This is a genomic window from Blastococcus sp. SYSU DS0616, from assembly GCF_054051015.1.
In genome coordinates, this window is record NZ_JBJHAJ010000008.1 from 57070 (window position 1) to 157941 (window position 100872).

Here is a 100872-nt window from a genome sequence, read left to right on the forward strand (position 1 = left end):
CTCGGGACGCGATGGAGGCGATGTTCGCCCTCCGCGCCTTCTCCCGGCAGTTCCTGCGCGCGACCGCCGGCTACGACGTGCTGCTCGCCCCGGTGCTCACGATGACCCCCCGACCCATCGGCTGGTTCGGCGAGGACGGCGAGGGCGGGCCGGACTTCGAGCGGCAGAAGCGCTACGCCGCGTTCACCGCGCTGTTCAACGTCACCGGGCAGCCCGCGGTCAGCGTCCCGCTGCACTGGACGGCCGACGACCTGCCGATCGGCACCATGCTCGTCGGCCGCCCCGCTGACGAGGCCACCCTCGTCGCGCTCTCCGCCCAGCTGGAGGCAGCCCGCCCGTGGCACCACCGGCGCCCCGCCGTCTGGGCCGACAGCCGATGAGGACGACCCCCTCCCGGTAAGTTGTCGGGTGTGACCGTCGCCGAGACCCTCCTCGTCTACGCCGCCATCCCGCTCGCCGTCGTGCTGGTGCTGGCGTTGCTGACCCTGAAGCCCGGCAGCGGCCGGCGTACCCGGTACAAGCCGGGCCAGCCCTGGAACCACGCGCCCGTCTGGTACGAGCCGCACCCCGCGCACGTCGGTGGCCACGGCCCCGCGCCGGCGCACGGCCCGGCCGCCGTCCCGGGCGGCGGCACCGCCGCCCTGGGCTCGTCGATGTACCCGGAGCAGCCGGGCGAGCGCGCCCTCGACGCGAAGGCCGGGGCGGGCCCCGAGGTGGGCGTCGGCACCGGTGGCGCGCACGCCGCCGGCACGAACCCCGCCCACAGCCCGAAGCCGGCCGGCCCGCTGGGCGGCGCCCGCGGGACCTGGTGACGGACCCCCGGTGACTGTTCCCGACGTTCCGACGACCTGCCCCGGAGGCCGGCCATGACCAGCGTGTTCGAAGTCGATTCCCACGACACCGCCACCGAGGCGACCCTCCCGGCGCGCACCGACGAAGGCCGGCTCGACGAGGTGTTCAGCTTCCGGGAGCTGGCCCGCCTCGACGAGGCGCTCACCATGTCCTCCCGCGAGACCGGGCTGCGCTTCACCCTCTACGTGGGTGAGCTGCGCACGCCGACCCGCGCGCACGCCGAGGAGCTACACGCCCGCTCGGGCGAGAACCCCTCCGACGCGGTGCTGATCGCCGTCTCGCCGGGGCAGCGCGTGGTGGAGGTGGTCACCGGTGCCGGGGCCGCGCGCCGGCTGCCCGACCGCGCCTGTGCCCTGGCGGTGCTCTCCATGACCAGCGCCTTCGCCAACGGCGACCTGGTCGGCGGCATCGTCAACGGGCTGCGCCAGCTCTCCGACCAGGCCGGGCACCCCTCGGGGCTCCGCCCCCGCTGAACGACGACGAAGGCGCCGCACCCCCTCGGGAGTGCGGCGCCTTCGTCATGTCCACGGCTCCCTGTTGATCAGGTGACCTGATCACTAGGGGTCCTGGCTCACGACCGATGCTGAGCCAGGACCCCTAACGATCAGGTGACCTGATCATCAAGCGGCGGCGGGGCAGCAACGACGAGGCCGGCGGCCACCACTGGTGACCGCTGGCCTCGTCGTCCGCGGGTCAGTGCCCGGCGTCGGCGTCCCGCTCGCGGGCACGCAGTGCCCGGGCGATGCCGTCGCGGCCCTCGAACACCAGCCGGCGCAGCGCCGGCGGCTGCTCGGCGTCGGCGAGCCAGGCATCGGCCGCCGCGATGGTGCGCGGCTCCACCACCGGCGGGAACAGGTACTGCACGGCGTTCTTGGCGATCTCGCCGGGCCGGCGGTCCCACAGCGGCCGGATGTCGGCGAAGTAGCGGCCGACGTAGCCGGCGGTCAGCTCCCGCTGGGCCGGGTGCCAGAAGCCCTGCAGCATCGCCTCGTGGACGGCGTTGGGCACCGACTCGTCGGTGAACGCCTGCTGCCAGGTCTGCTCCTTCGACACCGCCGTCGGGCGCAGCGCCCGCGCCGTCGCGGTGCGCCGGATGCCGGTCGCGGTGGCGTCCCGCTCGGCCTCGGCGTCGATCTCCGCGTCGCCGGCCGCGCCGATGGCGACCAGCCCGTGCAGGAACGCCCAGCGCGCGTCGGCGTCGACGACCAGCCCCTCGTAGCTGCGCGAGCCGTCGAGCAGGCCGCGCAGCGCCGCCGCGTGCTCCTCGGTGCGCGCGGCGCTGGCCAGCGTGCGCGACCACAGCAGCTGCTGGTCGCTCCCGGCCGGCGCGGCCTCCAGCGCGGCGAGCGCGTGGTCGGCCAGCTGGGCCCAGCCGGTCGGCGCCCACGCCGGGTCGGCGTAGGAGGACAGGGCGCTCTGCACCCGCGCCAGCAGCGACTGGATGACGCTGCTCTCGGTCTCGGCGCCGATGCCGGCCAGCACCAGCTGCACCCACTCGCGGGCCGGCAGCTCGGCGTCGCGGGTCATGTCCCAGGCCGCCGACCAGCACAGTGCGCGCGGCAGCGGGTCGGGGATCGCGCCGATCCGCGTGCGCAGGGTGGCCAGCGAGCGCTCGTCGAGCCGCAGCTTGGCGTAGGTGAGGTCGTCGTCGTTGACCAGCACCAGGTCCGCGGCCGGGTGGCCGACGAGCTCGGGCACCTCGGTGCGGGCGCCGGCGACGTCCAGCTCCACCCGGTGGGTGCGGGTGAGCCCCTCGGGGCCCTCGCTGTAGAGGCCCACGGCCAGCCGGTGGTTGCGCAGCACCGGGTGCTCGGTCACCGCCGTCTGCTCGATGGCGAAGCTGGTGTACCGGCCGTCGTCGCTGAGCTCGAACACCGGCCGCAGCGTGTTGACCTGGCTGGTGCGCAGCCACTGGTCGGCCCACTCCGACAGGTCGCGGCCGGAGCTCTCCGACAGCGGCCCCAGCAGGTCGGCCAGCGTGGTGTTGCCGTACTCGTGCCGGCGGAAGTAGCGCTGCACGCCGGCGAGGAACTCGTCGCGGCCCACGTAGGCGACCAGCTGCTTGAGCACCGAGGCGCCCTTGGCGTAGGTGATGCCGTCGAAGTTGACCTCGACCGCTGCGACGTCGGGGATGTCGGCGGCGATCGGGTGGGTCGAGGGCAGCTGGTCCTGTGCGTAGGCCCACGCCTTCTCGGTGTTGGCGAACGTCGTCCACGCCGTCCGGTACTCGGTGGCCTCGGCCTGGCACAGGGTGCTGATGTAGGTGGCGAAGGACTCGTTGAGCCACAGGTCGTCCCACCAGCGCATGGTCACGAGGTCGCCGAACCACATGTGCCCGAGCTCGTGCAGGATCGTCTCCGCGCGCCGCTCGTAGCGGGCCCGGCTGACCTTCGACCGGAAGACGTAGTCCTCCAGGAACGTGACCGCCCCGGCGTTCTCCATCGCGCCGGCGTTGAACTCCGGCACGAACAGCTGGTCGTACTTGTCGAACGGGTACGGGTAGTCGAACACCCGGTGGTAGAAGTCGAAGCCCTGCTTGGTCACCCGGAAGATCTCCTCCGGGTCGAGGTACTGGGCCAGCGACGCCCGGCAGTACAGCCCCAGCGGGATGCCCTCGTGCAGGTCGGTGACCCTGGCGTAGGGGCCGGCGATGAGCGCCACCAGGTAGGTGGAGATGCGCTTGGTGGGCGCGAAGTGGGCCAGCTGCGAGCCGCCCTCGCCCGCCTCGATCGTGCGGTCGCCGGTGTTGGAGACGACCTGCCAGTCGAAGGGCGCGGTCACGTGCATCGTGAACGTGGCCTTGAGGTCGGGCTGGTCGAAGCAGGTGAACATCCGCTTCGCGTCGGCCGGCTCGAACTGGGTGTAGAGGTAGACCTGCCCGTCCTCGGGGTCGAGGAAGCGGTGCAGGCCTTCGCCGGTGTTGGAGTACCGGCAGTCCGCCGTCACCACCAGCGTGTTCGACTCGGCGAGGCCGGGCAGCGGCAGCCCGCCCTCCTCGGTGTAGGAGTTCACGTCGAGCTCGGTGCCGTTCAGCGTCGCGGAGTGCACCGTCTCCGCGACCAGGTCGATGAAGGTGTCCGCGCCCGGCCGGCGGCAGGCGAACTCGACGGTCGTCGTCGAGCGGAACGTGCGCTCGCCGGGGTGCCCGGCGCCGTCGGTGACGTCGAGGGCGATGTCGTAGCTCTGGACGGCGAGGAGCTCCGCGCGGGCGGCGGCATCAGTGCGGGTCAGGTTGGGTACGGCCACGCCGGAGAGCTTGTCATGCGGGGACGACGGTGCGCCCGCCGTCTGCCGGTCGGCGGCCCGCGGCAGGGAACAACCACCCCTCGGCGGGGCTTGCCTGCGGGAGACGGCCCGGGCGCTCGGCGACCCGGGCACCCGAGCGAGGAGCAAGGAGCAAGGATGACCGAGGCAGTGCAGAGCGCCCCCACGAAGGCCCGCGTCGACTTCTGGTTCGACCCGCTGTGCCCCTGGGCCTGGCTGACCAGCCGCTGGGTGCTGGAGGCGGCCAAGGTGCGCGACATCGACCTGCACTGGCACGTCATGTCGCTGGCGGTGCTCAACCGCGGGCGCGACCTGCCGGAGGAGTACCAGGAGATGATGGCCAAGGCCTGGGGTCCGGTGCGGGTGGCGATGGCCGCGGCGCAGCAGCACGGTGACGAGGTGCTCGGCGACCTCTACACCGCGATGGGGACCCTGCGGCACCACGAGGAGCTCGAGCTCGACGAGCTCATCGCGCCGGCCCTGGAGCGGGTCGGGCTGCCGGCGTCGCTGGCCGAAGCCGCCGGCTCCACCGAGTACGACGAGGCCCTGGAGAAGAGCCACCACGCGGGCATGGACCCGGTCGGCGACGACGTCGGCACGCCGGTCATGCACATCGACGGCGTGGCGTTCTTCGGGCCGGTGATCAGCAAGGTGCCGACCGGTGAGGACGCCGGCAAGGCCTTCGACGGGGCCGTCCTGCTGGCGAACCTGCCCGACTTCTGGGAGCTCAAGCGCACCCGCACCTCGGGCCCGGACATGGACTCCGTGCCGGCCGACGCCCTGAAGCTCACCCGGTAAGGACCCCCGTCCCCCTCGTCCTTGCACGCTCGGGACGAGCCTCTGGACGGGGGCCGTTCCGATGAGTTCCGGGTGGGGGTGCGGCATGCTGTCGGGATGCCGCACCCCACCCGCCAGCGCATCTTCATCTCCGGCGCCAGCTCCGGCCTCGGCGAGGGCATGGCCCGCCGGTTCGCCGCCATGGGGCGCGACCTCGCCCTGTGCGCCCGCCGCGTCGAGCGGCTGGAGGCGCTGCAGGCCGAGTTGCGGGCGGCGCACCCGGGCATCCGGGTCGAGGTCGCCGCGATGGACGTCGACGACGCCGCCTCGGTGCCGACCGTCTTCGCGGAGCTGGCCGAGCGGCTGGGCGGCTTCGACCGCGTGATCGTCAACGCCGGCATCGGCAAGGGCGTGTCCGTGGGCACCGGCGGGGCGGCGCAGAACCGCGCCGTCCTGCACACCAACGTGCTCGGCTCGCATGCGCAGTGCGAGGCGGCGATGGAGCTGTTCCGCCGCCAGGGCATGGGCCACCTGGTGCTCATCTCCTCGGTCGCCTCCGTGCGCGGCATGCCGGGCAGCCGCACCGCCTACGGGGCCAGCAAGGCGGCGCTCAACTCGCTCGCCGAGGGCATCCGCTCCGACGTGTACGGCTCGCGGATCGTCGTCTCCACGATCCTGCCCGGCTACATCGCCACCGACATCAACGTCGGCCGCCGCGGCCCGCTCACCGTTGGCCTGGACAAGGGCGTCGACGCGCTGACCGCAGCGGTGGAACGGGAGCCGGTCACGGCCTACGTGCCGGGCTGGCCCTGGACGGCGGTCGCACGGCTGCTGCGGGTGCTGCCGCTGTCGGTGGTCCGCCGCGTCACCGGCTCGTGAGCCTCACCAGCTGATCTCCATCGGCCGGCCCCGGGCGTCGGGCTCGTCACCGCCGACGGTTTCCGCACTCCCCGCCGCGATCCGCCGGGCCGACCAGGCCGCGGCGCAGGCGTCCAGGGCGTCGACGGCGGGCAGCCGCGGCGGTGCCTCGGCCAGCGCGCGGTCGACGTCCATCACCGGGCGCAGGGCGGCCAGCCGCTGCGCCAGCCCCCGGGCGGTGGCCTTCGGGTCGCGCACCCGGTCGTCGAGCGCCCGGAACGCCAGCTCGGGGTGGACCTCGTGCACCCGCGGGTCGGGCGGGTCGCCGAGGGCCTCGTCCAGCGAGCGGATCGACGGCACGAGGAACCAGGCCTGCTTCGACAGCGCCTTCCCGGACACCGCCACCGAGATCCGGCAGGCGTCGGCGTAGTCGGCGGCGCCCAGCACCGGCCGCAGCGGTGCCGGGAAGACCGAGCTGCCGGCCCGGCCGAGCAGCCGCCGGGCGGCGACGTCGCACACGCGTGGCCGGTTCTCCGCCAGCCCGATCGGCATGTCGACCGCGACGACGTCCACCCCGGGCAGGGCGAGGGCGGCCGGGGCGTCGGGGAGGGCCAGCAGTGTCACCGCGCCGTCGTCCAGCAGCGCCCCGGCCCAGGCGCCGCGCCAGCCGTCCAGCCCGAGCACAGCCACGCCGGCGAGCCTGTCAGACTCCCCGGCATGCGCGTCTTCATCGGCACCGACCACGCGGGCCTGGAGTTCAAGGAGCACCTCAAGCGGGCGCTGGCGGAGGCCGGCCACGAGCCGGTCGACTGCGGCGCGTTCGAGTACGACGCGCAGGACGACTACCCACCGTTCTGCTTCGAGGTGGGGGAGCGGACGGTGGCCGAGCCGGGGTCGCTCGGCGTGGTCATCGGCGGCTCCGGCAACGGCGAGCAGATCGCGGCGAACAAGGTTCCCGGCGTCCGGGCCGCTCTGGTGTGGAACACCGCGACCGCCCAGCTGGCCCGCCAGCACAACAACGCCAACGTCGTCTCCATCGGCGCCCGCCAGCACAGCGACGACGAGGCCACGGCGCTGGTGCTGGAGTTCCTCGGGACGGAGTTCAGCGGCGACGAGCGGCACGTGCGCCGGATCGGGCTGATCAGCGACTACGAGCGAGACCGGCACCGTCCCGCGGGCGGGCTGCCCACGCGCACCCAGCACCCGTGACGCGGCCGGCCGGAACGGCGACGCCGCCCGGCTGATCCCGTCTCGCGAGGGCGGCTCTGCATGACTATGCAGCGTCGTGCATACTTGCCCTCGTGTCCAAGGTGCTCACCTCCCTGCCCGTCGGCGAACGCGTCGGCATCGCCTTCTCCGGTGGTCTCGACACCTCCGTAGCGGTCGCGTGGATGCGCGACAAGGGCGCCGTCCCCTGCACCTACACCGCCGACATCGGGCAGTACGACGAGCCGGACATCGCCTCGGTCCCGGGCCGCGCGACGGCCTACGGCGCCGAGCTCGCCCGGCTGGTCGACTGCCGCGCCGCGCTGGTCGAGGAGGGCCTGGCCGCGCTCACCTGCGGTGCCTTCCACATCCGCTCCGGTGGGCGCAGCTACTTCAACACCACCCCGCTGGGCCGCGCGGTCACCGGCACCCTGCTCGTGCGGGCGATGCTCGAGGACGACGTCCAGATCTGGGGCGACGGCTCGACCTACAAGGGCAACGACATCGAGCGGTTCTACCGCTACGGCCTGCTGGCCAATCCAGGGCTGCGGATCTACAAGCCGTGGCTGGACGCCGACTTCGTCGCCGAGCTCGGTGGCCGCAAGGAGATGTCGGAGTGGCTGGTCGCCCACGGCCTGCCCTACCGCGACAGCGCAGAGAAGGCCTACTCCACCGACGCCAACATCTGGGGCGCCACCCACGAGGCCAAGACGCTGGAGCACCTGGACACCGGCATCGAGACCGTCGAGCCGATCATGGGCGTGCGGTTCTGGGACCCGGCCGTCGAGATCGCGCCGGAGACGGTCACGGTCGGCTTCGAGCAGGGCCGGCCGGTCACGATCAACGGGCGGGAGTTCGACTCCGCCGTCGACCTGGTGAACGAGGCCAACGCGATCGGCGGCCGGCACGGCCTCGGCATGTCCGACCAGATCGAGAACCGGATCATCGAGGCGAAGAGCCGCGGCATCTACGAGGCGCCGGGCATGGCGCTGCTGCACATCGCCTACGAGCGGCTGGTCAACGCCATCCACAACGAGGACACCCTCGCCACCTACCACTCCGAGGGCCGCCGCCTGGGCCGGCTGATGTACGAGGGCCGCTGGCTGGACCCTCAGGCGCTCATGCTCCGGGAGTCGCTGCAGCGGTGGGTCGGCATGGCGGTCACCGGCGAGGTCCGGCTGCGGCTGCGGCGCGGGGAGGACTACTCGATCCTCGACACCGCCGGCCCGTCCTTCAGCTACCACCCGGACAAGCTGTCGATGGAGCGCACGTCGGACTCCGCGTTCGGCCCGGTGGACCGGATCGGCCAGCTCACCATGCGGAACCTGGACATCGCCGACTCGCGCGCCCGGCTGGAGCAGTACGCGCGGATCGGCATGGTCGGGGGCGGGCCGACCCCGGTGGCCGTCGGTGCGGCGCAGGCCGCGGCGACCGGGCTGATCGACGCCTCCCAGGAGGGCGGCGCCGAGGCGATCGCCTCCCGCGGCAAGGTGTCGGCGCACGACGAGCTGCTGGACCGGGCCGCGATGGAGTCCGGCACCGACTGAAGAAGGACCTCGTCCTCCCCACCGCTCGCACGCTCGCGGCGGGTCCCGGGACGAGGCCTGACCGTCCTCCCCACCGCTCGCACGCTCGCGGCGGGTCCCGGGACGAGGCCCGACCGCCCTCCCCGCACGCGCGGGGAGGGCGGTCAGCTCAGAAGCCGTCGGGGCACCACGGCGTGACCGGCCAGCCGAACGCCGTGGACGCGAGCGTGACCGCGCCCGGGCTGATCTCGGTCACCCGGCCGGCGCCCTGCAGGGACGCGAGCGAGACGCCGCCCAGGTAGGCGGCCGAGAGCTCCTCGATGCCCAGCACGATGTCGGGGTCGCGATCGGTACGGCCGCAGTAGCCGCCGGCCGGGTGCCCGGAGAGCCGCCAGCGCCCCTCGTTCCACGGGCAGAACGCGTCCCGCACCTCCAGCACGAGGTCGATGGGGGCGGGGTAGCGGCGGGCCGCCAGCGCCCGGTCGACGTCGACCAGCCGCACCCACAGGCCGTCGACCGGCGTGCTGTGCAGCGCCCGGGCATCGGTGACCAGCCAGCGCAGTGGGTCGTCGGGCGAGGCCGCCGGGTACTTCACCGTGCGGACCAGGTCGACCGACAACAGCACCTGCCACAGCGCGGCGTAGGCCGGGGTGCCGGTCGCCCGCACCTCCTCGACGGTCAGGGTGCCGTCGGGCTCGCCGGTGTCGCTCCAGGCGCCCTTCACCCGGTAGGCGGCGTACCCGGTGACCGTGCCGTCGGCCTCGCGGTGCAGCAGGTAGCGGCGCTCGGTGGCCCCGTGCCGCCGGGACGGGTCGTCGCGCAGCTGCCGGTCCCACCAGCGGTCGTCGCGCACCATGTTCCCGGGCACCCAGCGGTGCACCGCCCGGTGCACGTCCACGGCGGCGGGGCGGTACTGCTCGACCGGCACCTGCTCCACCCGACCGGTGCCGAGGTCGACGTCCGGGCGCAGCCGCAGGCGCTCGGTGCGACCGGAGAACCGCGCCTCCACCGTCGCGGGCGCGTAGCCGAACCGGCCGTAGATCGGGTACTCGGCCGCCCACAGCGCGGCCACCGGCTCGCGCTGCTGCTCGTGCAGCTCGGTGAGCTGGCGGCGCATGATCGCGGTGAGCAGGCCGCGCCGGCGGTGGGTCGGGGCGACGGTCACCCAGGTGACGCCGGCGCAGGGCACCAGCGCGCCGGGGACGGCGAGGGTCCGGCTGTAGATGCCGGCGGTGGCGACGACGCGGTCGCCCTCCCACAGGGCCAGCGACCGGTCCAGCTCCGCCACCGACGACGGCCGCTCGGCGAAGTCGGCCGGCGCCTCGTCGGCGAAGACGTCGTGCATGGCCCGGCTGAAGACCGGCCACTCGTCGGGGGTCACCGGACGGAACCGGGCGTCGAGGTCGCTCACAGCGCTGTGTCTACCGGGCGGCTCCGACAGGCCGCCAGCGAGTTCGGCTCAGGCGCGCAGGTAGGCCAGGGTGGCGAGCACACGTCGGTGCTGGTCCTCGTCCTGGGTGAGCCCGAGCTTGGCGAAGATGTGCTGGGTGTGCTTCTCCACCGCCCCCGGGGTGACCACGAGCGCCCGGGCGATCGCGGTGTTCGAGTGCCCCTCGGCGATCAGCCCGAGCACCTCGCGCTCCCGCGGGGTGAGCCGGCGGACCGGGTCGTCGGCCCGGCGGCGGGCGAACAGCTGGGCGACCACCTGCGGGTCGAGCACCGTGCCCCCGCCCCGCACGTCCTCGAGCGCGGTCAGGAACGTGTCGACGTCGGCCACCCGGTCCTTGAGCAGGTAGCCCACGCCGCCGGCGCCGTCGGCCAGCAGCTCGTCGGCGTAGGCCACCTCCACGTACTGGGACAGCACCAGGACGGCGGTGCCCGGCACCGCGGACCTGGCCTCGACGGCGGCGCGGAGGCCCTCGTCGGTGTGCGTCGGCGGCATCCGTACGTCGACGACGGCGACGTCGGGCCGGTGCTCGCCGACCGCGCGGACCAGGGACGGCCCGTCGGCGACCGCGGCCACCACCTCGGCGTCCGCCTCCTCCAGCAGCCGGACCAGGCCCTCGCGCAGCAGCACCGAGTCCTCGGCGAGCACTACCCGCACGGCAGGTCCCCGGTCAGCCGGGTCGGCCCACCCCGGGGGCTGTCGACGACGAGCACGCCGTCGACGGCCTGCAGCCGGTCGGCCAGCCCGGCCAGACCGTGCCCCGGTGCCGCCACCGCGCCGCCGGTGCCGTCGTCCTCGACCACCACGCGCAGCCGGTCGCCGGTGCAGCTCACCTCGACCCGGCAGGTGGTCGCGCTGCTGTGCTTGGCCACGTTGGCCAGCGCCTCGCTGACGACGAAGTAGGCGGTGTTCTCGGTGACCGGGGCCAGCCGCTCGCTCGGCAGGTCGACGGCGAGGTCGACGGGCACGGGGGAGCGGGCGGCGAGGGCGGTCAGCGCAGCGGCCAACCCTCGGTCGGCGAGCACCGGCGGGGCGATCCCGCGGGAGAGTGCGCGCAGCTCCTCCAGCGTCTCCCGCGCCAGCCCGGCGGCTTCGCCGAGCGTCTCGCGGGCGGCGCCCGGGTCCCGGTCGAGCTGCCGCTGGGCGCGGGCGAGGTCCATGCCCAGCCGCACCAGTCGCTGCTGCGGGCCGTCGTGGATGTCGCGCTCCAGTCGGCGCAGCGCCACCGCCTCGGCGGCGACAGCCGCGTCCCGGCCGCCGGCGAGCCGGTCGATCTCGGCCTGTGCCGCCGCGCGGGAGGTCAGCATCGCCTTTCCGAGGAGAGCCTGCAGCAGCGCGCTGCCGCGCACGGCGAACGGGAGCAGGAGGCCGAAGACCAGCCCGATCGCGGTGTAGAGGGCGATCCGGCGCAGCGGGCTGGTCTCGAAGCCGAGGGTCTCGAGCAGGTCGTGGTTGTCGGGGTCGAGGGTGGCGTCCGGCAGGGCCCAGTCCCAGGCCGCGTAGGTCAGGCCGCCGAGGGTGATCGCCCAGAACGTCACCGTGATGACGAACGACAGGGTCGCGACGGGCAGACGGACCAGCGCGTGCAGCGCGTCCAGCCAGGTCTGCGGATCGCGCAGCGGCGTGATCATCCGCCGGACCGGGCGACCCTCGGCGCGGCGGTAGGCGGGCCGCTGCACCGGCCGGCCGAGCACCGCGGGCAGCCACGCCCGCTCGACGGTGGCGAAACCGCGGGCGGCCAGCAGCGTGCCGGCCAGCACCGCCACCCCGACCCAGACGACGAGCAGTCCGGCGCCGAGTGCCAGGCCGGTGATCACGACGACGAACGCAGCCACGCCGACCGGGAAACCGGCCAGCGAGTACCCGGTGTCGATGCCCAGCTGCCGCACACGGCCGGGGCGGCGCGTCACCGGGAGCCGGTCGCTCGCGGGCGGGAGCACGAGGGTGTCTGCGGTCATGCCGTCGAGCCTGCTGCGACGAGGTGCCCGGCCCCATCCCGCTGGCTGGCCGGTTCGTGGTCGGGCCGTCCCGACTGCGGTGCTGCGGTCATCTCGGCGCGAGATGCTCCTCCGCCCGCCGCCGCGGTGTCCAGCGCCGCGGCCGAGGTGGGTCCCCCACTAGGGTCGGGGCGTCACGCCGGCGTCGACGTGCGTCCCGGTCGCCGGCGCCCCGACCGACGGAGGCTCCTCGTGCGCTCTCGCGCCGTTCCGCTCGCACTCAGCGCGGTCCTGCTGGCCGGCTGCACCTCGTCCGGCGACGAGGAGGCCGAGGAGGCCCAGGTGGCCGAGGCCGTCACCTCGGCACCCGACGAACGGCTGACGGTCGTCGCGGACGCCGATCCGGTGGGGACGGCGGTGAGCGCGAGCCGCGCGCTGTTCGACTCCTCCGACGTCGCGGTGCTCGCGGACGAGGACGACTCGGCGGGCCTGCTGCTGGGCGCGTCGGCCGCGGTAGCGCTGGGTGTCCCACTGCTGGTCACCGGCGGCGCCGAGGCGCCGGAGCCGGTGACCGGCGAGCTGGAGCGGCTGGGCACGGGCACCGTGCTGGCCGTCGGGGACGTCGCCCTGCCGGAGGGTGCGGGGCCGGAGGTGGTGACGGTCCAGGCGGACGCCGAGGCGGTCGCCGCCGCGACCGGCGTCGACCTCGCCGAGGGCGATCCCGTCCCGGCCGACGGCGAGGCCGCGGCCGTGGCGGGGCTGGACCCCGAGCAACCCGCCGCGCTGCAGCCGGAGGGCGGCAGCGGCGGGTCGGCGGGGCAGACCGCGGAGGAGACCGGTGAGGAGGGCTCCGACGCGGAGCTCCCCGAGACGGCCCGCCCCGAACCGCTCGAGGACACGGTCGTGCTCGCCTCGGGCGAGCCCGGTTCGGTGGCCGGCATCGCGACGGCCCGCGCGGCCGGTGCCCAGGTGCTGCTGACCGGGGGCAGCACCGACCCCCGGGCCTCGGCCGACGTCGTAGGCGCCCTCGGCGAGGCGCAGCCCGAGGCGGTCGTCGCCCTCGGCGCGGGGTTCGCCGCCGAGGACGGCCTGGACTGGAAGGTGGAGACCGCCGCCACCGGGGTGGAGCTCCCCGGCGGCGGCCAGACGCTCTTCCCCGGCAAGCTCCTCGTGGCCCTCTACGGGCACCCCGGCACCGCGGCGCTCGGTCTCATGGGCGAGCAGCCGGTCGACGCCGCCGTCGAGCGGGCGCGGGCGCACGCGGCGCCCTACGAGCCGCTGGTCGAGGAGACGGTGGTGCCGGCCTTCGAGATCATCGCGACCATCGCCTCGGCCTCGGCCGGGCCCGACGGCGACTACTCCGCGGAGGCCGATCCGGAGTTCCTGCGGCCGTGGGTGGACGCGGCCGGTGAGGCCGGGCTGTACGTCGTCCTCGACCTGCAGCCGGGGCGTACCGACTTCGTGACCCAGGCCGAGCTGTACCGGTCGCTGCTGGAGGAGCCGCACGTCGGCCTGGCCCTGGACCCGGAGTGGCGGCTGGGCCCGAACGAGGTGCACCTGCGGCAGATCGGGTCGGTGGACATCGAGGAGGTCAACCGGGTGGTGCACTGGCTGGCCGACCTCACCCGTGACAACCAGCTGCCGCAGAAGCTGCTGGTGCTGCACCAGTTCCGGCTCGACATGATCCCGGGCCGCGAGCGGGTGGACCTCAGCCGCGACGAGCTGGCCGTGATGGTGCACGCCGACGGCCAGGGCGGGCAGGGCGCCAAGCAGAGCACGTGGGCGACGCTGCGGCGGGACGCCCCCGAGGGCCTGTGGTGGGGCTGGAAGAACTTCTACGACGAGGACATCCCGATGCTCACGCCGGAGCAGACGATCGAGCAGGTGGAGCCCGATCCGCAGCTGATCAGTTACCAGTAGGCCGCAGACCGTTCGCTCGGCTGTCAGCACCGGTCCTTAGCGTCCCCTCCCGGATCCCCTGCGCACGGTCACGGGGACCACCGATGGAGAGGAACGACCGGATGAGACGGCGGACCACGCTGTCCGTGGCGGCTGCCGCGGCGGCGCTGACCATGGCGACCATGAGCCCCGCCGCGGCGGCGCCCGGCACGGCGGACGACCTGACGCTGACCATGCTGGCCACCACCGACCTGCACGGGCGCGTGCAGAACTGGGACTACTTCGCCGACCGGCCCTACTCGGAGCGGGCCGGCTTCGAGACCGGGCTGGCGAAGGTGGCCACGGTCGTCGACTCGGTGCGCGCCGAGCGCGGCGAGGACAGCGTCTTCGTGGTCGACAACGGCGACTTCCTGCAGGGCACGCCGCTGACCTACTACTACGCCAAGCAGGAGCCGGTCACCCGGACCCGCGTCGAGCACCCGATGGCGGCCGCCTTCGACGTGATCGGCTACGACGCGCAGGTCGTCGGCAACCACGAGTTCAACTACGGCCTGGACCTGCTGCGGCGCTACGCCCGCGACGTCGACCACCCGGTGCTCGGGGCCAACGTGCTGCACGAGCCGTCGCGCCAGCCCTACCTGCCGCCGTACACGATCAAGCAGATGCGCGTGCCCGGCCACAAGCCGGTCAAGGTCGGCATCATCGGCCTGACCACCCCCGGCTCGGCGATCTGGGACAAGAACAACGTCGAGGGCCGCGTGGCGTTCCAGGACATGGTGGAGGCGGCGCAGCGCTGGGTCCCGGTCGTCGACCGGAAGGCCGACGTCGTCGTCGTCCTGTCGCACGCCGGGGTCGGTGGGACGTCGTCCTACGGCCCCGAGGTGCCGACCGAGAACCCCTCGGACGTCATCGCCCGGACCGTGCCGGGCATCGACGCCATGGTGGTCGGCCACACGCACCAGAACGCCCCCTCCCAGGTCGTGACGAACGAGGTCACCGGCGAGGACGTGCTGCTCACCCAGCCCTACCGCTGGGGCGCCACCGTCTCGCAGGTCGACATCGAGCTGCAGCAGGTCCGCGGGAAGTGGGACGTCGTCGGCACGTCCGCCCAGGCGCTGAGCACCGCGGGGGTCGAGGAGTCGGCCGAGGTGCTTGCCGCGACGGCCGAGGCGCACCGGAAGACGGTGGAGTACGTCAACCAGGTGGTGGCCACCTCGGCGGAGGAGCTGTCCGCGGCGACCAGCCGGTACGAGGACACCGCGATCCTGGACTTCATCCAGGACGTGCAGACCGACACCGTGGCCGCCGCCCTGGAGGGCACCGACCGGGCCGACCTTCCGGTGCTGTCGATCGCGGCGCCGTTCAGCCGGGAGGCCGTGTTCCCGGCCGGTGACGTCACCGTCCGCGACATCGCCGGGCTCTACATCTACGACAACACCCTCGAGGCCGTGGAGCTCACCGGGGCCCAGCTGAAGGAGTACCTGGAGTTCTCCGCCCGGTACTTCGAGCAGGTGCCGGCCACCGGGGACGTCGACCCGGAGACGATCACCAACGCGGTCGTGGACGGCTTCCCGAACGGGATCCCCGACTACAACTACGACGTCCTCTCCGGCGTCGACTACGACATCGACGTGTCCCAGCCGGCCGGCTCCCGCATCGTCGGGCTCTCCTACGAAGGGGCGCCGGTGGGCGACGACGACCGGTTCGTCGTGGCGGTCAACAACTACCGCCGCAGCGGGGGCGGCAACTTCCCCGCGATCAGCACCGCGCCGGTGGTCTACAACGAGCAGCTGGAGATCCGGCAGCTGCTCATCGAGCGCGCCCAGCAGGAGGGCGTGATCGACCCGGCGGAGTTCTTCGTCGAGAACTGGCAGCTCGTCCGCGACGGTGAGCCGCTGATCCCGTGACGCCCTGACACCGACCCGCCCGACCCGGGTGGGAGCGGTCGGGAGCCCCGGAGCGCTCGTCGCGCCGGGGCTCCCGTTCTGTCGGGGGCCTGTGGTGTGCTGACGTACACATCGACCCCGCGAGGAGTGACCTCCTGTGACCAGTGCCGTCATCGGCCCCGCCGACCAGCTCGACCCGAGGCTGCTCGAGCACCGCCGTGAGCTCACCGGTTACTGCTACCGGATGCTCGGCTCGGTGTTCGACGCCGAGGACGCGGTGCAGGAGACGATGGTCCGCGCCTGGCGCGGGCTCGGGGACTTCGAGGGCCGCTCGGCGGTCCGCTCGTGGCTGTACCGGATCGCGACGAACGTCTGCCTCGACGCGCTCAACGGCCGGTCGCGCCGTGCCCTGCCGATGGACCTCGCGGGGTCGCCCTATCCGCCGGTCCCGGCGTCGCTGGCCGGCCGCAAGCCGGCGTCGGCGTGGATCGAGCCGGTGCTCGACCGCCAGGTGCTCCCCGAGGACGGCGACCCGGCCGAGCAGGCCGTGGCCCGCGAGTCGGTGCGGCTGGCCTTCGTCGCCGCCCTGCAGCACCTGCCGCCCAGGCAGCGGGCGGTGCTGATCCTGCGCGAGGTGCTGCGCTGGAAGGCCGACGAGGTGGCCGAGCTGCTCGACACCACCGTGGCCTCGGTGAACAGCGCGCTGCAGCGCGCCCGGGCGACGCTCGCCGACGTGGGTGGGCGCCCCGCGCCGCGCACCCTCGACGACGAGGACCGCGCGCTGCTGGCCCGCTACCTCGACGCCTTCGAGCGCTACGACATCGACGCGTTCGTGCAGCTGCTGCACGAGGACGCCACCCAGCACATGCCGCCGTTCGAGATGTGGCTGCGCGGGCGCGACGACATCGGCACCTGGATGCTGGGGCCCGGGGCGGGGTGCAAGGGCTCCCGGCTGATCGAGACCTCGGCGAACGCCACGCCGGCCTTCGCCCAGTACCGCCCGGCCGAGGGCGGTGGGCACGTGCCGTGGGGCCTGCACGTGCTGGAGATCGAGGACGGCCGGATCGCCCACATCTCCAGCTTCCTGAACCTCGACTGCGAGCTGTTCGCCGCGCTCGGGCTGCCGACGAAGCTGTAGCCGCCGGGAGCGTGTGAACCGCACTGGCCATCGCCGGTCGGGGAGGTCGGGGTCAGCGGGTGGCCACCAGGCCTGCGCCCACACTCCCGAGAAGCGCGCCGGTCGTGCGGTCCCACCACCGCCGTACCCGGTCGCGACGCAGCAACGACGACAGCCGGACGCCCAGCGCGATCACCCCCGCCCACGCGAGGAAGCCGAGCGCGACGTCCAGGGCGCCGAGGGCCACCACCTGCAGCCACACGGGGGCCGCGGCGGGCACCAGGAACTGCGGGAGGACGGCGGCGAAGAAGAGCACCGCCTTGGGGTTGAGCAGATTGGTGAACAGGGCCTGCCCGAACGCCGACCGCGCGGAGACGTCGACCGGGCGCGGGTGGTCAGCCGCGGGCGTTCGGCGAAGAGTCGGCAGTATCAGCCGGCCGCCCAGGTAGAGCAGGTAGATCCCGCCGGCGATGCGCAGCGTGGTCAGCAGGTCCGGATGCCGAGCCAGGACGACCGACAGCCCGGCCACGGCCAGGATCAGGTGCACGCACAGGCCGAGTTGCGCCCCCAGGGCGGCGGCCGCGCCGGGCCGGAAGCCTCGGGTGGCCGCTCGCAGCACGACGGCCATGTCCGGGCCGGGAATGACGTAGGCCAGCAGGGCCACGCCCACGAACGCCCACCAGTCGAGGTCCACGTGCCGACCGTCGCACGAGCTCGCCGCGAGGGCCACGCGTTGACGGTCGCGGCGAGAGAGCGGGCGACCGACGAGTCCGACACGTTCAGCGTCCGATTGACCCGGTCCTGCCCGGTGCCCACCCTGGGGCGATGACGGCGGTGCCACCCGTGAACGGGCGATGGGCGTGGGATGCGCGCGGTGAGGGCCGGGCGGTCCGGGTCTCGACGCACACCGAGAACGGCCTGGTCAAACTGAGCCTCTGGCGCGGGGAGACCTGCGTCGGGACGGCCCGGCTGGGGCCGGAGGACGTCAACCAGCTGGTCACCGGGCTCGTCGAGGGGCTGACCACGCTGGCCGCGCGCCCCCGGGTCGTCGGTCCGGACGCGACCCGGGTCGTCGAGCTGGAGATCCGGCTGGCCCGCCTGGAGCAGCAGCGGGCGCCGTTGTGGCGCCGGGCCGCCGATGCGGCCGGCGGCTGGGCGGTGCGGCAGGCCGCGCGCCGGCCGCGCTGATCCGGCGCGGATCCGACGACTCCGTCCCGTACGGCTCGCGGGGCGAAGTCGTCGAGGTGCCGACTCCCGTCAGCGGCGGGGCAGGGCCCGACCAACCCGCGCCCGTTGAGCAGAGCGCCGTCGGTCATCGCTCTCCACTCCACCGCACAGCCGGTCACGGTCGCCGACGCCGACGTCCGGACTCATCGCCCACGTCGGCCCTCAGCCTGACGACGCCGGGGACCGGGAGTCGCCGAGCGGACGGCGGACGTACGCGGCGGCCAGCAGGGCGCCGGCGGCCAGCAGCCCGGCCAGGATGAGCATCGCGGTGCGGAAGCCGTCGGCGAACAGGAGCGGATCGGCGTAGTCGGCGCCGCCGAGCCCGGCGGCGACGGGGACGACCGCGACGGCGAGCAGGCCGGCGGCGCGGGCCACCGCGTTGTTGACCCCCGACGCCACGCCGGCGTGGCGGTCGGCGGCGGAGGCGAGCACGGTGGCGGTCAGCGGGGCCACCAGCAGCGTGAGGCCCGCGCCGAAGAGCGCCACGGCCGGGAGCACGTCGCGCAGGTAGGAGGCGTCCTCACCGATCCGGAGCATCAGCAGGACTCCGGCCGCCGCCACGGCCGGTCCGCCGGTGAGCAGGGCGCGCGGCCCGATCCGCTGGGCCAGCGCCCCGACGCGGGCGGAGAACAGCAGCATGAGGACGGTGACGGGCAGCAGCGCGGTGCCGGCCAGCAGCGGGCTGAAACCGGAGACCACCTGCAGCTGCAGGACGAGCAGCACGAAGAGCGCACCGAGCGCGGCGTAGACGAAGAAGGTCACGGCGTTGGCGGCCGTGAACTGCCGGTCGGCGAAGAGCGCCGGGGGGACCAGCGGGTGCCGTGACCGGCGCTCGACCCCGACGAACGCCGCCAGGGCGAGGGCCCCGACCGCGGCCCACAGCCAGGTGCCCGCGCTCGCCCCCGCGTCCCCGGCGGCGGTGAGGGCGTAGGTCAGGGCGCCGAGCCCCGTGACGACCAGCGCCGTCCCGCCCCAGTCCAGCCGCGGGGCGGCTGCCGGGTCGCGGGACTCGGGGACGTGCCGCACGACGACGGCGATGACCACGACCGCCACCGGCAGGTTGACGAGGAAGACGGCCCGCCAGCTCCACTCGACCAGCCAGCCGCCGACGAACGGCCCGACCGCCGCGGCGATCCCGGAGAACCCCGACCAGGCGCCGACGGCGGCGGCGCGGTCGGGCCCCGAGAACGACGCCGAGATGATCGCCAGGCTGCCCGGCGTCAGCAAAGCCCCGCCGACTCCTTGCAGGGCGCGGGCGGCGACGAGCGTGCCGACGTCCGGGGCCAGGCCGCACAGCAGCGAGGCGAGGGCGAACCAGCAGACGCCGACGACGAAGATTCGGCGCCGCCCGTACCGGTCGCTGAGCGATCCGCCCAGCAGGATCAGCGCGGCGAGGGTGAGCGTGTAGGCGTTGACCGTCCACTGCAGCCCGGCGAAGTCCGCGCCCAGGTCGGCGCCGATCCGCTCGAGGGCCACGTTGACGACCGTGGCGTCCAGCATCGCCACGCCCGAGCCGAGGACGGTCGCGAGCAGGACCCAGCGCCCCTGGGCCGTGCCCATGCGCAGGCCGGTCGCCGCCGCGGCAGGTGACGTCACGGGCGACTCCCTCCGCCGGCTGCGTGCTGTCCGCCGCTGTGCAACGCCGCCGCCGACCACGGATTCCCGCCGACCGGCCGGCCTGGGAAGATGCCGCGGCGGCGCGCATGATGTCGGGCATGGCGCCCGAGACAGACCTCGTCATCGCGGCCGGCGAGGTGCCGGGCTACCTGGGTCCGACCGCGGCGCTGGTGGTCGCCGCCGCGGTGATCGGGTACCTGTCGGCCCGGGCCCGCGTCGTCCCGATCGTCGGGTTCCTGGTGGCGGGCGTGCTGATCGGCCCGGCCCAGCTGGGCGTGGTGGACAGCAGCGAGGCCGTGGAGGCCGCCGCGGACATCGGCGTCATCCTGCTGCTGTTCACCATCGGGATCGAGTTCTCGCTGGAGCGCCTGGCCCGGGTCTGGACGTGGATCGCCGTCGCCGGCGGGCTGCAGCTGGTGCTCGCCACCGGAGCCGGCTTGGGCTTGACCCTGGCGCTGGGCGGCGGATGGCGCGACGGACTGTTCACCGGGTTCCTGCTGGCACTGTCGTCCACGGCCATCGTGCTCAAGCTGCTGGGGGAGCGGCGGGAGAGCTCCGCCGTCCGCGGCCGCCTGGCGCTGGCGGTGCTCATCGCCCAGGACCTCGCGGTCGTGGCCATGGTGCTGGTCGTGCCGCTGCTCGGCCCGACCGCGGACGGCGGCGGCTCCGCGGGCGGCTCGCTGGTGTGGGCGGTGCTCACCGCGGTCGGGGTCATCGTCGCGGTACTGGTGCTGGCCCGCCGGGTGATGCCCGCGCTGCTGGACGTGGTGGCCCGCACCTGCTCGCCGGAGGTGTTCCTGCTCGCGATCGTCGCCATCTGCTTCGGCACCGCCTACCTGACCGCGCTGGCCGGGGTGAGCGTGTCGCTAGGGGCGTTCCTCGCCGGTCTGGTGGTCAGCGAGAGCCGGGCCAGCACGCAGGCCCTCGCCGAGGTGCTGCCGCTGCAGATCGTGTTCAGCGCGGTCTTCTTCGTCTCGGTGGGCATGCTGCTCGACCTGCGCTTCATGCTCGCCAACCTGTCCCTCGTGCTGGGGGTGGCCGCGGGGGCGCTGGTGCTGAAGACGCTGACCACCACCGTCGCCGCCACCGCTGTCGGTATCCGGCTGCGCACCGCGGGCGCGACCGGGCTGCTGCTGGCGCAGGTCGGGGAGTTCTCCTTCGTGCTGCTCACCGTGGGCACGGCTGCCGGGCTGGCGCCGCTCGGGCTGGCCGACGACGGCGCGCAGGTCGCCGTCGCCGCGACGGTGCTGCTCATGCTGGTCACCCCGCAGCTGGCCGCGGTGGCGGCGCGGCTGGACCGCTCGCGCGGCGCCGCGCCCGCCTCAACGGAGGAGGCGGCGCCCGACGACGACGGCCCGCGGGACCACGTGGCGATCATCGGGTGGGGCCCCACGGCGCTGGAGCTCGCGGCCACGCTGCGCGACCGGGAGGTGGGCGTGGTGATGACGACGCTCAACCCCGACGGGGCGGCCGAGGCGGAGGCCGCCGGGCACACCGTGGTGCGCGGCGACCCGACGAAGGGGGAGGTGCTGCGGGTGGCCGGGGTCCCCGCGGCGCGCCTCGCCGTCGTCGCCGAGGACGACCCCGAGCAGGCGGTGCGGGTGGTCGCTGCGGCCCGCGCGGCCACCACCGCGCCGATCATGACGCGCCCGCTGGGTGCGGTCGACGTCGCCGAGCTGGCCGACGCCGGCGCCGACCACATCCTCGACCGGGACCGGCTCTCGGGTCAGGCGCTGCTGCGCTCGGTGCTCACCGAGCTGGGGCACCCGGTCGAGCACCCGAGCCGCGGGCGGACCGTCGTCGACACCGGCCGGGTGGTCCGGTACGCGTGGCCGGAGGGCAGCGGCTGCGGGCACGGTGCGGCGTCGGTGCCGGTGCTGCCCCAGGCGTCCGGCTGCGTCGGCTGCCTGCAGGAGGGCACCGAGTGGGTGCACCTGCGCACCTGCCTGAGCTGCGGCTACGTGGGCTGCTGCGACTCCTCGCCGCGCCGCCACGCCCGCGCGCACGCCACCGCCGACGACCACCCGCTGATCGCCTCGGCCGAACCGGGGGAGAGCTGGGGCTACTGCTTCGTCGACGAGGTGACCGTGCCCGCCCCCGCCGGTGCCGCCCCGGAGGCGGAGGCCTCGGCCGCGCCGCAGTGACGGCGGCGCCGACCGCTCACTCCTGCGGCGGGGCCGCCGGTGCCGGCGCCTCGGACGCGGGTCCTGCCGGTGCCGGGGTCGCGGCCCGCCGCCGCACGCGCCGGATCGCTACCAGGATGCCGCCGGCCACCACCGCCGTGACGGCCAGCCAGGGCAGCAGGACGCCGAGCACGACGACGGTTCCGCCCAGGGCCGCGACCAGCGACCGCCATCCGGTGCCCAGCCCGTCGAGGAAGCCGTCCGGCCCGCCGGCCGGCGCCACGCCGTAGGGCTCCAGGTGGACGCGGAGCGTCGACAGCTCCACCTGGTCGGCCAGCGCCGCCCGCCGGGACTGCAGCGCCTCCAGCTCCTGCTGCCGCTCGGAGAGCGCCTGCTCAGCCTCCAGGAGGGCCTCGGTGGTGGCCGCGTCGTCCATCAGGGCCAGCAGTCGCGCCACCGACGTCTGCAGCGCCGAGATGCGGGCGTCCAGGTCGACCACGGTGGCGGTCACGTCGGATCGGGACACCGACACGCTGGCCACGTCCCCGAGGTCCTCCAGGTCGGCCAGCAGCCCGGTCAGTTCCGCGGCCGGCACCCGGAGGACGAGATCGGCGACGACCCCGTCGACGCCGTCCTCGCCGGAGGTGGCCTGCACGCTGCGCTCCTCGACGCGGCCGCCGGCGGATTCGGCCAGCTCGCTGATCTGCTGGGCACCCTCGGCCGGGTCGTCGACGGCCAGCGCGGCGGTGGCGGTCGTGACCACCTGCCGGTCGTCCTGGTCCGGCGCGCTCTCGCCGGTGCCCGGGGCCGCCGGTACGGGAACGACCTCCCCGCCGGCGCCGTCCGCGGCGCTCTGCGCCTCCCCGCCGGACGGGCCCGTGCATCCGACGAGGAGCGCGAGGGCCAGCGAGGCAGGAGCGAGGAAGCGCCGCACGAGGGGGACCGCAAATCGCCTCTCCGGCCGACCAGCGTCGATGTGCGATGCGGCCGGTCGGTGCTGCGGCTGGATCCGGGCGGGAACGGTGTCCATGACCGGAGGACGGCACGGGGAGCAAGATCGGTTCCGTCCCGCCCGGCAGGCCTGCACGCCGCGGTGGCGCGCACAGCGTGCATGCCCTTGATGCGGGTAAGAGGTCCGCCATGTCCGACTTCGAGATCACTGCCCTCGTCCTGGCCGAGCACGAGGTCTTCCGGCGGGAGTTCACCGCGCTCGACGACCTGCCCGCCGAGGAGCTCGCCGCCGCCTGGGAGGCGCTGCACGCCAAGCTCGAGGTGCACGCCGTGGCCGAGGAGCAGCTGTTCTACCCGCTGCTCGCGCAGGAGGCGGACGGCGAGCAGGAGACGGCGGAGGGCGTGCACGACCACAACGAGATCCGGCACGCCGCGGCCGCAGTCGGGGAGCACGAGGTCGGCAGCGACGGTTGGTGGGAGGCGGTGCGGAACGCGCGACAGGTCAACGCCGACCACATGGCCGAGGAGGAGACGGACTTCTTCCCTCCCTTCAAGGAGGCCGTGGACGAGGAGCAGCGCGAGGCTCTCGGTATGCAGTGGCTGGCATTCCACGACAGGCACGAGGAGGCCGAGGGGCTGTCCGGCGACGACGCGGAGGTGGCCGAGGTCATCGCGACCGAGGTGCCGGAAGGCGACCCGACGGTCTAGGGACGCCGCCCTCGTGGCTGCGCGGGTCCGGCCCCCTGGAGCGGGACGGCGTCGTCCACCGGGAGGTCTTCCCCGAGGTGCCTCCCGAGGTCGTCCACCCCCTCACGGACGTGGGGGAGGAGCTGATCCGCGCGCTGGCGTCCGCAGGGCCGCCCTCCGACGACGGGGGACGCGCAACCGACAGTTGCGCATGGACGAGAACCGCTGGGCACCTGCCACGACGCGAGAGTCGGCGGGGAGCCTCGACACGTCGTCGTCGGCGGCCGGCGGCCGGCGGCCGACCCGTGGGCACGTCGCCGTTCCCACGGGGTCGATCATCGCCGAATCCGTCGGCCCCGGACGTGAGCGGGCCCTCGCTGAGCGGCAACTGTCGACCCTCGCCGCACGCCGACCCGCCCTGCGACCCGTTGCGCGGCGCTGGCGCGACAGGGTCGCCGAACTGGCCCGGACACAGACGCCCGCCATGCGATCGAGGCATTCCTCGCGTTGTCCGACGGCCTGTGCCTCGCCCTGCTCCTCAACGACCGGAAGGCCGACCCCGCCACGTCCGGGCCATCGTGAGCAGGGCTCTCTCCTGCCCAGCGGTCGGTAGCGGTCACACGGCAGATCCCAGTGCGTCGCCCCTGGACCCGTCCTGCCGGTCGGCTTCATCCCCGGCTAGCGATGGCGGCAGCACCGCACCGTGTCCGGCTCTAGCGAGGAAGCCGCGGATCGTCTCCCGGCTGCGCTGCAGGCAGCCGATGCGCGCGTCGAGCTCCTGGAGCTCCGCTGCCAGGGTTCTGGCTGCCTCTGCCGTGCAGGTTCCGGCCAGCTCCGCTGCTTCCGGGCCTTCGAGGTCGAGGATGGCCCGAACGAGGCGGGTGGGGACGCCCGACCGCACCAGCAAGGCCACCCGCTGGACGCGAGCTACGTCCTCTTCGGTGTAGTTGCGATACCCGTTATCGGACCGGGCCGCCTGGACGATCCCCTGTTGCTCGTAGTAGCGCAACAGTCGCGGGGCAACGCCCGTCCGCCGCGAGAGCTCACCGATCTTCATGTCCCCGGTCCTTGACATTGACATTGATGTCAAAGTCTATCGTCCCGGCTGTGACTCAGCCGAGCCCACGGATGCCCTGGGGAGCGCTGCTGACGCTCTCTGCCACGACTTTCGTCGTCGTCACTGGCGAGATGCTGCCCACCGCCGTTCTGCCGCACATGGCGACCGCGTTGGACGTGCCGGTCTCACAGGTCGGGCTGCTGGTATCCCTCTGGGCGGCGGTCGTCGTCGTCACGACCTTGCCTCTCGCCCGCCTGGCCGTCCGGTTCGACCGCCGGCGGGTGATCGTCGCGGCGCTCGGGGTCGTCAGCCTGGCCCATCTCATGACGGCGCTGAGCACGGCCTTCCACATGGCCGCCGCGGCTCGCGTGGTCGGCGCAGCGGCGACCGGGCTGCTCTGGGCGACGGTCAACGCACAGTCGGCCGACCTTGTGCCGGCGACCCGCCTGGCCCGCGCGACGGCCATCGTCCTCGCCGGCGCGACTGCCGGAACGATCCTCGCGGTCCCGGCGGGCAACGCCGCGGCCGACTGGTGGGGTTGGCGGGCCGCCTTCCTCGCACTCTTCGTGCTGACCCTCCTCGTCATGGCTGCGGTCGCCATGCTGCTACCCGCTGCTCCTCGCTCGACCCGGGACCGGGCGGACCATGCCGGCGCGGGGTCGGGGCGGCCGCTGTGGCCAGTCTTCGCGCTCGGCGGGCTGGGTGGTCTGGTGCTCGCCGCACACTTCGTAGCCTTCACCTTCGTGACGGCCACCCTGGCCGCCCGGGGGAGCGAGGTGTCCACCGCGGCACTCCTGCTGATGTTCGGCCTGGCCGGCGCCGGGGGTGTTGCGCTGGTCGCCCGGATGGGTGAGAGGTTCCCCGACGGAACTCTCGTCGCGGTGGCCGCACTCGTCGCCGCATCGCTGGCGTTCACCGCGAAGCTCGGGAACCATCCGGCCGCCGACGTGGCCATCATGATCGTCTGGGGGACTGCCGTCGGGGCCGTCGGGCCGGCGGTGCAGACCGCGATCATGCGTGCCGCAGACGTCCAGCACCGGGACACTGCCGGCGCTGTCCTTCCCATCACCTTCAATCTCGGGATCGCCGCCGGTGCGGCCCTGGGAAGTGCGCTGGTGGCGGCCTCCTCGGTCGCGACTCTGCCGCTGGCTGCCACTGCGCTGGCTGCCATGGCTGCCGTCGGACTTCTGCTGGCGGGGCGCACCGGCCGGGTCGATCGCCGGCCAGTCGCCCCCGCACCTGCGTCTGCACGTGCTGGAAACCTCCCGCCGGGCGGGGAGATGCTTCGCGTCAGGGGTCGTCGGCGGGGTCCCGTCCCGGGGGAACCGGCGCTCCACCGGGTGGCCTGCTCGGGTGGCGTGGCTTGCCCCGACCGCGGTCCTGGCCAGGGCGCGAGGTAGGTCCGCCTCGACCGTGACGCGCAGGGGGAGCTACGACCGCTCTCTCCCACGACGGCCATGGATAGCTGGATTCATTCGAGAAGCTGCCCATGCCGGCGTGATCGGCGCCGCGCTCGGTGAGCCACCACTCGACGGAGGGGGCGCTCGCGTCGGGCAGGTCCGCACCCGGGTCGGTCGGCCGGTGTGGCCCCGGGACCGTCCCCCGGATCCCGTGTCCGTATGGGTCTCCGTGAGGAGACGACGTCATCGTTTGTCCGCAGTGCGCAGTCGGTACGGCCCCGCGGCCGATGCGCGTTGACGTGGGAGACGGCCGGGCCGCGCCGCCGCCGGGCGTCGGGGAGACGAGAAGGCGCACTCGCGCCTCCACCGTGCGAGGAGCACCGGTCGGGTCCGGAGGTCAGCGGTCAACACGGAGCGCATGGCCGGCGGGGCACCATGGGCATGGGGTCGAAGGCGGAGTGCTGCCGCGCAGCTGATCGTCCCGGTCTGCCCAGGAGCTGCCCCAACTCGATCGGTGCCGGCAGATCCCCTGAAGACGCCACCATCCTTTCCGGCACACATACACCCTGCGCGGGCAACGTCGAGCGCTCAGCGCGCTCCTCCAGGGCGGGCCGGCCGGCACGGCTGTGGCTGCCCGGCTCACCGAGGCCTGCCGCTCGCGGACGCCGCCAGCAACCTCACTTCCGCAGTCCATGCACTCAGCCCACCGTCGCCGGCCGGCGCTCGGCCATGAGATGAATCGCCAGTGCACCGAGGACGCCGCCCATGAGGTACCGCTGGATGCGTAGCCAGGCGGGGCGGGCGGCCAGGAAGGCAGCCAGCGTTCCGGCGGAGACGACGATGAGCGCGTTGACGGTCAGTGCCACGCCGATCTGCGTGGCGCCCAGAGCGAGGCTCTGCAGAGCGACCGAACCACGTTCGGGCTCGATGAATTGCGGCAGCAGTGACACGTAGAGCACCGCGATCTTGGGGGTGAGGAGATTGGTGACCAGCCCCATCGCGAAGAGGCGTCGTGGTCGGTCGGGTGCCAGCTGCCGCGGCGCGAACGCATTCACCCCGCCCGGGCGGATCGCTTGCCAGGCCAGGTACAGCAGATACGCGGCACCGGCGAACTTGAGAGCGGTGTACGCGGCCGGGACGGCGATGAAGACGGTGGTCAGTCCCGCGGTCGCGGCACCCAGATAGACCAGGAAACCGGCTCCCACACCGAGGAGGGAGACCAGTCCCGCGCGGCGGCCCTGGGTGATCGAACGCGACACCAGGTAGATCATGTTCGGCCCGGGCGTGAGTACCAGGCCCAGCGCGATCAGTGCGATGCCGGCAACCGCCGCGGAATTCATGACGACCTCGTTCTCTTGTCCATCACCGCTCGAACCGGGCGACGCTGCTGGGAGCGACGAAACGCATCGGACGTCGATCCCTGGAAGCGCCTCGTCGAAGCGGCTCAACCAGACCTGACTGCGGCCAGCCGCTCGGTTGAGTCCGACCAGCTGACCGGCAGTTCGTCGGCAGTCCAGAAGGTGACGTGAGACCCGCCATCGCCTTGCGATGACGAAACCATCGACGCTCGGTGGGGCGGGGTCCGGACGAACGCATCCAGCGCAGGGCGGTCCCGCCACGCCGACAGCGTCCGGGACGTTCGCTTGGAGGGGCGGACCTCCAGTGCCATTCCGAGCACGCCGTCCCCAGCCAACGCTCGCCGCCGGAGCCGCAGGGCATCGAGCAGGAAGATAGGGCGTGCCTCACCGTGCTCAGGCGGAACTCCGACGCCGTGACGACGGCTGGACCGTTCGCGGCGTTGGCGGTCGTCCAAGGCACTCGAACCATGTCGCACTCCTCGAGGGGCGGGGCTGTCCACGCCAACGGGATGCGGGAATGGCTGTTCCCTCGAAACGGCGAGGACCCGTGCTTGGCGATCGGCTTGCGATTTGTGGCAGCGCGGACGGCGATGCGCTTTGTCTCGCCCCTACCAACCTGGGCCGGTCACCCACGGCGACGGTCGGACCCCGCCGGCTTCGGGTTCCCACCCCGCCAGCGCCCCGCGCCGCCAGCGAGGAGCTGGGTCGGCATCGATTCGACGGCCGTGCCCGTGTCGTCGTGACCGACGCGGCGGTGAGTCCGGCCCGGTCGGCGGCGCACCGTCGACCCGCTCATTGCGCCGGTGCTGTCGACGGTGCGGCGAAGGCCCGCGGCCGCCACAGGCGCACTGTCGGCTGACGCCCGTGTGGTCGCACCGGATCCGCCGATAGTGCGGGAGCACAGCGCCGGGGCCGGTGCAGCGACGACCGACGGAGGCTGCGGGCGTACCCCGGCCGGAGGGCGGCGGGGTGGCGGCGCAGCCGGAGGACGCCGACGACCAGCGACAGCCGAACGTCGCCACCGGCGCGGGCTCGCCCCGCTCCGCCCGGTCAGCCTCGACCTGGTTGCCGGTCACGAGCGACTTCGGCGACCGTCTTCCTGGTCGCACGGACCGGCTCCACGGCCTGCTCCCGAAACTCCGGGGGAGTACGTGCTCCGGTCGGCCCGTCGGGACCACTGCTCGGGCTGGAAGCCCAGGCTCAGGCTGTCCAGGGACGCGAGTCGTCTCCATGCCGGATCTGGCTCCACCGACCGGCCCGAACACCGCGCTGCACCCCTCGGCCCGACGCAGAGGCGCCCTGCCCGATAAGCCCTGCCCGCTACTCGCCTGGACTGGCGAGGCAAAAGCTGCCTTGACGACCGGCGTGTTCTGGTTGGCCGTGAAAAGCCAGCGCCCACTTTCCTTGGCCATCACGTACATCGGTGTCCCCTCGGTGTCGAGATCGCCGTTGCGGTCGAAGTAGCGCTGGTGAACCTTGACTGCCGCGACGTCCGGTCGGATGAACAAGACATGCTCGACGTCGTATGTCGCTCGGCCGTGCGCGCTCGAGCCCGGCAGCACGGTGGCGGTGAACTGGGCGATCGCGTCCCGACCGAACAGGCGCTTGCCATGCCCGGTGGTCCAGATCGCGTCGGCTCGGAAAAGTGAGACGAACTCGTCGACGAGTGCCTGTTCCTGAAGGCGCTGGACGGTGGCGACCACGTCCCGAATGGCCTCTAGCTCTGACTCTTCGTCGTGCGGGCCGTACTGGACGGTGTTGTCGTTCCCCGGACTACGCGCCGGCGCGAACCCGAGAGCGGCTTCAGCGCGGTTCGTGACCCCCGGTTCGCCGCTCCGGGCCCGAGCCGATCTCCGGGGTCGGCTTCGTGCCCGCCGTGACGCCCAGACCTCCGAAGACCCCTCGTGTCGCCGTCCTGCTCGGTCGCGGGTGGTGGCCGGGGACAGGCTCGCTCAACCGGTCACGGAACGGACTCGGGGGTAGAACCCTGGATGTAGGTGGCGAGGAGGCCCCGACGGCGCCGCAGGTCCTGGACCCGGGCGTCGAGGTCGTCGAGCTCGTGCTGCAGCGCCTCCCGCAGGTCGGCGCACCAGTCGAACGTCGAGCCGTCGCCGCGGGTGCATGGCAGCACCTGGCGGATCACCGCTGTGGAGAGGCCGGCGTCCAGCAGCGCCCTGATCCGGCGCACGGTCGTCACGGCCTGCTCGTCGTACTCGCGGTAGCCGTTCGAGCTCCGCCCGGCTGGCAGGAGCCCTTGCTCCTCGTAGTACCGCAGAAGCCTCGGCGGCACCCCGCTGCGCCGAGCCAGCTCGCCGATGCGCACCCGCTTCTCCCCGGTCGCGGCTTGACTCTCACACGATGTCAACGTCTTCGCTGGGCGTCATGGAAGCTAGCAAATCGCCCGTACCCACTGCGACCGGCGGAGCCGGGGCGTTGGTGCCCGAGCAGGACAGCGCGACCTACGTGTGCCACCTCAACGGGAAGCCGGCGACCGTGGATGAGCTCGCGCCAGTCGCGTTCTCCGGGTATGCGCACTTCACGGCCATGCAGGTGCGCGACGGGCGCATCCGTGCGCTCGACCTGCACCTGGAGCGACTGCGTGCGGCGACCGCCCTGATGTTCGGGCGGGCACTCGACGTGGAGCACGTCCGAGCACTCGTGCGTGCGGCGGTACTCGCCGGCCCGGGGGACGTGTCGCTCACTGCGACGGCCTTCACGAGCGACGGCGAGTTCACGGTCGGGGGCGACGACGGCGGCGTGGACCTGCTCGTGCGCACGGGGCCTCCGGCATTGGGGCCGGTGGGGCCGTTGGCGCTGGATGTCGTCGAGCACGAACGAGTCCTGCCGCACGTCAAGCATGTCGGTGAGGTCGCCAAGACATGGTTCCTGCGACGAGCCGTCGGTCGGGGCTACGACGACGCCGCCTTCGTCGACCGGCAGGGTCGGCTCAGCGAGGCGACCATCTGGAACCTGGCGTTCTGGGACGGGACGACGGTGATCTGGCCGGTTGCCGGCATGCTGCCCGGCACGACCATGCAGGCTCTCCGGCGTCAGCTTGCGCATCGTGGCATCCCGCAGCGCGAGGACCCCATCCGACGGTCCGACGTCGCGACACTGTCGGGAGCAGTCGTCATGAACTCGTGGACACCGGCGGTGCCTGTTCATCGGATCGGTGATGCGTCGGTACCCGATGCGCCCGCGTTCGTCGAACTCCTGCACTCCGTGTTCAGTGAGGAGGCGCCCGTTTCACCGTGACCCTTCGGTGGGCGGCGGTGCCGACCCACGACCGCGCGGTCACCGCGATGCGGGAGGCCATCCGATGACAGCACCGCCACATCCCTCGGCCCGCACGCCGCCGGACCAGACGCCGGAGGTGGCTGGCCGGCTCACCCTCACGGGCGCCCGCGGCTCGACGGTGGACGCGCCGCTTCTCGTCGTCGCCTCGACCGTCGTTGCTTGCTCGGCGGAGCCGATCGCCGCCGAGCTCGCCTGCCCGGCGCGCACACGCAGCTGCTGGTTCTGCGCCTCCGACGTCGGCCACCGTTTCCCGAGGGATTGGGCGCTCCGGCGAGTGTGCCGTTTCGCTCGTCAAGCGCGGTCGATCGGCCTCGCAGAGGGGTGAGCACCTCCTGGCACGGCTCCAAGTCCGGGGCCTCGCTGTTCGCGCACGGCAGCAGGTGGCGGATCCCGTCAGTGGAGAGGCCGGCCGTCAGCAGGCCGCGGATCGGGCGGACTGTCCTTGCCGCGCAGTCGTCGTACCGCGGGTAGCCGTTGGCAGTTCGAACGGGGCGGACCAGCCCCTGCGCTTCGTAGCTTCGTAGCAGCGGAGCATCCGAGCCGGCACCCCGGTCGCCGCAGAGAGCTCGCCGATCCTCATCCGCCCTTGACCTTCGCACTGGTGTCAATGCTGACCATGCTCACATGACGCAGACACCAAGGACCATGAAGGCCGCGGCACTCGACCGCTTCGGCGGCGCTGACGCACTACGTATGCAGGAGCTCCCTGTGCCTGCGCTCGGCCCCCTGGACGTCCTCATACGGGTGGAGGCGGCGGGAGTCGGGTCCTGGGACGCCGTTGAGCGGGAAGGCGCCTATGACGGCGCGTTCGGCATGCCGTCGACCTTCCCGTACGTGCTCGGCTGGGACGGTGCCGGGACGGTCGCCGCAGTCGGTGCACTGGTCACCCGCTTCGCCGCGGGCGATTCGGTGTACGCGGCAACGATGCCGCTGCCCCGCGGCGGGTTCTACGCCGAGTACGCCGCCGTGGACCAGGACCACGTTGCACCTGTTCCGAGCGGCTTGACGATCGAGCAGGTAGCGGCGATGCCGTGGGACGCGTTGACCGCTCTCAGCGGGCTCGACGCGCTCAGGCTCGAGCAAGGGCAGTCATTGATGATCTTCGGCGCCAGCGGCGGGATCGGACACCTGGCCGTACAGCTCGCTGTCCATCAGGGCGTCCGGGTCCTGGCGGTCGCGTCCGGCGACGATGGCGTGGCGCTCGTGTCACGACTCGGCGCCGAGTCGGCTGTGAACGGGCGCCAGGAGGACGTCGGAGAGGCCGCTCGAGAGTTCTCACCGGACGGCCTGGACGCCGCGTTGCTCCTGGCCGGCGGGGAGACCGCGGAAAGGGCCGCGTCGGCAGTCCGGACCGGCGGCGCGGTCGCCTTCCCGAACGGGGTCCTGCCGGAACCGCACGTCCGGCCCGACGTCCGTCTGCTTCGGTACGACGGCGCGCGCGACCAGGACGCGACAGCGCGGCTCAACGCGCTCGTAGAAGCCGGGGCGCTGCAGGTGCACGTCGACCGAGTCTTCGACTTCGAGGAGGTGGTGGTCGCGCATCGCGCCCTGACCAGCCACTACGTCGGAAAGCTCGCCCTGCGGATGTCGTGAATCGGCTCCGGCGGCGCCCGCAGTCCCGTCCCGCTGTCCGGGATCCTCGGTGTGAAACCGGACCGGCGGCACGGGCAGGAGAAGCCGGCCCGTGGACGCGATGACCTCGTCGGCTACTGCGACGTCGAGGATGGCGCGCGGGAGCCGGTACTACTGCGCCAGGGCCGTCGGGCCTGTCGTCCGGTCGGCCTGGACGTGCCGCGAACGGACGGCGGCCGGGGTCACCTCGTCGACGAGCACATCGCCCCATGCCTCGGCGAGGTGGTGACGCCACAGCCCTGCGTAGAGGACCCGCGTGCTCGCGCGGAGGTCGTTGCGGGCGCAGTGGCCCGGCTCAGGAGAACAGGGGGCGTACCACGGTGTCCGGAGAACCGGGGGCACTCCACGGGGCACGTGCCCGGCACGTGTTCGAGCGGTGAGCCGGCCTGTGATGCCCGTGCCCACCCACGACACCTCGGGGACATTGCGCTGTCAGCGCACCGTGTGCGCTGTGAGCTGAAGAGCCTTGGCACCCCCCGACTGATCGACGAGCGTCGAGGGACCTCACACCTGCGACGAAGGAGAAGCAATCCATGATGTTGACGCTGCTCGACGGACGCGCCGACGGGCGTTCCGGCACCGATCAGCCCGTCCGCGACCGCCTGCTCCAGGAGCGGATCATCTTTCTCGGCCAGCCGGTCGACGACGAGGTGGCCAACCGGATCATCTCCGAGCTGCTCCTGCTCGCAGCGGAGGACCCGACTCGGGACATCACGTTCTACGTGAACTCGCCCGGCGGCTCCGTCACCGCCGGGATGGCCATCTACGACACCATGCAGCTCATCCGACCCGACGTGTCCACGTGGGGACTGGGGTTCGCGGCGTCCATGGGTCAGTTCCTGCTGTCGGCCGGAGCATCCGGCAAGCGCTACGCCCTTCCCAACGCCCGCATCCTCATGCACCAGCCGTCGGCCGGAGTCACCGGGGTCCAGTCCGACATCGCCGTCCAGGCACGGGCGTTCAGCGCGATGAAGCGACGCATCGCCGAGCTGACGGCGCTGCACACCGGACAGACGGTGGAACAGATCACGGCCGACGCCGACCGGGATCGGTGGTTCACGGCCGAGGAGGCTCGGGACTACGGCCTCGTGGACCACGTGCTGCAGCCCGCGGACGTCGCGGCGGTGCCGATGTAGGCGCGTGCGCGGCGGTCGCCGCGAGCCGAGTCGTCGGCCCTCGTCCTGGACGGCGGGACCGGCTCGACCGGTGCATCGGGAGGTCATCACCCCTGGCTCAGGGGCCAGCTCGGCAGGGGCGCCCCGACTGATCACGTCATCAGTTCCGTAGGCGCCTAGGTGCCTAGGTGCCGGTGAGGCGGAGCACCCGCTTGCCGCGGGTGTGGCGCGCGGCGACGTCGCGGTAGGCCTCCTGCACGCGCTCCAGCGGGTAGACGCCTGCGATGGGGACGCTGATGCGGCCGTCGGCGACCATCTGCGCCAGCTCTGCCCACACCGCGGGGTCGTCCGCCTCCTCCTGCGCGTCCGAGCGCACGCCGTACCGGCGCACCGCCGCCCCGTCCGCGGTGGTGTTGATCCGCGCCGGGCTGACTCCCAGGCCGATCGCGACATCGACGTTCCCCGCGCCGAAGGTGTCCACCCACGCGTCCACGCCCGAGGGGGCCAGGTCCCGCAGCCGCTCGGCCAGCCCCGCTCCGTATCGGACCGGGACCACGCTCAGGGAGCGCAGGAAGTCGGCGTTGGCGTCGCTCGCGGTGCCAAGGACGCGCGCCCCCCGGAGTAGGGCCAGCTGGATGGCGAATACCCCGACGCCTCCGGCCGCCCCGGAGACCACGACCGTCTCGCCGGCCCGGGGCGAGACCGCCTCTACCGCCGCCCACGCCGTCGCTCCGGCGCCGGCGATGGACGCGGCCGCCTCCCAGTCCAGCTCGGGCGGCTTGGGCGCCAGGGCACCCGTGCCGACCACCACGAACGTCGCCTGCGCGGCCCGTGGGGCGAACCCGAGTACCTCCTGCCCCACGGTGAAGCCCCTCACCCCCGGGCCGAGCTCGGCTACGTGGCCAGCGAAGTCGTTGCCCTGCCCCTCAGGGAAGGTCGCCGGCCAGACCTGCGCGAAAACGCCCTCGCGGATGCCGATCTCCCCGGGGTTGAGCGCGGCGGCCACCACCTGCACCAGGACCTGCCCGGCACCCGGCCGGGGGCGTTCGATCTCCACGACCTCTAGAACCTCGGGTCCGCCGTACTGGCGGAACCTCACCGCCCGCGCCGGTGCCGCCGCGCCGGTCTCAGCGTGTTCGTGCCCTGCCACTGGTGACTCCGTCCCGGCGAGCGGGGGTCGCGCGCCGGCGCCCAGCCTTGCGCCGCCTGCGCTGGCGAGCCAGGCCCTGACGGTCCTAGGTGTCACGACCAGAGACGTTGTCGACAGGCGGCGCGGCGGCTTGGGCACGAGGGAGGCCTCCGGGAGGAGTGGCGGTGCAGGACGTCGCCGTCCCAACCGGAGGTCTCTGCGGCCCACGCTGATGCCGACACGACCCTGTCTGCCCGCAAGCTGACGGCGGGGGTTGGCGGGTGCACGACCGAGCGGCCACCGTCGACCACCCGGCACAGGGCGGTGCCCACATGTCGAGGTCCCGCCCGACGAGCGGGTGAACGCCTGCGACGGCTTCCCGAATCGCGCGGTGACCTGGTTCGCCGCCGTTGCGTCACCGTCGTCCGGTGCTGATTGACAACGCGATGAGCTACCGCCACGGCGCGCTCGGATCGCCGTCTGCACGGATCTCGGCATCGGCCGCGGGTTCATCCAACCCGGACGGCCGTGGAGCAACGGCAAGGCCGAGTGGTGACCGCACCCTGCCGACCGAATGGGCAGACGCCACCGGCTGGACCAGCAACGACCAGCGCACCGTCACCCTGGACAGCTGGCTGGAGCACTACAACGCTGCCCGCAGCCACTCCGCCCCTCGGAGGCCACCCGCCGGTCAGCCGACTCGCCGCGTGAACAACCTGCCTGGGCACGACACCTAGGACCCAGAGTGCCTGCCTCGCGAGGGGAAAGCGCGCCAGCATGGGTGCGACCAGCGCCCCGCCGCACCGGCGTCCAGCCCCCCCGATCTCGCGACCGTCCGCGCCCCGAGGAGCACCACCGTGTCAGCCACCTGCGCCTCCACCTCACCACCCCACGAGCGCGCGCCCTGGAGCCTGGACGCGCTGCGCGCCCAGCACGGGCCGGCCGTGACCCGCTACGCCCAACGCCGCGTGCCGCCGGTGGAGGTCGAGGCGGTGGTGGTCGAGACGTTCGCCCGCGCCCGGCGGCGGATCGTGGAAGTCCCGGCCTTCCCGCTGCCGTGGCTCCTGGCGATGGCCCGCGGCGTGAGCGCGGACCACCACCGGAGCGCGCGCCGTCGCCGGCTGGGACGGTGACCGCCCCGTTCCTGGGTGCAGCACACCCAGGCACGGCCTGCGGCACCACCCCTAGCGTCCTGGACGTGGCCACGATCGACCAGATCCCCGCCCTCTCCGGGCGCGTTGCCGTGGTGACCGGTGCCAGCAGTGGCATCGGCGCGGCCACGGCGCGAGCGCTCCTGGACGCCGGAGCGCACGTCGCCCTGCTCGGCCGGCGCGCCGCCCGGCTGGCCGCGACCGCCCAGCAGGTCGGTGCACCACAGCGCGTCGTGGCCGTGCCCACCGACGTCGCCGACCCGCTCCAGCTGGCCGACGCCCTCGACGTCGTCCACGGCTGCTTCGGCGGCGTGGACCTGGTGGTGGTGGGCGCCGGCGTCATGACCGGCTCGCCGTTCGAGGACGGCGTCCCGGCCGAGTGGGGCGCGATGATCGACGTCAACCTGCGCGGGCTGCTGCACACCGCCCAAACCTTCAGCCGTGACCTGTTCGCCGCTGCCGCGGCCGGGGGCAGCGCCGATCTCGTCCTCGTCGGCGCCATCGCCGGCGACATCACCTTCCCCGGCTACGCGGTGTTCTCGGCGGTGGAGGCGGCCGTGGCGCAGCTCGCCAGGACGCTGCGCGCGGAGTACGCCCCGCGGGGGGTGCGGGTGCGCACCGTCCAGCCGGGCCTGACCGACAGCGAGCTCGGCAGCGACATCAGCGACGAGATGACCGCGCGCGCCTGGGAGGAGCTCAAGACACGGGTGCCGCCGATCGACGCCGCCGACGTCGCCAGCGCGGTCGTCTTCGGCGCCGCGATGCCGGCCCACGTCAACGTCGCCGACGTGGTCGTGCTGCCCACGCTGCAGGACCGGTACCTGCCCACCCGCAAGGACGGGGCGCTGGCGTGACGGCCGCGACGCAGACGGCGCTGGCGGCCGGAGTCCGGCGGCTCAGCGGCTCGGACACCGGCGCCGCGGCGATGCTGCTCGCCGCGACGGTGGTGGCGCTGGTGTGGGCGAACCTGCCCGGAGACGGCTACGAGTCGTTCTGGCACACCCCGGTGAGCCTCGCAGTCGGGGGGGACGCCCTGGAGCTCGACCTGAGGCACTGGGTCAACGACGCGCTGATGGCCCTGTTCTTCTTCCTGGTGAGCCTGGAGGTCAAGCGGGAACTCGTCCTGGGCGAGCTGCGCGACCACCAGCGGGTGCGCGTGCCGGCCGTCGCCGCGGTGCTGGGCCTGCTGGTGCCCGCCGTCGTCTTCTGGGCGATCACCACGGCCGCCTCCGAGTCCTCCGCAGTCACCGGGGCGTGGGGCGTGGTCATCTCCACCGACACCGCCTTCGTGCTCGGCCTGATCGCCCTGGCGGGACGGGCCGCGCCGGTCAACCTGAGGGTCTTCGTCCTGACGCTCGCGATCATCGACGACGTCGGGGCGCTGGGGGTCATCGCGGTCGTCTACACCGACCAGATCCGCCTCGCGCCTGCGCTCACGGCCACCGCGGGCCTCGTCGCCATCGCCGCGCTCCGGCGGCTGCGCGTGTGGAGGGGCCCGGTCTACCTGCTCGCGGCCGTGCTCGTCTGGGGCGGCGTGCTGGCCTCGGGGGTGCACGCCACCGTGGCCGGTGTCCTCATCGGCCTCCTCATGCCGGTCCACCCGCCGAGCGTGGCGGAGGTGGAGGAAGCAGAGCGCCGGGCCCGCGCCTACGGCCAGTCGCCCACGCCGGAGCGCGCCCGCACCGCGGTGCTGAGCCTGACCCGCGCCGTGTCGGTGAACGAGCGGCTCCAGCGGCTCATGCGGCCCTGGGTCTCCTTCCTCGTCGTCCCGGTCTTCGCCCTGGCCAATGCGGGGGTGCGGGTCGACGTGCCCGCGCTGACCGACGCGTTCAGTTCCGCCTTGACGTGGGCGGTCGTCGCTGGGCTCGTGCTGGGCAAGACGGTGGGCATCGCCGGGTCCGCCGCCGTGGCGGTGCGGACCGGCCTGGGCCACCTGCCGCCGGGCCTGTTCGGGCGGCACCTGGTCACCGCCGGCCTGCTCTCCGGCGTCGGCTTCACGATCTCCCTGTTCATCGTCGACCTGGCCTTGGCCGACCCCACGCAGCAGTCCCGTGCCCGTATTGGCGTGCTGACCGCCTCGATGCTCGCGGCGGTGCTGGCCCTGGTGGCCTTCGCCGTCGTCAGGGTCGTCGACCGGACGCGCGGGAGGGACGGTCAGCGGCTCGTGCGGGCCGTCACGCCCGGGCGGGACCACGTGCGCGGGTCAGTGGGTGCACCGCTGGAGCTGGTGGTGTACGCCTCCTTCACCTTCACCACGGCGGGGCGTGCGGTGGAGGTCGTCGACGAGCTGCACGAGCAGCTGGGCGAGGACCTCGTCTTCGCCTTCCGCCACCTGCCGACGGCGCAGCCCGGAGCCCACGAGGCGGCCCAGGCCAGTGAGGCCGCTGCGGCCCAGCGCCGGTTCTGGCCGATGCACGACGCGATGGCGGCTCGGCGGGGCCGCGTGGACGTCCGCACGGTGCGCGAGTGCGCGGTGCAGGCCGGGCTCAACCTGGCTCGTCTCGACGACGACCTGCGCCGCGGTCGTTACGAGGACCGGGTGCGGGAAGACGAGCGCGACGCGGAGGCGATGGGCCTGGAGGGCCCGCCGGTCTTCTTCGTCAACGGGCAGCTCTACGGCGGGCCGCTCGAGACCGAGCCGCTGCGAGCGGCGCTGCTGCAGTCGGCTCACCGGACCGGGACGCCGGGACGGCCTCCTCGGGACGAGGAGCCGCCGGACGAGGAGCCGCCGGACGAGGAGCCGCCGGACGAGGAGCCGCGCGTCCCGGGCGAGCGCGACCGCGAGGGCATCCGGCCGAACAGCGGGCAGGACGGGCAGCAGGGTCGGCGCGGTGAGCCGGAGCTGGTGGAGCCGCTGGATGACCTGAGGGCGGCGGCGCCGTGACCGCGCAGCCCTCGACGTGGCCGCTGCTCGGCCGCCGCGCCGTCGTCACCGGCGCGGCCGCGGGCATCGGACGGGCAATCGGCCGCGGCCTGTTGGACGCCGGCGCCTCGGTGGCCTTCCTGGACCGCCGCGAGGAGGTGCACGCTGCGGCCGACCACCCGGTCGCCCCCGGAGCCCTCACGCTCGGCCTGGTCGCCGACGTGACCGACCAGGCCCAGCTCGAGCGCGCCAGGGAGGAGGTCCACACTCGTAGCGGCCCGGTGGACCTGGTGGTGGCCAACGCCGGCGTCCTGCTCGGTGGCCCCTTCGAGCGATCGAGTGCGCAGGAGTGGGCGGCCGTGGTGGACGTGAACGTCGGCGGCGCACTCAGCACCGCGCGGGTCTTCGTCGAGGACCTGCTGGCCGCCGCCGCGCGGGGGCGCGCCACCGACTTGGTCCTGATGGGGTCGGTCGCCGCCCGCGGGCTGTTCCCCGCGTTCAGCGTGTACTCGGCCGCCGCGGCGGCGACCGCGCAGCTCTCCCGTACCCTGCGCGCCGAGCTCGGCGAGCGCGGGGTCCGGGTGCGGCACGTGGAGCCAGGGGTGACCCTCACCGACCTGGGTGCGGGCATCACGGACCCGGTGGCCCGCCAGCGGCTCGCCTCCCTGCGCGCCGCGGCCCAGCCCCTGACGGCCGAGGACGTGGCGCGGGCGGTGGTCTACAGCACGACCCTCCCGCCGGGCACGAACCTCGCCGAGGTGGTGGTGGTGCCCACCCTGCACGCCTGAGCCGGCCCGTCCGCCACGGGCCGGGTCTGACCGTCCGTCTCGGTGGTGGGCTCAGCCGGGACGGTCGCCGGTGGCGCCGGCGCGCTCGGCGTGCAGGGAGCCCAGCAGCGCCAGCGCGGAAGCCGAGGGGCTGCCGGGAGCGGCCTGGTAGACCACCAGCTGCTGGCCGGGCGCCCCGTTGACCGTGAACGAGGAGTAGTGCAGGTCCAGATCGCCGACCTGGTCGTGGTGCAGGAGCTTGACCCTGCTGGTCTTGCCGCGCACGTCGTGACGCGCCCACAGCTCGCGGAAGCCGGGGCTGCGGGCGCTCAGGTCCTCCACCAGCGCGGCGATCCGGGGATCGCCCGGCCATGTCCCGGCGGCCTGGCGCAGGTGGGCCACGGCCACCTCCTCCCTGCGCGGGTCGCGGTAGAACTCCGTGGCCGCCGGGTCGAGGAAGACCATCTCCAGCAGGTTGTCGCTGCGGGTGAAGGAGCTGAACAGCGCGTCCGCCAGAGCGTTGCGGGCCAAGAGGTCCAGGGCACGGCCGAGCACGAACGCGGGGGTCTCGCTCCAGCGCTCCAGCAGCTGCACCAGCTCGGGGGCCACCAGCTCGGCGGCCACCGGCTCGGCGGCGGCGCTGCCGGAGGGGCGTTGCCGGGACACCGGGCGCGCCAGGCGGTACAGGTGCGCGCGGGCCTCGTGGTCCAGCTGGAGCGCGGTGGCGACCGCGTCGAGCACCTGGTCCGACGGTCGGCCCTCACGGCCCTGCTCGAGCCGGACGTAGTAGTCCACGCTGACGCCCGCGGCGGTGGCGACCTCCTCGCGCCGTAGGCCCGGGACCCGGCGCCGCCCGTAGGAGAACACCCCGATGTCGTCGGGGCGCACGGCGGCGCGTCGCGCCCTCAGGAACTCTCCCAGGAGGCTGCTGCTCACAGCCTGAGAAGGTAGAGCTAGACCTCCGGCGAGCGCCAGGGCTGCACCCCCGACGGTGAAAGGGAGGAACGCCAGGGCCACCCCGGGGCCTTGGCAGACCGCCCTGCATGCTCGAGACCTCGCGGGATCGTCGAGGAGCGGAGGGCACAGGCAGGTCGAGATGACCGACGACAGCAGGCAGCACCGGTACGAGGGCCGGGCCGACGGGGGGCTGGCCGTGATCGCGGAGTACATCCGGACGGCGCAGCTCGAGGTGTTCAGGCACACGGAGGTGCTGCCCGGTTACGAGGGCCAGGGCGCCGCCTCGGACCTGGTGCGCCAGGCCCTGGACGACGTGCGCAGCCAGGGCCTGGAAGTGCTGCCGCTGTGCCCCTTCGTGGCCGCATGGATCGGGCGCCACCGGGAGGAGTACGGCGACCTGGTCTACCGTTCGCGCACCACGCTCACCGTCGAGGTCGACGCCGCGGGGCGGTGACCGCGGCGCCGCGTGGCTACTCGCGGGCGGCCAGGAGGGAGACCGGCGCGGGACGCGTGGCCGACCAGGCGGTGAGCGCGCTCGTGATGCCGGTGACGACGAACGCACCGACGCCGACGGCGGCCACCAGTGCCCACGGCAGGGCCACGGTCACCGTCCCGGTGACCGTGGCGGTGGTGGCGGCCACCGCGGCCAGGGTCCCGGCGGCGGCCAGGACGCCGAGCAGGAGACCGATCGCGGTGACGACCCAGGACTCGGCGAGGGCCATCCGCAGCACCTGTGCCCGCCGCAGCCCGGTGGCCCGCGCGACGGCGAACTCCCGGCGGCGCGCGCTCCCGGCGATGACCACGGCGTTGACGACGCCGATCACGGCGTAGAGCCCGCCGAGTCCCGTGACCACGAGCAGGATGGCGGTGTTCGTCTCGCTGCCGCGCTCGGCGCTGCGCTCCAGCCAGGCCTCCAGAGCGCTGACCGTGCCGAGGGCGGCCAGGGACGCGCTCACGCGCTGCGCATCGGCGCCGTCCTCGAGGGCGATGAGGATGCGCGAGGGTGCGCTGTCCAGCACCTGCTCGGGCACCAGGCCGGCAGGCAGCAGCAGGCTCGCGCCGCCGCCCATCGCTGCGGGCACCGCGGCGACGACGGGCAGCCGCCCCAGGTCCACGTCCCCGACCCGCACCCCGACGGTGTCCCCGGGCGAGACGCCGAGGGCTCCGGGGCCCGCGGCCACGGCGCGACCCTCCAGCGCGGCCAGCGAGCCGCTGCCGCGATGCACGGCCTCGTAGCCGGCCGGGTCGACGACCAGGCCGCGAGTGATCTCGGTGAAGGCCGTCTCGCCGGTGCCCGTGGTCAGGGCCACGGGGACGTCGACCTCGGTGGAGGCGGTCGCCACCCCGTCGAGGGCTACCGCCCGAGAGCCTTCTGCCCCGGTCGTCTCCAGCACCAGGTCGGCTGCGGTGGTCCTGCGCTGCTCGGCCTGGCCGGCGACGGCGAAGGAGGTGAGCGCGCCGGACTGGCCCAGGACGAGGCCGACCAGCACGACCAGCGGCGCCGCGGTGGAGGCGCTGCGGCGCACGTCGTCGCGGAGGTTCGCCCGGACCAGCCGAGCGAGCACGCCGGACGAGCGCACCGGCAGCAGCTTCGCCGCGGCGGGAACCACGAGCGGCGCGAGCGCGGTCAGGGCGAGGGCGGCCAGGACCGACACGCACATCGCCATCGCCTGGCCCCCGGCGGGACCGCCGAGCGGGGCCAGGACGACCAGGGCCGTGGCCCCGGCGGTCAGGAGCAGGCCGCTCACCCAGCGCCCGCGTGTCATCACTTCCGCTGCCTCACCGGTGTCGCGCAGAGCCTCCAAGGGCTGCACCCGTGCGGCGCGGCGCGCGGCCACGAGCACTCCCGCGACGGCGAGGCCGACCCCTACCGCGGCCGAGACACCCAGTGCCCAGGTGCGCCACTCGCCGGTGAAGCCGTCGGGCACGAAGTCCAGCGCCGCCAGCGACCAGGACTGGAAGGCCATCACCGCCAGGCCCACCGGTACCCCGGTGACGGCGCCGACGCCGCCGAGGAGCACGGCCTCGCCGAGCAGCAGTCGCCGGACTTGGTGGCGGCCGCCGCCGACCAGGCGCAGCAGCGCGAGATCGCGGCGGCGCTGGGCGACGGCGAAGGCGAACGTCGTGCTGATGATGAAGACGGCCAGGAACGCCGACAGCGCCAGCGTCACGGCGATCACCGTCACCGCCACCACGTTCGCCGCGTCGAACCGCATCTGCTCCACCGGCGACAGCCCAGCCGGGGCGTCGAGGGTGGCGGCGGATATCAGCAGCAGCAGGGACGACTGCACGAGGGCCACGCCCAGGCACACCGTCAGGGCCGCTCCCACGAAGAGCGTCCAGCGCTCGGCCAGTCCCGCCCAGCTCAACCGCAGCACCTCAGCCCTCCAGGGAGACGAGGCGGTCGGCCACGGCAGCGGCGCTGGCGCCGACGAGCCGGTCGGCGATGCGGCCGTCGCGCAGGAACACCGTGGCGTCGGCGCGGGCGGCCGCGGCCGGGTCGTGGGTGACCATGACGATGCTCTGGCCGCGGTCCACCACCTCCCGCAGCAGCTCGAGCACCGTGCGCGCGGCCCGGGAGTCCAGCGCGCCGGTCGGCTCGTCGGCGAAGAGCACGTCGGGCCGGGTGACCATCGCCCGCGCGATCGCAACCCGCTGCTGCTGGCCGCCGGACAGCTCGCGGGGGCGGTGCCCGGCGCGATCACCCAGCCCGACGGCGGCCAGGACGTCGCGGACCTGCGAGCCCGCGGGGCGGCGTCCGGCCAGCTGCAGCGGCAGCGCCACGTTCTGCTCGGCGGTGAGGGAGGCGACAAGGTTGAAGCTCTGGAAGACGAACCCGATGCGGTCGCGGCGCAGGTCGGTGAGCGCGTCGTCGTCCGCGGTGGTGATGTCGGTGTCGCCCAGGAGCACCTGGCCGGAATCCACCCGCTCCAGGCCCGCCGCGCAATGCAGCAGGGTCGACTTGCCCGAACCCGAGGGGCCCATGACCGCCGTCCAGCTGCCGCGGGGGAACGCGACGCTGACGTCGTAGACGGCGCGCACCGCGGCGGCCCCGCTGCCGTAGGTCCGGCTGACGCCGCGCAACTCCACGGCGGAAGTGTCCGGGCGCGGCTCCAGCAGTTGGGCCGCTCCGGGCCGACCGGTCGTGCCGGTACTCATAGGGCCTCCTGTCGCGGGCAGCTGCCGGCCGGGGTGGGTACCGAGGCCGGCGCAGTACTGCCACCGACCGACAGCGTCGCGTGGGTGCCGCGGCCGAGCCAGGTCCCGGGACTCCCACCCTGGGCGCTCCCGAGCAGCCGCCGGGTGGAATGGCAGGGCCTCCCGCCGGAGGGGCAGCCGGGAGGGGGCGGTCGTCCCTCATGACCTCCGTCGAGGAACGCGCCGCCATGACGCTCCAGCAGGCACTCGAGCCACCGCACCCACCCGGCGGCCCCCGGAGGCGCGCATCCGCCGGGCGCTGCCAGCGGGGCCGGGCGTGCTGACCGCCGTGGGGCCGTCGGAGCCCGTGTGCGCGGGTCCACCCGTGGTACCAGCTACGGATCCTCCCGTCAGGGGACGAGAGACCGTGCTCGCATGGCTAGCGTGCAGGCATGCGTGATATCGAGAACATCGATGGTCCTCTCGTGTGCCCTTCCTGCGGCACTCAGCTGCCGAGAACCCACACGGATCAGGACACTGCCCCGGTCGCGCCGTCCGTGCGGGTCTGGATGACCGAGCAGAGCTGGGACGAACCACGCTTGACGCGCGACGTCTACGCCGAATACCTGGTCGAGTACGCCGACGAAGCGGTCGATCGTGCGCGGTTCGTGCGCGACCTCAGGCGGTTCGGGGTGCAGGAGGAGACCGACGCCGGCGGTCGCCGGGTCCTCATCTGCCCCTGAGCGGACGTCCGGCACCGGCACGGCCTGACGAGCACCGTTGTCCTCGTGTCGGCGGTGGCGCCGGTCCCCGTGCCGGGATGGCGAGGGTGAGCCCGTATGCAGTCGGCCGGACGGTAGGAGCGGTAGGGCCCCCACGCCGGCGTGAGACCCGGAGGCTGCGGGGCACGCGTGCACTCCGACGGGCCGGAGCAGGCCGACACCCCGGAGGCGTGGGAGGCGCTCGCGCGGCTGGTCGTCGCGGGGACGTCGCCGTCCTCGTCCTCGCAGATCTACTCCCCTGGAGCAGGTACGGGCCGCGTACCGTGACCTCGCGACGCGACACGTGCGGAGAACGTGTGCTGAGCGTCATGTCCGGTGCCCGGCGGGCCGAGCCGGAGGGGGCGCGGACCGGCTGATCGGAGGCGGGAGCGTGGCGCTGTACGGGCGGGAGCAGGAACTGGCAGTCGTGCATCACCTGCTGCGTTCGGCCGGTGAGGGCCGCGGCGGCGCGCTCGTCGTGAGCGGGGCAGCCGGGATCGGCAAGTCGGCGCTCGTCGCAGAGGCCGTCGGGGCAGCCGGCGGGGTGCGGGTCCTTCGCGCCACCGGCACCCAGTTCGAGGCCGACCTGCCCTTCGCCGGCCTCCACGAGCTGTGCTCGCCGCTGCTGGAGCACCTCGGTGAGCTGCCCACCCTGCAGGCCGACGCGCTGCGCAGCGCCCTCGGGCTGGCCGGGCAGCCGACCGCGCCGGAGGCCGCGCTGCTGATCGGCGCCGGTCTGCTGGCGCTGCTGGGTGCGGCAGCACGGCGGCAGCCGGTGGTGTGCGTGGTCGACGACCTGCAGTGGCTGGACCCGGCCAGCACCAAGGCCCTGGCCTTCACCGCGCGGCGCCTCGACGGATTGGCCGTGGCGCTGCTGCTGGTGGTGCGCGACGGCGCCGGCGGCCCCGGGACCCCGAGCGCCCTCGACCGTCTTCCGTCGCTGGACCTGGCTGGCCTACCCGAGCGGGAGGCTCGTGCGCTGCTGGCCGCGGAGATGCGAGCCCCGCTCGACCCGCGGGTGCGCGACCGGGTGATCGCCGAGGCGCGCGGCAACCCGCTGGCCCTGGTGGAGCTGCCCCGGACCTTCGGCCCGGCCGAACTGGCCGGTGGCTACGCGCTGCCGGGCGACGAGTCGGTGTCCAGCGTGCTGGAGGACAGCTTCCAGCACCGCTTGGCCCTGCTGCCCGCGCCGTCACGAACGTTCACCACCCTGGCCGCCGCCGAGCCGACCGGGGACCCGGCGCTGCTGTGGCGGGCGGCGGAGATTTGCGGGTTGGGGCCAGAGGCCGGCCTGCCGGTGGAGGCCACCGGGCTGCTGTCCCTGGGGACGCGCGTGCGCTTCCGCCACCCGCTGGTCCGCTCGGCGGTGTACCACGCCGCCGGCCTGGGTCAGCGGCGTGCGGCCCACCGGGCGCTGGCACAGGCCACCGACGCGGTCACCGACCCCGACCGGCGGGCTTGGCACCTGGCGCTGGCCGCCGACGGACCGGACGAGGCCGTCGCCGCGGAGCTGGAGCGCTCCGCGGACCGTGCCCAGGCCCGGGGCGGTCTGGCCGCAACGGGTGCCTTCCTCGAACGCGCCGCCGTCCTGACACCCGATCCGGCCCGCCGGTCCGACCGGCTCCTGGCAGCCGCCGACGCCAAGAGAGCGGCCGGGGCGCCGGAGGCCGCGCTGGGGCTGCTCGCGGTCGCGGAGGGCGGGGCGCTGGACGGGCGGCAGCGGGCGCTCGTGGAGGTGCTCCGGGCCCGCGCCGCCTTCGACCAGCGCCGCGATTCCGGCGCGGTGCGGATGTTGCTCGAGGCGGGACGTTCGGCAACCGCGGTGGGACCCGTCGCAGCGAAGGAGGTGCTCTTCGAGGCGTTTGCCGCCGCCGTCTTCGCCGGCCGGTTCGCCGACCCGGACCTGATGCGGGGGCTCGCGGCGGCGGAGCGGGCGCTGCCTGCCTCCCCGGGCCCACGGCGTCCCGGAGAGGACTTGTTCGCGGGTCTGCTCACGCAGGTCACCCGGGGCCGCGCCGCCGCTGCGCCGCTGTTGCGCAGCGGGGTCGACGCCTGTCGCACGGCCGCGGACGAGCTCTTCCACTCGGGGTGCCTGTGGATGGCGTGCAGCGCGGCACAGGAGCTGTGGGACGAGGAGTCCTTCCGAGCCATCGCCGAGCAGCAACTGCAACGGGTCCGGCGCTCGGGGGCGGTGGCGTCCCTGCCGGTGGCGCTGAACTACCGCGCGCTCGTCCACGTCCACGAGGGGGATCTCCGCGGGGCGCAGGTCCTCGTCGACGAGGCGATGCGAGTCGCCGCGGAGCTGGAGGCGCCGCCGCTGCAGTCCGTGGCCGTCACGATCGCCGCATGGCGGGGCGACGAACTCCGCACGGCCGCGCTCGTGCGCGCCGGCACCGCCGACGCCCTCGCGCGGCAGGAGGGCCGCATGCTGACCGCGATGGAGTACGCCCCCGCGGTGCTGCTCAACGCGCAGGGGCGCTACGCCGAGGCCCGCGAGGCCTGTCGGCGGGCCGTCGAGCTCGATGAGCAGAGCTTCGGGGTCTGGATCGGACCCGAGTTCATCGAGGCGGCAGTCCGCTCGGGCCGGCCCGAGGAGGCCGTACCCGTGCATGAACGGCTGCGCGCTGCCGCGGACGCCGCCGGGAGCGACTGGGGTCTGGGGATGGCCGCCCGCAACGCGGCCCTGCTCAGCGGCGGCCCACCGGCCGAGGAGCACTACCTCGAGGCGCTGGAGCGCCTCCGGCGTACGGGGACCGCGTCGCAACGGGCGCGGACGCACCTGCTGTACGGGGAGTGGCTGCGCCGCGAGGGCCGCGCGCGCGAGGCGCGCGGGCAGCTGCAGGTGGCCCTGGACGGGTTCTCGTCCATGGGCGCCACCGCCTTCGCCGCGCGCGCGACACGGGAGCTGGCCGCGGCGGGAGGGCGGGCCCGGGTCCGCGCCGCTGCGGGACCGGCGGGCCTGACACCGCAGGAGCTGCACGTGGCGCGGCTCGTGGCGGGCGGCGCGACCAGCAAGGAGGTCGCCGCGGAGTTGTTCCTCAGCCCACGCACGGTCGACGCCCACCTGCGCGGCATCTTCGCCAAGCTCGGGATCGTCTCCCGCCGGCAGCTGCGTGGTCTGCCCGGGCTGCTGGACGCGCACGGCAGCGTGGAGGAGCTCGTCTGACCCCGCCCAGCTGTCGGCGCCGGTCACCCTGTTCGGTCCCCGACGGCGCACGTCCCGTGTGGAGGGGAGGCAGGGCTACCCGCTGACGCTGCGCGGACGGGCGGCGGAGCTGAGGGTGGTCGGGGACCTGCTGCAGGCGGCGGGGACTGGTCGCGGTGGCGTCCTCGTCGTGCGGGGCCTGCCGGGATCGGCAAGGCGGTGCTCGTCGCCGAGGCCACCACGGCCGCGGAGCCCGGGCTGAGGGTCCTCGAGGCCAACGGCATGGAGTTCCAGTTGGAGCTGCTGTCCGCCGGGCTGCACCAGCTCTGCCGACCGCTGCTGCAGCACCTTGAGCATCTGCCGGCGCCCCAGGCCGCCGCCCCCAGGTGCGCCCTGGGGCTCGACGCGGGGCCGGCCGCACCCGGTACGGGTCTGCGCGCGGGCGCGGGCCCCGACGAGGTGGTAGCCGACGAGCTCGAGCGGTCGGCGGGGCCGGGCCCACCCGGTCAGCCGCACCCGGTGCCTGCTGGAGGCGACGGCCGCCGAGCGCGCCGCGGGAGCACCGGCGACGGCGCTGCAGTTGCTGTCACCGACGGAGGACGCCGTCCTGGACCCTGAGCAGGGCGCGTTGGCGGTGGCGTTGCACGCCCGCACGGGGGCCCTGGACCAGCGCCGGGACGCCGGAGCAGTCGGCCTCCCGCGGGACGCCGCGCACGTGGTCGCCGGGACGGACCCGAAGGCCGCCCGCGAGGCCCTGCTCGAGGCGTTCGGCGTGGCCACGTACGCCGGGTGCTTCGCCGGTCCGGACGTCGTCGCCGGGATCGCGGCCGCGCTCGGTCCCTCCCGTCGCGGAGAGACTGCGCCTGGCCGCGGACCTCCTGCTCGACGGGCTTTTCGTCCTGGCCACCCGCAGGCGCGCGGAGTCCGCCGACCTCCTGCGCCAGGGGGATCGACATGTACGTCGACCGCGACGGTCCCTGAGCACCGTGGGCGGCACATGTAGGTGATGACCACCGAGGCGAAGCGGCCGCCCTGCTTGGGAGCGTTCTCACAGCAGGGGGCGGCGCTCCGGTGGCCCCCGCCGACAGGCCCGAAAGCCCCGAGGAGACCAGTGACCGACGTGAAACTCGCAGCCATCTACTACTCGGCGACGGGAACCATCCACGCGATGGCCCGGCGGGTCGCTGAGGCGGGCGAGAAGGCCGGTGCGGAGGCCCCTGGGCCGTTCCCGTTGTGGTGCAGGTCGTGAGAGAACCGGGTGCCGAGGCATTCGTCTGCGCCGGTTCCGCCGCAGCGGACAGCTTGGTGGCGTCCGGTGACGTGGTGGCCCGGGGCGCACCGGCCCGGGCCCCAGAGAAGGGCGAGCGCATCTTCCTGTGCATCCGCGACGGTGAGCAGTGCCTGTTCTCGGTCGGCAGCGGCGAGCGGATCGACCCGTGAACCGCCCGCACCTGCCGGGCCGACGCCCCACCGACCACGTCACCGCGCGGGCCCGGGAGAGCGCCTGCTGGGCGGAGTTCACGCTCCTGGCGGACCGTGGGCCGGAGCAGATCGCGACGGAGATGGCCCGTGCCACCGAGCACGGCGACCCCGCGCCGGGTGGCAGCGGCCCCGGCGGGGCCGGCGAACGGCTCCGGTGAGGTCCCCGTGCTGAGAGGTGGAGCAGGAGGGCTGCGGACAGGGCCGCCGTCGCGGTCCCGTGCAGGCACCGCCACCGACGTGCTGCCGGGTGCGGTCACACCGCCACCGCTGGGCGACTTCCTGCGGGCGATGCGCAGCCGGCTGCGCCCGCAGGAAGTGGGCCTGCCGGCCTCGCTGGGCCACCGCCGGGTCCCGGGGTTGCGCCGGCAGGAGGTGGCGGAGCTTGCCGGTGTGAGCCTGGACTACTACACCCGCATCGAGCAGGGGCGGGTCGGGGAGGTCTCCGGGGCCGTCCTCAACGCCCTGGCGAAGGCGTTGCGGCTAAGCGCGGACGAAACCGCGTTGCTGCACCGCCTGGGGGCCCCGTCCCGTTCGGTGCCGAGGCCGCGTTCGGAGGGACGGCTGCGGCCCGGGACCACGGGGATGCTGGCGTGGCTTACCGTCCCGGCGGCCGTGGTGAACCACCGGATGGACGTCCTGGCGGACAACCTGCCGTTCCGGCTCCTCCTGGCGCGGCCGGGTGGGCGCCCGGAGGCGGTGGGGAACCTCGTGCGGTGGCACTTCTTGGACCCCTGGGCACGCGACCTGCTGCCGGGGTGGCGGGACAGCGCCGCCGCGGCGGTTGCGGGCCTGCGGCTGAACCGGGCCCGAAACCCGGAGGACCCGCTGCTCGACGCGCTGATCACCGAGCTGTCGGGCCGCAGCGCCGAGTTCTCGCGGATGTGGGCGGTGCCGGAGGTGACCGGCACCTTCCACGGGCGGTGGACCGTCGAGCACCCGTGGGCCGGGACCTGCCTGCTGGACTACCAGGCGCTGCCGCTCCCCGGTGAGGGCGTGTTCCTGGCCCTGCACACCCCCGTGCCTGGAACAGGCTCGGAGGCCGTGCTGGACCGGCTGCTGCGCGCCTGGAACGGGCCGCCGGCGGGCTTGTCCCGGGAACGGGGACGTCCGGGGCTCCCGTGTGCCGGCTGCGGGAGGTGAGGTGCGGGTGGAGGCCGGGCGGGACGTGCCGGGTCCTCCTGCGGCACGGGCGAGCACGCGCCGGTCGCCGTGGGCCTGGGCGTGGTGGTGTACCGGCGCCACGGCCCGGCCGGTCGGCCCCGCTCGCCTCGACGTGGCGGCTGGGCATTCGTCGTCGTCGCCCGCGGTGTTCGGCGCATCCGGCTCCGAGGCGGTCCTGGGGTGGGAGGCGCCGGTCTGCTGTCCCCTGACGTCACGCTCATCCACTGCACCGGACTGACCGGCGCGGCGTGGGAGGCGATCGGACGCACGGGGACCACGGTTGCGCTGGCCCCCACGTCGGATGCGCAGATCGGCCTGGAGACGGCGGTCCCGGCCGTCGACGAGGCCCTCGAAGCGGGTGTCCGCCCCGGGCTGAGCATCGACGTGGAGGTGGCGCTGTCCAGCGACATGTTCACGCAGATGCGCGCGTTGCTCGCGATCCAGCGGATGCGTGCGGTGAGTTCCGCCTACGGCACGGACCGGGCCCCCCGGCGCATCGGCGTGCACGACGTGCTGGACATGGCGACCCTGCAGGGTGCGCGGACCCATGGCCTGGGGGACGTCACGGGGTCGCTGACGCCCGGCAAGCAGGCGGACCTGCTCGTCGTCGACACCGAGGACCTCAACACCATGCCCCTCAACGACCGCGTCGGGACCCTGGTGCTCGGTGCGGACGCCCGGAACATCACGCCGGTGTTCGTCGCCGGGCAGGTGCGCAAGTGGGGTGGCCGGGTCCTGGACGTCGACCTCGACGCGCTGAGGGAGGAAGTGCGGGCCTCGCGGGATGCGGTGCTGCACCGGGCACGCCGGTCGGGCGTCGCGGTCTGACGACTCGTCCCACGACGTCCACGGACGGCGTGGGACGACGTGTCGACGGTAGTGGCTCTCCGCGGTCGTAGCTGAACCTGCAGTGGGTCAACCCCGACGCGCTGGCCGGATGGCCAGGTCACCGATCTCCACGTCCTCGGGTTGATCGGTGGCGAGCGCGACCGAAGCGTCCAGTCAGCGGCGCCCGTCACGTCCAGGGCGGGGAAACCTCCTCGCGGACCAGGCCCTCCAGGCCCTCCTGCACCGCCCGCAGCGGTGTCGCGGCTCTAGTCGGCCGTGCCGCCGCGGCCGGTCCGGGGGCGAGGCCGGTCACCCCCAGCGCGGCCGCCGCGGCGAGCGCGCACCCCGGCCGGGAGGCGGGGTACCCGGGGAACCGCAACCCGGGCTGTGGTCGGTGTCGTCGCGGTGCTGCGGAACTCCTACTCGCGCCGCCGAGGGCGGTGCTCGGGCCGCCGTGCGCGAGCGGGACGCTGCGCGGGTGCGCCAGGACCCCACCACGGTCGCCACCGTGGTGGGTGGGTGCGAGAGGGCCATGTTCTTCCCGCGTCTGCGAGGCACCGTGGGACCATGACCGAGCTGACGCAGACCACGCTGATCTCCGGTACCCCGCTCGCGGGCCGTGTCGCCGTCGTGACCGGCGCCTCCAGCGGAATCGGTGCCGCCACCGCGGCGCGCCTGGCGGCCCTCGGTGCGCGGGTCGCGCTCCTCGCCCGCCGCGCCGAGCGCCTCGAGGACCTGGCCGGCAGCATCCGCGCGGGCGGCGGGACCGCCCTGCCGCTGCCCGTGGACGTCACCGACCGGGAAGCCCTCCTCGCTACGACCCAACGCATCCACGACGAGTTCGGCCGGGTGGACCTGGTGTTCGCCAACGCCGGGCGACAGCGCATCTCCTCCATCACGGACCTGCGCGTGGAGGACTGGGACGACCAGATCGACCTGAACGTCAAGGGCCTGATGAACACCATCGCCGCATTCGTGCGCGACCTGGAGCAGGCCGCCGTGGACGGCCGTCCCGCCGACCTCATCACGACGTCCTCCATCGCAGCCGTCCGCGTCCTGGAGCGGTTCCAGGTGTACTCCGGCACCAAGGCCTACGTGACCCAGCTCAGCCGCCTGCTGCGCACCGAGCTGGGCCGCAAGAGGGTGCGCGTCTCCACCGTCGAGCCCGGCATGGTCGACACAGAACTGCCCGACCACGTCACCGACCCCGAGGCCAGTGACCTCATGGCCGGCCTTCTGAAGAACATCGACGTGCTCTCCGCGCAGGACGTGGCCGAGACCGTGGCGTTCATCGCCGCCGCGCCCCGGCACGTCAACCTCACCGAGATCACCATCCTGCCCACCGAGCAGGTCATCTGAGGATGACACGGGATGCCCACCGTTGCCGACACCTGCGCCGCTGCCTGACCTCCGCCGATGGCCAGGGACGACGAACTGGCGAACCTCCTGCGGGCCAGGCGGGCCGCTGCCTCGGCAGCGGCCCGGGGCATCTCTTCCTAGGGGACGCGCCGGGTTCCCGGGCTGTGCCGTGACGAGGTCGCCGGCCTCACCGGGGTCAGCACCGACTACTGCACACGGCTGGAACAGGGCCGCGAGCGGCCCCCTTCGCCGCAGCTCCTCGATGCGTTCGCACGCGCCTGGACCTCAACTTCGAGCAACGCCAGTACGCCTAGGGTGGGATTGTGGGGGCCTCCCTCCCGCACACCGGTCCGGGCAAGCTCGCCGCATGACCGCCCTCGACAGCCTCCGGCTCCTGCTCGACGCAGCGAACGCCGAGGACACCGAGGGGTTCCTGGGTTCCTTCGCCGCCGACGCCGTCGTGGACGACGACGGCCGCCTCTTCCAGGGGCTGCTGCAGATCGCGGAGTGGAACCTGCGCACCGTCATCGGTGTGCGCGCCCGCTTCCACGTGCTGGGGATCACCGAGGTGCCCGGTGGCGCGGCAGCCGACGTGGAGATCGGTGGTGGAGGCCGCAACGGCCGCGGCCGCCTGACGGCGCAACTGCAGGGCGGGGAGATCCAGGTCCTGACCCTGCGCCCGCAGGTGGGCGGATGACCGCCCTGCCCGTGCCCCCGCCCACCGGTGCGGCACCGGACGCGCGCCCGGTGCTCGTCAGCGTGGACGACGACCCGGCGGTGGGCCGCGCCATCACCCGGGACCTACGTCGGCGCTACTCCGGGACCTACCGCGTCCTGCGCACCGGCTCGGGCGCGGAGGCCCTCGATGTGCTCGAGAAGCTCGCGCTGCGCGGGGACCGGGTTGCGCTCCTGCTCGCCGACCACCGCATGCCGGGCATGACGGGGGTGGACTTCCTGGAGAGATCCCTCGACCTGGCCCCCGACGCCAAGCGGGTCCTGCTGACGGCATACGCGGAGACCGACGCCGCGATCCGGGCGATCAACGACGTGGACCTCGACCGCTACCTCCTCAAGCCCTGGGACCCCCCGGAGGAACGGCTGTACCCGCCGCTGGACGAATTGCTCGCGCAGTGGACCGCCGAGGTCCGTCCGGGTGTCCCCGTCGCGGTCACCGTGGTGGGCCACCGGTGGTCGGCCCCGACGCAGCAGCTCCGCGAGTTCCTGACGCGCAATGGAGTCCCGTACCGGTACCACGACGTGCACGGCGCGGAGGCCGGGAGGCTCCTGCGCATCGCCTGCATCGCCCCACGTGCAGAGCAGCTCCCGGTGGCGCTACTGCCGGACGGCGAGGTGGTCCCGGCGTGCCGGCCCGCCGACCTGGCGCGCCGGGTCGGGCTCTCGACGACGGCGGGCCTGCCCTTCTACGACGTCGTCGTCGTCGGTGGTGGCCCGGCCGGGCTCGGCGCAGCGGTGTACGCGGCCAGCGAGGGACTGCGGACCCTCCTGGTGGAGCGGTCCGCCACTGGCGGGCAGGCGGGGCAGAGCAGCCGGATCGAGAACTACCTCGGGTTCCCGCAAGGTGTCTCCGGTGCGGACCTCGCCGAACGTGCCCGTCACCAGGCGCTGAGGTTCGGGGTGGAGATCCTGACGACGGTGGAGTGCACCGGTGTCGAGGCCCACGGCGAGGGCCGTACCGTGCAGTTCGCCGACGGTTCCACCGTCGCCTGCCACGCCGTGGTGCTGGCCACCGGGGTGTCCTACACGTCGTTGCCGGCGCCCGGGATGGAGACGTTCCTCGGCAGGGGCGTCCACCAGGGCGCCGCCGCACACCAGGCGGCGGACTGTGCCGGGGAGACGGTGTACGTGGTGGGCGGGGCGAACTCCGCCGGGCAGGCGGCGCTGCACTTCGCCCGGCACGCCGGGCGCGTGGTGCTCCTCGTCCGTGGCAGCTCACTGCGCAGGAGCATGAGCGAGTACCTCGTGCAGCGGATCGAGGTGTCGGAGCGCATCGAGGTGCGCATCGGTACGGAGATCACCCGAGCCGAGGGCGGCGAGCACCTGGAGCGGCTGCACCTGCGCTGCAACGCGACCGGTGTGGTGGAGGCCGTCCCCGCCTCGTGGCTGTTCGTGTACATCGGCGCCGCTCCCCGCACGGAGTGGCTGGGGGAGGCCTTCGCGCGCGACCCGAAGGGGTTCCTCCTGACGGGTCCGGAGCTGCTGGGCGCACAGGGACGTCCGCCGGCGGGCTGGACGCCGGACCGGCAGCCGTACCTGCTGGAGTCGAGCGTGCCGGGGGTTTTCGTCGCCGGCGACGCACGGGCGGCGTCCGTGAAACGGGTGGCCTCCGCCGTCGGCGAGGGCGCCCTCGCCGTGAACCTCGTCCACCGGTACCTGGGGGACCTGTGAGCGGCCACTCCACCGTCGCGGTGGAGGAGCTGCGGACGCTGTTCCTGTTCGAGGAACTCGCCGAGGACCAGCTGCGCTGGCTGGCCCGGCGCGGTGACCGCCGGACGTACCCGACCGGCGCGCTCGTCTTCTGCGAGGGCGACCCCGCCGACCACCTGCACGTGCTCCTCGACGGCGGGGTGCGCCTGTCGCAGCGAGCCGCGGGCCAGGAGGTGACGATCAGCGCGACCACCCAGCGCGGCGCCTACGGCGGGGCCATGCGCGCGTTCGTCCCCGGGGCCGAGCGGACGTACGTGCAGACCATGCGCACCACGGTGGCGAGCAGCTTCTTCCGGTTGCCCGCAGCGGACTTCGCCGCGTTCGTGCGCGCGCACATGCCCATGGCGGTGCACCTGCTGGACGGCCTGTTCGCCGGTGTGCGCGCCAGCGAGGCGACCGTACGGCGCCGCGAGCACCTGGCGAGCCTCGGCGCCCTGTCCGCGGGACTAGCACACGAGTTGAACAACCCCGCCACCGCCGCCGTGCGCGCCGCGGACCAGTTGCGTCGGCACGTCGACGCGCTGCGCCGCCACCCCCTCCTGCTGGTTAGGGCCGGAGCCGACACTACGAGCCTCCAGCGGCTGCACGAGCTGCACGAGGCGGTCCGGGCCACCGGGGGGAGGGCCAGCACGGGCGCCCTCGGGCGGGCCGACGAGGAGGACGCGGCGCGCGATCTCCTCGCTGCCGCCGGGGCCACGGAGCCCGACGAGGCCGCCGGCGTACTCGTCGCGGCCGGGCTGGACGCTCGGCGCGTCCACGGCATCGTCGAGGAGCTCCATGGCGGTCCCGGCGCGCGCGCACTGGACTGGCTGGTGGACGCGCTGGCGGCGGAGTCGCTGCTGGACGACATCGCCTCGTCCACGGGGGCGATCTCGGCGCTCGTCGCGTCGGTGAAGCGGTACGCCCACCCCGGCGGTCCGACGGCCCACGAGGTCGACGTGCACGAGGGTCTGGAGAACACCGTCACGATGCTGGGTCACAAGCTCGCCGGCATCTCCGTGCGGCGCGACTACGACGCCGAGCTGCCGAGGGTGACCGCGTACGGGGCCGAGCTGAACCAGGTGTGGACGAACCTCCTCGACAACGCCGCCGACGCCCTCGCTGGCAGCGGCTCCGTGCTGCTGCGCACCCGCGCTGCGGACGGCGAGGTGCAGGTGCAGGTGACCGACGACGGACCGGGGATCCCGGAGGACGTCCTTCCGCGGCTGTTCGACGCCTTCTACACCACCAAGCCGCCCGGGGCCGGCAGCGGGCTCGGGCTCGACAGCGCACGGCGGATCGTCGAGGACCACCATGACGGAACGCTGCTCGTCAGCAGCGGACCACAGGGCACGACGTTCACCGTCACCCTGCCGGTCGACCGGCGGCTGCCATGACGCGCAGGACCGACGAGAGCGGGGGGGACGGATGAGCGGGACCGGCGGTGGGTGCCCTCACCTGGACGACATCGACCTGGGGGTGACCCCCAGCGCGCCGGGCTGCGAGGACTGCCTGCGCTCCGGTGGGCGGTGGGTGCACCTGCGGATGTGCGCCAGTTGTGGGCACATCGGATGCTGCGATTCCTCCCCGAACCGGCACGCGACCGCGCACGCCGACGGTACCGGCCACCCCCTCGTGCGGTCGTTCGAACCGGGCGAGGAGTGGTTCTGGTGCTATCCGGACCGGATCGCCTTCGAGCTGCGCGGGGCACCCCCGGCGCCCTCACACCCGTAGGGACCGCACACCCGGAAGGCAACCCGCACAGGACGGAGCCGACCGGGCATCACCGTGACCGACAACGCCGAGATGCACCGTACGAGGGCTGTGACCGGCGCGACGACCGAACTCCGCTTTCCGCCGACGCTGATCGCACGCGAATGGGCGAACCGATCGTTCGATCCACCTCAACGCCTAGCGGGGTCGGCGTCCTGCGGCAAGCCCCGGGAAAGCCCAGGCGGTCAAGCCCGGTGGCGTGGTGTGTGACGGCTACCGCGTGATCTTCATGTTGGTCAGGCGCTGAGCGCCGGCATGGTCATCTCCTCGGCGCTGTCGTCTCTGTCAGGGACGGGGCGCACTCGGCAGCGGGCGAGGACGTCGAGGCCGAGGTAGCGGCGGCCTTCGGCCCATTCGTCGTGCTGCTCGGCGAGGACGGCGCCGGCCAGGCGGATCACCGAGTCGCGGTCGGGGAAGATGCCGACCACGTCGGTGCGCCGGCGGATCTCCCGGTTGAGCCGCTCGGAGGGGTTGTTGCTCCAGATCTGCCGCCAGACCTCCATGGGGAAGGCGGTGAAGGCGAGCACGTCGGCTCGGGCGGCCTCGAGGTGCTCGGCGACCTTGGGCAGCGTATGCGCCGTCAAAGATCGCCGAGGTCTCCGTCGCCGCTGCCGGAGACGCTGCCGTCGCCCACATCGTTGAGATGCTCGCATCGGTCCGACCGGCTGATGGTTCAGCCGCGGCAGGTGTGTCCTAGTCGTCGTCCTCGCTACTGGCGCCATGCCTCGGCGCCTAAGGCGTGCCTCAGGCAGCGGCCAAGAGCGGACGTCAGCGGTCAACAAGGGGCGGATCACTGAGGCGCAAAAGTGGCGCCGATGCCGAGTTGAGCTGGACAGACGGGTATACGAGCTGGTCAGTGCCTGGAGCGGGTGACCGGGATCGAACCGGCATGGCCAGCTTGGAAGGCTGGGGCTCTACCATTGAGCTACACCCGCGGAGGTGCCAGGACAGCGTAGCTCCCCCGGAGACCCGCCTGGTGACCGCACCCGCCGCCGCGGCGGCGTCCGGCACCGCCCTGTTGCTGAGACTTCCCGATGGGTTCAGCAGACCTCTCCCCGCAGGCCGCCGGATAGGTGCTCGGCTTCCAGCACCCTGCCGGGTATGCGCATAGCGATCGTGACGGAGTCCTTCCTCCCGCAGGTCAACGGCGTCACGAACTCGGTCGTGCGGGTGTGCGAGCAGCTCCGCCGGGGTGGGCACCAGGCGCTGGTCGTCGCGCCGGGCCCCGGCCCGACGGAGTGGGCCGGGTTCCCGGTGGTCAGGACGCCGTCCTGCTCCGTCCCCGGCTACCGCGGATTCCGGGTCGCGCTGCCCTTCCCCGCGATGGCCGCCACCTTCCGGAGCTTCCGGCCGGACGTCGTCCATCTCGCCTCCCCGGCGGTGCTGGGGGCACAGGGGGCGAGCGCCGCTGTTCAGCTGGGCATCCCCTCCATCGCCGTCTACCAGACCGATCTGGCCGCGTACGCCGGCCGTTACCGGCTCGGGGTCGCCGAGCCGGCTGTCTGGCGGCGGCTCGCCAGGGTGCACGCGTCCGCCTCCCGGACCCTGGCGCCGAGCCGGGCCGCGGTGCGCCAGCTCGAGGAGCACGGTGTTCCCCGCGTCGCGCGATGGGCGCGCGGTGTCGACCTCGAGCGCTTCGCACCGTCCCGTCGCAACCCGGAGCTGCACCGCGCCTGGGCGCCGGAGGGCGAGCTCGTCGTCGGCTACGTCGGCCGGCTGGCACACGAGAAGGAGGTCGGCCTGCTGGACGCGCTCCAGGACGTTCCCGGCATCCGCCTGGTCGTGGTCGGCGACGGGCCGCAACGGCGGCAGCTGGAGCGCCGGCTCGGCAGGGCTGTCTTCACCGGCCTGCTGTCGGGCGGCGACCTGGCGGCCGCCTTCGCCTCCCTCGACGTCTTCGTCCACACCGGCTCCCACGAGACCTTCTGCCAGGCCGCTCAGGAGGCCCTGGCCAGCGGGCTGCCGATCGTGGCCCCGGCCGCCGGCGGGCTGCTCGACCTCGTGCAGCCGGGGGAGAACGGTCTGCTCTTCGGCCCCGGGGACGCGGCCGGCCTGGCCGACCGCGTCCTGGCCCTGCGGGACGACCCGGACCTCCGCGACCGCATGGGCCGTCAGGCCCGGCGGTCGGTGCAGGGGCGCACCTGGGAGGCGGTGACCGGAGAGCTCCTCCGGCACTACCGCGACGTGATCGACGAAGTCCGCGGCGCCGAGCAGCGGGACGCCGCGTGAGGATCGTCCAGGTCGCCAACTTCGTCACCCCCACCTCCGGCGGGCTCCGCACCACCCTGCGGCACCTGGCCGAGGGCTACGCCGACCACGGGCACGAGGTGGTGCAGGTCGTGCCCGGCGACGCCGCCGCCGAGACGGCCACCCCGTGGGGCCGCCGGCTGACGCTGCGGGCGCCGCTGGTTAGGGGCACGGGCTACCGCCTGCTGGTCGACCTGGCCGCCGTCCGCCGGGTGCTCGAGCGGGTGGCGCCCGACGCGGTGGAGGTGCACGACCGGACGACGCTGCGCGGCCTCGGCCGCTGGGCCCGCGCCCGGGGCGTGCCCTCGCTCGTCGTCAGCCACGAGCGGCTGGACCGCTGGCTCGGCCAGTGGCTGCCCGCTCCGCTGCGGCTGGACGCCCTGGCCGATCGCTCCAACGCCCGGCTGGTGCGGACCTTCGACACGGTCGTCTGCACGACGGCGTGGGCGGCCGAGGAGTTCGTCCGCCTCGGCGCCCCGCGGCTGGAGATCATCCCGCTCGCCGTCGACCACGCGACGTTCCCCGCCCGCACGGCACCGCGACCCGGTCGCCGGCCGCACGACCCGGTCGCGCTCGTCCTTGCCAGCCGGCTCTCGCGGGAGAAACACCCCGAGGTGGCGGTCGCGACCCTGCGCGAGCTGCTCGCGCGGGGGATCCCGGCGCGCCTGACCGTCGCGGGGGACGGGCCGATGCGGCGTGACCTCGAGGCGGCGACGCGGGACCTGCCGGTCGAGTGGCTCGGCTTCGTGCCCGACCGGGCCCGTCTCGCCGGTCTGCTGGCGGACGCCGATGTCGCGCTCGCCCCCGGGCCGATCGAGACCTTCGGACTGGCGGCCCTCGAGGCGCTCGCCTGCGGCACACCGGTCGTGGCGGACGGTCGCTCCGCGCTGCCCGGCGTGGTGGGCGGGGCGGGACGCGCCGGGGTGGGTCCCGCGGCCCTCGCCGGCGCCGTCCAGGAGCTGCTCGCCGTTCCCGAGGACGTCCGGCGGACGGCGGCCCGTGCCCGGGCGGAGGAGTTCTCCTGGGAGCGGACGGTGCGCGGCTTCCTCGCCGTCCACGACGGCACGCGGGTCGGTGTGCCGTGACCGTGGTGACCGCGCTGGGCGACAGCTTCACCTGCGGCGAGGGCGTCGGCGTCCGGGTGGACCCCGACGCCACGTGGGTGGCGCTGCTGGCCGGGGCGTTCCCCGACGGCCGGCTGGTCCGGCTGGCCGAGCCGGGAGCGCGGGTCGCCGACGTCCGCGACCGCCAGCTGCCGCTGGTCCCGGGCCGGGTCGACGTCGCCACCGTCCTGGTCGGCCTCAACGACGTCGGCCGGTCCGGCTTCGACGCCGGGCGCGCAGCGGCCGACCTGCTCACCGTGGTCGCCGCGCTGCGGGAGCGGGCGGGCACCGTCGTCGTCGGCCGGCTGCACGACGCCGTCTCGCTGCTGCCGCTCCCGGCGCGGATCGCGGCCGCGTGCCGGCTGCGGCTCGCGGCCGTGAACGGTGCCGTCGACCGGGCGGCCGCGCTGGACGGGGTGCACGTGGTGGACCTCGGTGCGGTGCCGGTGCTGGCCGACCCCGGCGGCTGGTCGGTCGACCGCATCCACCCGAGCCCCGCCGGGCACTGCGGCATGGCGGCGGCCGCCGCGGAGGCCCTCCGGGGCGCCGGGCTCCCCGTGGGCCCGATCGGCGAGGGTGAGACGCCCCGCGGGGCCTCGCGTCGTGCCCGGGCCTGGTGGGCGGCCCGGCACGGGGTGCCCTACGCCGCCACGCACCTGGGCGACATCGGCAGGCCGCTGGCCTCAGCGATGCTGCGCCGCCGCTGATCCGGCCCAGGTCTGCGCGGCCAGCCACCGGTGCGTGACAGCGCGGCCGGCCTCGAGCAGCTCGGCGGACCGGGTGGCGTCGCGCGGGCCCTCCGGCAGCACCGGGAGCAACCCGGCCGCCCACGCGTCGGCGATGTGCGGGACCACGTGCACGCGCGGGTCGTCCAGCGCCTCGCGGACCGCGGCCCGGTTCGCCACGGTCCGCGCCACGGTGAACGCCTCCAGGACGGTGCCGAGGGCACCGATGGCCCCCTCGACCGGCGGGACGTACGGCGCCAGGTCCGGGTCCACGGGGACGCCGCACGCCTGCCCGGCGAGCACCTCCGAGGTGGCGGCGCACACGTCCGTGCGGCCGGTCACCGGGGACAGCCCGCAGTCGAGGACGAGCACCCGGTCGCCGGGGCGGGCTCGCTCCAGCGCCGCCCCCACGGGAACCCCGTCGAGGATGCCGGCGTCGACGTGCCGGTGGCCGTCGCCCAGCCGGACCGGGCGGAACAGCCCGGGGAGCGCACAGCTCGCGACCACCACGTCCTCGACGGCCCCCGCGTCGTGCCGGCGGGCGGCCGCGCAGTCCAGGCACGTCGTGGTCACGGTGACCGGGGCGGCCAGATCGGCGACGTCGCGAACGGGCACCGCTCCGGCGAGGAGCCGGCGCAGCGGGCGGGCGTCCAGCAGCGCGCCCTCGCGGCGGACCGACCGGGCGACGCCGCGGACCCGTGCCGGCCAGGTGGGCCGGAGCAGCTGCGCGGCCACGGGCCCGCTCCACCACTCGGCCAGCTCGCGCGCCCGGGCGGCGTCCGGTCGGGCGGCGAGGAAGACGGCGTTGAGCGCGCCGACGGAGCTGCCGTGGAACTCGTCCGGCCGGATGCCGGCGTCGAACAGGGCCAGGAGGCTGCCGGCCTGGAAGGCTCCCATCGCGGCGCCGCCACCGAGGACGACGTGGGTGCGGGGAGGCATCGGACCATGGTGCCCCATCGGCGCCGTCCTCTCGTACTTCCGGGTGATCACGGGGGGCGTCCGGGCTCGTACGGTGACCGGCGTGAACGCCCTGCTGCGCTCGGTCTGGCGCGAGCCGAGGCCGCCGGACGCCCCCGCCCGGAGCCGGCGGGACTGGCTGCTGGCCGCCCTCGTCCCGGTCGCCGCCGTGCTCGAGGGGCTGCTCCGGCCCGACCTGCCCTCCCGCTGGCTGCAGGTCGCCGTCCTCTGCGCGCTCGCCCCGCTCCTGCTCTGGCGCCGCACGCAGCCGGTGCTCGTGCTCATCGCCTGGTTCGGCGTGCTGGCCGTGCTCGCCGCCGGCACCGGCGACCCCGACGGCATGTACACCGCCGCGTTCGGGCTGCTGCTGCCGTACGCGGTCGTGCGCTGGGGCTCGGGCGCCCAGGCGCTGGCCGGGCTCGCCGTCCTGCTGGCCGGCGCCGTCGTCTCGCTGATCCTCGGCTCGGCCACACCTGGCGACGCCATCGGCGGCGCCGCCGTCCTGCTCTCCTCGTTGGCTCTCGGCGCGGCCGCCCGCTTCCGGGCGCGTGCCCGGGCCCGCGAGCTCGACCAGGTCGCCTCGCGCGAGCGGGAGCACCTCGCCCGCGACCTGCACGACACCGTCGCCCACCACGTCTCGGCGATCGCCGTCCGCGCGCAGGCCGGGCTGGCCACCGCGGCCACGCGCCCGGAGGCCGCGGTCGACGCGCTCGAGCTCATCGAGAAGGAGGCGGCCACCACCCTCGCCGAGATGCGCGGCATGGTCCGCGCGCTCCGCCGCGACGGGCCCGCCGAGCTCGCGCCCACCCCGGGGCTCGCCGACCTGGCCCCCCTTGCCGACGGGAACGGCCTGCCCGTCGACGTCCAGGTGACCGGCGACGCGGACGCCGTCGCCCCGTCCGTGGCGGCCGCCGTCTACCGCCTGACCCAGGAGTCGGTCACCAACGCGCGCCGGCACGCCCGGCGCGCCACCCGCGTCGACGTCCGGGTGATCGTCGACGATGCCCGGGTGAACCTGCTGGTCAGCGACGACGGCGACGGCGCGCCCGCGCCGGGCGCCCCCGGGTTCGGCCTGCGCGGCATGGCCGAGCGCGTCTCCCTGCTCGGCGGCACCTTCGACGCCGGCCCAAGGCCCGACGGCGGCTGGACCGTCCGCGCCGAGCTGCCCCGGCGGGGGCCCGCGTGACCGTGCGGGTGCTCGTCGCCGACGACCAGGAGATCGTGCGCACCGGCCTGCGGATGATCCTCGACGCCCAGCCCGGCATCGAGGTCGTCGGCGAGGCCGCGGACGGCGCGGCGGCCGTCGACCTGGCCCGCCGGCTGCGCCCCGACGTCTGCCTGCTCGACATCCGCATGCCCGGCACCGACGGCCTCGAGGCCACCCGCCGGCTCGCCGGCCCGGACGTTCCCGATCCGATCCCCGTCGTCGTCATCACGACCTTCGACCTCGACGAGTACGTCTACGCCGCGCTGCGCGCCGGCGCCCGGGGTTTCCTGCTCAAGGACGCCGGGCCCGACCTGCTGTCCCAGGCCGTGCACGCCGCCGCCCGCGGGGACGCGCTGATCGCCCCGAGCGTCACCGCCCGGCTGCTCGACGCCTTCGCCGGCGCCGGCCCCGCCGCCTCGCCCGCCCAGCCGATCGACCCGCTCACCGACCGGGAGGAGGAGGTCCTCTCCGCCGTCGCGCGCGGCCGGTCGAACGACGAGATCGCCCGCGAGCTGCACATCACGCTGAGCACGGTGAAGACGCACGTCGGCAGCCTCATGGCGAAGCTCGGCGTGCGGAACCGGGTGGAGATCGCGATCTGGGCGTACGAGACGCGGCGCGTGCCGCGCCGGTAGACCGGCCGGCGGCTCTGTCGGCGAGCGTCAGTTGCGCATTTGCGCAAGCGCGACCGCAATCTCCGCGTGCATCGAGCTGTGACCGCGTGCGTGAGAACGCTGCCTCGGGGCGGCGCCAGCTGGCATCGGCCGCCGTCTCCGCCCCGGCAGGAGCCCGCCGCATGGCGCCACCTCGGTGACCCGGGCCGGTCTGCGAGCCGGTGCGGGAGAACGGCTTCCTGCGCCCTGTGGGTCGGTCAGCAGCCTCCGGCGTCCCGCCGAACGAGGCTCGTCACTGCTGCGACGATCTGCTCCGGCTGCTCATCAGGGGCGAGGTGCCCGGCGTCGGGCAGCAGCTGGACCTCGGTGTCGAGCTGGGTGCGTACGGAGGCCCGCAGGCGCGGCACCGGCAGGAAGCAGTCCTTCTCTCCGGAGAGCACCCGACGGGGGACTGCTCGCCAGCGCCGCACCGTCGCCGCCGGCAGGGGCCCTGGTGCACCGGCCGTGCGAGTGCCCCGGGCGACCAGGGTCATCCACTCCACGGCGTCATCCGCAGGACGCCGGGTGGGAGCGTGCAGGTGCTGCAGCAGACGGGCGCTGCGCGCCGGGGTCGGCCGCAGCAGCCAGGGCACCGTAGCCGCGAGGACCGCCGATCCCACCCGCAGCCGGACCAGCCCCGCGGGGTCCACCAGCACCAGTCCGGCGACGCCGGCCGGCTGGGCAGCCAGGGCGATCGCAGCGCCCAGCGAGTGGCCCATCAGCACCGCGCGATCGGTGCGCAGGTGCTCGACCAGTTCGCCGACCCAGGCGCCGTAGGCGGCCATCCGGTCACCCCCGGGCCGGGCGCCGGCGGAGAGCCCGGGCTGCCCGGGCACATCGGCGGCGACGACCCGGTGCTCGGAGGCGAGCGCGGCCAGCAGCGGCAGGCTGGTCGCTGCGTTGAAGTTGGTTCCGGGCAGGTAGAGCACCGTGGTGTCGCCGCTCCCGGCGCTGAGCAGATGGGTCTGGCCCAGTGTGGTGTCCACGGCGGTCCGCTGGTGTGCGGTGTCCCAGTCGGTCAGGCGCCGGATGCACCACGCCCGGATCTCCTGGTGGGCGGTGTCGCTGCGGTACAGGGGGCGGGGCATGGATGTGGCGTTCCTTCGACGGCGGTGGCTCGGGGCGACCGCCACGAGCCCAGTCAGGGTGCCAGCTGCACCGGCACGTTCAGTCGATGACCCGGGGTGCGCTTCTGGCGGTCCTCGGATGAAACCAGCGCCACCCCGGTGGGAACCCGGACGGCGCGAAGCCCATCGAGGACGCTCGCCACCGCGTTCTCACGCACGGACGCCGCCGCAAGTTGGTTGCTCGCACGCCGCAAACCTGACGCTCGCCGACAGGCTCCGACCAAAGGAGGACCCGGGAACCGGTCTTTCCGGCGATGACCTGCGGCGGCGCCGTCCCGAGGATCGGGTGCATGACCGCAGCACTCCGGACAACGCCCCGCCCCCGGCGGCGGTGGCTGGTGCCCGCCGCCCTGATCGCCCTGGCCCTCGTGCCACTCCTCGCCGGTGCCGCCCGGCTCATCGAGCTCTCCGGAGGTGCGGCAGCGCTCCCCGAACCGCCGCGCTCGGCGGCCGCGCCGGTGCCGCTCGTGGTGCACATCGTGAGCGCGCTGGTGTTCACCGTGGTCGGCGCCTTCCAGTTCGTGCCGGGCACGCGGGGACGCCGACCCCGCTGGCATCGGGTGACCGGGCGGATCGTCGCCCCGGTCGGCCTCGTCGCCGCACTCAGCGGGCTCTGGCTCACCGCCGTGATCACCGGCGCCGACAGCGGGCTGCTCACGGTCTTCCGTGCGGCCGCCGGGGCCGGGATGGCCGTGGCCATCGTTCTCGGTGTCACCGCCGTCCTGCGCCGCGACATCCGCCGGCACCGGGCCTGGATGCTGCGCGGCTACGCCCTCGGGCTCGGCGCCGGCACGCAGGTGTTCACCGCCGGCTTCTGGCTGGTCGTGGCCGGCGCACCGGGCCCGACGGCCGAGGCCCTCACCATGGGCGCCGGCTGGCTGATCAACCTGGCGGTCGCCGAGTGGCTGATCCGCCGTCGCCCGGCCGGCCGGCGGCTGCCCACCGCGACCGGCCTGCAGACGGCGCCGGTCGAGCAGTTCGGGTGACCGGCGGCGTCAGCCGTCTCCGCGGTCCTGGGCGGGATCGACGTCCCCGAGCACGAGGCGCTGCCGCTCGACCTCGGCCCGCACCGCGGCCAGGTCGCCGGCCGACCGCAGCAGGTGCGTGAGCGCTCCCGCGCTGTCCGCCCGGGCCGCGCGCGCGAGGCTGTCGAGCAGCTCCTGCAGCGCGCCGCCCCGCTCGCCGTGGTGCACCAGCCGGGCGACGTCGTTGACCGTGCTGCGCACGTCCTGCACCAGCAGCGGGAGCTCGCGCACGGCGTAGCCGACCAGCACCACCAGGTCGAACGGGAGACGCACCAGCGCCGCGGCCGCGGGCAGCACGCCGAACTCCGGCGGCGGCGGGGGAGTGGCCGGGCCGAGGCCGTCGTCGTCGATCTCCACCGCGAGGCCTCCGTCCCTGGGGCGCGCTCCGACCGCCCGTGCGCTCCCCGGCAGGCTAACGGCCGGCGACGCCTCCCGCGGATCGGATCCGGAGGCCGCCGCTACGGTGCCCGGTGCGACCGCGGGCACCTGGATGGGCGCCACCGCGCAGGCAGAGCTGGTGGCAGGCCAAGCGCAGGGCGAGCTCGACTGGGACGACGCGCACCTGATCAACGCCGCGGTCGACATCCACGCCGACGACCCTGCCTTCGGATAGCGGTGCGCCTTCGATCGCGCGGAGACGCGGGAAGCAGTCGGCGGCCGTGGTCTTCGGCCAGAACCCGCGTGCGGAGCGGGCCATGGGTTGTGGTCGGGGTGCGGTGTCGGTCAGTCGTCCTGGTCGTCCAGGGGTGCCTGCCAGCGCCAGGTCAGGGCCGCGGCGGGGAGCGTGGAGATCGTGAAGAAGGACGCGAGGGTGAGGTAGATCCAACCGTCCCCGTCGAACAGGCCGGTGGTCCCGGTCTTGGTGGCGACCCCGTCCGCGATGGCCAGCACCCACAGCACGAACAAGAAGGCCAGCGTCAGATGGAAGGCGTCTCGGTACCCGCGGTCGCGCTGGCTGATCTCACGCTCGTCGAGCAGGACCTCGGGCGCGGCATCGAGCATCTGCGTCGCCCGGCGCAGCACGAGGACGCCGGCCATGCCGAGGACGGCTACGAGCATCATGAGCAGGAGGCCGAGGGTGTCGGCGAGGACGGCGGCGACCACCCCGACGGTGAAGATGATCGCAGGCACCAGGGCCAGAGCGCGGCGCCGGCCGGGGGCGGCCAGCCAGCCGGGTAGAGGGCGCTGGCGCTTCTGCTGCATGCGGGCCTGAGCCGCGGCGCGCAGCTCGGCGCTGCGCTGGGCCGTGGTGGGGCGGGAGGTGCTCATGGGTTCGCTCCTGTCGTGCGAGGTGAGTAGAGCTGCGCGGACATGGCGGGGAACGGGGTGAGGGAGAAGATCGCCTCGACCGGCAGGTCGAAGTAGCCGGCCAAGCGCAGGGCGAGCTCCACCGAGGGTCCGTAGTCGCCGCGCTCGAGGAAGCCGACTGTCTGAGAGTTGATGCCCACGGCCTCGGCGAGCTCCCGACGGCTGAGGCCTCGCTCGGCGCGGAGCACCGCGAGGCGGTTGTGCAGCCCCTTGCCACCCTCACCGACCGCGTTCTTGCTTGGCATGCACGAAGTGTTGCGGATACGCAACGAATCGACAAGCGTGCCAACGTGGGGTCTCGGGCTGTGACGCGCCAACTACCGCCGCTGGCGGCCGGTGCGCGCCCCAGTAGACGCTCGCCTGGCCGACGTCGTCGACGGTCGCGGAGGCGCCGGCGGATCGCCGCCGGCACGATCTCGGGCCCTCCGCGTGATCAGTCGTGGTCACCGGGATCCAGCCGGAGGGGCGAACGGGCTCTCTGCCTGGCCGAATCTCCGCCCGTCGTGCGAGACCTGCCTCAGGTCCGCGACGAGCGGAGCGCGGGCGTCACCGACCGACAGGTGGGGGACCGGGCGCCCGGCTCAGGACTGCGGGGCCAGCGCTTCGACGGCCGGCAGGAAGACCTGCTCGCGATGGACGTCAGCCCGAGCCGGACTGGTCGTCAGCTGGACCACCAGCAGGCCGTCCGAGGTGTCGGCGAGCGCCAGTTCGACGCGCTGCCCGAGGTCCTCCAGCTGGTAGAGGTCCCAGGTGGCGGCCTCCGTCGACAGCTGCTCGACCGGCTGGGGTGGCTGGTCGGTGCCGAGCTGAGCCGCCAACTGCTGGAGAAGCTGGTCGGCGGTCGCCCCGGGGACGACCTGCTGGGTCAGGGAGACCAGCACCGAGTCCTGCCACACCCCGGGGATCACCTCGGTCCAGCCGCTCGGCCGCTGCCCGGTGAGGCCCAGCTCCTCGCTCTCGAACGACGTCATCTCGATCTGGACGTCATCCGCGGTGAAGGCCGGTGGCTCGATGTCGTCGACGCAGTCGGTCGCCGGCTCGCTCCGGGGATCGTCCAGGAACTCCTCGGCGATCTGCACCGCGCAGTCGTGGCTGGGCACCGCGCCGTGCCCGGTGAAGGGGAACCGGACGAAGACGCTGTTCGACAGCTCCGCGGCGATCTCCTCGCCCCACCGCGGCGGCGTGATCGGGTCCAGATCGCCGGCGAGCACCAGCGCCGGGATGTCGCTGGCCACGGACTCGTTCGCGCCGGCGCCCGGCTCGCCGGCGTCCCACGAGGCGCAGACATCGAAGACGCCGGGGCCCAGCGTCGGCGCGCCCTCGAAGAAGCCCTCCACCAGCGGGTGCTCGGCGGCAGCCGCGGCGACCTCCTCCTCAGCGGCGAAGGCGACCTCCTCCTGGCACTGGACGGCCAGCTGCTGCCCGATGCTGACCAGCTCGAGCTGCTGGGAGAGCGCGCCGAGCAGCAGGCCGATCGTTCCGAACTCGCCGTCGTCCGCCGCGGCGATGATCTCCGGCAGGTGCGGCACCAGCTCCGTGGAGTAGAGGGTCTGGAAGAGGAAGCCGACCAGCGAGTCCCCGTCGAGCTCGTCCTCGATGCGCTGCCCGTTCGTCGGGTCGACCACGGTGATCGGGGCCGGCGCGGCGTTCAGCTCGTCGACCAGGCCCTGGAACGTCTGCTCGAGCTCGGGGTACTGCGCGGCGCACCCGGCGTCGTCGGCGCACGTGGCGAACAGGGCCTCCATCGCCCGGACGGCGTTGCCGGGGGTCTCCTCGTAGAGGTCGGCGTCGATCGGGTAGGCGGCGTCCAGCACCACCGACCGGATGCCGTCGGGGTGGTCGCGCATCACGGTCTGGGCCAGCCGCGTGCCGTAGGAGATCCCGTAGAGGTTCCACTCGTCGTAGCCGAGAGCGACGCGCAGGTCCTCGAGGTCGGCGGCCGAGGCGGCGCTGTTGTAGTCGGCGAAGTCGATGCCCTCGTCGACCAGGCGCTGGCGGCACTCCTCCAGGGACTCGACGGCCTGGGCCTCCAGCTCCTCCGGGGGCAGGTCGGAGCCGAGTGACTCCTGGACCCACGAGCTGTACTCGTCGCAGGCCAGCGACGGTTCGGTCAGCCCGGTGCCGCGCTGGTCGACGAGCACGAGGTCCCGGTTCGCGGTGAGCGGCTCGTAGAGCTGGCCGAACCCCTGCGGCACGAGCTCCAGCGTGCTCTGGCCAGGCCCGCCCGACAGGTAGACGACGGGGTCGTCCGCCGGGCTGGCGGAGTCGCTGCGGACGATGCCGAAGGCGAGCTGGATCTCCCCGGAGCCGGGGTCGTCGCGGTCGGCCGGGACGGGCAGCGTGCCGCAGTCGATCTCCACCCCCGCAGGCACGTCGAACTCGCATGCGCCCATCTCGACCTCGGCGGCCGTGGTGGGGCTCGTGTCACCTCCCGCGGCGTCGTCGTCGCCGCTGCTCGTGCAGGCACCGACGGCCAGCAGTGGAACCAACAGCAGTGCTGCTCGACGACTCGTCATTCGCCCTCTCCGTGTGCACCGGGGTGGTCGCGCCGGACGCGCACCCCATCATCGACTGCGCGAGGCGGTGCAGCACAGGCCGGTTCCATGACTCCTGCTCGACCGTCGCTACAAAGTCGGGGGTCAGTCCGGCTAGCGTGCGCCGGGTGACGGACACCACGTGGCTGGACGCCACCGCGCAGGCCGAGCTGGTCCGCACCGGACAGGCCACCCCCGCCGAGCTCGTCGACGCCGCGATCGAGCGGATCGAGCGGGTGAACCCGCAGCTGGACGCCGTGGTCCGCGACCGGTTCGACGCCGCCCGCGCCGAGGCGCGCGGCGAGCTCCCGGACGGCCCGTTCCGCGGTGTGCCGCTGCTGCTCAAGGACCTCGGCTGCCACGTCGCCGGCGAGGCCACGCACTACGGGACGTCGTTCCTGCGGGACGCCGACGTGCGCTGGCGCGTCGACAGCCACCTCGCGCAACGCTTCCGCGCGGCGGGCTTCGTCGTCCTCGGCCGCACCAACGTGCCCGAGTTCGGGACGACGATCACCACCGAGCCGGCCGCCAACCCACCGGCCCGCAACCCGTGGGACCCCAGCCGGTCGACCGGCGGCTCCAGCGGCGGGTCGGCCGCGGCGGTCGCCGCCGGACTGGTGCCGGTCGCCCACGCCAACGACGGCGGCGGCTCGATCCGCATCCCGGCATCGGAGTGCGGGCTGGTCGGGCTCAAGCCCACGCGGGCCCGGGTCAGCCAGGGGCCGGAGGTGGGGGAGAGCTGGGCCGGCGCCACCATCGACGGCGTCGTCACCCGCACGGTGCGGGACACGGCCGCCGTCCTCGACACGATCGCCGGGCCCATGCCCGGCGATCCGTACGCCGCCCCGCCGCTGCCCCGGCCGCTGGCCGACGAGGTGGGTGCGCCGGTGGACCGGCTGCGGGTGGGGCTGCTCGACGCCGACCCGGGGGAGCAGTACCTCGACGACCCCGCGTGCCGGGCCGCGGTGGAGCACGCCGGCCGGCTGCTCGCGGACCTCGGCTGCGACGTCGGGCCCGGCACGCCGGGGGCGATGTTCGACCCGCAGTTCCCGCGCTTCTTCACCACCACCATCGCCGCCGACGTCGCGCTCACCCTCTCCGCGCTCGAGCGCTCGGCGCTGCGCCGGCCGATCCAGGACGACGAGCTCGAGCCGCGCAACGTCATGTACCGCGCCGTCGCCCGGAAGCTCTCCGCCGAGGGCTATCTCGGCGCCCGCACCTGGCTCGGCGCCTGGACCCGCCGCATGGCCCGGTGGTGGGCGCCGCAGGAGCTGGGCGGGGAGGGCTTCGACCTCCTGGTGACGCCGACCATCGCCGCCCCGCCGCCGGAGCTCGGCTGGTTCACCGCGGCCGGGCCGAAGCAGGAGGGCCGGCGGATCAACAGCCTCATGCCGTGCACCGCGCAGTTCAACGTGACCGGTCAGCCGGCGATCAGCCTGCCCCTGCACCGCACCGACGAGGGCCTGCCGGTCGGCGTCCAGCTGGTCGCCGCCGTCGGCCGGGAGGACGTGCTGGTGCGGGTGGCCGCCGCGCTCGAGCAGGCCGCGCCGTGGGCCGACCGCCGTCCTCGGGTCTCCGCCTGACCGACCAGCCCTGGCCGGCGGCCGGGCGACGCCTAGACTCGGGCGGCCACGGGGTGTGGCGCAGCTTGGTAGCGCACCTGCTTTGGGAGCAGGGGGCCGCAGGTTCAAATCCTGTCACCCCGACCGGACGAGCGTGATGCCCGCATCCCGCCACCGCGCGCGTGCCCCGGACGTCTCTAGACTCGGGGGTCGACCCGGCGCCACCGTCGTCGTGGCCGCCTGCACACCACTGTCTCACCGAGGAGCACTGCCGCTGTGAAGAGCACCATCGAGGAACTGGGCCCCACGCGGGTCCGGATGGCGATCGAGGTGCCGTGGGGGGACCTGGACCACGCCTTCGGTGAGGTCTACAAGGAGCTGGGCAAGCAGGTCCGCGTTCCCGGGTTCCGCCCCGGCAAGGTCCCCAACCGCGTGCTCGACCAGCGGCTCGGCCGGCCCGTCGTCCTGGAGCAGGTCGTCCAGCACGCCGTTCCGGAGATCTACTCCGAGGTCATCCGCGAGAACCAGGTCCGCGTCCTGGGCCAGCCCGACATCGAGGTCACCCGCCTCGACGACAACGACACCCTCGCCTTCACCGCCGAGGTCGACGTCGCCCCGCAGCTCGAACTGCCGGAGCTCGACTCCCTGGCCGTGACCGTCGACGACGTCGAGGTCACCGACGAGGAGATCGACCAGCAGGTCGACGTCATGCGCGAGCGCTTCTCGATGCTCACCGGCGTCGAGCGCCCCGCGCAGGACGGCGACTTCGTCTCCATCGACCTGGAAGCCAAGCTCGACGGCGAGGTGCTGGAGGACGGCTCCACCACCGGCATGTCCTACGAGGTCGGCTCCGGCAACCTCATGGAGGGCCTCGACGACGCCGTCCGCGGGCTGTCCGCCGACGAGTCGGCGACCTTCCAGACCGCCCTGCTGTCGGGCCCCGACGCCGGCCGGCAGGCCGACGTCACCGTCACCGTCCGCTCGGTGAAGGAGAAGGAGCTCCCGGAGCTGGACGACGAGTTCGCCCAGACCGCCAGCGAGTTCGACACCCTCGAGGAGCTGCGCGAGGACGTCCGCACCCGGCTGGCCCGCTCCAAGGTGATCCAGCAGGGCGCCCAGGCGCGCGACAAGCTCGTCGAGCACCTGGTCGAGACCATCGAGGTGCCCATCCCCGAGAACCTGGTCGAGCGCGAGGTGCAGTGGCGCAACCAGGCCTTCGAGCGGGAGCTCCAGCAGGCCGGCATGGACTGGGACGCCTTCCTGCAGATGTCGGGCGTGGAGAGCCGCGAGGACTACGAGGCCGACCAGCGGAAGAACGTCGAGCAGGCGGTCAAGACGCAGTTCATCCTCGACGCCATCGCCGACGCCCGTGAGGTCACCGTCGACAACGACGACCTCTCGGCGCAGATCATGGCGCAGGCGCAGCGCAACCGGATGAGCCCGGAGCAGTTCGCGCAGCAGCTGCAGCAGAGCGGCAACATCGCCGAGTTCGTCGCCGACGTCCGCCGCACCAAGACCCTGGCCCAGCTGCTCGAGCAGACGACGATCACCGACGAGTCCGGCCGGAACGTCGACCTGGAGGCCCTGCGGCCGAAGACGGTCCAGGCGCCCGCCGAGGAGACCCCCGCCGAGGAGGAGCCGGCCGAGGACGACGACATCGCCGTCCAGGCCGTCGCCACCGAGGCCGCCGAAGGGGCGACCGAGGACACCGAGGACGTCACCAAGGCCTGAAAGAGGACCCCCTCCTCCTCACCACGAGCACGCTCGCGGTGAGTCTCGGGAGGGGGCCGGTGCACCGACGACGCCGTTCCGCCCACCTGGGCGGGGCGGCGTCGCGGCGTTCCGGGGCGGTCGCTGCGCCGACGGCGAACACCGCCGCCACGGGGACTGTCCCGTCGCAGGTCCGCGTTAGGGTCGAGAGGACTCAGGCGATCGCCGAGGGGTACCGCCCCCCGGAGGGCCGAACCGGGCCCGCACCGCACCGAGACCGACTTGCCACGACACGCGTCCTACGGAGGTCACCGCACCCGTGAGCACCACCGACCCGAACCTGGCCGGCGCGCCGATGCTGCGCGCCGCGGCCGGGGGGATGAACCTCAACGACTCGGTCTACGAGCGCCTGCTCCGCGAGCGCATCATCTTCCTGGGCACCCAGGTCGACGACGTCATCGCCAACCAGCTCGTCGCCCAGATGCTGCTGCTCTCCGCCGAGGACCCCAAGAGCGACATCCACCTCTACATCAACTCGCCCGGTGGCTCGGTGACCGCCGGTATGGCCATCTACGACACGATGCAGTTCATCGACTGCGACGTCGCCACCTACGGGATGGGCCTGGCCGCCTCGATGGGCCAGTTCCTCCTGACCGCCGGCACCAAGGGCAAGCGCTACGCCCTGCCGCACGCGCGGATCCTGATGCACCAGCCCTCGGCCGGCGTCGGGGGCACGGCCTCGGACATCGCCATCCAGGCCGACCTGTTCCGGCGGACCAAGCAGGAGCTGTCGGAGCTGCAGGCGCAGCTCACCGGGCAGACCGTCGAGCGGATCATCGAGGACTCCGACCGCGACCGCTGGTTCACCGCGCAGGAGGCCCTCGAGTACGGCTTCGTCGACCACGTGGTCAGCCGCGCGACGATGACCGACTCGGCCAACCCGGTCTCGGACAACTGACGGTTCGGAGGAGAACCCCATGAGCTTCCAGATGCCCTCCAGCCGTTACATCCTGCCCTCCTTCGTGGAGCGCACGAGCTACGGCATGAAGGAGTCCAACCCCTACAACAAGCTCTTCGAGGAGCGCATCATCTTCCTCGGGGTGCAGGTCGACGACGCGTCGGCCAACGACGTGATGGCGCAGCTGATCACGCTCGAGTCGGCCGACCCGGACCGCGACATCACCATCTACATCAACTCGCCCGGTGGCTCCTTCACCTCGCTGATGGCCATCTACGACACGATGATGTTCGTCCGGCCCGACATCCAGACCGTCTGCATGGGCCAGGCCGCCTCGGCCGCCGCGGTGCTGCTCGCGGCCGGGACGCCGGGCAAGCGGCTGGCGCTGCCGTACTCCCGCGTGCTGATCCACCAGCCCTCCGGCGAGGCCGGCGGCCAGGTCTCCGACCTGGAGATCCACGCCGCCGAGATCGAGCGGGTGCGCACCCAGATGGAGCAGATCCTCGCCCGGCACACCGGCCGCAGCCAGGAGCAGGTCCGCAAGGACATCGACCGGGACAAGATCCTCACGGCCGAGGAGGCCAAGGAGTACGGGATCGTCGACCAGGTGATCCAGAGCCGCAAGCTCAACGCCCTCCCCACCGCCTGATCCGGTACGGGCCGGGGACGCGCGAGGCGCGTGTTCGGCCCGTACCGTCGGAGGTCGAAGGGCACGACGGGACAGATGAGGGACGGCCACGGACGAACCGGGTGAGTCATTGCCTCACCTCGTCCGCGGCGGCAGGTACGTTCGGCGAACGCCCGATCCCCGGCCGGAAGCGCTGGGAGGAGAGCCTCGCGGGGCAGCCTGTCAGCGAGGTCGAACGGGGCAGAAATCTTCAGCAGGGTCCAACCCGCGGGTACCTGGCACCAGGACCGGCGACTGTCGAGGTGGAGGTCAGCAGGTGGCACGAATCGGTGAGAGCGGTGACCTGCTCAAGTGCTCGTTCTGCGGGAAGAGCCAGAAGCAGGTCAAGAAGCTCATCGCTGGCCCCGGGGTCTACATCTGCGACGAGTGCATCGATCTCTGCAACGAGATCATCGAGGAAGAGCTCTCGGAGTCGTCGGACCTGAAGTTCGACGAGCTGCCGAAGCCCAAGGAGATCCACGACTTCCTCGACCAGTACGTCATCGGCCAGGACAAGGCCAAGAAGACGCTCTCGGTCGCGGTCTACAACCACTACAAGCGGATCCAGGCCGGCGGTGACCGCGCCTCCCGCGAGGACGCCGTCGAGCTGGCCAAGTCCAACATCCTGCTGATCGGCCCCACCGGCTGCGGCAAGACGCACCTCGCCCAGACGCTGGCGCGGATGCTCAACGTGCCGTTCGCCATCGCGGATGCCACCGCCCTCACCGAGGCCGGCTACGTCGGCGAGGACGTCGAGAACATCCTGCTGAAGCTGATCCAGGCCGCCGACTACGACGTCAAGCGGGCCGAGACCGGCATCATCTACATCGACGAGGTCGACAAGATCGCCCGCAAGAGCGAGAACCCGTCGATCACCCGCGACGTCTCCGGCGAGGGCGTGCAGCAGGCGCTGCTGAAGATCCTCGAGGGGACGACGGCGTCGGTGCCGCCGCAGGGTGGCCGCAAGCACCCGCACCAGGAGTTCATCCAGATCGACACGACGAACGTGCTGTTCATCGTGGGCGGTGCCTTCGCCGGCCTGGAGCAGGTCATCGAGGCCCGCGCCGGCAAGCAGGGCATCGGCTTCGCCGGGGAGATCCGCGGCAAGCAGGAGATCGAGGACGCCAACGCCTTCGCCGAGGTCATGCCCGAGGACCTGCTGAAGTTCGGCATGATCCCGGAGTTCATCGGCCGGCTGCCGGTCATCACCAGCGTGCGGAAGCTGGACCGTCAGGCGCTGATCAACATCCTGACCCAGCCGAAGAACGCCCTGGTGCGCCAGTACCGGAAGCTGTTCGAGCTCGACGGCGTGGAGCTGGAGTTCACCGACGACGCGCTCGAGGCCGTCGCCGACCAGGCGATCCTCCGCGGCACCGGCGCCCGTGGACTCCGCGCGATCATGGAGGAGGTGCTCCAGTCGGTGATGTACGACATCCCCAGCCGTGAGGACGTCGCCTCCGTGGTGATCACCAAGGAGGTCGTGCTGGAGCACGTCAACCCGACGATCGTCCCACGCAAGCCCTCCCGCGCCCCCCGCGAGAAGTCGGCCTGATCCGCAGCTGACGCCGCGAGCCCGTCCCCGACATCGGGGGCGGGCTCGCGGTGTTCTCGCCCCGTTCAGCCCTCGCCGCGGGTGTCTGCTCGCGCCGCCCCGCCGCCCCGCCGCCCCGCCGCCCCGCCGCCCCGCCGCCCCGCCGCCCCGCCGCCCCGCTCGGAGCAGGGGCGTTGTCCCGGTACCCGGCATTCCGGACGACCGGATGTCCGGTCACGGGACGACGCCGAGTCGCTGCCGGTAGATCTGAGCGATCTGCGCGCGGCAGCTGGCCGGCTCCGAGGTGGCCCGCCGGTAGCTGAACCGCAGCGTCTGCCACCCGAGCGCGGCGAGGGAAGCGTCCCGGCGGAGGTCCCGTTCGCGCGCGTCCTCCGACCCGTGGAACGCCGCCCCGTCCAGCTCGACCGCCAGCCGGACCTCGGGCCAGGCCGCGTCCAGGAGAACCGGCCCTTCCGGCAGGAGGACCCGGTGCTGGCGCCGGCACTCCGGGAGACCGGGAACGGTGAGGATGTGCTGGAGGCCGAAGATCTCCAGCTCGCTGTGGCTACCGCCCGCGACGAGCGCCAGCAGCTCGTGCAGTGCGGACCGCCCGGGCAGGTTCGGGCGACGGGCCAGCTCGCCCGTCACCTCGGCCGCATCCACGCTCCGGCGCTGCACCGCACGGAGCACCGCGGCTCTGGCGAGTCCGGGGGAGGCCCGCATCGCCGTCGCGCAATGGGCATCGCCCCAGGTGTCGACCAGAGCCCGGGGGACCGGGGTCGTCACCAAGCCGCGCGCAGCGGTCAGGCCGAGCGGTGTCCGGCTCCGGTGGACGCGCACCCACCGGGTGGTCCGGACCCTCGATCCCGCCGGCACCGTGACGTCCAGCTGCGTGTACTCCTCCCCGAGGCCGTGGACCGCGAGCGCGCTCCAGTGGCTGAGCGGCCCGCCGCAGTAGGACGTGGCGGCATGGGCGCGCACCGCCCAGTCATCGGCGAGCTGCGGGACGGTGACCCAGCCGGGGTGCAGCCGCACGAGCCGGCCGGAGGCCAGCCACCGGCTGATCGTGCGCGGGTCGACGTGCTGCGCGAGAGCCGCGGTCGAGGCCACCCGCATCGGGTCGAGCAGCCGGAGGATGTCGTGCACCGGCCCAGCCTGCTGGCCGTGGTCCTGGCGCGGGGCAGCTCCGGCGAACCTGTGGACGACGTCGGAAGCGTTGGCCCCGTGATGGGCATCGCGGCCGCCCGGATGTCCGCCGGAGGGACAACGCCCGCGGAGTCAGCCGCCGCGGACGCGGCGCCCGCTGCCTGTCGGACCGCGGCGGCGGTAGCGGTAGCGTCTCGGTGTGACCACCCGCTACGGGGCGCTGCTGCGGGCGATCAACCTGGGCGCCACGCGCCGGGTCTCGATGCCGCGGTTGCGCGAGGTCCTCACCGAACGCGGGTACGGCGCCGTCCGCACGCACCTGGCCAGTGGGAACGTCATCCTCGACAGCGCGCTGCCCGAGGCCGAGCTCGCCGCCGACCTGACCGCGGCCATCGCCCAGCACTTCGCCCTCGACGTCCCCGTGGTGGTGCGGACGGCGGACGAGCTCGCCGAGGTCCTGGCCGTCGATCCGCTGGGCCACCTCGCCGACGACCACGCCCGCTACTCGGTCACGTTCTTCCCCGAGCCGCTGGACCCCGAGCGCGTGGCGGCGGCGCCGACGGCCGAGGGCGGCGAGTACGTGGTCCGCGGCCGGGAGGTCTACCTCTGGCTGCCGGAAGGCATGCAGGGCAGCGCCATGGGCGGGTGGAAGTGGGACCGCATCCTCGGCCAGGTCGGCACCAACCGGAACTGGAACACGGTCACGAAGCTGGTCGAGCTGACCCGCTGATGCGGTTACCGATGTGCGCCGGGGGCGCGTTCCAGCCGACGGAACGCGCCCCCGCCGCACATCGCTACGACGGCCGGCGGGGTCAGGCCTCCGGGGCCGGCGCGAGGACGACGTCCACGGTGAGCTCACCCTCGCCCGGGCGCACGCTCAGCGTCTGGATCCGGCCGGCGTCGACGAGGTCCGAGCGCGCCGCCTCGAGCGCGGGCACCTGCGCGGCCGGGGCGGTGACAGTCGCCGTCTCCACCTCGGCGCGCATCGACTGCTTGGCGTCGGACTTCGCCTTGCGCACCCCGGCCAGCGCAGCCGCGGCCACCGAGACCACCGCGGGGTCGCCCCCGGTCGGCAGCTCGGTCGCGGTCGGCCACAGCGCCCGGTGCACCGAACCGGTCTGCCACCACGACCAGACCTCCTCGGTGACGAACGGCAGCACCGGGGCGAACAGCCGCAGCTGGACGTCCAGGGCGATCGCCAGCGCCGCCTGCGCGGAGGTCGCGGCCGCATCCGACCGGTAGGCGCGGGACTTCACCAGCTCCACGTAGTCGTCGCAGAACGACCAGAAGAACGCCTCTGCGACCTCGAGGGCGCGGGTGTAGTTGAACGCCTCCATCGCCGCGGTCGCCTCGTCGACGACGCCGGCCAGCCCGGCGAGCAGCGCCCGGTCGATCGGCTCGGTGACGTCGTCGGCAGTCAGCGCCGCCGAGGCGCCCAGGCCCAGGACGAACTTGCCGACGTTGAGGATCTTCATGGCCAGCCGGCGGCCGACCTTCATCTGCGCCTCGTCGAACGGCGAGTCCGCACCCGGGCGCGCCCCGGCCGCGCGCCAGCGCACCGCGTCGGTGCCGTACCGCTCCAGCACGTCGATCGGCGTCGTCGCGTTGCCCTTGGACTTCGACATCTTCTTGCGGTCGGGGTCGACCACGAAGCCGGAGATGGTGGCGTGCGTCCACGGCACCGTGCCGTGCTCGAAGTGCGCGCGGACGACGGTGGAGAACAGCCAGGTGCGGATGATGTCGTGCGCCTGCGGCCGCTGGTCCATTGGGAAGACCTTGGCGAACAGCTCCGGGTCGGTGTCCCAGCCCGACGCCACCTGCGGCGACAGCGAGGAGGTCGCCCAGGTGTCCATGACGTCGGGGTCGGCCATGAAGCCGCCGGGCTGCCCGCGCTGCGCCTCGTCGAAGCCGGGCGGCACGTCGGAGGACGGGTCGACCGGCAGCGACTCCTCGGCCGCGAGGATCGGGTTCTCGAAGTCGGGCTCACCCGCCTCGTCGAGCCGGTACCAGACCGGGAAGGGCACCCCGAAGAAGCGCTGGCGGCTGATCAGCCAGTCGCCGTTGAGGCCCTCGACCCAGTTGTCGTAGCGGTGCCGCATGTGCTCGGGCACCCACTGGATCTCCCGGCCGCGGGCGACGAGGGCGTCGCGCAGGTCGCCGTCGCGGCCGCCGTTGCGGATGTACCACTGGCGGGTGGTGACGATCTCCAGCGGGCGCTCGCCCTTCTCGAAGAACTTCACCGGGTGGGTGATCGGCTTCGGGTCGCCCTCCAGGTCGCCGGACTCCCGGAGCATCTCCACGATGCGCTGCTGCGCGCTGAAGACGGTCTTCCCGGCGAGCTCCGCGTACGGCTCCGCGGGGACGTCGGCCGGCGGCTCGGCCAGGATCCGGCCGTCCCAGCCGACGATCGCGCGGGTCGGCAGCTGCAGCTCGCGCCACCAGGTGACGTCGTTGAGGTCGCCGAAGGTGCAGATCATCGCGATGCCCGAACCCTTGTCCGGCTCGGCGAGGCGGTGGGCGACGACCGGCACCTCGACGCCGAAGATCGGCGTCCGGACCGTCTTGCCGAACAGCGGCTGGTAGCGCTCGTCGTCGGGGTGGGCGACCAGCGCGACGCAGGCCGGCAGCAGCTCCGGGCGGGTGGTCTCGATGAACACCGGGCCCTCGGGGCCGGAGAAGGCGATCCGGTGGTAGGCGCCGGGGCGCTCCCGGTCCTCGAGCTCGGCCTGGGCGACGGCGGTGCGGAAGGTGACGTCCCAGAGGGTCGGCGCCTTCTGGGCGTAGGCCTCGCCGCGGGCGAGGTTGCGCAGGAACATCCGCTGGGCGGTGGCCCGGGAGGACTCCGAGATCGTCCGGTAGACGTTCGTCCAGTCCACCGACAGACCCACGCGGCGCCACAGCTTCTCGAACTCGGCCTCGTCCTCCTCCGTGAGCTGCATGCACAGCTCGACGAAGTTGCGCCGCGAGATCGGCACCTGGTCCTTGCCGGGCTTCGCGGGCGGCTCGAAGGACGGGTCGTAGGGCAGCGCCGGGTCGCATCGCACGCCGTAGTAGTTCTGCACCCGCCGCTCGGTGGGTAGGCCGTTGTCGTCCCAGCCCATCGGGTAGTAGACGTGCTTGCCGCGCATCCGCTGGTAGCGGGCGACGATGTCGGTGTGGGTGTAGCTGAAGACGTGGCCCACGTGCAGCGAGCCGCTGGCGGTCGGCGGCGGGGTGTCGATCGACCAGATCTGCTCGCGCGGCGCGGCCAGCGCGGCGGCGCGGTCGAAGCCGTAGGTGTCCTGCTCCGTCCAGCGGGCGATCCACTTGTCCTCGAGCCCGTCGACGGTCGGCCGGTCGGGTACGCCGACGGTCGCAGCCGGGGCAGTCGTGTCCGGGGTCGCGATGTCGGGAACCATGTCGCTCATCCTAGGAACTGCACGACTGGCATCCTGAGCAGGATGAGCAACAGCAGCACCGGTGACATGGCCCGGGTGGAGAAGGAGCTGCTGGCCCGCTGGCCGGAGAGCCGCCTGGAGCCCTCGCTCACCCGCATCAACGCCCTGGTCGACCTGCTGGGATCGCCGCACCGGGCGATGCCGGTCATCCAGGTGGCGGGCACCAACGGCAAGACGACGACGGCCCGGATGATCGACGAGCTGCTGCGCGGCTTCGGCCTCCGCGTGGGCCGCTTCACCAGCCCGCACCTGGAGTCGATCCGCGAGCGGATCGTCGTCGACGGTGAGCCGGTCAGCGCCGAGCGGTTCGTCGAGACCTACGAGGACATCGCGCCCTACGTGCAGATGGTCGACGCCGCGGGCGAGGTCCCGCTGAGCTTCTTCGAGGTCATGGTCGGCATGGCCTACGCGTTGTTCGCCGACGCGCCGGTCGACGTCGCCGTCATCGAGGTCGGCATGGGCGGGACCTGGGACGCGACGAACGTCGCCGATGCCCGCGTCGCCGTCGTCACCCCGGTCGACCTCGACCACGCCGAGTACCTCGGCCCGGACGTCGCCACGATCGCGGGGGAGAAGGCGGGGATCATCAAGCCCGACGCCATCGCGGTGCTGGCCCACCAGCAGCCCGGGGCGCTCGACACCCTAGTCCGTCGCGCCGTGGAGGTCGAGGCGGTGGTCGCCCGTGAGGGCACCGAGTTCGGCGTGCTGGAGCGCACGGTCGCCGTCGGCGGGCAGCAGGTGCGCCTGCAGGGGCTCGGCGGGGAGTACGAGGAGGTCTTCCTCCCGCTCTTCGGGGCGCACCAGGCGCAGAACGCGGTGACGGCGCTCGCCGCGGTCGAGGCGTTCCTCGGCGCGGGCGCGGCGACCGGCCCGATCGAGCAGGAGACGGTGCGCGCCGCCTTCGCCGCCGTCCGGTCACCCGGCCGGCTGGAGCGGGTGCGCACCAGCCCGACGGTGCTGGTCGACGCGGCGCACAACCCGGCCGGCATGCGCGCGACCGTCGAGGCGCTCCGGGAGTCCTTCGACTTCACCCGGCTCGTCGGCGTGGTCGGGTGCGTGCACGGCAAGGACGTCGCCGGGATGCTGGCCGCCCTGGAGGAGGTCTGCGCCGAGCTGGTCGTCACCCAGAACGGCTCGCCGCGCGCCATGCCCGCCGACGAGCTCGGCGCGTTGGCCGTCGACGTCTTCGGCGCCGACCGGGTGAGCGTCCAGCCAGAGCTGGGTGAGGCGATCACCGAGGCGATCGAGCTCGCCGAGGCCGGCCCGGACGACGCCTTGGGCGGCTCCGGCGTGCTGGTCACCGGCAGCGTGATCACCGCCGGCGAGGCCCGCACGCTGATGGCCCGGGGCTCGCGGTGACCGCGGCCGACCCGCTGCGCGCGGCGAAGGCGCTGCGCGGGGCCGCGGCCGCGATCCTGGTGCTGGAAGGCATCGCCGTCCTCTTCGTGCCCCGCGGCATCGCGCAGACCGAGGAGGGGCTCGGCGCCGTCCGGTTGACCGTCCTGCTGGTCCTGGCGGTGGTGCTGATCCTCGCGTCCGGCCTGCAGCGCCGGGAGCGGGGTCTGCTGATCGGCACCGTCCTGCAGGTGCCGCTGCTGCTCACCGGCTTGCTCAACGGCGTCATGTGGTTCGTGGCGGGCGCCTTTCTGCTCATCTGGGCCTACCTGCTGCAGGTGCGCAAGGAGCTGGTGGGCACCCCGTTCGGGCCGGTCGAGGAGCCTCGGGGCACCGACGCCGACGGCGGTGGAGCGGCCACCCCGTAGGCTGCCGCCCCGTGACCGAACGCACCCTCGTCCTCGTCAAGCCCGACGGCGTCTCCCGTGGCCTGGTCGGTGAGGTGATCACGCGGCTCGAGCGCAAGGGGCTGCGCCTGGTCGCCGCCGAGCTGCGCACCCTGGACCGGGAGACCGCGGAGACCCACTACGCCGAGCACCGCGAGCGGCCGTTCTTCGCCGACCTGGTGCAGTTCATCACCAGCGGCCCGCTCATGGCGCTGGTCGTCGAGGGGCCGCGGGCCATCGAGGCGTTCCGCGCCCTGGCCGGTGCCACCGACCCGGTGAAGGCCGGCCCCGGCACCATCCGCGGCGACTTCGCCCTCGAGGTGCAGAACAACATCGTGCACGGCTCCGACTCGCCCGAGTCCGCCGAGCGCGAGGTGAAGCTCTTCTTCCCGAACCTGGGCTGAGATCTCTCCTCGTCGCCGAGATCCCGTGATCTCGGCGCTCGGACGCGCCTGATGTGCCGAGATCACGTGATCTCGGCACATCAGGGGGCGGTTCAGGAGTCGGCGTCGGCCGGCTCCTCGGGGGCGGTCCAGGCCAGGTGCCAGTAGGACAGCAGCCCGGCGGAGAACCAGAGCAGGAAGCCCAGGCACAGCGCGAGGTCCACGTGCTCGGTGAGCGCGACGAGCGTGACGGCACCGAACCAGGCGGCGAAGTGCAGGGCGGTGCTCGGCCAGCCCACCGCGCTGTACGACCGCTCGCGCACCCGCTGCTGGTGCTCGTCGAGCGACCGGGTGCTGCGGTCGAAGACGCCGCGGATGCCCAGGTTGAGCAGTGAGTGCAGCGGGATGAACACCAGCATCCCGGCCGTCCACGCGGCGAAGAACCACGTCGACCACCCGGTGCCGCTGATCGCGGCGGTGAGGGTGGCCGCGATCAGCGCCACCAGGAGGACGGCCTCGGCGACGACGGCGCGGCGACGGTTCGTCAGCGAACGGGCCCAGGCGTATCGCCCGTCCTCGAACGTGCGGGCGAGGTAGGTCTGCTCGGGGGAGATGGTCACGACGTCCTCCTGAGGAGTTCCTGGCTGAGCGAGGGCAGCGGGTCGAGGGAGAAGATCGCCTCTACCGGCAGGTCGAAGTAGCGGGCGATGCGCAGGGCCAGGGCCAGCGACGGGCTGTACTCGCCGCGCTCCACGTAGCCGATCGTCTGCGGATGGACGCCGACGGCGTCCGCGAGTTCCTTCCGGCTCACGCCACGGTCGGCCCTGAGCACGGCGATGCGGTCGTGGACCTTGTCCGCCTCACCCTTTGGCTGTCTTCCCATGCGATAAACCGTAGCATAAATACAACGGGACGGCGCAAGGGTCGTTGTCCTGGCTCACCGTGTGGGGTCCTGGCTCACGGTCGACGCTGAGCCAGGACCCCTAACGATCAGGTCACCTGATCAACACGGGCCCGGCGGGGCGGCGGCTACCCTGGACCGGTCATGACTGCAGAGCTCCGCACCACCGCCGGCGAGTCGCTGTACCCGCGACTCGAGCCGCTGCTGGCCCAGATCCAGAAGCCCATCCAGTACGTGGGTGGTGAGCTCAACGCCCAGACCAAGCCGTGGGAGTCCGCGGACGTGCACTGGGCGCTCATGTACCCCGACGCCTACGAGGTGGGGCTGCCCAACCAGGGGCTGATGATCCTGTACGAGGTGCTCAACGAGCGCCCCGACGCCCTGGCCGAGCGCACCTACGCCGTCTGGCCCGACCTCGCCGCGCTGATGCGCGAGCACGGGGTCCCGCAGTTCACCGTCGACGGCCACCGCTCCGTGCGCGACTTCGACCTCCTGGGCGTCAGCTTCGCCACCGAGCTGGGCTACACCAACCTGCTCGAGGCCCTCGACCTCGCCGGGGTCCCGCTCCACGCCGTCGACCGCGACGAGACCCACCCGGTCGTCGTCGCCGGCGGGCACGCCGCCTTCAACCCCGAGCCGGTCGCCGACTTCGTCGACTGCGCGGTCCTGGGCGACGGCGAGCAGGCCGTCGGCGACATCACCGACGTCGTCAAGGCGTGGAAGGCGCAGGGGCGCCCGGGCGGCCGCGACGAGCTGCTGGCCCGCCTGGCCCGCGTCGACGGCGTCTACGTGCCGCGCTTCTACGCGTTCTCCTACGGCCCCGACGGCACGATCGCCGCGGTGACCCCGACGCGCGACGACGTCCCGGCGAAGGTCGGCAAGCGCACCGTCATGGACCTCGACGAGTGGCCCTACCCGAAGCAGCCGCTGGTGCCGCTCGCCGAAAGCGTGCACGAGCGGATGAGCGTGGAGATCTTCCGCGGCTGCACCCGCGGTTGCCGGTTCTGCCAGGCCGGGATGATCACCCGCCCGGTGCGCGAGCGGACGATCACCGGCATCGGCTCCATGGTCGAGCAGGGGCTGAAGGCCACCGGCTACGAGGAGGTCGGCCTGCTCAGCCTCTCCAGCGCCGACCACTCCGAGATCGGCCAGGTGGCCAAGCAGCTCGCCGACCGCTACGAGGGCACCAACACCAGCCTCAGCCTGCCCAGCACCCGCGTGGACGCCTTCAACGTCACGCTGGCCAACGAGCTCTCCCGCAACGGCCGGCGGAGCGGGCTGACCTTCGCCCCCGAGGGCGGCAGCGAGCGCATCCGCCGGGTCATCAACAAGACGGTGTCCAAGGAGGACCTCGTCCGCACGGTGACGACGGCGTACGCCAACGGCTGGACGCAGGTGAAGCTCTACTTCATGTGCGGGCTGCCGACCGAGACCGACGACGACGTGCTGGAGATCGCCGAGCTCGCGGTCGAGGTGATCCGCGCCGGCCGCGAGGCGAGCGGCCGCAAGGACATCCGCTGCACCGTCTCCATCGGTGGCTTCGTGCCCAAGCCGCACACGCCGTTCCAGTGGGCGGCTCAGGCGAGCGCCGAGACCATCGACCACCGGCTGCGGGTGCTGCGCCAGGCCATCAACGCCGACCGCCGCATCGGCCGCTCCATCGGCCTGCGCTACCACGACGGCAAGCCCGGCGTGATCGAAGGCCTGCTCTCCCGGGGCGACCGCCGGGTGGGCCGGGTCATCGAGCGGGTGTGGCGCGAGGGCGGCAAGTTCGACGGCTGGAGCGAGCACTTCTCCTACGAGCGCTGGACCCAGGCCGCCGCCGAGGAGCTGGCCGCCTTCGGGGTCGACCTCGACTGGTTCACCACCCGCGAGCGCACCGAGCACGAGATCCTGCCCTGGGACCACCTGGACTCCGGCCTGGACAAGGAGTGGCTCTGGGAGGACTGGCAGGAGGCCCTGTCGGAGGAGGAGGTCGCCGACTGCCGGTGGACCCCCTGCTACGACTGCGGGGTCTGTCCCACCATGGGTACCGAGATCCAGATCGGGCCGACGGGGCGCAGCCTGCTGCCGCTCACCGTCGTCTGAGCGGGGGAGACCACATGGCTCGCCAGCCCGACGGCCCGCCGCCGCCGCCGACCGTCCAGAAGCTGCGGATCCGCTACGCCAAGCGGGGCCGGCTCCGCTTCGCCTCCCACCGCGACCTCGCCCGGGCCCTGGAGCGGGCGCTGCGCCGGGCCCAGGTGCCGATGGCGTTCTCCGCCGGGTTCAGCCCGCACCCGAAGATCTCCTACATCGGGGCCGCGCCGACCGGGTCGGCCAGCGAGGCGGAGTACCTGGAGATCGGGGTGGCGATCCGCTGCGACCCCGAGGCGGTGCGGGTCGCGCTCGACACCGCGCTGCCGCCGGACATCGCCGTCCTGGAGGTCGTCGAGGCGCAGGAGGGGACCGGGTCGCTGGCCGACCGCATCGACACCTCCGTCTGGCGCGTGGAACTGCCCGGCGTGAGCCTGGAGGAGCTCGCCCCGGCGGTCGAGAAGTTCCTCGCGGCCGACGTCGTCACCGTCGCCAAGCGGACCAAGAACGGCCTCAAGGACGTGGACGCGCGCCCCGCCGTGGCCAGCGCGTCAGCGTCGGAGGAGGCAGGTTGTGCCATACTGCACATGGTCGTCCGGCAGGTGACGCCCGCTGTACGACCCGACGACGTGTTGGCCGCCCTGGCTGCCGTCGCCGACCTGCGCCCGCCGTTGCCCCCCCGGGCCGTGCGTGAGGCGCAGGGCCGGCTCGACGACACCGGGACCGTGGCCGATCCGTTCGGTCCTGACCGTGCGGCGCGCACCCGCTGCCAGGGGGAGCACGCGACGGTCTGACCGGCGGACGCCCGGAGACCGCGCGCTGTCGAGCGCCACGGCTGCCAGACGTGACGCGCCCGTTCCAGGCCACCCGGCCCGGATGCCCAGACCACCGCAGGACCCGCACCACCACCCCCGGCGTCACCGGAGGTGCGCACCACCACATCCGGCTCCCCGCCGCGGCAACCGTCGCGCGGGAGCCGCCCACAGACTTCGCAGGGCGAGCCAGTCCGCCGTACCCCGCGCGGCGGCCCGCCCCGCCCAACCCGTGCTCCTGCGCGGCCGCCAGTCCTCTCGATCGGCGCCCGGGAGCAGCACAGGAGGCGAGAGCCCTCGTGGCTGACACCGACCACCCGACCACCGAGAACGACGACACGCAGGAGACCGCGGTCCCGCCGGGCACACCGCAGCCCGCCGAGGCGGAGGTCACCGGCACGCCGGCCACCCCCGACGAAGGGGCGCCGGACGCCGAGGACGCCGACGGGACGGCGGCCGCCGACGACACCGCGGATGCCCCGGACGGCGCCGCGGCCGAGACGCCCGAGCCCGAACCGGCCGGACCGCGGTTCGGCGCCCAGTTCAGCTCACCGGAGCCCACGGCCGTCGTGGCCCGCCCCCGCCGCCGGGCCACCCGGCCGGCCGCCGCGGCCGACCCCGACCACGTCGAGGCCGTCCGACCCGTCGCGGCCGCGCCGATCCCCGCGTTCGTGAGCTTCGTGGCGCCGCCCGACGACGCACCGCCCGCGCCCCGCCGGCGCAGCCGCCGTCCGGCGGAGTCCCCCGAACCCGACGTCGACGACGCCGCGGGCGACGAAGACGGCGAGGACGCGACCGCCGACGAGGCGCCCCGCTCCCGCCGCAGCCGGTCCCGCCGCCGCCCCGCGGAGGAGCAGCCGGAGCGGGCGGAGGCCGACACCGAGGACGAGCAGGCCGAGGACACCGACGACCGCGACGAGTCCGGCGAGGACCGCGACGAGGGTGGTTCGTCGGCGAGCCGGCGTCGCCGCCGGGGCCGGCGCGGCCGCGGGCGGGGCCGCAGCGGCGAGGACTCCTCGGACGCCGACTCCGACGAGGACGGCGGCGACGAGCGACCGCAGGCCGACGACACCGAGGACGACGAGACCTCCGGTGCTGCGACCGACACCGACGAGGACGAGGGCGAGGACGAGGGGTCGACCGGGTCGGGCACCCGCCGCCGGCGGCGCCGCCGTCGCCGTGGCGGGAGCTCCGGCGCGGACGAGTCCTCCGACGACACCGACGACGACGACCGTCCCGAGCGGGCCGGGCGCAACGGCCGCAGCACCAGCGACGACGACGTCCGCGGCATCGCCGGCTCCACCCGGCTCGAGGCCAAGCGCCAGCGCCGCCGGGACGGCCGGGACACCGGGCGCCGTCGCCAGCCGATCCTGACCGAGTCGGAGTTCCTCGCCCGCCGCGAGGCCGTCGACCGGAAGATGGTGATCCGCCAGCGCGGCGAGCGGACGCAGATCGCCGTGCTCGAGGACGACATCCTCGTCGAGCACTACGTCACCCAGGCCTCGGCGACCTCCTTCGCGGGCAACGTCTACCTGGGCCGGGTGCAGAACGTGCTGCCCAGCATGGAGGCGGCGTTCGTCGACATCGGCAAGGGCCGCAACGCCGTCGTCTACGCCGGTGAGGTGAACTGGGACGCCGTCGGGCTCTCGGGCAAGCAGCGCTCGATCGAGCAGGCGTTCAAGTCCGGCGACAAGATCCTGGTGCAGGTCACCAAGGACCCGATCGGCCACAAGGGCGCCCGGCTGACCCAGCAGATCAACCTGCCCGGTCGCTTCCTCGTCTACGTGCCCGGCGGCTCGATGACCGGGATCAGCCGCAAGCTGCCCGACACCGAGCGCCAGCGGCTCAAGGACATCCTCAAGCGGATCGTCCCCGAGGACGCCGGCGTGATCATCCGGACCGCCGCGGAGGGCGCCTCGGAGGAGGAGCTCACCCGCGACGTCAACCGGCTGAAGGCGCAGTGGGACGTCATCAAGCAGAAGTCCGAGTCGACGTCGAACGCGCCGACCCTGCTCTACGGCGAGCCCGACCTGGCGATCCGGGTCATCCGCGACGTCTTCAACGAGGACTTCAAGGAGCTCGTGGTCCAGGGCGACGACGCCTGGGACACCGTCGAGGCCTACGTCGCGCACGTGAGCCCCGAGCTCACCGCGCGGCTGACCCGCTACACCGGCCAGGGCGACGTCTTCCACGACCTGCGGATCGACGAGCAGCTGACGAAGGCGCTGGACCGCAAGGTCTGGCTGCCGTCGGGCGGCTCGCTGGTGATCGACCGGACCGAGGCGATGACCGTCGTCGACGTCAACACCGGGAAGTTCACCGGCTCGGGCGGCAACCTCGAGCAGACCGTGACGCGCAACAACATGGAGGCGGCCGAGGAGATCGTCCGCCAGCTCCGGCTGCGCGACATCGGCGGCATCATCGTCATCGACTTCATCGACATGGTGCTCGAGAGCAACCGTGATCTCGTGCTGCGCCGGCTCACCGAGTGCCTGGGCCGCGACCGCACCAAGCACCAGGTCGCCGAGGTGACCTCGCTGGGCCTGGTGCAGATGACCCGCAAGCGCGTGGGCCAGGGCCTGCTGGAGGTCTTCTCCGAATCCTGCGAGCACTGCCGCGGGCGCGGCATCGTCGTGCACCTCGACCCGGTGGACGAGAAGCGCCGGGGCGGTGGCAACGGCGGCGGGAGCAACTCCGGCGGCGGCAAGGACTCCGGCCGGGACTCCGGCGGCAAGGACTCCGGCGGCAAGGACTCCGGTGGCAAGGACGCCGGTGGCAAGGAGTCCGGGCGCAGCCGCGGCGGCAAGGACGCCGTCGCGAAGGAGGCCGAGGAGGTCGAGGCGACCGGCGCGGGCGCGGCCGAGGCGCCCGCCGGTGACGGCGAGGCCGTCGAGGGCGGCCGCGGCGGAGGACGTCGCAGCCGTGGCCGGCGCAACCGCGGGCAGTCGGGGGAGGAGCGCGCGGCCGAGGACGCCGCCGTGCTCGCCGGCACCCGCGCCGACGACGGGACCCCCGCCGGTGAGCCCGTGGCCGACGGCTCGGCCGAGACGGTCGAGGACGTCGACCCGGTCGTCCCGGCCCCGGTCGCCGGTTCGCCGGAGCCCGGGCGGACCGGCCCGGACGACGCGCCGGCAGGTCCGGAGGCGCCGGTGGTCGTGCCGCCCGCACAGCGGGTCGACGCGCGGGTGACGACGGTCCAGCCGCTGCCCGAGACCGCGCCCGCCCCGGTGCCGGTCGCGGAGACCGAGGCCGAGGACGTGCTCCCGGCCGGTGAGGTCGGCGCCGTCGAGGCGCCGGCCGAGTCCGCGCAGCCGATCACCCCGGCGACGACGACGGCCGACGTCGTCCCCGGCGGGGTGGCGCACGCCGCCGACGCCGGGGCCGAGACCCCGGCAGCACCGGCCGAGCCGGCCGCCGGCGACGGCGAGGCGCCGGCCGCGGCTGCCCGGCCGCGCCGCCGCCGGGCGGCCAGCCGGCCGGCCGGTCCGCCGGTGTCCTAGTCCCTGGCAGTGCCCCGCGGCCCCGTCCGGCGGCCCCGGACGGGGGCGCGGGCCCGGGGGAGCGGGGTCGCCAGGGCCACAGCCGGGGCGTGTCGACCGGTGCGGGCAGCCTCGGGTACGCTGGTCGGGTTGCTGCGCCACCGCGCAGGCGCCTCCGGGTGCCGCCGGGACGGCGTGCGCAGCCCGTCCAAGCACCCGGCGCCCCCCGGTCGTGCGCGCCGGACACAGAGCTCGACGTGAAGAAGCTAACGAGGAGTCAGTGGTGTACGCAGTGGTGAAGGCCGGCGGGAGCCAGCACAAGGTGGCCGTGGGCGACACGTTCACGATCAACCGCCTGCAGGGCGCGGCGGGCGACACCGTCGCCCTCCCGGCCATCCTGCTGGTCGACGGCGACACCGTCACCAGCGACGCGGCGGCCCTGGCGAAGGTGACCGTGACCGGTGAGATCCTCGAGCACGGCAAGGGCCCGAAGATCCACATCCACAAGTTCAAGAACAAGACCGGCTACCACAAGCGGCAGGGGCACCGTCAGCCCCTGACCAGCGTCGTGGTCCGCGACATCTCGAAGGGCTGACGCCGACATGGCACACAAGAAGGGCGCCTCGTCCTCCCGCAACGGCCGCGACTCGAACGCGCAGCGCCTCGGCGTCAAGCGTTTCGGTGGCCAGGTCGTGAAGGCCGGCGAGATCATCGTCCGCCAGCGCGGAACCCACTTCCACCCGGGCCTCGGCGTCGGCCGCGGCGGCGACGACACGCTGTTCGCGCTCGCGCCGGGTTCGGTCACCTTCGGCACGCGACGGGGACGCAAGACCGTCTCCATCACTGCGGTCGAGGCCTGAAAGAGGACCCCGTCCTCCTCTGGACGGGGCCGACAAGCAGTTCGCTTCGCGACGAGCGCACGGGCCGACCGGCCCGTGCGCTCGTCGCGCTTGACAGGTAGGTAGGAGGCGGCGCGGACTCGTCCGCTCGACACCCATGGCCGCTTTCGTCGATCGGGTCACCATCCACGTCGCTGCCGGCAACGGCGGGCACGGCGTCTCCTCGGTGCACCGCGAGAAGTTCAAGCCGCTCGGTGGGCCCGACGGGGGCAACGGCGGGGACGGCGGCGACGTCGTCCTCGAGGTCGACCCGAACGTGCACACCCTGCTGGACTTCCACCACCGACCCCACCAGAAGGCGGCCAACGGCCGCCCCGGTGCGGGCAGCAACCGGCACGGCGCCCGGGGCGAGGACCGCGTGCTGCGGGTGCCCGAGGGCACCGTGGTCAGCACCCCCGACGGCCGCGTGCTCGCCGACCTGGTGGGCGCCGGCACCCGCGTGGTGCTCGCCCACGGCGGCAAGGGCGGGCTGGGCAACGCCGCGCTGGCCAACCCCCGCCGCAAGGCGCCGGGGTTCGCGCTGCTCGGTGAGCCGGGCGAGGCGTTCGACGCGGTGCTGGAGCTCAAGAGCATCGCCGACGTCGGCCTCGTCGGGTACCCGTCGGCCGGCAAGTCCTCGCTGGTCGCCGCCATGTCCGCGGCCCGGCCGAAGATCGCCGACTACCCGTTCACCACGCTGGTGCCCAACCTCGGCGTGGTCCGCTCCGGCGACACCGTCTACACGATGGCCGACGTGCCCGGCCTGATCCCGGGCGCCTCGGCCGGCAAGGGGCTGGGCCTGCAGTTCCTCCGGCACGTCGAGCGCTGCGCCGTCCTGGTGCACGTCATCGACATGGCGACCATGGAGTCCGGCCGCGACCCCGAGACCGACATCGACGCGCTGGAGCACGAGCTCGCGGAGTACGGCGGGGAGGAGCTCGACCTCGTCGGCCGGCTCCGGATCGCCGTGCTCAACAAGATCGACGTCCCCGACGGCCGCGAGCTGGTCGACCTGGTCCGCCCCGCCCTCGAGGAGCGCGGCCTGCAGGTGTTCCCGATCAGCGCCGTCACCGGCGAGGGGCTGGCGGCCTTCGGGTACGCGCTGGCCGCGGCCGTCGAGGAGCACCGTGCCTCGCTCCCGGCGCCCGAGCCGGTGCGGGTGACGCTGACCCCGCGCGCGGTCGACGACTCCGGCTTCACCGTGGAGCGCGACCCTGCCGACCCGGAGGCGTTCGTCGTCCGCGGCGTCAAGCCCGAGCGGTGGGTCCGGCAGACCGACTTCACCAACGACGAGGCCGTCGGCTACCTCGCCGACCGGCTCAACCGCCTCGGGGTGGAGGAGCAGCTGGCCCGTGCCGGCGCTCGCGAGGGCGACGCCGTGACCATCGGCGACGTCACCTTCGACTGGGCGCCGACGCTTCCGGCGGGCACGCTCACCGCCGAGGAGTCCGCGGGCCTGGGTGGCCGCGGGACCGACAATCGGCTCGAGGTCACCGAGCGCATCGGGGCGGCCGAGCGACTGGCGGCCAAGCGCGCCCGCCGGGTGCCCTTCGAGGTCACCGAGGACGGCTGGACCGACGAGGACCTCGAGGGGATGGACGACGACCTGCCCGGGAAGGCCCCCCGGTGACCCGCGCGGCCGCCGAGACCGCGGCCCGGCCCTCGATCGCCGGCGCGGGCCGGGTCGTGGTCAAGGTCGGCTCCTCTTCGCTGACCACGCTGCCCGGGGGCCTGGACGTCGCACGCCTCACCGCGCTGGTCGACGCCCTCGCCGCCGTCCGGGCGTCGGGCCGGGAGGTGGTCCTGGTCTCCTCGGGCGCGATCGCCGCGGGGCTGGCGCCGCTCGGCCTCGACGGGCGCCCTCGTGACCTCGCCACCGCGCAGGCGGCGGCGAGCGTCGGGCAGCTGCGCCTGGTGCAGACCTACGCCGACGCGTTCGCCCGGCACGGGATCACCGTCGGCCAGGTGCTGCTCACCTCCGACGACCTGACCCGGCGCAGCCACTACCGCAACGCGCAGCAGACGGTCGACAAGCTGCTCAGCCTCGGCGTCCTCCCGGTGGTCAACGAGAACGACACCGTGGCCACCGAGGAGATCCGCTTCGGGGACAACGACCGGCTGGCCGCGCTCGTCGCCCACGTCGCGCGGGCCGACGCGCTGGTCCTGCTCTCCGACGTCGACGGCGTCTACGACGGCGACCCGCGCATCGGCCCGGCGCAGCTGGTCGACACCGTGCGCCACCCGGCGGACCTCGCCGCCGTCGCCCTCGGCTCGGCCAGCCGCAACGGCGTGGGCACCGGCGGCATGGCGACCAAGGTGGAGGCGGCCTTCATCGCCGCGCACGCCGGCGTCCCGGTCGTCGTGACCTCCACGCCCCAGGCCGCCCCCGCGCTCGGTGGGAACCGGGTGGGCACGCTGTTCGCCCCCATGGGCAAGCGGCCCAGCGCCCGCCAGTTCTGGCTGCGCTACGCCAGCCGCCCCCGCGGCCGCCTGGTCCTCGACGACGGCGCGGTGGCCGCTCTCCGGGAGCGGCACGCCTCGCTGCTGGCCGCGGGAATCACCGGCGTCGTGGGGGAGTTCCTCGCCGACGACCCGGTGGAGCTGGTCGGGCCGGACGGCGTGGTCGTCGCCCGCGGGCTGGTCGCCTACGACGCCCGCGAGCTGCCGTCGCTCCTCGGGCGCAAGACCGGCGACCTGCCGCCCGAGCACCGCCGGGAGGTCGTGCACCGCGACGAGATGGTCCTGGTCGGACGCCTGCGCTGAGGGCTGCAGCCCGGCTGAGAGACTGCCCGGGTGACCATCCGCCCCATCCGCGAACTCGGTGACCCGGTGCTGCGCACCCCCTCCGACCCGGTCCGGGCCTTCGACGGCTGGCTGGCCGCGTTGATCCGCGACCTCGAGGACACCGTCGACCACCCCGGCCGGGCCGGGGTGGCGGCTCCCCAGATCGGCGTAGGCGTCCGCGCGTTCTCCTACAACATCGACGGGGTCATCGGGCACATGGTGAACCCGGTCATCGTCGAGCGGTCCGAGGAGATCCAGGACGGCGACGAGGGCTGCCTGTCGGTGCCGGGGATCTGGGCGCCGACCGTGCGCGCGATGCGCTGCGTCGCCGAGGGGTTCGACGTCGACGGCAAGCCGCTGCGGCTGGAGGGCGAGGGGTTGATGGCCCGCTGCCTCCAGCACGAGGTGGACCACCTCGACGGCAAGGTGTTCCTCGACCGGCTCACCGGCGACGCCCGGAAGGCCGCGCTGCGGGCCCTGCGCAACCGCTGATCCGGCGCGGTCCGACGGGTCGAGCGCAGGGGGCTCAGCCGCGGGACGACGCGCAGTCGGCGCAGGTCCCGAACACCTCGAGATCGTGCTGCACGTCGGCGAAGCCGTGCTCCGCGGCGATGCGGGCGGCCCAGCGTTCGACCGGGGGGTCGGCGACCTCCACCGTCATGCCGCACGAGCGGCACACGAGGTGGTGGTGGTGGCTGGGGGAGCAGCGGCGGTAGGCCGCCTCCCCGTCGGGGCTGCGCAGCACGTCGAGCTGGCCGTCGTCCACGAGGGCCTGCAGTGCCCGGTAGACCGTCGCCAGCCCGACCGAGTCACCGCGCTCGCGCAGCAGTGCGTGCAGGTCCTGGGCGCTGCGGAAGCCGTCGAGCTCCTCCAGCAGCGCGAGGACCGCGCTGCGCTGGCGGCTCGGCCGCCGGGCGCTGCCGTCGGTCTGGTCGGCTGTGCTCACCGTGCACCTCCCGTCCCGGGCCCGCCGGGGACCGTCGCCGTGCCGTGCTCGTCGTAGTGGACTCCCGCGCCGGTCAGGTGGGGGGCGTGCAGGTGGCCGTCGTGGTCGTAGTCGACGTGGTCGCCGTGCGGTACCGGCCGGTGGCCGCACCCCTCGCCGTGCTCGTGCGGATGGGCGCCGTGGACCGGGCCGCGCCGCCGGTGCCGACGGCGCGCGGTGGCCTCCCGCAGCGCCACCGCGGTGGACACGACGAGGAAGACCGCGATCGCCAGCAGCACGATCGTCCCGCCCGAGGGGGTGCCGGTGTAGTACGACGCCGTCGTCCCGGAGACGCTGACCACCAGGCCGATGCCGCACGCCAGGTAGAGCGCCTGCCGGAAGCTGCGCGCCAGCAGCTGCGCCACCGCGCTGGGCACGATCATCAGCGCGCTGATCAGGAGCAGGCCGACGATGCGCATGGAGAGCACCACGGTGGCGGCGACCAGGGCGGCGAGGACGACGTTCAGGGCGAGGACCGGGAGGCCGACGGCCCGGGCGTACTCCTCGTCGTCGCTCACCGCGTAGAGCCGCTGGCCCAGCAGGGCGACGGCGGCGAGCACGGTGAGCGCGATGACCGCGAAGACGACCAGGTCGCCGGCGCCGGTGGTGGTGATGGCGCCGAAGAGGTAGGCGTCGAGGTTCGTGGCCTGGCCCCTCGGCGCGAGGCTGAGCAGCACCACGCCACCGGCGATGCCGCCGTAGAAGAGGACGGCGAGCGCGACGTCGCCGCTGGTGCGGCCGCGGGCGCGGACCAGTTCGATGAGCACCGCGCCCAGGACGGCCGCGACCAGGGCCGCGCCCACCGGGGCGGTGGAGGTGAGCACCCCGATCGCCACCCCGGTCAGGGCGACGTGCCCGAGACCGTCGCCGAGCAGCGAGAGCCGGCGCTGGACGAGGAAGACTCCCACCGCCGGCGCGACCAGCCCCACCATCAGCGAGGCGAGCAGGGCGCGCTGCATGAACCCGTACTCGAGGATCTCCACGTCAGCGGCTCCCCTTCGCCGTCCGCGCCGTCACGGTCGGCTGGTCGAGCCGGTACCCCGGCCGTTCCGGCTCCGCCGCTTCCCCGCAGTGGTGATCGTGGCCCGTGGCCGGCTCCGCGCCGGTCAGCGGCCCGTCGTAGGCGATCCGCCCGTGGTCGACCACGACCGCGCGGGTGAGCACGCCGGCCAGCGGCGCGGTCTCGTGGGTGACCACGAGCAGGGTGGTGCCGGTCGCCGACACGCGGCCGAGCACCTCGGCCAGCGCGTGCTGGCTGGCGGCATCCACCCCGGCGGTCGGTTCGTCCATGATCAGCAGCTCGGGCTGGGCGGCCAGCGCCCGGGCCACCAGGACGCGGCGCTGCTGGCCGCCGGAGAGGGAGGCGACCGGCTCCTCCATGCGGTCCGCGAGCCCGACGGCGGCGACGGCCTCGCCGACCGCCACGCGGTCGGCCGCTCCGAGCCGCCGGAACAGGCCCAGCCTGGCCAGCCGGCCGACCGACACGACCTCGCGGACGGTGGCGGGTACCGCTCCGCTGACCGTGTGCCGCTGCGGCACGTAGCCGATCCGCCCGCGTTCGCGCAGCCGGCCCACCGGCGCGCCGAGGACCTCGACCTCTCCGTCGAGCACGGTGGCCAGGCCCAGCAGGCCCCGGGCGAGGGTCGTCTTGCCCGAGCCGTTCGAGCCGAGGATCGCCACCGCCTCGCCGTGCCGCACCGTCAGCTCGACGCCGGCCACGATCGGCACGTCGTCGTAGCCGATGCTGGCGCCGCTCAGCCGGACGGCGGCGCCGGAGCGTGCGGTCATGAACAGGACTGGCCTTCCTGCAGCGTGGCAAGGTTGGCGCGCATCACCTGCAGGTAGTCCTCGCCCGCGGACTCGTCGGTGAGCCCCTCGATCGGGTCGAGCACGGCGACCTGCGCACCCGCCTCCTCCGCGACCGTCTCGGCGACCGCGGGGTCGACCAGGGTCTCGGTGTAGACGGTCGTGATCCCGTGCTCCCGGACCAGGTCCGCGATCTCGGCCTGCTGCGCAGGGCTGGGCTCCTGGGACGGGCTCAGCCCGCTGATGCCGACCACCTCCAGACCGTAGCGCTCGCCGAGGTAGCCGAAGGCGTCGTGGCTGGTGACCAGGGTGTCGACGGCGCAGTCGGCGAGCCCGGCTTGCATCTCCTCGTCGAGGGACTCCAGGTCCGCCCGCAGGGCGGCGGCGTGCTCCTCGTAGGTCGACGCGCCGTCGGGGTCCAGCTCGGTCAGGCGCTCGGCCAGGGCGTCGCCCACGGCGGCCAGCCGGGTCGGGTCCAGCCAGAAGTGCGGGTCGGTCGACTCGTCGCCGTGGGAGTGCTCCTCCTCGGCGGCGTGCTCCTCGGCGGCGTGCTCGTCGGCCGCGTGCTCGTCCTCGGCGTGCTCGTCCTCGGCGTGCTCCGCGTGCTCGCCCTCGACGAGGTCCGCGGCCTGGCCGGCGTCCCAGGCGGCGTCGCCGGCCTCGGAGGCGGCCGCCTCGTCCAGCGCCGGCTGGAAGCCCTCCAGGTACACGAGCAGGTCGGCGTCCCCGACGGCGGCGACGTCACGCGGGGTCAGTTCGAGGTCGTGCGCCTCGGCTCCCGACGGCGTCAGCGAGGAGACGGAGACGCGCTCCCCGCCGACGCGGGCCGCGGCCCACTCCAGCGGGTAGAAGCCCGCGACCACGGAGACCTCGTCGCCGCTCGCACCGCCCCCGCCGTCGGATGCGCACCCGGCGGCGAGGAGCACGCCGGTGGTGGCGAGAGCGGTGAGGGCGGCCCGGGAGGCGGCGATGCGCATGAGAATCATTCTCGCACGCCGCGTACGTGGGCGGTCCAGGGGCCCGGACGGAGGTGGGGCGGGGGCGCCCGCCGCGTACCCTCACGGGCGTGTCCGACGTCTCCGGCCTGCCCTTGATCGGTGCCGCCGCGCTGCGCGCGAAGGCCGCCTCCCGCGTGCTGCGCACCCTGCCGACCGACACCAAGGACGCCGCGCTGACGGCGATGGCCGACGCGCTGGTCGAGCGCACCGACGAGATCCTGACCGCCAACGCGGCCGATGTCGCCGCCGCGCGGGCCGACGGCACGCCGGAGGCGATCGTCGACCGGCTGCGCCTGGACGCCGGCCGCGTCGCCGGCGTCGCCGACGCGCTGCGCCAGCTGGTCGCGCTGCCCGACCCGGTGGGCGACGTGGTGCGCGGCTCCCGGCTGCCCAACGGGCTGGAGCTGAAGCAGGTCCGCGTCCCGCTCGGCGTGGTCGGGATCGTCTACGAGGCGCGCCCGAACGTCACCGTCGATGCCGCGGGCCTGTGCCTCAAGAGCGGCAACGCGGCGCTGCTGCGCGGGTCGGCGTCGGCGTTCGGCACCAACGCCGCGCTGCTCGCCGTCCTCACCGAGGCCGGGGAGAAGGCCGGGCTGCCCGCCGGGTTCGTCGAGCTGCTCCCGGCCGACCGCGCGTCGGTGGGGGAGCTGCTGAACGCCCGCGGTCTGGTCGACGTGGTGATCCCGCGCGGCGGCGCCTCGCTGATCCAGCGGGTGGTGCGCGAGTCGCGGGTGCCGGTCATCGAGACCGGGGAGGGCAACTGCCACGTGTACGTCGACGCCTCCGCCGACCCGGAGATCGCCGAGGCGGTGGTGCTCAACTCCAAGACCCACCGGGTGAGCGTCTGCAACTCCGCGGAGACGCTGCTGGTGCACCGCGACGTCCCGTTCCTGCCCCGGTTGCTCGCCGCGCTCGCCGGCGCCGGCGTCACGCTGCACGGTGACGACGCCGCCCGGTCCGCGCATGACGGCGTCGTCCCAGCCACCGACGAGGACTGGGGCACCGAGTACCTCTCGATGGACATGGCGGTGCGGATCGTCGACGACCTGCCGCAGGCCCTGGAGCACATCGCGCGGTGGAGCACCGGCCACACCGAGGCCATCGTGGCCGACTCGGCCCGCGCCATCGCCGACTTCACCGCCGGGGTCGACGCCGCCGCCGTGCTGGTCAACGCCTCCACCCGGTTCACCGACGGCGGCGAGTTCGGCTTCGGCGCCGAGATCGGCATCTCCACCCAGAAGCTGCACGCCCGGGGCCCGCTCGGCCTGCCCGAGCTGACCTCCACCACGTACGTCGTCACGGGGTCCGGCCACACGCGCTGACCCTGCCGCCTCTCGAGGAGTCGCATGCCCCGCCCGCCGTCGCAGTCCCCCCACTTCTCGTCGGTCGCGGACGTCAGCAAGCGGCTGTCCACCGCCGGCTACCTACCCGACGCGCAGATCGCGACGACGGTCTTCCTCGCTGACCGCCTCGGCAAGCCGCTGCTGGTCGAGGGACCGGCGGGCACCGGCAAGACGGAGCTGGCCAAGGCGCTCGCCGCGGCCACCGGGTCGGAGCTGATCCGCCTGCAGTGCTACGAGGGCCTGGACGAGGCACGCGCGCTGTACGAGTGGAACTACAAGAAGCAGCTGCTGCGCATCCAGGCGTCCCAGGCCGAGGGCGGCGCCGACTGGGACACCGTGCACGACGACATCTTCGGCGAGGAGTTCCTGCTCTCCCGGCCGCTGCTGACCGCGATCCGCCGCACCGAGCCGACCGTGCTGCTCGTCGACGAGACCGACAAGGCCGACGTCGAGGTCGAGGGGCTGCTGCTCGAGGTGCTCAGCGACTTCCAGGTCACCATCCCGGAGCTCGGCACGATCGCGGCCACCCGCCGGCCGACCGTCGTCCTCACCTCCAACGCCACCCGCGAGCTCTCCGAGGCCCTCAAGCGGCGCTGCCTGTACCTGGCGCTGGACTACCCGTCGGCCGAGCGGGAGCGGGAGATCGTGCTGTCCCGCGTGCCCGACCTCGCCGCGGGGCTGGCCGACCAGCTGGTGGCCACCGTGCGGGCGCTGCGCGGGCTGGAGCTGAAGAAGTCGCCGTCGATCTCGGAGACCCTCGACTGGGCGCAGACCCTGCTGGAGCTCGGGCTGGACACCCTCGACGAGCCGGCGATGGCCGCGACGCTCGGCGTCGTGCTCAAGCACGCCAGCGACCAGACGCGGGCCGCGGCCGAGCTGCGGCTGAACTGATGGGGCAGCCGGTCGCGCCGGTCCGGGAGCCCGGGGGGCTCGCCGGGCACCTGGACGGGTTCGTGCGGGCGGTCCGCGAGGCCGGCATCCCGGTCGGGATCAGCCAGGCGGTCGACGCCGCGGAGATCCTCACCGTCGTCGACCTGCTCGACCGCGAGCAGCTGCGCCACGGGCTCGCGGCCGTGCTGCTGCAGCGCGCCGCGCAACGCGATGCCTACGACGTCCTGTTCGACCTGTGGTGGCCGCTCGGCGACCGCCCGGCGCCCGACGCGGGGGACGGCGACGGCCCGGGCGAGCCGGGGGAGTCCACCCTCGACGTCCCCGACGACGCCGCGCTCGCCGCGCAGATGCGGGACGAGCTGCTCCAGCTGCTGCAGGACGGCGACCCCGAGGCCCTGCGCCGGTTCGCCCGCGAAGCAGTCGACCTCCTGGGGCAGGGGCAGCCCACCCCGTCGGGGCAGTCGTACTTCAGCTACCGGGTGATGCGGGCGCTCTCGCCGGACACGCTCGTGGCCCAGCTGCTCGCCGGGCTGCTCGGGGAGTCCGGCCGTGGTGGCCTGGCCGAGCAGGTGGCGCGGCAGACGGTGCGCGACCGGCTGGCGGCCTTCCGGACCGCGGTCGAGGCGGAGGTCCGCCGGCGGACGGCGGCGGAGAAGGGCCGCGACCGGGTCGCGAAGAACGCCGTGCGGCCGCTCGCCGACCAGGTCGACTTCCTCCGCGCCCAGTCGGCCGACCTCGCCGAGCTGCGCCGGGCGGTGGCCCCGCTGGCCCGCCGGCTCGCCGTCCGGCTCTCCGCCCGCCGGCGCCTCGGGCGTCAGGGCCGGCTGGACTTCCGCAAGACCGTGCGGGCCTCGCTCGGCACCGGCGGGGTCCCGGTGGTCACCCACCACCGGCCGCGCAAGGTGCACAAGCCCGAGCTCGTGGTGCTCTGCGACGTCAGCGGCTCGGTGGCCGGGTTCAGCCACTTCACGCTGATGCTCACCCAGGCGCTGCGGGAGCACTTCACCGGTGTGCGGGCGTTCGCGTTCGTCGACTCCACCGACGAGGTCACCCGGTTCTTCCGGCCGGGTGTGGACGTCGCCGACGCCATCGCCCGGATCGGCCGCGAGGCCCAGGTCGTGGGCTTCGACGGGCACAGCGACTACGGCACCGCGTTCGACGTGTTCGCCGACCGCTGGGCCTCGGCCATCGGTCCCAAGACGTCGCTGCTCGTGCTCGGCGACGGGCGGACCAACTACCGGCAGCCGGGTGTCCCGGTGCTGGCCGGCCTGGTGTCGAAGGCCCGCTCGGCGCACTGGCTGAACCCCGAGCCGCGCCGGCTCTGGGGGAGCGGTGACTCCGCCGCCGACCGGTACGGCGAGGTCATCGACATGGTCGAGTGCCGCAACGCCGCTCAGCTCGCCGACTTCGTCACCACCCTGTGAGAAGGGACCGACGTGCCGGTGCGCCGGCGGCCCCGAGGTGCTTCCGGGTCGGTGCGTAACCGGACGCTGCCGGCTCCGTTGGACAACGCGGTGCCGACGTGTCGTCACCCGCCGGGGGGGGGGGGGGGGGGGGGGGGGGGGGGGGGGGGGGGGGGGGGGGGGGGGGGGGGCGGGGGCGGGGGGGGCGGGGGGGCGGCCGCGCGGGGGGGCGGGTGGGGGCGCCCCCCGGCGACCCCCCAGCGAGCCCCGGCCGCCCGGCCGCC

General features: G+C 73.9%; 94 protein-coding genes, 2 tRNA genes and 2 pseudogenes (1 of these 98 only partly in view). 65 read left to right on the top strand and 33 right to left on the bottom strand.

The features are described 5' to 3' along the window. The 3 genes in view from ACI79K_RS08145 to ACI79K_RS08155 are tightly spaced (at most 54 nt apart) and all read left to right on the top strand, a layout consistent with a single transcriptional unit that may run on beyond the window. Positions 1–380, top strand: partial view of an amidase gene (locus ACI79K_RS08145; RefSeq protein WP_456599455.1) — the 3' end only. The gene continues 1054 nt to the left of window position 1, outside the view; 380 of the gene's 1434 nt are visible here — the last part of the coding sequence; its start codon lies beyond the left edge, outside the window; its stop codon occupies positions 378–380. A 30-nt stretch (positions 381–410) separates the two neighbouring features. Further along, the gene (gene ctaJ, locus ACI79K_RS08150; RefSeq protein ID WP_456587678.1) at positions 411–812 is read left to right on the top strand and encodes an aa3-type cytochrome oxidase subunit CtaJ; all 402 of its coding nucleotides are present in this window, start codon (positions 411–413) and stop codon (positions 810–812) included. Between the two features lie 54 nt (positions 813–866). Continuing rightward, entirely contained in the window at positions 867–1325 is a 459-nt protein-coding gene (locus ACI79K_RS08155) for a DUF5130 family protein (protein WP_456587677.1), read from the top strand. 220 nt (positions 1326–1545) lie between these two features. Here ACI79K_RS08155 and pepN read toward each other — a convergent pair whose 3' ends face one another. Further along, positions 1546–4098, bottom strand: coding sequence for an aminopeptidase N (pepN, locus tag ACI79K_RS08160; protein ID WP_456599456.1), 2553 nt, complete (start codon positions 4096–4098; stop codon positions 1546–1548). Between the two features lie 156 nt (positions 4099–4254). Between pepN and ACI79K_RS08165 the strand changes: the two genes are divergently transcribed. Beyond that, on the top strand, positions 4255–4914 hold the full coding sequence (locus tag ACI79K_RS08165) for a mycothiol-dependent nitroreductase Rv2466c family protein (RefSeq protein WP_456587675.1): 660 nt from the start codon (positions 4255–4257) through the stop codon (positions 4912–4914). Positions 4915–5010: 96 nt separating this feature from the next. Then, a complete protein-coding gene (locus ACI79K_RS08170) occupies positions 5011–5772 on the top strand; it encodes an SDR family oxidoreductase (protein WP_456587674.1) in 762 nt (253 codons plus the stop codon). A gap of 3 nt (positions 5773–5775) precedes the next feature. On the opposite strand, the gene ACI79K_RS08175 is transcribed toward ACI79K_RS08170, so the two are convergent. Next, positions 5776–6441 carry a DUF429 domain-containing protein gene (locus tag ACI79K_RS08175; protein WP_456587673.1) on the bottom strand — a complete coding sequence of 222 codons (666 nt, stop codon included), beginning with the start codon at positions 6439–6441 and terminating at the stop codon, positions 5776–5778. Positions 6442–6468: 27 nt separating this feature from the next. Here ACI79K_RS08175 and ACI79K_RS08180 point away from each other — a divergent pair, with 27 nt between their 5' ends. Next, positions 6469–6960, top strand: coding sequence for a ribose-5-phosphate isomerase (locus ACI79K_RS08180; RefSeq protein ID WP_456587672.1), 492 nt, complete (start codon positions 6469–6471; stop codon positions 6958–6960). 92 nt (positions 6961–7052) lie between these two features. After that, on the top strand, positions 7053–8504 hold the full coding sequence (gene argG, locus ACI79K_RS08185; RefSeq protein ID WP_456587671.1) for an argininosuccinate synthase: 1452 nt from the start codon (positions 7053–7055) through the stop codon (positions 8502–8504). A gap of 148 nt (positions 8505–8652) precedes the next feature. Here argG and ACI79K_RS08190 read toward each other — a convergent pair whose 3' ends face one another. The 3 genes from ACI79K_RS08190 to ACI79K_RS08200 are packed head-to-tail and all read right to left on the bottom strand — an operon-like array spanning position 8653 to position 11888. Then, entirely contained in the window at positions 8653–9894 is a 1242-nt protein-coding gene (locus tag ACI79K_RS08190) for a GNAT family N-acetyltransferase (protein WP_456599457.1), read from the bottom strand. Positions 9895–9942: 48 nt separating this feature from the next. Further along, on the bottom strand, positions 9943–10587 hold the full coding sequence (locus ACI79K_RS08195; RefSeq protein WP_456587669.1) for a response regulator: 645 nt from the start codon (positions 10585–10587) through the stop codon (positions 9943–9945). Next, positions 10578–11888 carry a sensor histidine kinase gene (locus tag ACI79K_RS08200; RefSeq protein WP_456587668.1) on the bottom strand — a complete coding sequence of 437 codons (1311 nt, stop codon included), beginning with the start codon at positions 11886–11888 and terminating at the stop codon, positions 10578–10580. The genes ACI79K_RS08195 and ACI79K_RS08200 overlap by 10 nt, the downstream gene beginning before the upstream one ends. A 231-nt stretch (positions 11889–12119) precedes the next feature. On the opposite strand from ACI79K_RS08200, the gene ACI79K_RS08205 reads away from it, so the two are divergent. The 3 genes from ACI79K_RS08205 to ACI79K_RS08215 all read left to right on the top strand — a co-directional run bounded on the left by ACI79K_RS08205 (position 12120) and on the right by ACI79K_RS08215 (position 16790). Continuing rightward, positions 12120–13787: a hypothetical protein gene (locus ACI79K_RS08205; protein WP_456599458.1), complete on the top strand. Its 1668-nt coding sequence runs from the start codon at positions 12120–12122 to the stop codon at positions 13785–13787. 101 nt (positions 13788–13888) lie between these two features. Next, a complete protein-coding gene (locus ACI79K_RS08210) occupies positions 13889–15673 on the top strand; it encodes a bifunctional metallophosphatase/5'-nucleotidase (protein ID WP_456599459.1) in 1785 nt (594 codons plus the stop codon). A gap of 136 nt (positions 15674–15809) precedes the next feature. Next, entirely contained in the window at positions 15810–16790 is a 981-nt protein-coding gene (locus ACI79K_RS08215) for a sigma-70 family RNA polymerase sigma factor (protein ID WP_456587665.1), read from the top strand. 52 nt (positions 16791–16842) lie between these two features. On the opposite strand, the gene ACI79K_RS08220 is transcribed toward ACI79K_RS08215, so the two are convergent. After that, positions 16843–17499, bottom strand: coding sequence for a LysE family translocator (locus tag ACI79K_RS08220; RefSeq protein ID WP_456599460.1), 657 nt, complete (start codon positions 17497–17499; stop codon positions 16843–16845). A 113-nt stretch (positions 17500–17612) separates the two neighbouring features. On the opposite strand from ACI79K_RS08220, the gene ACI79K_RS08225 reads away from it, so the two are divergent. Beyond that, entirely contained in the window at positions 17613–17957 is a 345-nt protein-coding gene (locus tag ACI79K_RS08225; protein WP_456587663.1) for a hypothetical protein, read from the top strand. 201 nt (positions 17958–18158) lie between these two features. On the opposite strand, the gene ACI79K_RS08230 is transcribed toward ACI79K_RS08225, so the two are convergent. Beyond that, a complete protein-coding gene (locus ACI79K_RS08230; protein WP_456599461.1) occupies positions 18159–19592 on the bottom strand; it encodes an MFS transporter in 1434 nt (477 codons plus the stop codon). 119 nt (positions 19593–19711) lie between these two features. On the opposite strand from ACI79K_RS08230, the gene ACI79K_RS08235 reads away from it, so the two are divergent. Next, positions 19712–21757, top strand: coding sequence for a cation:proton antiporter domain-containing protein (locus tag ACI79K_RS08235; protein ID WP_456599462.1), 2046 nt, complete (start codon positions 19712–19714; stop codon positions 21755–21757). A gap of 16 nt (positions 21758–21773) precedes the next feature. On the opposite strand, the gene ACI79K_RS08240 is transcribed toward ACI79K_RS08235, so the two are convergent. Next, a complete protein-coding gene (locus tag ACI79K_RS08240) occupies positions 21774–22670 on the bottom strand; it encodes a DUF4349 domain-containing protein (protein ID WP_456599463.1) in 897 nt (298 codons plus the stop codon). A 206-nt stretch (positions 22671–22876) separates the two neighbouring features. Here ACI79K_RS08240 and ACI79K_RS08245 point away from each other — a divergent pair, with 206 nt between their 5' ends. The 3 genes and pseudogenes from ACI79K_RS08245 to ACI79K_RS08255 all read left to right on the top strand — a co-directional run bounded on the left by ACI79K_RS08245 (position 22877) and on the right by ACI79K_RS08255 (position 23987). Further along, entirely contained in the window at positions 22877–23395 is a 519-nt protein-coding gene (locus ACI79K_RS08245; RefSeq protein ID WP_456599464.1) for a hemerythrin domain-containing protein, read from the top strand. Next, positions 23284–23523, top strand: a pseudogene (locus ACI79K_RS08250) (winged helix-turn-helix transcriptional regulator); the annotation flags it as partial. The gene ACI79K_RS08245 and the pseudogene ACI79K_RS08250, both read left to right, overlap by 112 nt. Before the next feature lie 62 nt (positions 23524–23585). Next, positions 23586–23987 carry a hypothetical protein gene (locus ACI79K_RS08255; RefSeq protein ID WP_456599465.1) on the top strand — a complete coding sequence of 134 codons (402 nt, stop codon included), beginning with the start codon at positions 23586–23588 and terminating at the stop codon, positions 23985–23987. 3 nt (positions 23988–23990) lie between these two features. On the opposite strand, the gene ACI79K_RS08260 is transcribed toward ACI79K_RS08255, so the two are convergent. Further along, complete coding sequence (locus tag ACI79K_RS08260; protein WP_456599466.1) at positions 23991–24431, bottom strand: MerR family transcriptional regulator; 441 nt, start codon at positions 24429–24431, stop codon at positions 23991–23993. Positions 24432–24481: 50 nt separating this feature from the next. On the opposite strand from ACI79K_RS08260, the gene ACI79K_RS08265 reads away from it, so the two are divergent. Next, on the top strand, positions 24482–25831 hold the full coding sequence (locus ACI79K_RS08265) for an MFS transporter (RefSeq protein ID WP_456599467.1): 1350 nt from the start codon (positions 24482–24484) through the stop codon (positions 25829–25831). Positions 25832–26529: 698 nt separating this feature from the next. Here the strand turns inward: ACI79K_RS08265 and ACI79K_RS08270 are convergent. From ACI79K_RS08270 to ACI79K_RS08280, 3 genes are all read right to left on the bottom strand, one after another. Further along, positions 26530–27171 carry a LysE family translocator gene (locus tag ACI79K_RS08270; protein ID WP_456599468.1) on the bottom strand — a complete coding sequence of 214 codons (642 nt, stop codon included), beginning with the start codon at positions 27169–27171 and terminating at the stop codon, positions 26530–26532. A 626-nt stretch (positions 27172–27797) separates the two neighbouring features. After that, positions 27798–29135, bottom strand: a complete 1338-nt coding sequence (locus ACI79K_RS08275) for an SgcJ/EcaC family oxidoreductase (protein ID WP_456599516.1) — start codon at positions 29133–29135, stop codon at positions 27798–27800. Positions 29136–29149: 14 nt separating this feature from the next. Further along, positions 29150–29512, bottom strand: a complete 363-nt coding sequence (locus ACI79K_RS08280) for a MerR family transcriptional regulator (protein ID WP_456599469.1) — start codon at positions 29510–29512, stop codon at positions 29150–29152. Between the two features lie 113 nt (positions 29513–29625). Between ACI79K_RS08280 and ACI79K_RS08285 the strand changes: the two genes are divergently transcribed. Further along, positions 29626–30444: an aminotransferase class IV family protein gene (locus tag ACI79K_RS08285; RefSeq protein WP_456599470.1), complete on the top strand. Its 819-nt coding sequence runs from the start codon at positions 29626–29628 to the stop codon at positions 30442–30444. A 137-nt stretch (positions 30445–30581) separates the two neighbouring features. Here ACI79K_RS08285 and ACI79K_RS08290 read toward each other — a convergent pair whose 3' ends face one another. Further along, positions 30582–31085 carry a MerR family transcriptional regulator gene (locus tag ACI79K_RS08290; RefSeq protein ID WP_456599471.1) on the bottom strand — a complete coding sequence of 168 codons (504 nt, stop codon included), beginning with the start codon at positions 31083–31085 and terminating at the stop codon, positions 30582–30584. Between the two features lie 25 nt (positions 31086–31110). On the opposite strand from ACI79K_RS08290, the gene ACI79K_RS08295 reads away from it, so the two are divergent. After that, complete coding sequence (locus ACI79K_RS08295) at positions 31111–32079, top strand: quinone oxidoreductase family protein (protein WP_456599472.1); 969 nt, start codon at positions 31111–31113, stop codon at positions 32077–32079. A gap of 572 nt (positions 32080–32651) precedes the next feature. After that, complete coding sequence (locus tag ACI79K_RS08300; protein ID WP_456599473.1) at positions 32652–33254, top strand: ATP-dependent Clp protease proteolytic subunit; 603 nt, start codon at positions 32652–32654, stop codon at positions 33252–33254. Positions 33255–33417: 163 nt separating this feature from the next. Here the strand turns inward: ACI79K_RS08300 and ACI79K_RS08305 are convergent, their stop codons facing one another. After that, complete coding sequence (locus ACI79K_RS08305) at positions 33418–34290, bottom strand: NADP-dependent oxidoreductase (RefSeq protein WP_456599474.1); 873 nt, start codon at positions 34288–34290, stop codon at positions 33418–33420. Positions 34291–34790: 500 nt separating this feature from the next. On the opposite strand from ACI79K_RS08305, the gene ACI79K_RS08310 reads away from it, so the two are divergent. The 5 genes from ACI79K_RS08310 (at position 34791) to ACI79K_RS08330 (ending at position 39164) form a co-directional block, all read left to right on the top strand. Beyond that, positions 34791–35099: an integrase core domain-containing protein gene (locus ACI79K_RS08310; RefSeq protein ID WP_456599475.1), complete on the top strand. Its 309-nt coding sequence runs from the start codon at positions 34791–34793 to the stop codon at positions 35097–35099. A gap of 120 nt (positions 35100–35219) precedes the next feature. After that, complete coding sequence (locus ACI79K_RS08315) at positions 35220–35495, top strand: sigma factor (RefSeq protein ID WP_456587658.1); 276 nt, start codon at positions 35220–35222, stop codon at positions 35493–35495. Positions 35496–35560: 65 nt separating this feature from the next. Next, positions 35561–36367, top strand: a complete 807-nt coding sequence (locus ACI79K_RS08320) for an SDR family oxidoreductase (protein WP_456599476.1) — start codon at positions 35561–35563, stop codon at positions 36365–36367. Beyond that, positions 36364–38397 (top strand): Na+/H+ antiporter NhaA, encoded by a 2034-nt coding sequence (gene nhaA, locus ACI79K_RS08325; RefSeq protein ID WP_456599477.1) that lies wholly within the window; start codon positions 36364–36366, stop codon positions 38395–38397. Before ACI79K_RS08320 ends, nhaA begins: the two co-directional genes overlap by 4 nt. After that, positions 38394–39164 (top strand): SDR family oxidoreductase, encoded by a 771-nt coding sequence (locus tag ACI79K_RS08330; protein WP_456599478.1) that lies wholly within the window; start codon positions 38394–38396, stop codon positions 39162–39164. Before nhaA ends, ACI79K_RS08330 begins: the two co-directional genes overlap by 4 nt. 51 nt (positions 39165–39215) lie before the next feature. Here ACI79K_RS08330 and ACI79K_RS08335 read toward each other — a convergent pair whose 3' ends face one another. Continuing rightward, positions 39216–40079 (bottom strand): helix-turn-helix transcriptional regulator, encoded by an 864-nt coding sequence (locus tag ACI79K_RS08335; RefSeq protein WP_456599479.1) that lies wholly within the window; start codon positions 40077–40079, stop codon positions 39216–39218. A gap of 160 nt (positions 40080–40239) precedes the next feature. On the opposite strand from ACI79K_RS08335, the gene ACI79K_RS08340 reads away from it, so the two are divergent. Continuing rightward, entirely contained in the window at positions 40240–40554 is a 315-nt protein-coding gene (locus ACI79K_RS08340; protein ID WP_456599480.1) for a GNAT family N-acetyltransferase, read from the top strand. Between the two features lie 16 nt (positions 40555–40570). Here ACI79K_RS08340 and ACI79K_RS08345 read toward each other — a convergent pair whose 3' ends face one another. Both ACI79K_RS08345 and ACI79K_RS08350 read right to left on the bottom strand, forming a co-directional pair. Then, positions 40571–42469, bottom strand: coding sequence for an ABC transporter permease (locus ACI79K_RS08345; RefSeq protein WP_456587652.1), 1899 nt, complete (start codon positions 42467–42469; stop codon positions 40571–40573). Positions 42470–42479: 10 nt separating this feature from the next. Then, positions 42480–43259, bottom strand: a complete 780-nt coding sequence (locus ACI79K_RS08350; protein WP_456599481.1) for an ABC transporter ATP-binding protein — start codon at positions 43257–43259, stop codon at positions 42480–42482. A 431-nt stretch (positions 43260–43690) separates the two neighbouring features. Here ACI79K_RS08350 and ACI79K_RS08355 point away from each other — a divergent pair, with 431 nt between their 5' ends. The 12 genes from ACI79K_RS08355 to ACI79K_RS08410 all read left to right on the top strand — a co-directional run bounded on the left by ACI79K_RS08355 (position 43691) and on the right by ACI79K_RS08410 (position 56132). Next, on the top strand, positions 43691–43981 hold the full coding sequence (locus ACI79K_RS08355; protein ID WP_456599482.1) for a hypothetical protein: 291 nt from the start codon (positions 43691–43693) through the stop codon (positions 43979–43981). A gap of 168 nt (positions 43982–44149) precedes the next feature. Beyond that, positions 44150–44287: a hypothetical protein gene (locus ACI79K_RS08360; protein ID WP_456599483.1), complete on the top strand. Its 138-nt coding sequence runs from the start codon at positions 44150–44152 to the stop codon at positions 44285–44287. A gap of 103 nt (positions 44288–44390) precedes the next feature. After that, on the top strand, positions 44391–47165 hold the full coding sequence (locus ACI79K_RS08365; protein WP_456599484.1) for an ATP-binding protein: 2775 nt from the start codon (positions 44391–44393) through the stop codon (positions 47163–47165). A 1224-nt stretch (positions 47166–48389) separates the two neighbouring features. Next, complete coding sequence (locus ACI79K_RS08370; protein WP_456599485.1) at positions 48390–48584, top strand: hypothetical protein; 195 nt, start codon at positions 48390–48392, stop codon at positions 48582–48584. Beyond that, complete coding sequence (locus ACI79K_RS08375) at positions 48581–48784, top strand: hypothetical protein (protein ID WP_456587647.1); 204 nt, start codon at positions 48581–48583, stop codon at positions 48782–48784. Before ACI79K_RS08370 ends, ACI79K_RS08375 begins: the two co-directional genes overlap by 4 nt. A gap of 79 nt (positions 48785–48863) precedes the next feature. Then, positions 48864–49766, top strand: coding sequence for a helix-turn-helix domain-containing protein (locus ACI79K_RS08380; protein WP_456599486.1), 903 nt, complete (start codon positions 48864–48866; stop codon positions 49764–49766). A 201-nt stretch (positions 49767–49967) separates the two neighbouring features. Then, positions 49968–50615 (top strand): amidohydrolase family protein, encoded by a 648-nt coding sequence (locus tag ACI79K_RS08385; protein ID WP_456599487.1) that lies wholly within the window; start codon positions 49968–49970, stop codon positions 50613–50615. A 567-nt stretch (positions 50616–51182) separates the two neighbouring features. Then, a complete protein-coding gene (locus tag ACI79K_RS08390; RefSeq protein WP_456599488.1) occupies positions 51183–51974 on the top strand; it encodes an SDR family oxidoreductase in 792 nt (263 codons plus the stop codon). Between the two features lie 367 nt (positions 51975–52341). Next, on the top strand, positions 52342–52671 hold the full coding sequence (locus tag ACI79K_RS08395; RefSeq protein WP_456587643.1) for a hypothetical protein: 330 nt from the start codon (positions 52342–52344) through the stop codon (positions 52669–52671). Continuing rightward, positions 52668–54380 (top strand): FAD-dependent oxidoreductase, encoded by a 1713-nt coding sequence (locus ACI79K_RS08400; protein ID WP_456599489.1) that lies wholly within the window; start codon positions 52668–52670, stop codon positions 54378–54380. Before ACI79K_RS08395 ends, ACI79K_RS08400 begins: the two co-directional genes overlap by 4 nt. Beyond that, a complete protein-coding gene (locus ACI79K_RS08405) occupies positions 54377–55795 on the top strand; it encodes an ATP-binding protein (RefSeq protein WP_456599490.1) in 1419 nt (472 codons plus the stop codon). Before ACI79K_RS08400 ends, ACI79K_RS08405 begins: the two co-directional genes overlap by 4 nt. 31 nt (positions 55796–55826) lie before the next feature. Continuing rightward, on the top strand, positions 55827–56132 hold the full coding sequence (locus ACI79K_RS08410) for a UBP-type zinc finger domain-containing protein (RefSeq protein WP_456599491.1): 306 nt from the start codon (positions 55827–55829) through the stop codon (positions 56130–56132). Between the two features lie 275 nt (positions 56133–56407). Here ACI79K_RS08410 and ACI79K_RS08415 read toward each other — a convergent pair. Both ACI79K_RS08415 and ACI79K_RS08420 read right to left on the bottom strand, forming a co-directional pair. Further along, positions 56408–56740 (bottom strand): annotated as a pseudogene (locus ACI79K_RS08415) (transposase); the annotation flags it as partial. A gap of 292 nt (positions 56741–57032) precedes the next feature. Next, a tRNA-Gly gene (locus ACI79K_RS08420) sits at positions 57033–57106 on the bottom strand. Positions 57107–57272: 166 nt separating this feature from the next. On the opposite strand from ACI79K_RS08420, the gene ACI79K_RS08425 reads away from it, so the two are divergent. From ACI79K_RS08425 to ACI79K_RS08435, 3 genes are read left to right on the top strand one after another with little or no spacing between them, the layout of a single operon-like run. After that, positions 57273–58400 carry a glycosyltransferase family 4 protein gene (locus tag ACI79K_RS08425; RefSeq protein WP_456599492.1) on the top strand — a complete coding sequence of 376 codons (1128 nt, stop codon included), beginning with the start codon at positions 57273–57275 and terminating at the stop codon, positions 58398–58400. Continuing rightward, positions 58397–59503, top strand: a complete 1107-nt coding sequence (locus ACI79K_RS08430; RefSeq protein WP_456599493.1) for a glycosyltransferase — start codon at positions 58397–58399, stop codon at positions 59501–59503. The genes ACI79K_RS08425 and ACI79K_RS08430 overlap by 4 nt, the downstream gene beginning before the upstream one ends. Then, positions 59500–60228 (top strand): GDSL-type esterase/lipase family protein, encoded by a 729-nt coding sequence (locus ACI79K_RS08435; protein WP_456599494.1) that lies wholly within the window; start codon positions 59500–59502, stop codon positions 60226–60228. The genes ACI79K_RS08430 and ACI79K_RS08435 overlap by 4 nt, the downstream gene beginning before the upstream one ends. On the opposite strand, the gene ACI79K_RS08440 is transcribed toward ACI79K_RS08435, so the two are convergent. Continuing rightward, positions 60205–61185 (bottom strand): patatin-like phospholipase family protein, encoded by a 981-nt coding sequence (locus ACI79K_RS08440; protein WP_456599495.1) that lies wholly within the window; start codon positions 61183–61185, stop codon positions 60205–60207. The two genes, ACI79K_RS08435 and ACI79K_RS08440, sit on opposite strands and share 24 nt — an antisense overlap. An 82-nt stretch (positions 61186–61267) precedes the next feature. On the opposite strand from ACI79K_RS08440, the gene ACI79K_RS08445 reads away from it, so the two are divergent. Both ACI79K_RS08445 and ACI79K_RS08450 read left to right on the top strand, forming a co-directional pair. Beyond that, entirely contained in the window at positions 61268–62389 is a 1122-nt protein-coding gene (locus ACI79K_RS08445; RefSeq protein ID WP_456599496.1) for a sensor histidine kinase, read from the top strand. Further along, complete coding sequence (locus ACI79K_RS08450) at positions 62386–63045, top strand: response regulator (protein ID WP_456587621.1); 660 nt, start codon at positions 62386–62388, stop codon at positions 63043–63045. Before ACI79K_RS08445 ends, ACI79K_RS08450 begins: the two co-directional genes overlap by 4 nt. A gap of 236 nt (positions 63046–63281) precedes the next feature. Here ACI79K_RS08450 and ACI79K_RS08455 read toward each other — a convergent pair whose 3' ends face one another. Continuing rightward, a complete protein-coding gene (locus ACI79K_RS08455; protein WP_456599497.1) occupies positions 63282–64151 on the bottom strand; it encodes an alpha/beta fold hydrolase in 870 nt (289 codons plus the stop codon). Between the two features lie 329 nt (positions 64152–64480). Between ACI79K_RS08455 and ACI79K_RS08460 the strand changes: the two genes are divergently transcribed. Beyond that, positions 64481–65176, top strand: coding sequence for a DUF2306 domain-containing protein (locus ACI79K_RS08460; protein WP_456599498.1), 696 nt, complete (start codon positions 64481–64483; stop codon positions 65174–65176). A 9-nt stretch (positions 65177–65185) separates the two neighbouring features. Here the strand turns inward: ACI79K_RS08460 and ACI79K_RS08465 are convergent, their stop codons facing one another. Beyond that, the gene (locus tag ACI79K_RS08465) at positions 65186–65572 is read right to left on the bottom strand and encodes a hypothetical protein (RefSeq protein ID WP_456587618.1); all 387 of its coding nucleotides are present in this window, start codon (positions 65570–65572) and stop codon (positions 65186–65188) included. A gap of 106 nt (positions 65573–65678) precedes the next feature. On the opposite strand from ACI79K_RS08465, the gene ACI79K_RS08470 reads away from it, so the two are divergent. Further along, positions 65679–65828 carry a hypothetical protein gene (locus ACI79K_RS08470; protein WP_456587813.1) on the top strand — a complete coding sequence of 50 codons (150 nt, stop codon included), beginning with the start codon at positions 65679–65681 and terminating at the stop codon, positions 65826–65828. 110 nt (positions 65829–65938) lie between these two features. Here the strand turns inward: ACI79K_RS08470 and ACI79K_RS08475 are convergent, their stop codons facing one another. From ACI79K_RS08475 to ACI79K_RS08485, 3 genes are all read right to left on the bottom strand, one after another. Further along, positions 65939–66484, bottom strand: coding sequence for a hypothetical protein (locus tag ACI79K_RS08475; RefSeq protein WP_456599499.1), 546 nt, complete (start codon positions 66482–66484; stop codon positions 65939–65941). Then, complete coding sequence (locus tag ACI79K_RS08480) at positions 66481–66768, bottom strand: helix-turn-helix transcriptional regulator (RefSeq protein WP_456587616.1); 288 nt, start codon at positions 66766–66768, stop codon at positions 66481–66483. Before ACI79K_RS08480 ends, ACI79K_RS08475 begins: the two co-directional genes overlap by 4 nt. Before the next feature lie 336 nt (positions 66769–67104). Further along, a complete protein-coding gene (locus ACI79K_RS08485) occupies positions 67105–69039 on the bottom strand; it encodes an alpha/beta hydrolase (protein WP_456599500.1) in 1935 nt (644 codons plus the stop codon). Between the two features lie 146 nt (positions 69040–69185). Between ACI79K_RS08485 and ACI79K_RS08490 the strand changes: the two genes are divergently transcribed. The 6 genes from ACI79K_RS08490 (at position 69186) to clpX (ending at position 75506) form a co-directional block, all read left to right on the top strand. After that, a complete protein-coding gene (locus tag ACI79K_RS08490) occupies positions 69186–70640 on the top strand; it encodes an amidase (protein WP_456599501.1) in 1455 nt (484 codons plus the stop codon). A 49-nt stretch (positions 70641–70689) separates the two neighbouring features. After that, positions 70690–70763 (top strand) — tRNA-Pro (locus tag ACI79K_RS08495). A 132-nt stretch (positions 70764–70895) separates the two neighbouring features. Then, positions 70896–72350, top strand: a complete 1455-nt coding sequence (gene tig / locus ACI79K_RS08500) for a trigger factor (protein ID WP_456587613.1) — start codon at positions 70896–70898, stop codon at positions 72348–72350. 298 nt (positions 72351–72648) lie between these two features. Continuing rightward, positions 72649–73287, top strand: a complete 639-nt coding sequence (locus tag ACI79K_RS08505) for an ATP-dependent Clp protease proteolytic subunit (protein WP_456587612.1) — start codon at positions 72649–72651, stop codon at positions 73285–73287. 19 nt (positions 73288–73306) lie between these two features. Continuing rightward, positions 73307–73936 (top strand): ATP-dependent Clp protease proteolytic subunit, encoded by a 630-nt coding sequence (locus ACI79K_RS08510; RefSeq protein ID WP_456587611.1) that lies wholly within the window; start codon positions 73307–73309, stop codon positions 73934–73936. Between the two features lie 295 nt (positions 73937–74231). Beyond that, positions 74232–75506, top strand: a complete 1275-nt coding sequence (clpX, locus tag ACI79K_RS08515) for an ATP-dependent Clp protease ATP-binding subunit ClpX (RefSeq protein ID WP_456587610.1) — start codon at positions 74232–74234, stop codon at positions 75504–75506. Positions 75507–75719: 213 nt separating this feature from the next. On the opposite strand, the gene ACI79K_RS08520 is transcribed toward clpX, so the two are convergent. After that, positions 75720–76631 carry a DUF559 domain-containing protein gene (locus ACI79K_RS08520; RefSeq protein ID WP_456599502.1) on the bottom strand — a complete coding sequence of 304 codons (912 nt, stop codon included), beginning with the start codon at positions 76629–76631 and terminating at the stop codon, positions 75720–75722. Between the two features lie 199 nt (positions 76632–76830). Between ACI79K_RS08520 and ACI79K_RS08525 the strand changes: the two genes are divergently transcribed. Next, a complete protein-coding gene (locus tag ACI79K_RS08525) occupies positions 76831–77361 on the top strand; it encodes a DUF1697 domain-containing protein (RefSeq protein ID WP_456587608.1) in 531 nt (176 codons plus the stop codon). A gap of 82 nt (positions 77362–77443) precedes the next feature. Here ACI79K_RS08525 and valS read toward each other — a convergent pair whose 3' ends face one another. Further along, positions 77444–80029: a valine--tRNA ligase gene (gene valS / locus ACI79K_RS08530; RefSeq protein WP_456599503.1), complete on the bottom strand. Its 2586-nt coding sequence runs from the start codon at positions 80027–80029 to the stop codon at positions 77444–77446. 42 nt (positions 80030–80071) lie between these two features. On the opposite strand from valS, the gene ACI79K_RS08535 reads away from it, so the two are divergent. From ACI79K_RS08535 to ndk, 3 genes are read left to right on the top strand one after another with little or no spacing between them, the layout of a single operon-like run. Further along, the gene (locus ACI79K_RS08535) at positions 80072–81427 is read left to right on the top strand and encodes a bifunctional folylpolyglutamate synthase/dihydrofolate synthase (protein ID WP_456599504.1); all 1356 of its coding nucleotides are present in this window, start codon (positions 80072–80074) and stop codon (positions 81425–81427) included. After that, entirely contained in the window at positions 81424–81831 is a 408-nt protein-coding gene (locus tag ACI79K_RS08540) for a DUF4233 domain-containing protein (RefSeq protein ID WP_456587605.1), read from the top strand. Before ACI79K_RS08535 ends, ACI79K_RS08540 begins: the two co-directional genes overlap by 4 nt. Before the next feature lie 11 nt (positions 81832–81842). Further along, a complete protein-coding gene (gene ndk, locus ACI79K_RS08545) occupies positions 81843–82253 on the top strand; it encodes a nucleoside-diphosphate kinase (protein ID WP_456599505.1) in 411 nt (136 codons plus the stop codon). 92 nt (positions 82254–82345) lie between these two features. On the opposite strand, the gene ACI79K_RS08550 is transcribed toward ndk, so the two are convergent. Next, positions 82346–82852, bottom strand: coding sequence for a hypothetical protein (locus tag ACI79K_RS08550; protein WP_456599506.1), 507 nt, complete (start codon positions 82850–82852; stop codon positions 82346–82348). Continuing rightward, positions 82849–83115 carry a helix-turn-helix transcriptional regulator gene (locus ACI79K_RS08555; protein ID WP_456587602.1) on the bottom strand — a complete coding sequence of 89 codons (267 nt, stop codon included), beginning with the start codon at positions 83113–83115 and terminating at the stop codon, positions 82849–82851. The genes ACI79K_RS08550 and ACI79K_RS08555 overlap by 4 nt, the downstream gene beginning before the upstream one ends. Before the next feature lie 162 nt (positions 83116–83277). Between ACI79K_RS08555 and ACI79K_RS08560 the strand changes: the two genes are divergently transcribed. The 8 genes from ACI79K_RS08560 (at position 83278) to ACI79K_RS08595 (ending at position 93654) form a co-directional block, all read left to right on the top strand. After that, positions 83278–85221, top strand: coding sequence for a TIGR03960 family B12-binding radical SAM protein (locus tag ACI79K_RS08560; RefSeq protein ID WP_456599507.1), 1944 nt, complete (start codon positions 83278–83280; stop codon positions 85219–85221). Positions 85222–85235: 14 nt separating this feature from the next. Then, positions 85236–86003 (top strand): TIGR03936 family radical SAM-associated protein, encoded by a 768-nt coding sequence (locus tag ACI79K_RS08565; RefSeq protein ID WP_456599508.1) that lies wholly within the window; start codon positions 85236–85238, stop codon positions 86001–86003. 317 nt (positions 86004–86320) lie between these two features. Continuing rightward, complete coding sequence (locus ACI79K_RS08570; RefSeq protein ID WP_456599509.1) at positions 86321–89521, top strand: Rne/Rng family ribonuclease; 3201 nt, start codon at positions 86321–86323, stop codon at positions 89519–89521. 262 nt (positions 89522–89783) lie between these two features. Further along, positions 89784–90095, top strand: coding sequence for a 50S ribosomal protein L21 (gene rplU / locus ACI79K_RS08575; RefSeq protein WP_092195728.1), 312 nt, complete (start codon positions 89784–89786; stop codon positions 90093–90095). A 7-nt stretch (positions 90096–90102) separates the two neighbouring features. Then, positions 90103–90360 (top strand): 50S ribosomal protein L27, encoded by a 258-nt coding sequence (rpmA, locus tag ACI79K_RS08580; RefSeq protein ID WP_014375373.1) that lies wholly within the window; start codon positions 90103–90105, stop codon positions 90358–90360. Between the two features lie 136 nt (positions 90361–90496). Continuing rightward, a complete protein-coding gene (obgE, locus tag ACI79K_RS08585) occupies positions 90497–92008 on the top strand; it encodes a GTPase ObgE (protein WP_456599510.1) in 1512 nt (503 codons plus the stop codon). Continuing rightward, on the top strand, positions 92005–93141 hold the full coding sequence (proB, locus tag ACI79K_RS08590; RefSeq protein WP_456587597.1) for a glutamate 5-kinase: 1137 nt from the start codon (positions 92005–92007) through the stop codon (positions 93139–93141). The genes obgE and proB overlap by 4 nt, the downstream gene beginning before the upstream one ends. A 30-nt stretch (positions 93142–93171) precedes the next feature. Beyond that, positions 93172–93654 (top strand): peptide deformylase, encoded by a 483-nt coding sequence (locus ACI79K_RS08595; RefSeq protein WP_456599511.1) that lies wholly within the window; start codon positions 93172–93174, stop codon positions 93652–93654. Positions 93655–93688: 34 nt separating this feature from the next. On the opposite strand, the gene ACI79K_RS08600 is transcribed toward ACI79K_RS08595, so the two are convergent. The 4 genes from ACI79K_RS08600 to ACI79K_RS08615 are packed head-to-tail and all read right to left on the bottom strand — an operon-like array spanning position 93689 to position 96930. Continuing rightward, on the bottom strand, positions 93689–94108 hold the full coding sequence (locus tag ACI79K_RS08600; protein ID WP_456587595.1) for a Fur family transcriptional regulator: 420 nt from the start codon (positions 94106–94108) through the stop codon (positions 93689–93691). Further along, entirely contained in the window at positions 94105–95130 is a 1026-nt protein-coding gene (locus tag ACI79K_RS08605) for an iron chelate uptake ABC transporter family permease subunit (protein ID WP_456599512.1), read from the bottom strand. Before ACI79K_RS08605 ends, ACI79K_RS08600 begins: the two co-directional genes overlap by 4 nt. Before the next feature lies 1 nt (position 95131). After that, the gene (locus ACI79K_RS08610; RefSeq protein WP_456599513.1) at positions 95132–95935 is read right to left on the bottom strand and encodes a metal ABC transporter ATP-binding protein; all 804 of its coding nucleotides are present in this window, start codon (positions 95933–95935) and stop codon (positions 95132–95134) included. Further along, on the bottom strand, positions 95932–96930 hold the full coding sequence (locus ACI79K_RS08615; RefSeq protein ID WP_456599514.1) for a metal ABC transporter substrate-binding protein: 999 nt from the start codon (positions 96928–96930) through the stop codon (positions 95932–95934). Before ACI79K_RS08615 ends, ACI79K_RS08610 begins: the two co-directional genes overlap by 4 nt. Positions 96931–97019: 89 nt before the next feature. Between ACI79K_RS08615 and ACI79K_RS08620 the strand changes: the two genes are divergently transcribed. Genes ACI79K_RS08620 through ACI79K_RS08630 form a run of 3 tightly spaced genes read left to right on the top strand, consistent with a single transcriptional unit; the run spans position 97020 to position 100609 of the window. Beyond that, positions 97020–98273 carry a glutamate-5-semialdehyde dehydrogenase gene (locus ACI79K_RS08620; protein WP_456587591.1) on the top strand — a complete coding sequence of 418 codons (1254 nt, stop codon included), beginning with the start codon at positions 97020–97022 and terminating at the stop codon, positions 98271–98273. A gap of 24 nt (positions 98274–98297) precedes the next feature. Beyond that, complete coding sequence (locus ACI79K_RS08625) at positions 98298–99185, top strand: AAA family ATPase (RefSeq protein WP_456587590.1); 888 nt, start codon at positions 98298–98300, stop codon at positions 99183–99185. After that, on the top strand, positions 99185–100609 hold the full coding sequence (locus ACI79K_RS08630) for a vWA domain-containing protein (RefSeq protein WP_456599515.1): 1425 nt from the start codon (positions 99185–99187) through the stop codon (positions 100607–100609). The genes ACI79K_RS08625 and ACI79K_RS08630 overlap by 1 nt, the downstream gene beginning before the upstream one ends. Positions 100610–100872: the final 263 nt, after the last annotated feature.

What these genes read in the sequence shown, in the direction of transcription:
- ACI79K_RS08155 (WP_456587677.1), top strand. Translation starts at nt 867, where the DNA reads ATGACCAGCGTGTTCGAAGTCGATTCCCACGACACCGCCACCGAGGCG.
- ACI79K_RS08165 (WP_456587675.1), top strand. Translation starts at nt 4,255, where the DNA reads ATGACCGAGGCAGTGCAGAGCGCCCCCACGAAGGCCCGCGTCGACTTC.
- ACI79K_RS08170 (WP_456587674.1), top strand. Translation starts at nt 5,011, where the DNA reads ATGCCGCACCCCACCCGCCAGCGCATCTTCATCTCCGGCGCCAGCTCC.
- ACI79K_RS08180 (WP_456587672.1), top strand. Translation starts at nt 6,469, where the DNA reads ATGCGCGTCTTCATCGGCACCGACCACGCGGGCCTGGAGTTCAAGGAG.
- ACI79K_RS08200 (WP_456587668.1), bottom strand. Translation starts at nt 11,888, where the DNA reads ATGACCGCAGACACCCTCGTGCTCCCGCCCGCGAGCGACCGGCTCCCG.
- ACI79K_RS08210 (WP_456599459.1), top strand. Translation starts at nt 13,889, where the DNA reads ATGAGACGGCGGACCACGCTGTCCGTGGCGGCTGCCGCGGCGGCGCTG.
- ACI79K_RS08235 (WP_456599462.1), top strand. Translation starts at nt 19,712, where the DNA reads ATGGCGCCCGAGACAGACCTCGTCATCGCGGCCGGCGAGGTGCCGGGC.
- ACI79K_RS08245 (WP_456599464.1), top strand. Translation starts at nt 22,877, where the DNA reads ATGTCCGACTTCGAGATCACTGCCCTCGTCCTGGCCGAGCACGAGGTC.
- ACI79K_RS08255 (WP_456599465.1), top strand. Translation starts at nt 23,586, where the DNA reads ATGGACGAGAACCGCTGGGCACCTGCCACGACGCGAGAGTCGGCGGGG.
- ACI79K_RS08260 (WP_456599466.1), bottom strand. Translation starts at nt 24,431, where the DNA reads ATGAAGATCGGTGAGCTCTCGCGGCGGACGGGCGTTGCCCCGCGACTG.
- ACI79K_RS08270 (WP_456599468.1), bottom strand. Translation starts at nt 27,171, where the DNA reads ATGAATTCCGCGGCGGTTGCCGGCATCGCACTGATCGCGCTGGGCCTG.
- ACI79K_RS08295 (WP_456599472.1), top strand. Translation starts at nt 31,111, where the DNA reads ATGACGCAGACACCAAGGACCATGAAGGCCGCGGCACTCGACCGCTTC.
- ACI79K_RS08300 (WP_456599473.1), top strand. Translation starts at nt 32,652, where the DNA reads ATGATGTTGACGCTGCTCGACGGACGCGCCGACGGGCGTTCCGGCACC.
- ACI79K_RS08340 (WP_456599480.1), top strand. Translation starts at nt 40,240, where the DNA reads ATGACCGACGACAGCAGGCAGCACCGGTACGAGGGCCGGGCCGACGGG.
- ACI79K_RS08350 (WP_456599481.1), bottom strand. Translation starts at nt 43,259, where the DNA reads ATGAGTACCGGCACGACCGGTCGGCCCGGAGCGGCCCAACTGCTGGAG.
- ACI79K_RS08355 (WP_456599482.1), top strand. Translation starts at nt 43,691, where the DNA reads ATGCGTGATATCGAGAACATCGATGGTCCTCTCGTGTGCCCTTCCTGC.
- ACI79K_RS08390 (WP_456599488.1), top strand. Translation starts at nt 51,183, where the DNA reads ATGACCGAGCTGACGCAGACCACGCTGATCTCCGGTACCCCGCTCGCG.
- ACI79K_RS08395 (WP_456587643.1), top strand. Translation starts at nt 52,342, where the DNA reads ATGACCGCCCTCGACAGCCTCCGGCTCCTGCTCGACGCAGCGAACGCC.
- ACI79K_RS08400 (WP_456599489.1), top strand. Translation starts at nt 52,668, where the DNA reads ATGACCGCCCTGCCCGTGCCCCCGCCCACCGGTGCGGCACCGGACGCG.
- ACI79K_RS08410 (WP_456599491.1), top strand. Translation starts at nt 55,827, where the DNA reads ATGAGCGGGACCGGCGGTGGGTGCCCTCACCTGGACGACATCGACCTG.
- ACI79K_RS08425 (WP_456599492.1), top strand. Translation starts at nt 57,273, where the DNA reads ATGCGCATAGCGATCGTGACGGAGTCCTTCCTCCCGCAGGTCAACGGC.
- ACI79K_RS08440 (WP_456599495.1), bottom strand. Translation starts at nt 61,185, where the DNA reads ATGCCTCCCCGCACCCACGTCGTCCTCGGTGGCGGCGCCGCGATGGGA.
- ACI79K_RS08455 (WP_456599497.1), bottom strand. Translation starts at nt 64,151, where the DNA reads ATGCCCCGCCCCCTGTACCGCAGCGACACCGCCCACCAGGAGATCCGG.
- ACI79K_RS08460 (WP_456599498.1), top strand. Translation starts at nt 64,481, where the DNA reads ATGACCGCAGCACTCCGGACAACGCCCCGCCCCCGGCGGCGGTGGCTG.
- ACI79K_RS08475 (WP_456599499.1), bottom strand. Translation starts at nt 66,484, where the DNA reads ATGAGCACCTCCCGCCCCACCACGGCCCAGCGCAGCGCCGAGCTGCGC.
- ACI79K_RS08480 (WP_456587616.1), bottom strand. Translation starts at nt 66,768, where the DNA reads ATGCCAAGCAAGAACGCGGTCGGTGAGGGTGGCAAGGGGCTGCACAAC.
- ACI79K_RS08485 (WP_456599500.1), bottom strand. Translation starts at nt 69,039, where the DNA reads ATGACGAGTCGTCGAGCAGCACTGCTGTTGGTTCCACTGCTGGCCGTC.
- ACI79K_RS08510 (WP_456587611.1), top strand. Translation starts at nt 73,307, where the DNA reads ATGAGCTTCCAGATGCCCTCCAGCCGTTACATCCTGCCCTCCTTCGTG.
- valS (WP_456599503.1), bottom strand. Translation starts at nt 80,029, where the DNA reads ATGGTTCCCGACATCGCGACCCCGGACACGACTGCCCCGGCTGCGACC.
- ACI79K_RS08535 (WP_456599504.1), top strand. Translation starts at nt 80,072, where the DNA reads ATGAGCAACAGCAGCACCGGTGACATGGCCCGGGTGGAGAAGGAGCTG.
- ACI79K_RS08555 (WP_456587602.1), bottom strand. Translation starts at nt 83,115, where the DNA reads ATGGGAAGACAGCCAAAGGGTGAGGCGGACAAGGTCCACGACCGCATC.
- ACI79K_RS08560 (WP_456599507.1), top strand. Translation starts at nt 83,278, where the DNA reads ATGACTGCAGAGCTCCGCACCACCGCCGGCGAGTCGCTGTACCCGCGA.
- ACI79K_RS08565 (WP_456599508.1), top strand. Translation starts at nt 85,236, where the DNA reads ATGGCTCGCCAGCCCGACGGCCCGCCGCCGCCGCCGACCGTCCAGAAG.
- rpmA (WP_014375373.1), top strand. Translation starts at nt 90,103, where the DNA reads ATGGCACACAAGAAGGGCGCCTCGTCCTCCCGCAACGGCCGCGACTCG.
- obgE (WP_456599510.1), top strand. Translation starts at nt 90,497, where the DNA reads ATGGCCGCTTTCGTCGATCGGGTCACCATCCACGTCGCTGCCGGCAAC.
- ACI79K_RS08610 (WP_456599513.1), bottom strand. Translation starts at nt 95,935, where the DNA reads ATGACCGCACGCTCCGGCGCCGCCGTCCGGCTGAGCGGCGCCAGCATC.
- ACI79K_RS08615 (WP_456599514.1), bottom strand. Translation starts at nt 96,930, where the DNA reads ATGCGCATCGCCGCCTCCCGGGCCGCCCTCACCGCTCTCGCCACCACC.
- ACI79K_RS08625 (WP_456587590.1), top strand. Translation starts at nt 98,298, where the DNA reads ATGCCCCGCCCGCCGTCGCAGTCCCCCCACTTCTCGTCGGTCGCGGAC.
- ACI79K_RS08630 (WP_456599515.1), top strand. Translation starts at nt 99,185, where the DNA reads ATGGGGCAGCCGGTCGCGCCGGTCCGGGAGCCCGGGGGGCTCGCCGGG.